This is a genomic window from Bradyrhizobium sp. 186 (genome assembly GCF_023101685.1).
Lineage (GTDB): Bacteria > Pseudomonadota > Alphaproteobacteria > Rhizobiales > Xanthobacteraceae > Bradyrhizobium.
The window spans coordinates 230686-344499 of record NZ_CP082165.1; the positions used below are offsets into that span (position 1 = coordinate 230686).

At 60.7% G+C, this 113814-nt stretch carries 108 protein-coding genes and 8 pseudogenes (2 of these 116 cut by a window edge); 51 read left to right on the top strand and 65 right to left on the bottom strand.

What is annotated here, in order from left to right; all coding sequences use genetic code 11:
• From IVB18_RS50805 to IVB18_RS50840, 8 genes are all read right to left on the bottom strand, one after another.
• A protein-coding gene (locus IVB18_RS50805) for a sugar ABC transporter ATP-binding protein (protein WP_247992008.1) crosses the window boundary here: on the bottom strand, positions 1-764 show its start. It extends 775 nt beyond the left edge of the window; 764 of the gene's 1539 nt are visible here — the first part of the coding sequence; its start codon is at positions 762-764; its stop codon lies beyond the left edge, outside the window.
• 72 nt (positions 765-836) lie between these two features.
• On the bottom strand, positions 837-1502 hold the full coding sequence (locus tag IVB18_RS50810) for a FadR/GntR family transcriptional regulator (protein WP_247992009.1): 666 nt from the start codon (positions 1500-1502) through the stop codon (positions 837-839).
• A 165-nt stretch (positions 1503-1667) separates the two neighbouring features.
• Positions 1668-2417, bottom strand: a complete 750-nt coding sequence (gene fabG, locus IVB18_RS50815) for a 3-oxoacyl-ACP reductase FabG (protein ID WP_247992010.1) — start codon at positions 2415-2417, stop codon at positions 1668-1670.
• A 17-nt stretch (positions 2418-2434) separates the two neighbouring features.
• Positions 2435-3571, bottom strand: coding sequence for an ABC transporter ATP-binding protein (locus IVB18_RS50820; protein WP_247992011.1), 1137 nt, complete (start codon positions 3569-3571; stop codon positions 2435-2437).
• Positions 3490-4512, bottom strand: coding sequence for an ABC transporter ATP-binding protein (locus IVB18_RS50825; RefSeq protein WP_247992012.1), 1023 nt, complete (start codon positions 4510-4512; stop codon positions 3490-3492). Before IVB18_RS50825 ends, IVB18_RS50820 begins: the two co-directional genes overlap by 82 nt.
• An 8-nt stretch (positions 4513-4520) precedes the next feature.
• The gene (locus IVB18_RS50830; RefSeq protein ID WP_247992013.1) at positions 4521-5534 is read right to left on the bottom strand and encodes an ABC transporter permease; all 1014 of its coding nucleotides are present in this window, start codon (positions 5532-5534) and stop codon (positions 4521-4523) included.
• Positions 5534-6475: an ABC transporter permease gene (locus IVB18_RS50835; RefSeq protein ID WP_247992014.1), complete on the bottom strand. Its 942-nt coding sequence runs from the start codon at positions 6473-6475 to the stop codon at positions 5534-5536. The genes IVB18_RS50830 and IVB18_RS50835 overlap by 1 nt, the downstream gene beginning before the upstream one ends.
• Positions 6476-6531: 56 nt before the next feature.
• Positions 6532-8112 carry an ABC transporter substrate-binding protein gene (locus tag IVB18_RS50840; protein WP_247992015.1) on the bottom strand — a complete coding sequence of 527 codons (1581 nt, stop codon included), beginning with the start codon at positions 8110-8112 and terminating at the stop codon, positions 6532-6534.
• A gap of 312 nt (positions 8113-8424) precedes the next feature.
• On the opposite strand from IVB18_RS50840, the gene IVB18_RS50845 reads away from it, so the two are divergent.
• The 5 genes from IVB18_RS50845 to IVB18_RS50865 all read left to right on the top strand — a co-directional run bounded on the left by IVB18_RS50845 (position 8425) and on the right by IVB18_RS50865 (position 12276).
• Entirely contained in the window at positions 8425-9405 is a 981-nt protein-coding gene (locus tag IVB18_RS50845) for an asparaginase (RefSeq protein WP_247992016.1), read from the top strand.
• Positions 9406-9517: 112 nt separating this feature from the next.
• Positions 9518-10423: a polysaccharide deacetylase gene (locus IVB18_RS50850; RefSeq protein ID WP_247992017.1), complete on the top strand. Its 906-nt coding sequence runs from the start codon at positions 9518-9520 to the stop codon at positions 10421-10423.
• A 50-nt stretch (positions 10424-10473) separates the two neighbouring features.
• Positions 10474-10791: a hypothetical protein gene (locus IVB18_RS50855; RefSeq protein WP_247992018.1), complete on the top strand. Its 318-nt coding sequence runs from the start codon at positions 10474-10476 to the stop codon at positions 10789-10791.
• 24 nt (positions 10792-10815) lie between these two features.
• The gene (locus tag IVB18_RS50860; RefSeq protein ID WP_247992019.1) at positions 10816-11757 is read left to right on the top strand and encodes a GTP-binding protein; all 942 of its coding nucleotides are present in this window, start codon (positions 10816-10818) and stop codon (positions 11755-11757) included.
• A gap of 45 nt (positions 11758-11802) precedes the next feature.
• The gene (locus IVB18_RS50865) at positions 11803-12276 is read left to right on the top strand and encodes a hypothetical protein (RefSeq protein ID WP_247992020.1); all 474 of its coding nucleotides are present in this window, start codon (positions 11803-11805) and stop codon (positions 12274-12276) included.
• Here the strand turns inward: IVB18_RS50865 and IVB18_RS50870 are convergent.
• Positions 12197-12532, bottom strand: a pseudogene (locus IVB18_RS50870) (gentisate 1,2-dioxygenase); the annotation flags it as partial. The gene IVB18_RS50865 and the pseudogene IVB18_RS50870 overlap by 80 nt on opposite strands.
• A 296-nt stretch (positions 12533-12828) precedes the next feature.
• Between IVB18_RS50870 and IVB18_RS50875 the strand changes: the two are divergent.
• The gene (locus IVB18_RS50875; protein WP_247992021.1) at positions 12829-13248 is read left to right on the top strand and encodes an FCD domain-containing protein; all 420 of its coding nucleotides are present in this window, start codon (positions 12829-12831) and stop codon (positions 13246-13248) included.
• Positions 13249-13430: 182 nt separating this feature from the next.
• Positions 13431-14057 (top strand): annotated as a pseudogene (locus IVB18_RS50880) (MFS transporter); the annotation flags it as partial.
• A gap of 1165 nt (positions 14058-15222) precedes the next feature.
• Here IVB18_RS50880 and IVB18_RS50885 read toward each other — a convergent pair.
• The 5 genes from IVB18_RS50885 to IVB18_RS50905 form a co-directional block, all read right to left on the bottom strand.
• Positions 15223-16509: a DUF6538 domain-containing protein gene (locus tag IVB18_RS50885; RefSeq protein ID WP_247992022.1), complete on the bottom strand. Its 1287-nt coding sequence runs from the start codon at positions 16507-16509 to the stop codon at positions 15223-15225.
• 336 nt (positions 16510-16845) lie between these two features.
• Positions 16846-17775 (bottom strand): relaxase/mobilization nuclease domain-containing protein, encoded by a 930-nt coding sequence (locus tag IVB18_RS50890; RefSeq protein WP_247992023.1) that lies wholly within the window; start codon positions 17773-17775, stop codon positions 16846-16848.
• 143 nt (positions 17776-17918) lie between these two features.
• On the bottom strand, positions 17919-18245 hold the full coding sequence (mobC, locus tag IVB18_RS50895; protein ID WP_247992024.1) for a plasmid mobilization relaxosome protein MobC: 327 nt from the start codon (positions 18243-18245) through the stop codon (positions 17919-17921).
• A 616-nt stretch (positions 18246-18861) separates the two neighbouring features.
• Positions 18862-19842, bottom strand: coding sequence for a ParB/RepB/Spo0J family partition protein (locus IVB18_RS50900; RefSeq protein ID WP_247992025.1), 981 nt, complete (start codon positions 19840-19842; stop codon positions 18862-18864).
• A complete protein-coding gene (locus tag IVB18_RS50905) occupies positions 19832-20593 on the bottom strand; it encodes a ParA family protein (protein WP_247992026.1) in 762 nt (253 codons plus the stop codon). The genes IVB18_RS50900 and IVB18_RS50905 overlap by 11 nt, the downstream gene beginning before the upstream one ends.
• A 610-nt stretch (positions 20594-21203) precedes the next feature.
• Here IVB18_RS50905 and IVB18_RS50910 point away from each other — a divergent pair.
• A complete protein-coding gene (locus IVB18_RS50910) occupies positions 21204-21464 on the top strand; it encodes a WGR domain-containing protein (protein WP_247992027.1) in 261 nt (86 codons plus the stop codon).
• A 105-nt stretch (positions 21465-21569) separates the two neighbouring features.
• Positions 21570-21841, top strand: a pseudogene (locus tag IVB18_RS50915) (HU family DNA-binding protein).
• Positions 21842-21859: 18 nt separating this feature from the next.
• Here the strand turns inward: IVB18_RS50915 and IVB18_RS50920 are convergent.
• The 7 genes from IVB18_RS50920 to IVB18_RS50950 form a co-directional block, all read right to left on the bottom strand.
• Positions 21860-22003 carry a hypothetical protein gene (locus IVB18_RS50920; RefSeq protein ID WP_247992028.1) on the bottom strand — a complete coding sequence of 48 codons (144 nt, stop codon included), beginning with the start codon at positions 22001-22003 and terminating at the stop codon, positions 21860-21862.
• Positions 22004-22066: 63 nt separating this feature from the next.
• Positions 22067-22378, bottom strand: coding sequence for a DUF736 domain-containing protein (locus IVB18_RS50925; protein ID WP_108523387.1), 312 nt, complete (start codon positions 22376-22378; stop codon positions 22067-22069).
• Positions 22379-23048: 670 nt separating this feature from the next.
• A complete protein-coding gene (locus IVB18_RS50930; RefSeq protein WP_247992029.1) occupies positions 23049-23468 on the bottom strand; it encodes a hypothetical protein in 420 nt (139 codons plus the stop codon).
• Between the two features lie 108 nt (positions 23469-23576).
• Positions 23577-24809, bottom strand: a complete 1233-nt coding sequence (gene repC / locus IVB18_RS50935; protein ID WP_247992030.1) for a plasmid replication protein RepC — start codon at positions 24807-24809, stop codon at positions 23577-23579.
• A gap of 198 nt (positions 24810-25007) precedes the next feature.
• Complete coding sequence (gene repB, locus IVB18_RS50940) at positions 25008-26027, bottom strand: plasmid partitioning protein RepB (protein WP_247992031.1); 1020 nt, start codon at positions 26025-26027, stop codon at positions 25008-25010.
• A complete protein-coding gene (repA, locus tag IVB18_RS50945; protein WP_247992032.1) occupies positions 26024-27238 on the bottom strand; it encodes a plasmid partitioning protein RepA in 1215 nt (404 codons plus the stop codon). The genes repB and repA overlap by 4 nt, the downstream gene beginning before the upstream one ends.
• 1445 nt (positions 27239-28683) lie before the next feature.
• Positions 28684-30408, bottom strand: a complete 1725-nt coding sequence (locus tag IVB18_RS50950) for an IS1634 family transposase (protein ID WP_247983724.1) — start codon at positions 30406-30408, stop codon at positions 28684-28686.
• A 496-nt stretch (positions 30409-30904) separates the two neighbouring features.
• Between IVB18_RS50950 and IVB18_RS50955 the strand changes: the two genes are divergently transcribed.
• From IVB18_RS50955 to IVB18_RS50975, 5 genes are all read left to right on the top strand, one after another.
• The gene (locus tag IVB18_RS50955; RefSeq protein ID WP_247992033.1) at positions 30905-31150 is read left to right on the top strand and encodes a type II toxin-antitoxin system VapB family antitoxin; all 246 of its coding nucleotides are present in this window, start codon (positions 30905-30907) and stop codon (positions 31148-31150) included.
• Positions 31150-31545, top strand: a complete 396-nt coding sequence (locus IVB18_RS50960) for a type II toxin-antitoxin system VapC family toxin (RefSeq protein WP_247992034.1) — start codon at positions 31150-31152, stop codon at positions 31543-31545. The genes IVB18_RS50955 and IVB18_RS50960 overlap by 1 nt, the downstream gene beginning before the upstream one ends.
• Before the next feature lie 463 nt (positions 31546-32008).
• Positions 32009-33190: an RHE_PE00001 family protein gene (locus IVB18_RS50965; protein WP_247992035.1), complete on the top strand. Its 1182-nt coding sequence runs from the start codon at positions 32009-32011 to the stop codon at positions 33188-33190.
• A 207-nt stretch (positions 33191-33397) separates the two neighbouring features.
• Positions 33398-33991 carry a DUF6088 family protein gene (locus IVB18_RS50970; protein WP_247992036.1) on the top strand — a complete coding sequence of 198 codons (594 nt, stop codon included), beginning with the start codon at positions 33398-33400 and terminating at the stop codon, positions 33989-33991.
• Entirely contained in the window at positions 33984-35039 is a 1056-nt protein-coding gene (locus tag IVB18_RS50975) for a nucleotidyl transferase AbiEii/AbiGii toxin family protein (RefSeq protein WP_247992037.1), read from the top strand. The genes IVB18_RS50970 and IVB18_RS50975 overlap by 8 nt, the downstream gene beginning before the upstream one ends.
• 135 nt (positions 35040-35174) lie before the next feature.
• Here the strand turns inward: IVB18_RS50975 and IVB18_RS50980 are convergent, their stop codons facing one another.
• From IVB18_RS50980 to IVB18_RS51040, 13 genes and pseudogenes are all read right to left on the bottom strand, one after another.
• Positions 35175-35486: a DUF736 domain-containing protein gene (locus tag IVB18_RS50980; protein ID WP_247992038.1), complete on the bottom strand. Its 312-nt coding sequence runs from the start codon at positions 35484-35486 to the stop codon at positions 35175-35177.
• A gap of 664 nt (positions 35487-36150) precedes the next feature.
• Positions 36151-37077, bottom strand: coding sequence for a zincin-like metallopeptidase domain-containing protein (locus IVB18_RS50985; protein WP_247992039.1), 927 nt, complete (start codon positions 37075-37077; stop codon positions 36151-36153).
• A 299-nt stretch (positions 37078-37376) separates the two neighbouring features.
• Positions 37377-37964 carry a hypothetical protein gene (locus IVB18_RS50990; RefSeq protein ID WP_247992040.1) on the bottom strand — a complete coding sequence of 196 codons (588 nt, stop codon included), beginning with the start codon at positions 37962-37964 and terminating at the stop codon, positions 37377-37379.
• 391 nt (positions 37965-38355) lie between these two features.
• Positions 38356-38679 carry a hypothetical protein gene (locus tag IVB18_RS50995; protein ID WP_247992041.1) on the bottom strand — a complete coding sequence of 108 codons (324 nt, stop codon included), beginning with the start codon at positions 38677-38679 and terminating at the stop codon, positions 38356-38358.
• On the bottom strand, positions 38676-38918 hold the full coding sequence (locus IVB18_RS51000) for a hypothetical protein (RefSeq protein WP_247992042.1): 243 nt from the start codon (positions 38916-38918) through the stop codon (positions 38676-38678). The genes IVB18_RS50995 and IVB18_RS51000 overlap by 4 nt, the downstream gene beginning before the upstream one ends.
• Positions 38915-39118 carry a hypothetical protein gene (locus IVB18_RS51005; protein WP_247992043.1) on the bottom strand — a complete coding sequence of 68 codons (204 nt, stop codon included), beginning with the start codon at positions 39116-39118 and terminating at the stop codon, positions 38915-38917. Before IVB18_RS51005 ends, IVB18_RS51000 begins: the two co-directional genes overlap by 4 nt.
• Before the next feature lie 3 nt (positions 39119-39121).
• On the bottom strand, positions 39122-39988 hold the full coding sequence (locus IVB18_RS51010) for a hypothetical protein (RefSeq protein WP_247992044.1): 867 nt from the start codon (positions 39986-39988) through the stop codon (positions 39122-39124).
• A complete protein-coding gene (locus IVB18_RS51015) occupies positions 39985-40467 on the bottom strand; it encodes a hypothetical protein (protein WP_247992269.1) in 483 nt (160 codons plus the stop codon). The genes IVB18_RS51010 and IVB18_RS51015 overlap by 4 nt, the downstream gene beginning before the upstream one ends.
• Positions 40441-41283: pseudogene (locus IVB18_RS51020) on the bottom strand (ParB/RepB/Spo0J family partition protein); the annotation flags it as partial. The gene IVB18_RS51015 and the pseudogene IVB18_RS51020, both read right to left, overlap by 27 nt.
• 255 nt (positions 41284-41538) lie before the next feature.
• Positions 41539-46638 carry an N-6 DNA methylase gene (locus IVB18_RS51025; protein WP_247992045.1) on the bottom strand — a complete coding sequence of 1700 codons (5100 nt, stop codon included), beginning with the start codon at positions 46636-46638 and terminating at the stop codon, positions 41539-41541.
• Positions 46639-46800: 162 nt separating this feature from the next.
• A complete protein-coding gene (locus IVB18_RS51030) occupies positions 46801-47406 on the bottom strand; it encodes a DUF1419 domain-containing protein (protein ID WP_247992046.1) in 606 nt (201 codons plus the stop codon).
• Positions 47407-47635: 229 nt separating this feature from the next.
• The gene (locus IVB18_RS51035) at positions 47636-48640 is read right to left on the bottom strand and encodes a DUF3991 and toprim domain-containing protein (protein WP_247992270.1); all 1005 of its coding nucleotides are present in this window, start codon (positions 48638-48640) and stop codon (positions 47636-47638) included.
• A 206-nt stretch (positions 48641-48846) separates the two neighbouring features.
• Positions 48847-49023, bottom strand: coding sequence for a hypothetical protein (locus IVB18_RS51040; RefSeq protein WP_247992047.1), 177 nt, complete (start codon positions 49021-49023; stop codon positions 48847-48849).
• A gap of 244 nt (positions 49024-49267) precedes the next feature.
• Between IVB18_RS51040 and IVB18_RS51045 the strand changes: the two genes are divergently transcribed.
• Positions 49268-49432 (top strand): hypothetical protein, encoded by a 165-nt coding sequence (locus IVB18_RS51045; protein WP_247992048.1) that lies wholly within the window; start codon positions 49268-49270, stop codon positions 49430-49432.
• A 330-nt stretch (positions 49433-49762) separates the two neighbouring features.
• Here IVB18_RS51045 and IVB18_RS51050 read toward each other — a convergent pair whose 3' ends face one another.
• Positions 49763-50494 carry an autoinducer binding domain-containing protein gene (locus tag IVB18_RS51050; protein ID WP_247992049.1) on the bottom strand — a complete coding sequence of 244 codons (732 nt, stop codon included), beginning with the start codon at positions 50492-50494 and terminating at the stop codon, positions 49763-49765.
• A gap of 204 nt (positions 50495-50698) precedes the next feature.
• Between IVB18_RS51050 and IVB18_RS51055 the strand changes: the two genes are divergently transcribed.
• The 14 genes from IVB18_RS51055 (at position 50699) to IVB18_RS51120 (ending at position 64094) form a co-directional block, all read left to right on the top strand.
• Positions 50699-51334 (top strand): acyl-homoserine-lactone synthase, encoded by a 636-nt coding sequence (locus IVB18_RS51055; protein ID WP_247992050.1) that lies wholly within the window; start codon positions 50699-50701, stop codon positions 51332-51334.
• A 38-nt stretch (positions 51335-51372) separates the two neighbouring features.
• Positions 51373-51942, top strand: a complete 570-nt coding sequence (locus tag IVB18_RS51060; RefSeq protein ID WP_247992051.1) for a type IV secretion protein — start codon at positions 51373-51375, stop codon at positions 51940-51942.
• A gap of 74 nt (positions 51943-52016) precedes the next feature.
• Entirely contained in the window at positions 52017-52313 is a 297-nt protein-coding gene (locus IVB18_RS51065) for a TrbC/VirB2 family protein (protein ID WP_247992052.1), read from the top strand.
• A complete protein-coding gene (locus IVB18_RS51070) occupies positions 52313-52651 on the top strand; it encodes a type IV secretion system protein VirB3 (RefSeq protein ID WP_247992053.1) in 339 nt (112 codons plus the stop codon). Before IVB18_RS51065 ends, IVB18_RS51070 begins: the two co-directional genes overlap by 1 nt.
• Entirely contained in the window at positions 52644-55010 is a 2367-nt protein-coding gene (locus tag IVB18_RS51075) for a VirB4 family type IV secretion/conjugal transfer ATPase (protein WP_247992054.1), read from the top strand. The genes IVB18_RS51070 and IVB18_RS51075 overlap by 8 nt, the downstream gene beginning before the upstream one ends.
• Positions 55007-55729 (top strand): P-type DNA transfer protein VirB5, encoded by a 723-nt coding sequence (gene virB5 / locus IVB18_RS51080; RefSeq protein WP_247992055.1) that lies wholly within the window; start codon positions 55007-55009, stop codon positions 55727-55729. Before IVB18_RS51075 ends, virB5 begins: the two co-directional genes overlap by 4 nt.
• Positions 55726-55971, top strand: coding sequence for an EexN family lipoprotein (locus IVB18_RS51085; protein WP_247992056.1), 246 nt, complete (start codon positions 55726-55728; stop codon positions 55969-55971). The genes virB5 and IVB18_RS51085 overlap by 4 nt, the downstream gene beginning before the upstream one ends.
• 11 nt (positions 55972-55982) lie before the next feature.
• Positions 55983-56969 carry a type IV secretion system protein gene (locus IVB18_RS51090; RefSeq protein ID WP_247992057.1) on the top strand — a complete coding sequence of 329 codons (987 nt, stop codon included), beginning with the start codon at positions 55983-55985 and terminating at the stop codon, positions 56967-56969.
• Between the two features lie 349 nt (positions 56970-57318).
• Positions 57319-57990 (top strand): virB8 family protein, encoded by a 672-nt coding sequence (locus IVB18_RS51095; protein WP_247992271.1) that lies wholly within the window; start codon positions 57319-57321, stop codon positions 57988-57990.
• Positions 57987-58838, top strand: coding sequence for a P-type conjugative transfer protein VirB9 (gene virB9, locus IVB18_RS51100; protein WP_247992058.1), 852 nt, complete (start codon positions 57987-57989; stop codon positions 58836-58838). The genes IVB18_RS51095 and virB9 overlap by 4 nt, the downstream gene beginning before the upstream one ends.
• A gap of 11 nt (positions 58839-58849) precedes the next feature.
• Complete coding sequence (virB10, locus tag IVB18_RS51105) at positions 58850-59995, top strand: type IV secretion system protein VirB10 (RefSeq protein ID WP_247992059.1); 1146 nt, start codon at positions 58850-58852, stop codon at positions 59993-59995.
• Positions 59992-61023, top strand: coding sequence for a P-type DNA transfer ATPase VirB11 (virB11, locus tag IVB18_RS51110; RefSeq protein WP_247992060.1), 1032 nt, complete (start codon positions 59992-59994; stop codon positions 61021-61023). The genes virB10 and virB11 overlap by 4 nt, the downstream gene beginning before the upstream one ends.
• Entirely contained in the window at positions 60989-62935 is a 1947-nt protein-coding gene (locus IVB18_RS51115) for a type IV secretory system conjugative DNA transfer family protein (protein ID WP_247992061.1), read from the top strand. The genes virB11 and IVB18_RS51115 overlap by 35 nt, the downstream gene beginning before the upstream one ends.
• Positions 62919-64094, top strand: coding sequence for an LPD7 domain-containing protein (locus tag IVB18_RS51120; protein ID WP_247992062.1), 1176 nt, complete (start codon positions 62919-62921; stop codon positions 64092-64094). The genes IVB18_RS51115 and IVB18_RS51120 overlap by 17 nt, the downstream gene beginning before the upstream one ends.
• Positions 64095-64533: 439 nt before the next feature.
• Here IVB18_RS51120 and IVB18_RS51125 read toward each other — a convergent pair.
• The 4 genes from IVB18_RS51125 to IVB18_RS51140 form a co-directional block, all read right to left on the bottom strand.
• Positions 64534-65666, bottom strand: a protein-coding gene (locus IVB18_RS51125) for an IS3 family transposase (RefSeq protein ID WP_247986008.1) whose coding sequence is annotated in 2 segments (ribosomal slippage) — positions 64534-65411 and positions 65411-65666 — 1134 coding nt in all. Because the reading frame shifts where the segments join, the coding sequence is not laid out codon by codon here.
• 214 nt (positions 65667-65880) lie between these two features.
• Positions 65881-66984, bottom strand: a complete 1104-nt coding sequence (locus IVB18_RS51130) for a tyrosine-type recombinase/integrase (RefSeq protein ID WP_247992063.1) — start codon at positions 66982-66984, stop codon at positions 65881-65883.
• A 2-nt stretch (positions 66985-66986) separates the two neighbouring features.
• Positions 66987-67235 (bottom strand): hypothetical protein, encoded by a 249-nt coding sequence (locus IVB18_RS51135; protein ID WP_247992064.1) that lies wholly within the window; start codon positions 67233-67235, stop codon positions 66987-66989.
• Between the two features lie 178 nt (positions 67236-67413).
• Positions 67414-68127 (bottom strand): hypothetical protein, encoded by a 714-nt coding sequence (locus IVB18_RS51140; RefSeq protein ID WP_247992065.1) that lies wholly within the window; start codon positions 68125-68127, stop codon positions 67414-67416.
• A gap of 159 nt (positions 68128-68286) precedes the next feature.
• Here IVB18_RS51140 and IVB18_RS51145 point away from each other — a divergent pair, with 159 nt between their 5' ends.
• Positions 68287-68466, top strand: coding sequence for a helix-turn-helix transcriptional regulator (locus IVB18_RS51145; RefSeq protein WP_346732695.1), 180 nt, complete (start codon positions 68287-68289; stop codon positions 68464-68466).
• A gap of 867 nt (positions 68467-69333) precedes the next feature.
• Here IVB18_RS51145 and IVB18_RS51150 read toward each other — a convergent pair.
• The 3 genes from IVB18_RS51150 to IVB18_RS51160 form a co-directional block, all read right to left on the bottom strand.
• On the bottom strand, positions 69334-70263 hold the full coding sequence (locus IVB18_RS51150) for a DUF4236 domain-containing protein (RefSeq protein ID WP_247992067.1): 930 nt from the start codon (positions 70261-70263) through the stop codon (positions 69334-69336).
• A gap of 609 nt (positions 70264-70872) precedes the next feature.
• A complete protein-coding gene (locus IVB18_RS51155; protein WP_247992068.1) occupies positions 70873-71247 on the bottom strand; it encodes a hypothetical protein in 375 nt (124 codons plus the stop codon).
• Positions 71248-71267: 20 nt separating this feature from the next.
• Positions 71268-71522 (bottom strand): recombinase-like helix-turn-helix domain-containing protein, encoded by a 255-nt coding sequence (locus IVB18_RS51160; protein ID WP_247992069.1) that lies wholly within the window; start codon positions 71520-71522, stop codon positions 71268-71270.
• A gap of 375 nt (positions 71523-71897) precedes the next feature.
• Between IVB18_RS51160 and IVB18_RS51165 the strand changes: the two genes are divergently transcribed.
• Complete coding sequence (locus IVB18_RS51165; protein ID WP_247992070.1) at positions 71898-72296, top strand: hypothetical protein; 399 nt, start codon at positions 71898-71900, stop codon at positions 72294-72296.
• 119 nt (positions 72297-72415) lie between these two features.
• On the opposite strand, the gene IVB18_RS51170 is transcribed toward IVB18_RS51165, so the two are convergent.
• Together IVB18_RS51170 and IVB18_RS51175 are read right to left on the bottom strand one after the other, a co-directional pair.
• Positions 72416-74038, bottom strand: coding sequence for a hypothetical protein (locus tag IVB18_RS51170; RefSeq protein WP_247992071.1), 1623 nt, complete (start codon positions 74036-74038; stop codon positions 72416-72418).
• Positions 74035-74730 carry a recombinase family protein gene (locus IVB18_RS51175; RefSeq protein WP_247992072.1) on the bottom strand — a complete coding sequence of 232 codons (696 nt, stop codon included), beginning with the start codon at positions 74728-74730 and terminating at the stop codon, positions 74035-74037. Before IVB18_RS51175 ends, IVB18_RS51170 begins: the two co-directional genes overlap by 4 nt.
• Before the next feature lie 173 nt (positions 74731-74903).
• On the opposite strand from IVB18_RS51175, the gene IVB18_RS51180 reads away from it, so the two are divergent.
• Positions 74904-75905 carry a hypothetical protein gene (locus IVB18_RS51180; RefSeq protein ID WP_247992073.1) on the top strand — a complete coding sequence of 334 codons (1002 nt, stop codon included), beginning with the start codon at positions 74904-74906 and terminating at the stop codon, positions 75903-75905.
• Between the two features lie 611 nt (positions 75906-76516).
• Here the strand turns inward: IVB18_RS51180 and IVB18_RS51185 are convergent.
• Both IVB18_RS51185 and IVB18_RS51190 read right to left on the bottom strand, forming a co-directional pair.
• The gene (locus IVB18_RS51185) at positions 76517-76888 is read right to left on the bottom strand and encodes a hypothetical protein (protein ID WP_247992074.1); all 372 of its coding nucleotides are present in this window, start codon (positions 76886-76888) and stop codon (positions 76517-76519) included.
• A gap of 79 nt (positions 76889-76967) precedes the next feature.
• Positions 76968-77501 (bottom strand): hypothetical protein, encoded by a 534-nt coding sequence (locus tag IVB18_RS51190; protein ID WP_247992075.1) that lies wholly within the window; start codon positions 77499-77501, stop codon positions 76968-76970.
• A gap of 255 nt (positions 77502-77756) precedes the next feature.
• Between IVB18_RS51190 and IVB18_RS51195 the strand changes: the two genes are divergently transcribed.
• Positions 77757-77948, top strand: coding sequence for a CsbD family protein (locus IVB18_RS51195; RefSeq protein ID WP_247992076.1), 192 nt, complete (start codon positions 77757-77759; stop codon positions 77946-77948).
• Between the two features lie 19 nt (positions 77949-77967).
• Here IVB18_RS51195 and IVB18_RS51200 read toward each other — a convergent pair whose 3' ends face one another.
• The 3 genes from IVB18_RS51200 to IVB18_RS51210 form a co-directional block, all read right to left on the bottom strand.
• Positions 77968-78444 carry a transposase domain-containing protein gene (locus IVB18_RS51200; protein WP_247992077.1) on the bottom strand — a complete coding sequence of 159 codons (477 nt, stop codon included), beginning with the start codon at positions 78442-78444 and terminating at the stop codon, positions 77968-77970.
• A gap of 20 nt (positions 78445-78464) precedes the next feature.
• The gene (locus tag IVB18_RS51205; protein WP_247992078.1) at positions 78465-78695 is read right to left on the bottom strand and encodes a hypothetical protein; all 231 of its coding nucleotides are present in this window, start codon (positions 78693-78695) and stop codon (positions 78465-78467) included.
• Positions 78696-79064: 369 nt separating this feature from the next.
• Entirely contained in the window at positions 79065-79844 is a 780-nt protein-coding gene (locus IVB18_RS51210; protein WP_247992079.1) for a Crp/Fnr family transcriptional regulator, read from the bottom strand.
• Positions 79845-81168: 1324 nt separating this feature from the next.
• On the opposite strand from IVB18_RS51210, the gene IVB18_RS51215 reads away from it, so the two are divergent.
• Positions 81169-81411, top strand: coding sequence for a hypothetical protein (locus tag IVB18_RS51215; RefSeq protein ID WP_247992080.1), 243 nt, complete (start codon positions 81169-81171; stop codon positions 81409-81411).
• A gap of 380 nt (positions 81412-81791) precedes the next feature.
• Here the strand turns inward: IVB18_RS51215 and IVB18_RS51220 are convergent, their stop codons facing one another.
• Positions 81792-82571: a sensor histidine kinase gene (locus IVB18_RS51220; RefSeq protein ID WP_247992081.1), complete on the bottom strand. Its 780-nt coding sequence runs from the start codon at positions 82569-82571 to the stop codon at positions 81792-81794.
• A 99-nt stretch (positions 82572-82670) separates the two neighbouring features.
• Positions 82671-82988 (bottom strand): response regulator, encoded by a 318-nt coding sequence (locus tag IVB18_RS51225; RefSeq protein WP_247992082.1) that lies wholly within the window; start codon positions 82986-82988, stop codon positions 82671-82673.
• A 140-nt stretch (positions 82989-83128) separates the two neighbouring features.
• Between IVB18_RS51225 and IVB18_RS51230 the strand changes: the two genes are divergently transcribed.
• Both IVB18_RS51230 and IVB18_RS51815 read left to right on the top strand, forming a co-directional pair.
• Complete coding sequence (locus IVB18_RS51230; protein WP_247992083.1) at positions 83129-83317, top strand: hypothetical protein; 189 nt, start codon at positions 83129-83131, stop codon at positions 83315-83317.
• 399 nt (positions 83318-83716) lie between these two features.
• On the top strand, positions 83717-83851 hold the full coding sequence (locus IVB18_RS51815; RefSeq protein ID WP_256477141.1) for a hypothetical protein: 135 nt from the start codon (positions 83717-83719) through the stop codon (positions 83849-83851).
• A 512-nt stretch (positions 83852-84363) separates the two neighbouring features.
• Here the strand turns inward: IVB18_RS51815 and IVB18_RS52110 are convergent.
• The 3 genes from IVB18_RS52110 to IVB18_RS51245 form a co-directional block, all read right to left on the bottom strand.
• Positions 84364-84654: a hypothetical protein gene (locus IVB18_RS52110; protein WP_346732696.1), complete on the bottom strand. Its 291-nt coding sequence runs from the start codon at positions 84652-84654 to the stop codon at positions 84364-84366.
• Between the two features lie 176 nt (positions 84655-84830).
• Complete coding sequence (locus IVB18_RS51240; protein WP_247992274.1) at positions 84831-85010, bottom strand: hypothetical protein; 180 nt, start codon at positions 85008-85010, stop codon at positions 84831-84833.
• Positions 85011-85092: 82 nt separating this feature from the next.
• Complete coding sequence (locus tag IVB18_RS51245) at positions 85093-85335, bottom strand: hypothetical protein (protein ID WP_247992084.1); 243 nt, start codon at positions 85333-85335, stop codon at positions 85093-85095.
• A 222-nt stretch (positions 85336-85557) separates the two neighbouring features.
• Here IVB18_RS51245 and IVB18_RS51250 point away from each other — a divergent pair.
• From IVB18_RS51250 to groL, 3 genes and pseudogenes are all read left to right on the top strand, one after another.
• Positions 85558-86209, top strand: a pseudogene (locus IVB18_RS51250) (transglutaminase family protein); the annotation flags it as partial.
• A 307-nt stretch (positions 86210-86516) separates the two neighbouring features.
• A complete protein-coding gene (locus IVB18_RS51255; RefSeq protein ID WP_247992085.1) occupies positions 86517-86834 on the top strand; it encodes a co-chaperone GroES in 318 nt (105 codons plus the stop codon).
• A 142-nt stretch (positions 86835-86976) separates the two neighbouring features.
• Entirely contained in the window at positions 86977-88620 is a 1644-nt protein-coding gene (groL, locus tag IVB18_RS51260; protein WP_247992086.1) for a chaperonin GroEL, read from the top strand.
• An 834-nt stretch (positions 88621-89454) separates the two neighbouring features.
• Here the strand turns inward: groL and IVB18_RS51265 are convergent.
• From IVB18_RS51265 to IVB18_RS51275, 3 genes and pseudogenes are all read right to left on the bottom strand, one after another.
• Positions 89455-89691, bottom strand: a complete 237-nt coding sequence (locus tag IVB18_RS51265; RefSeq protein WP_247992087.1) for a hypothetical protein — start codon at positions 89689-89691, stop codon at positions 89455-89457.
• Between the two features lie 446 nt (positions 89692-90137).
• Positions 90138-90356, bottom strand: a complete 219-nt coding sequence (locus tag IVB18_RS51270) for a hypothetical protein (protein WP_247992088.1) — start codon at positions 90354-90356, stop codon at positions 90138-90140.
• Between the two features lie 558 nt (positions 90357-90914).
• Positions 90915-91176: pseudogene (locus tag IVB18_RS51275) on the bottom strand (DUF2269 family protein); the annotation flags it as partial.
• Between the two features lie 1235 nt (positions 91177-92411).
• Between IVB18_RS51275 and IVB18_RS51280 the strand changes: the two are divergent.
• Positions 92412-92879 carry a hypothetical protein gene (locus tag IVB18_RS51280; protein ID WP_247992089.1) on the top strand — a complete coding sequence of 156 codons (468 nt, stop codon included), beginning with the start codon at positions 92412-92414 and terminating at the stop codon, positions 92877-92879.
• Between the two features lie 226 nt (positions 92880-93105).
• On the top strand, positions 93106-94755 hold the full coding sequence (locus tag IVB18_RS51285) for a porin (RefSeq protein WP_247992090.1): 1650 nt from the start codon (positions 93106-93108) through the stop codon (positions 94753-94755).
• An 82-nt stretch (positions 94756-94837) separates the two neighbouring features.
• Here IVB18_RS51285 and IVB18_RS51290 read toward each other — a convergent pair whose 3' ends face one another.
• On the bottom strand, positions 94838-95041 hold the full coding sequence (locus IVB18_RS51290; protein ID WP_247992091.1) for a hypothetical protein: 204 nt from the start codon (positions 95039-95041) through the stop codon (positions 94838-94840).
• An 871-nt stretch (positions 95042-95912) separates the two neighbouring features.
• On the bottom strand, positions 95913-96167 hold the full coding sequence (locus IVB18_RS51295) for a DUF3768 domain-containing protein (RefSeq protein ID WP_247992092.1): 255 nt from the start codon (positions 96165-96167) through the stop codon (positions 95913-95915).
• On the opposite strand from IVB18_RS51295, the gene IVB18_RS51300 reads away from it, so the two are divergent.
• Both IVB18_RS51300 and IVB18_RS51305 read left to right on the top strand, forming a co-directional pair.
• Complete coding sequence (locus tag IVB18_RS51300) at positions 96151-97275, top strand: hypothetical protein (RefSeq protein WP_247992093.1); 1125 nt, start codon at positions 96151-96153, stop codon at positions 97273-97275. The genes IVB18_RS51295 and IVB18_RS51300 overlap by 17 nt on opposite strands.
• Before the next feature lie 19 nt (positions 97276-97294).
• A complete protein-coding gene (locus tag IVB18_RS51305; protein WP_247992094.1) occupies positions 97295-98929 on the top strand; it encodes an AAA family ATPase in 1635 nt (544 codons plus the stop codon).
• A 490-nt stretch (positions 98930-99419) separates the two neighbouring features.
• Here the strand turns inward: IVB18_RS51305 and IVB18_RS51310 are convergent.
• The 5 genes and pseudogenes from IVB18_RS51310 to IVB18_RS51330 form a co-directional block, all read right to left on the bottom strand.
• Positions 99420-99512: pseudogene (locus IVB18_RS51310) on the bottom strand (integrase); the annotation flags it as partial.
• A gap of 28 nt (positions 99513-99540) precedes the next feature.
• Positions 99541-101598: a recombinase family protein gene (locus IVB18_RS51315; protein ID WP_247992095.1), complete on the bottom strand. Its 2058-nt coding sequence runs from the start codon at positions 101596-101598 to the stop codon at positions 99541-99543.
• Positions 101579-101761 (bottom strand): hypothetical protein, encoded by a 183-nt coding sequence (locus IVB18_RS51320; protein WP_247531465.1) that lies wholly within the window; start codon positions 101759-101761, stop codon positions 101579-101581. The genes IVB18_RS51315 and IVB18_RS51320 overlap by 20 nt, the downstream gene beginning before the upstream one ends.
• 272 nt (positions 101762-102033) lie before the next feature.
• Positions 102034-102606, bottom strand: a complete 573-nt coding sequence (locus tag IVB18_RS51325; protein WP_247992096.1) for a tyrosine-type recombinase/integrase — start codon at positions 102604-102606, stop codon at positions 102034-102036.
• A 265-nt stretch (positions 102607-102871) separates the two neighbouring features.
• A complete protein-coding gene (locus IVB18_RS51330) occupies positions 102872-103525 on the bottom strand; it encodes a TetR/AcrR family transcriptional regulator C-terminal domain-containing protein (RefSeq protein ID WP_247992097.1) in 654 nt (217 codons plus the stop codon).
• Positions 103526-103588: 63 nt separating this feature from the next.
• Between IVB18_RS51330 and IVB18_RS51335 the strand changes: the two genes are divergently transcribed.
• The 3 genes from IVB18_RS51335 (at position 103589) to IVB18_RS51345 (ending at position 106966) form a co-directional block, all read left to right on the top strand.
• Positions 103589-105070, top strand: coding sequence for an FAD-dependent oxidoreductase (locus tag IVB18_RS51335; protein ID WP_247992098.1), 1482 nt, complete (start codon positions 103589-103591; stop codon positions 105068-105070).
• A gap of 139 nt (positions 105071-105209) precedes the next feature.
• A complete protein-coding gene (locus IVB18_RS51340; protein WP_247992099.1) occupies positions 105210-106007 on the top strand; it encodes an alpha/beta hydrolase in 798 nt (265 codons plus the stop codon).
• Between the two features lie 26 nt (positions 106008-106033).
• Positions 106034-106966: an MBL fold metallo-hydrolase gene (locus IVB18_RS51345; protein ID WP_346732697.1), complete on the top strand. Its 933-nt coding sequence runs from the start codon at positions 106034-106036 to the stop codon at positions 106964-106966.
• Positions 106967-107372: 406 nt separating this feature from the next.
• Here IVB18_RS51345 and IVB18_RS51350 read toward each other — a convergent pair whose 3' ends face one another.
• Positions 107373-108119 (bottom strand): glucose 1-dehydrogenase, encoded by a 747-nt coding sequence (locus tag IVB18_RS51350; protein WP_247992100.1) that lies wholly within the window; start codon positions 108117-108119, stop codon positions 107373-107375.
• Positions 108120-108355: 236 nt separating this feature from the next.
• On the opposite strand from IVB18_RS51350, the gene IVB18_RS51355 reads away from it, so the two are divergent.
• From IVB18_RS51355 to IVB18_RS51375, 5 genes and pseudogenes are all read left to right on the top strand, one after another.
• Positions 108356-111172, top strand: coding sequence for a winged helix-turn-helix domain-containing protein (locus IVB18_RS51355; protein WP_247992101.1), 2817 nt, complete (start codon positions 108356-108358; stop codon positions 111170-111172).
• A 205-nt stretch (positions 111173-111377) separates the two neighbouring features.
• Positions 111378-112124 carry a glucose 1-dehydrogenase gene (locus IVB18_RS51360; RefSeq protein ID WP_247989667.1) on the top strand — a complete coding sequence of 249 codons (747 nt, stop codon included), beginning with the start codon at positions 111378-111380 and terminating at the stop codon, positions 112122-112124.
• Between the two features lie 70 nt (positions 112125-112194).
• On the top strand, positions 112195-112632 hold the full coding sequence (locus IVB18_RS51365; RefSeq protein ID WP_247989668.1) for a heme-binding protein: 438 nt from the start codon (positions 112195-112197) through the stop codon (positions 112630-112632).
• A gap of 37 nt (positions 112633-112669) precedes the next feature.
• Positions 112670-113506, top strand: a pseudogene (locus IVB18_RS51370) (alpha/beta hydrolase); the annotation flags it as partial.
• A 54-nt stretch (positions 113507-113560) separates the two neighbouring features.
• Positions 113561-113814 carry the 5' portion of a DUF427 domain-containing protein gene (locus IVB18_RS51375; RefSeq protein WP_247992273.1) on the top strand. The gene runs 100 nt beyond the window's last position, so the window shows 254 of its 354 coding nt (coding positions 1-254); it begins with the start codon at positions 113561-113563; the stop codon falls past the right edge of the window.

Below are 113814 nucleotides of genomic sequence, written 5' to 3' on the forward strand. Positions count from 1 at the left end.
GAGGAAAGCTGGTGTGTAGCGGTCCCGATCATAGAACGGCCGGCCATGCTACTGAAAATGGCCTCATCGCTCATTCCGGCGACTTCGCTTTCCAGTACCGTCCTGCCGTTACGCAGAATCACGCAGCGCCGGCACAGGCGGCGGATCTCATCGAGCTTGTGGCTGATGTAGAGGATCGACGTGTTCCCCTGCAGCATGCGATCGACCAGACCGAACAGCCATTCCCGGTCCGCAAGGGCAGCCGTGACTTCATCCAGCAGCAGCACGGCGGGCCGACGCCAGAGCGCGCGGACGATCTCGATCCTCTGGCGCATGCCCAGCGACAGGTTTTCGACAAGTGTCGAGGAAGAAATGTCGGTGACGTCATGCGCCTCGAGGATCTGCTGAACCTCCCGTTCGAGCTGGCGCTTCGGGACGAGACCGATGCGGTTGAGCGCAGGCCGGGGCAGGAACATATTCGCAGCGACCGAAAGCGTCGGGACGAGGCTTAGTTCCTGAAATGCAGTGGACACGCCTTTGGCCCGGGCATCGACAACGCCGCGCGGACAGAAAGGCTCCCCGGCAATGCGGATTTCGCCGGTATCCGGCGAAACGATGCCGCTCAGGATTTTGACCAGTGTCGACTTGCCCGCGCCGTTCTCGCCGAGAAGGCCGCAGACCTCGCCCGCGTGGAGTTCGAACGAAACGTCGTCCAACGCAATGGTCGCCCCATAGCGCTTGGTTACAGACTTGAAGTCAAGGACGGGTTGTCGCCTGTCGTTCATCCGTTCCCTCTCCGATCCGACTGATATCGCCCTTGTCATGCAATTCCTTTGTATAGGCGGTACAGATCGGGGCTATGGCAGTTCACTCGGCAACAAACCGGCACGGCTTCCCGCCATGCTGATGTGTTTGCGCATGTAATAGCTCGCGCCCTCCGGATCATTCATCGCAATTGCTTCGACGACACGCTCATGCTCGGTGACAGCGTTCCATAGACTGCCGGGGCGCTCGGTCGGCAGGCATTGGCTTTCGAAGAGAACGCTTGCAAAAGTCTGATGCATATCGATCAGAAGCTTGTTGCCAGAGATGCGCAGAATGATCCGGTGGAAGTCGAAATCGGCCTGGGCATAGGCCGCCAGATCGAGCGCTCGGGCCGCCTTGCGAAAAGCCTCGATGCTGTCCTTCAGCTCCTCGACTTCCTCTTTTGTGTGGTCGATGGCGGCGAGCTGCGCGGCATTGCTCTCGACGATATAGCGAAACTGGTAGACCTCGCGCAGCGAATACCGAGCCGCGAAGCGCCATGAGGGTGTTGCAAGCGTATCATCCTCCGAGCTGACGACAAAGCCGCGCCCGCTCGGTTTCGCCACGATCTGCCCGATCGTGGCGAGTATCGAAAGAGCTTCGCGTAGCGTGGCACGGCTGATATTCAGATCGCGAGCGAGATCGCGCTGCGGAGGGAGCGCCTCCCCGGGCTTGATCCGCCCGTCACGGATCATCTCCTGAAGATGAGTGACAGTCATTCGGGTCACGCCAACAGCATAGTCGCGTTTTCGCCTCGGCTCATCCTCAGCCATAAGGGCAGAGACGCCAGTCCTGTTGTCGCCGATGTCTGTTGCGGCCATACTTATTTCCTTCAATTCGCGCCGTTTCAGCTTGCCGGAGCAAATCGAAAAAGCGGCGCCCGGTCAAAGCATGACGTCGCCACCATTGGGGTTCATCGTCGCGCCGACATAGTAAGCCCCTTCCTCGGAGGCGAGGAGGACCGCGGTGGGCGCAATTTCCGTCACCTGGCCGGCGCGCCTGATCGGCAATTCGTTGAGCTTGGTCTTGCGCCACTCCTCGGGTAGTCCGCGGTAGAGCTCGGTTTCGATCGGGCCGGGGCAGATGGCATTGGCCGTCACACCATCGCGGGCGACTTCATAGGCGAGCGATTTGGTGAAGCCGATGACGCCGGCCTTGGCCGCTGCGTAATGGGCCATTTCCGGCGCGCCCTTATGCCCGAGCTGCGAGGCTATATTGATAATGCGGCCGAATTTGCGGTCGATCATCGGCTTCAGCACGGCACGGGTGCACAGAAAGACGCTGCGCAGATTAACCGCCATCATCTCGTCCCACATCGAGGTACTCATTTCGGTGACTACAGATGTCGTGTCGATGCCGGCATTGTTCACGAGAATGTCGATCTGGCCGAGCTCCTTGATCGCCGCCGCCACGGCCGCCTCTACCTGGGCTTGGTTGCTGACGTCGGCAGCAACCGCCACTGTCTTGACGCCGAACTGCTTCAGTTCGGCGGTCTTGGCTTCGGCGTTCGCGATTTTGAGGTCGAGCACGGCGACATCCGCACCCTCGCGCGCGAAGGCAGTCGCGATCGCGCCGCCAATGCCGCGTGCGCCGCCGGTAACCAGTGCTTTCTTTCCTTGAAGACGTCCTGCCATTTTTTGTTTCCTGATGTTCAACGCGTTTGGGTTTGAAGAGGGGTGGCGTGGCTGTTGCGGCTAAGAATGCGTTCCGCCTCACGCATGAAGACGTTGAAGGTGTCCGATGCCGGAACCGAGGCGGCAACGTGCTCATGGCGGAAGCAATGAACGAAGTGGCCCTCCGCCACGATCGACATCGGCGGCATTTCCATGCGGCAGCGCTCGATCACAAAGGGACAGCGGGAAGCGAGGAAGCAACCTTTCGGCAGGTTGATGGGGCTTGGAATCTCGCCCTTGAGGCTGACTGTGCTCTCGATCTTCAGATGCGGGTGCGGCAGCAGGACGGATGAAAGCAGCCCGCTGGCATAGGGATGGTGCGGTCGGTTGAAGACAGTCTCGGCCGCGCCCTGCTCGACGATCATGCCTAGATACATCACCGCCACCCGATGGCTGATGAAGCGCACGGTCGAAAGATCGTGCGAGATGAAGAGATAGGCCGTGTTGCGCTCGGCCTGGATGCGCCGCAGGAGGTCGATGATCTCGGCCCGTGCCGTCGGATCGAGCGTCGAGGTCGGTTCATCGAGCACGACCAACTCGGGCCGGGTGACCATCGCGCGTGCAATTCCCACGCGCTGCTGTTGGCCGGCGGAAATCTCGGAGGGGTAGGCATCGAGCAGATCCGGATCCAGGCGCACCAAACCGATCGCCTCCAGCGTCTTGCTTTGACGTGTGGCGCGGTCGAGCTTCATCGGCAACAAGGGCTCGCTGATCGATTGCCCGATCTTCATGCGCGGGTCGAGAGATTCCGCCGGTTCCTGAAAGACAAACTGGACCTTACCCCTGATATCACCGCGTGAGCCCCCCTGCCCCGAAATCGGCTTGCCCTTGAAGCTGATCGTGCCGGCGCTCGGTTCGAGCAAACCGATGATGCAGCGCCCGACGGTCGTCTTGCCGGAGCCGCTCTCGCCCACAAGCCCCAGTGTCTCGCCGGGTTGGATTGAAAGACTCACGTTGTTGATCGCCTGCACGACCTGTTTGGAGCCGACGATCGGAAAGCGCTTGTAGAGGTTTTCCACGGCGAGAATGGCGCTCATTCGGGGCTCACGGGAAAATGGCAACGCGCAAAATGGCCTGGCCCGATCTCCGCGAAAGGCGGGCGGCGCTGGCTGCACACCGGCTGGGCCAGGGGGCAGCGATGGGCATAGCCGCAGCCCGCTGCCTGTATTTGACGCCGGCCTGTTTGGGGAACGCTCCAGGTATCGCGCAATTTCGGGCTATGCGAAAAGGCTGCCAGCAGCGTCAACGTGTAAGGATGGGCCGGTTTGAGGAACAGGCTCTCGCGGGGCGCGAGCTCCATGATCTCGCCGGCATAGAGAACCGCGACGCGGTCGCAGAAGTGGGCGGTTATGCCGATATCACGCGTGATGAACAGCATGGAGCTGCCGTGACCGGTGGCAAGACGGTTCAGCAATGACAGGATCTGCGCCTGCACGGTGACGTCGAGGCCGCTGGTCGCGTCGTCGGAAATGATGAAGGCCGGATTGCAAATCAGCGCCATGGCGATCACCACGCGCTGCGCCATGCCGCCTGACAATTCATGTGGATAGGCGTTCATGCGCCATTCCGGATCAGGGATTTGCACATCGCGCAGGATTGTGAGGGCAAGACGTGCCGCCTCGGCCCGGCTGACGCCGAGGTGAATACGCGCCATGGCGCCGATCTGCCGGCCAATGGTCATGGTCGGATTGAGCTCGGCGCGCGGATTGGGAACCACCACGGATAGGCGGCGGCCGCGCAGTTTGCGAAATTCCAGCTCCGGCAAGGCGAGGATATCGCGGCCGTCGAAGATGACCTCGCCGGTCCTGATCCGCCCCGGCGCCGGCGGAACCCCCAGGATCGAGCGCGCGAGGGTCGTCTTGCCCGCGCCGCTTTCGCCAACGAGCCCGATGATCTCACCGCGCAGCACGGCCAGGCTCACGCCCTTGAGGACCTGCTTGGGCTCGTTCGCGCCTGAAAACTCCACGCGCAGGTCCTTGATGTCGACAAGCGGGGCCGCCGCAGTCTGTGCCCTGCTCTCAAGTCGCTGTTCGGATGTAACGGCGAGTTGCGACATCCGTGATCTCAATTGCTGATGCGCGGATCGAGGAGGACGTAAATCAGGTCGACCGCGATATAGACCATGAGGGAAAAGATGGCGGAGAACAGCACGAAACCGAGAACCGGATAGATGTCGGAGTTCAGGACGCCCTGCACCGCATATTGCCCGGCTCCGCCCCAGGAAAAGACGATCTCTACCAGCACCGCTCCCCCGATCAGATAGCCATAGAGAACGCTAATGATAGTGACAATCGAAGGCAGCGCATTTCTCAGCGCATGGCGGACGACGAGATTTTGCGGCACGCCACACAGCACCTCGTAGCGGCTGAAATCAGAATCCAGCATCTTCTCCATGGTCGCCTGCGTCATCTTCAAAATGGGTCCGGCATTGAGCAGCCCGAGCGCGAGGACCGGCAGGACGAGATGGGACAGCGCGGAGCCAAAGGCGTCGAGGTCGCCGGCCAGAAGGGCATCTATGGTGTACGCCCCGGTTATCGGCTCTGGCGGGATGACGATCATGTCGATACGCCCGAGTGGCGCCGGCGCCCAGCCGAGCAGCGTGTAAAAGACGAAGATCAGCACGAGCGCGAACCAGAAATCCGGAAGCGCACCAGCGCCGAGGCCGTAGAGATCGGCAAGGCGCGCGACCCAGCCGTTCGGCTGCTTGGCGGCAAAGACACCGAGGGTAATGCCCACCACGACCGCGAGCAGCAGCGACAGGGTCACAAGCTCGAGCGTTGCGGGGAAGCGTTGCATCAGATCCTCCAGGACCGGCCGAGTTGTCTGCCAGGAAGTGCCGAGATCGCCATGCAGGATACTTTTCACATAGATGAAGAATTGAATGTAAAGCGGCTGATCTAGTCCGAGCGATCCACGCAGGCTCGCAATGGCATCCGTCGTCGCGGTTGGTCCGAGCATCAGCACGGCCGGATCGCCGGGAATGCTCTTCACCAAAAGAAAGCTGACGAGCGCGATGCCCAGCAATTGCGGGATGACGAAGGCGAGGCGCTTGGCAAGATAACTCAGGACCCGCATCATCAAACCTGCTCCAGGGATTGATGCCTGGATGCGGCGGCAGCACGACCCGCGCGACGCTGGCGCGCATCGTTCAGCAATTGGCGGCGCTTGGCGGGATCGGCCAGGACCTCGATCGAGGCGCCAACCAGCGAAAAGCCGAAGACGGTAATGGCAAGCATGGCGCCCGGGAACATTGACGGCCACCATTGGCCGGTGACGACGTTCTGGAAGCCCATGGCAATCATGCTGCCCCATTCCGGGGTGGGCGCGCGCACGCCGGCGCCGATAAAGGACAGGGCCGCGGTCAGCAGAATTCCCCAGCCGACATTGATCGAGAGCTGCGCCAGAACCGGCGCCATCGCATTCGGGATGACATGGCGGGCGATGGTCTGGAAATCGGAAAGGCCGTTGACGGTGGACGCCTCGACATAGCGCATCGAGCGGATGCTCAGCACCTGTGAACGCATCAGACGCAGATAGATGGGTGCGTTGACGAAAGCGATGGCGAGCACGACCGTCTGGATGCTCTGCCCGAGGCTCGCCACCAAGGCGATCGCGAACACGAAGACCGGAAAGGCCTGCAGCACGTCGGCAGCGCGCATTACTGCGAACGAGACCCAAACGCGGATGCCGCGCCCGCTGCTGTAGTAGCCGACAAGCGCGCCCATGGAGCCGCCCAGAAGCGCCGAAAGCACGGTGCCGCAAATGGCGATGGTCAGATCGATGCGGGGGGCATAGATCGCCCGGCTGAAGATATCCATGCCGACATTGTCGGTCCCGAACAGATGACTGCCGCCGGGCGGCTGCAGGAAATTAGTCGAGTCAGCTTGTGTCGGCGAATAGGGCGCAATGAGCGGAGCCAAGATCGCGAGAATGACAACAATGGCGACGATCAGATATCCGACAGCGAAACGCGGTCTGATCACCGCGATGCGTGTGCACAAGCCAAGAATGGCGAGCATGGGCACCCTTTGATCAAAAGGCCCCTCCGGAGCATGCCCCGGAGAGGCGAAGGCCGTCAGCCTCGGGAGAAGTCCTGAAAGCGCAGATTGTTCGACGTGTAGTAGGTAAAGCCCTTCAGATTTGCTTTGCGAGCCAACGTATATTTGGGATAGGCAATGAATCCCCAGGGCGCATCTTCCATCAGCGTCTTCTGGACTTGCTTGTACTTCTCCAGACGGATCGCATTGTCCAACGTCGCCAGCCCTTCGGTAATGAGAGCATCGACGTCGGTACTGACATAGTTGGAATAGTTTACGTAACTTTTCGAGTTGAAATAGAGATATGTGGAATAGCCCGGATCCGGCGTCCACGGCGAATCCAGATAGAAAATCATCGGCTTGGCGCGCTTGGTGACGTTTTCGTAGAACACACCAGCGGGAAGTTTTTCGAGCGTCAGCTCGATGCCGATCTGGCGTAGCGATGTCTGGATCAGAAGTGCGATCGGCTCCTGGGTCGGATCGCCCGCATTGTAGGAAAGCGTCGTGCTGAGCCCCTTGCCGACACCGGCTTTCTCGAGCAGCGCCTTGGCCTTGGCCAGATCGTAGTTGTAGGAGAAGAAGCTCTTGTCAGCCATCGGGTAGATGTAGGGCATCGGCGCCGTCTGGAGATCGGCATACCCGTAATAGATCGTGCGAATGATCTCATCGTGCGGAATTGCCAGGTTGACGGCCCGGCGCACATCGACATTGTCGAACGGCGTGATCTTGGCGTTGAGCTCCAGCCAGATCATGTAGGACGAGTTGACCGCATCGACCGCTACGGTCTTCTGGCTCTTCAGTGCTTCCATTTCGCGCGGCTGAAGGAACTGGGCGATGTCGACCGCGCCACCCTGCAGCAGGGAGAAGCGGCTCGCCGATTGCGGCACTTCGCGCATGATGACGCGCTTCATGGCCGGCTTGGTGTCCCAATAATCGTCGCGCGCCTCGAAGACGGCCTGCTGGCCTCGCACGAGCTGGGCCAGCTTGTAGGGTCCGAAGCCCGCGCTCTCGTTCTTGAGAAAGTTGACGGCCCACGGATCGGCCGAGCCGCCGACCGCGGCACATTTCGTTGCGTCGTAGATCGGGTTGGCAAGGTTGCATTGCTGCTTCAGCAGGAGCGGGTTGGGCTTGTCGAGATTGAATGAGAGCGCATAGTCGCCCTCGACCTTGATCTGGTCGGGCGAATTCAGGCCGAGCACGGCGGTCTGGAACAGGCCCTGTCCTTTCAGGTTGAACTTGCGGTCCCACGTCCATTTCACATCCTTGGATGTGAACAGATTTCCCCAGTTCGATTTGACGCCCTCGCGCAGCTTGAAGGTAGCACGGCGACCGTCGGGCGAAACATCCCAGGCCTCGGCCAGACGGCCCTTGAGCGCCATGTTGTTGGGCTTGTCGGCATGAACCGACGTGTCCTCGCGCAACACGCCCGGCGCGTTGGGATCCTCGACCTTTTCGTAGGCAAGCATGTACTCGTAGAGAGCACCCAGCGCATCGATGGAGCCGACGCTGACGTCGAATTCGATGTCGAGCCCTTGCGGCGTGGCTGGCGCGGCGATGACCAGGGTGTCGCCGGCGCCTTGCGCAAACGCCGCGCCCGTTCCCAGGGAGGCAGGCAACATCGCGGCGCCACCGGCTGACGCCACTGTCTGGAGGAATTGTCGACGGCTTGGTCCAAGTTTCACTCGAGTAAACAGGTCAGACATTGACGATCCCCATGCACATGGCGCTGTTGTTGATCTGCTTTCCATACGGTCCGACCAAAATCGATCAATGCGATAAAACCACCATATTGGTCAGGCCGTCAATGGCAAAAAATGGGCGAGAGCCGCCTATATCTTAGGATAGCGAGGGTAAAAACAGGCTCTGGTTGATTTTTCGGTCAGACCATAATAGTCAGGAGGCGAGCGCGAGAGAGACAGAGACAAGGCCAGATGCAGAAAATTTGCCTGATCACCACCGGCGGCACGATCGCGTCTCGGCGCGATGAGAAAACGGGACACGTCGTTGCGGCCGTCAGCGGCTCGGAACTACGCGCCACGCTGCACGACCCGCTGGCCGGCATCGAACTCAAGGTTGAGGAATTCTGCAATGTCGGCAGTTTCGCCTTCGATCTGCCTCTGGCTTTCGTTCTCGCCACTCGCATCAACGAAAGGCTGAACGAGCCCGATTGCGACGGTGTCGTCGTCACCCACGGCACCGACACGATGGAGGAGAGTGCCTATATGGCCGATCTTCTCGTCCGCTCAGACAAGCCTGTGGTTTTCACCGGTGCCCAGCGCGCTGCTGATCAGCCGGATACCGACGGTCCGCGCAACATCGCCGATTCGGTGCGCCTTGCCGCCTCTCCTGCTGCACATGGGCTGGGGGCGATGATCTGTTTTGAACAGGAGTTTCACGCGGCCCGCGATGCGACGAAAACCCATACTTCCCGGGTCGACACCTTCACGTCCGGCGAGCATGGCAAGTTGGGCGAGGTCGACGCCGGACAGGTTTTCGTGCATCGCAAACCGACCTTGCGCCGCAACTATGCGCCCTCCGCAATCGATGCGAATGTCGAACTCATAAAATTGGTGATCGGCTCAACCGATGGCTATATCCGCTACGCCGCCGACAATGGCAGCAACGCGATCATCCTGGAAGGCTTCGGCATCGGCAATGCGACGCCTGCCGTCACCGAGGCCGCCGCCGAAATCATCAAGCGCGGCATTCCCATTATCATCACGTCACGTTGCCCGAAAGGACGTGTCAAGCCGGTCTACGGCAATGGCGGCGGTAAGGATTTATTCGCGGCCGGCGCGATCTTCGCCGGCGATCTTTCTGGCCCCAAGGCCCGCGTCCTGGTCTCCGTTCTTCTTGGTCAAGGCTGGGGCATCGACCGAATGAGGACGGAGATAGAGTTTCTGGGCGGTTAGGGCCATTCTCAATCCATGATTGAAACTGAAAACCTCTTGCCGCTCAGATGACAGTGCTTGAAGTCACGCTTCTAGGTTGAACCACCACGACAGCAAAAACAGGAGAGTTGGAATGGCCGAAAAGGAAATCATCTGCGCATTCGGAACGGATGTAGACTCCGTTGCGGGTTGGATCGGATCTTATGGTGGAGGTGATTCGCCGTCCGATATCCAGCGCGGCGTCTTCGCCAGCGAGGTCGGCGTTCCCCGTCTGCTCCGGCTTTTCAAGAAGTATAGTCTCAAGACGACCTTCTTCATCCCCGGCCATTCCATCGAAACCTTCCCGAACCAGTGCCGTCAAATCGTGGACGAGGGTCACGAGATTGGCGCGCATGGCTATACGCACGAGAACCCGGTGGCGATGACGCCCACCCAGGAAGAGGCCGTGCTCGTCAAATCGGTCGAGGTCATCGAAAAGCTAAGTGGCAGGCGCCCGCGCGGCTATGTGGCGCCGTGGTGGGAAATGTCGTCCTCGACCGCAGCGCTTCTGCAGAAATACGGCTTCCAATATGATCACAGCCAAGGTTATCGGGACTTCCAGCCCTTCTACGCCCGTGTCGGCGACAAGTGGACCGTGATCGATTACTCCAAGAAGGCCGAAGCGTGGATGAAACCGCTTGAGCACGGCAAGGAGATCGATCTGGTCGAGATCGGTGCCAACTGGTATGTCGACGACCTGCCGCCAATGATGTTCATCAAAAAATCGCCCAATAGCCACGGCTTCGTGAATCCGCGCGATATCGAATCCCTCTGGCGCGATCAGTTCGACTGGGTCTATCGTGAGATGGATTATGCGACGTTCTGCCTCACGATCCATCCGGACGTTAGCGGCCGCCCGCAGGTTATTCTGATGCTCGAACGCCTGATCGAATACATCAACGGGCACAAGGGCGTTCGCTGGGCGACCTTCGAGGAAATCGCCGGCGACTTCCGCAAGCGCTATCCGTTCGAAGGCAAGACGAGGCCGCCGGTTATCTGATCGGTCGATAGAACAGGGCCTTGGCAAACGGGATCTTGGGAGACGGGATCATGTGCGCAAATTGCGGTTTTCCCGCTGCACCGGGGCACTGGACAGAAGCGGGCGCGGCTACCGCGCCCGACAGGCTGCGCGCCCGGTTTCGCCGCGCACAGGTCCTGCAGACGATATTGTCCGGCTATGGGCTGACGGCTCACGATGACGGCGTAATACCTGGCATCACGGTCGCGACCAAGACCGGAAATCATGTGATGGCGGCCGATCTGGCGGAATTCTGGGCGGCGGCCGAACGCATCGGCGGCAAGGTGGTCGATCCCCTCGATCCGCGCTTCACCTGCGCCGACGCCGAGGACGAGAACAGGTCCCGATAGATGGTTGGCTCACCGGATGGGCGCATGAGGCTCACCATTCTTGGTGGGTTCCTGGGAGCCGGAAAGACCACGTGGCTTCGCCATCAGTTGCATCATGGACTGGCACAAAACGCGCTGGTGGTGGTCAATGAGGCCGCCGAGGTGCCGGTCGACAACGCGTTGCTTACCCGCTCTTCGCGCCTGATGGTGCTGGCCGGCGGCTGCGCCTGTTGCGAGGGTCGCGAGGCGTTCATATCGCTCTTGCGCGAAGTCTGTGATGCGCGCGTTTCCTCGGACGACCCTGCCAACAGGATCGATCGTATCGTGCTTGAAACAAGCGGTCTTGCCGATCCCGGCACGATTGTCGATGCCATCAAATGCGACCCGGTGCTGCTCCACCATATCGTGGTCAGCGAGATCGTGGTCTCCGTGGACGCGCTGCATGGGCTGGATCAATTGAGGCGCGAGCCGCTCGGGCGACGGCAGGTCGAGATCGCCGACAGGCTTGTCGTGACCAAGGTCGACGTCGCGAGCGAAGAGACGCTGCGGCCTTTGCTTGGCACGCTCAAGGCGCTCAATCCGGGCGCCGCCATTTCGGGTGCTGCCATGGGCAGCGGCACGAACCTTCCCGATTTCGAGCACGAGGCGGGCGCGTCCTTGCCCGACTTGTCGGGAGATGCTGCTGCTCCGATCACGGCAACCACGATCGACATCGACGAAACCATAGACTGGGCTGCCTTCAGCGTCTGGCTAAGCGCATTGCTGCATGCGCGAGGCGACGACATCATGCGCGTGAAGGGCGTCGTGCGAACCCCGGCCGGCCGACTGCTCCTCCAAAGCGTGCGCCATGTGGTGCAGTCGCCGGAAATCCTGCCCGAGAGTGGCGAGGCAATCGACGGCAAGGACAATGCCATCATCATCATCGGCAGGGGCTTCGACCCCAAGAGCCTGCTGCCATCCTTGCACTACTTCGCCGGACGATCTTAGGGGCGATGCTGTTGGTTGATGAGAGATGTTTGTAGCCTGATTTGGTTGGCGCTGATCGGATTGTTCCGATCGCAAGCGTCGCTGCAAGCAGAGATCTTGACGCTTCGTCGTCAACTCAACGTGCTGCGACGTAAATCGCCGCAGCGACTAACCTTCACCAGCATCGACCGTCTGGTATTCGCCGGGTTGTATCGGCTGGCACCTGGCGTTCTGGACGCTCTGAACATCGTGAGGCCGGAGACCGTGAGGATCCGCTGGCATCGTGCCGGCTTCACAGCGTATGGGCGCTGGAAATCAAGACCGCGCCGTGGCCGTCCAACGATGCCACTTGAAATCCGTCAGCTCATTCGCGAGATGAGTGTCGCTAACCCATTATGGGGGGCACCACGGCTTCACGGCGAGCTTCTCAAGCTCGGCATCGATGTCGGACAAACCACCGCGCGCTCTGTGTATGCCGATGCGCAGGCGCGACCTCACCCGGCAGCACAAGCTGCACACCGGCATAGAGATCGGTGGTGATCTTCGATTGGCCGCGAAGCCCGGGATTTTCAAGTACAAGAACACGACGTTCGGCTTCCTTTGCCGTAATCAAAGTCCCCGCCTCTAGCATCGCAGAGAGAATGTCGCTGAAGCGCCAGCTTGCCGGCTGGCACTGACTGCGCGGTTCCGGCGTGACGAGATCAGCAAGCGAAAGCCACAGCGGTGTCAGGTTCTGTCGGCTGATCCTGTCGTAGAAGGCCTGACGTTCCGGCGCGTCTACCGTCGACTCCGCGATGGGAACGCCTGCATGACGTCTCCTTCCATCAAATCATCCCTAACCATTCGCCGATCCAATCACGGCACTGCGGTTTCGTAGTTGAAGGCGAAGTCCGCCGGTGGCACCGGCCCCCAAACATAAAACGCGTCATCAGCGGAATTCTAGTGCGGCGCGAAGTCGTCCTGATGATCACATGCACGATTGGGATTGACTGCTCCTTCCAGCTAACCGTGATGTCGGGGGCGTCCAAGGTGAAATCAGTGCGCCCGATCCAAGTCTGAAACTCCGTCGAAGAGCTTTATGAAGCGCGCATTTTGATCGAGCTTGATGCGATCAATGTCGCCTTTGAGCGACAAGCGATTATACCAGATCTATTGGACGAGCTTTCCCGGAACCTCGACCAGCACGCTTTCCACCTCAAGCGGGATACGCTGAAGGACCTGACCACCGCGCTGAAGTTCGATCGGGAATTTCACCACCGCATCATTCTCGCCCGCGACAATGCGGTGGTCAGCGCCTGGCATGAGCGCATCTTGGCGCAGACCCATACGGCTTATGTCTATCTCGCAAGCGATACCAGCCACGTCTTCGATGAGCATCGCGACATTCTCGACGCGCTGAAAGCCGGCTCCCCTGCGCAAGCAAGGGAGGCGCTGGAACGACATCTGATCCGCAGCCGCGAAAGCTTGCTGGCAAATGTCCGGCGCGCGCAGTGGAGCGAGCCAAGGCGTTAGAAATCACCTCCGATCGTGCCCTGAATTCCGTCGAGCGGTGGCCGGGGTTCGCGATGGGTCGGGCATTCAATTCGCTCACCGGCACCGCTTCAAAGCACGCAATCAAGACTGGTTCCTCTCGCCAGGAACTGATGGCCAACCGCCAAAACACGCGGAGGCCATATAAAAAACGGGAGGATACGATGAGCACGACAGGAGCACTTGCGGTTAACACAGAAGCGGAAGGCACTGTCTACCGAAAGATCTCGTGGAGAGTCATCCCGCTGCTGATCGTCTGCTTCATTGTCGCCTACTACGATCGAGTCAATATCAGCTTCGCTAAACTTCAGATGCAACAGGAGTTGAATTTCAGCGATACGGTCTACGGACTAGGCGCCAGTCTGTTCTTTGTCGGCTACATCCTGTTCGAAGTCCCAAGTAATGTCATCTTGCACAGGATTGGGGCTCGAAAGTGGATCGCGCGGATCATGGTGTCCTGGGGCATCGCTTCTGCCCTAATGATGTTCGTCAGTTCTCCCATTCAGTTTTATATCATGCGATTTCTCGTCGGTGTGATGGAGGCCGGCTTCCTCCCCGGGGTCGTGCTCTATTTCACCTCTTGGTTTCCAGCTCAGCGACGTGCTCGTGCAAATTCGTTGTTCATGCTGGCGATTTCCTTGTCAGGGGTCACGGGTGGGCCGCTCGCGGGCTGGATAATGACCGGTTTGGCCGGCCTCGGCGGCTGGGCGGGCTGGCAGTGGCTTTTCCTGATCGAGGGAATTCCAGCGGTCATTCTCGGCTTTGTGGTGTTCGTCTATCTCGATGACAAACCCGACAGGCCCGAAAAGTCCGGCACGAAACCCTCCAACATCATTTCCTGCGGCATCTTGCTTTCCTCTCTTCGACTACGGGCGGGGCTTCGTCGGCGTCACGGCGACGACCGACGGCATCAGTGGCGTGCGGCGACGGACGGCGACCAGATCCGAGAACCGCTTCCAATCGACCGCGTCCTCGAACGACATGCGGACGTCGCCGCCGGCCGTCATGTCCGCGTACAGCCGCTCGTCGGTCTCGGGATCGACGAAGCCGGCGATCAGGTCGCAGAGTTCGACCCGCCCCCAGCGTTCGATGGGTTCGGCGAGCCATTGCTCGACGGCGCCGTCGGGATTTGGAACGACGCCGTCGTAGGGCGCGAACCGATCGCGGATCGAATTGACGAGCCGCTGGTGCCCCTCCTCCGCGCTACGCGCGAGCAGTTTGCGTGCGCTGTTCACCGGCATCGTCGCGAGGATGAAATCGGTGTTGCCGCCGCCGACCGCCGGAATGTAGAACTCCGAGAACGTCAGCCCAGCTCGAAGCCGAGCCACTTGGAAGTTTCTGCGTCGAAGCTGCGGCAGAAGCGCTCGGCGAGAGCCCTGAAGAACCGCGACGCATCGCTCGTCTCGCGCAGGATCGCGCTGAAGTCGGCGGCGTCCAGTCCGGCTTCGCCTTCCTCGCGGGCAAAGCGATCGGCGCACATCTCGCGGGAGAGCGGAAAAAGGTTGTCCCACATGGTGCCCTGGAAGCCGCCGAAGCCGGGCAGGAACGTCTCGATTCTCGAAAGCTCCGTCATGTCACGCCCTCCCGCCGGCATATCGACGCACAAAATCCTCGTCGGTCACGACGTGCCCCTTCCAGAGCTCGCAAGGATGCTGCTGCAGGACCTGCTCGAAGACCTCCATTGCCCGATCCGCGTCGACTCCGGGACTGTCCGAGCGGCGCACGACCGTGTCCGTCGCGCACTCGAAGGAGCGGCCGTCGACGGGGCGCCGCCCGATCGCGAAGTGACGGAAAGGGCCGACGTCGCTGTGGACGACGGTGGCCCTGCCCCTGTCGCCGTGCTCCAGTGCCAGGACCAGCGCGCGCGGCAGCGCGCCCCCTGCGCGACGATCTCGTCGGCGCCGTCGCCGTTCTCTATGAACATCGTGTAGGTGATTTTGGACATCGATCTTCCTTTCAGACCACGTAACGCGGCAATTTCTCGATCTCGCGGAGCGCCACGAGAGGCCAGGTCTCGCCGTAGTCGTCGGCGACTTTTCCGCCCGCGTGGCCTTGGATGATGTTGCGGACGTCTTCCGGCATCCCGACGAAGCGGGCGATGCTGGAGAAGCGGTGGCGCCAGCCGTGGTTCGGCGCCACGCCCTCGATGCCGAGCGCGCGCACCCATTCGGCGATGCGCTCCGCGACCTTCTTGTGGTGCGGATTCGAATCCTTGCCCCCACGGCTGCGGCCGGGGTCGTAGAACAGCGGCCGCTTGCCGCGCGACTTCGCGTAGTAGAGCAGCCCCTGCTCGATCAGGTGGCCGTGCAGCGGCACCTCGCGGTACGTGCGCGTCTTGTTGTTGGCGCCGCGGATGCGGATGATCCAGATGCCGTCGCGCTTGACGAAGTCGGCCGCGGTCAACGGCGTAAGCTCGTTGATGCGGGCGCCGGTGTAGGCGCCGATCCAGGGCAGCCAACGCCGCGCCGCCGCCATCTCCTCGCTGATCAGGTGCGACAACGGCCGCAGCGTCGCGGTCAGGATCGTCTTGGCTTCCTCGCCGTCGAAGCCCTTCTCGCGCTCCTTGACCTTCTTGCGCACGCGCACCCTCACCTCCTTGGCAGGATTCTCGGCGAGCAGCCCCTGATCGACGGCGAACTGGAACATGGCCTTGGTCGCGGCGAGGTAGACGTCCCGGACCGTGATGTTTTTCATGCCGCCTTCGAGCAGCGCGTCCTTCCAGGCGACGATGTCGGCGCGCGCGATCGCCGCGGCGTCGTCGTGACCGAGATGCGCGATCAGCCGGTCGACGACCGGCGACCACCGCTTGACGGTGGCCGGCGAGAGCTGGGCTTCCTTGCCGTAGGATTTGAAGAGGGCGCGCAGCGGCACCGGCGCCTTGTCGCTCGCGTCGACCGCGGCCGGACCGGCGAAGGAATGACCCGGCTTCGAAGGACAGGTCGCCGCGGGATCGGCGCGCGCCGAGACCGCGCCGGCCGGCCCCGCGTCCGATGCGGACTTGCACTGCAGGGGCGACAGAACACGGCCTTCGCCGTCGATGACCGCGGCGTCGATTCCCGACCACGCGCGCTCGATCCTCGCCAGCACCTCGAGGTGGCGGATGCGCGCGACGACGGGATCGCGCGTGCGCAGCGAAAGCTTGACCTCGCCCTTGCCGACGGCTTCCTTCAGCCGTTCAGGGACTCTTTTCCTTAACAGAAAGATACCGCTGTCCGGATGGCGTCTTAGAGATTCGAACCCCATGTGTACCGACCATGTGTACCGACGGCGGTCCGGAAAACCCTTTGAGATTCAAAAGGTCCGCTGTTTTCTAGGGTTTTTCGAGGGGTGGCGGAGAGGGAGGGATTCGCATCCCCGTTTATCGCTCGACGCTATACCTAGCATGATCTCCCGGTAAGCAGTTTCGATCCAAGCATCTCATAGTCGGACGCCACCTGTCGCCAGCGTGTCCCTGGATGACGTTCTGAACATCGACGTGAATGCTGACCTGCCGCGCGAGTGAAGAAAATCGATGCCGCTATCTCGATAGCTGCGGAAGATCCGACCTAGCTCAAAGAATGTCTTGGTCCATCCCCTTCGCTATCTGGTTCGCTCATCGTCTCGCGTGTCACCGCGCCGGTTGGCATCGACGCCCTGCTCTCCGGCGCGGCGCCGGCTACTGGCGAGTTCCGCAAGCTCGTTCATCAGTGCATGGCGGCGAGTTTCAACAGCGGGCATATCCTTGGCGAATTGCCTAATCTGACGCGCTAGCTCGTGATCTGCTGCCACTCCAGAGCGCTGTAGCTCGGCGGCATAGTCGAGATATCGCCGCCGGATCGCGTCCTGACGTGACTTAATCTGTTCGTCCCAAGGATGCTTGGCAGTCCTGCCGCCCCTCGCCTCCGAAAGCACCTCGTGACGGGCGAGCCGGTCGACATCTGGCGTGATCTTTCGCTTGCGTAAAGCGAGCACCGGCCCGCGATCTGCCTTTCGAACCCGTCCGCGGGTTCGCCGCGGCGTTGCCTCCGCCGCGATCCAGCGAAGCCGGAGTTCGCCAGCAAACCGCTCCCGCCAGGCCTGAAGATCCGCCTTGCGAGGGCTGAGTCGCTTGCCGTCATGGCCCAGCGACCGAACGGTCAAGTGCACGTGGGGATGCTTGTCGTCGAGGTGCTGGACGAAGACGTAGTCGTGATTGTAGCCGAACGTCTCGACGGCAAATGCCCGGGCCGAATCCTTGACTGCGACGGCATCGGTGCCAGCCGGCATCGACAGAATGATGTTGATCGAAAGCGATCCATCGCGGCGGCGCTTGTTGTCGAGAACAGAATCATCCTCCCATTGTTGTTGCAGATCTTTCAATCCGGAACGACCCGCCATCGTTGCGCCCTGCTCTGTTTCACCATCGAGCTCGCCATTTCGCGTGATGTATGCCAAGTGCGACTTGAGATGCGCCGCGTCCCTGGTGCGACCGGTGATCTTAACCATTACCTCTGGCGCTCGGCGTACGATGCGTTCGAGCTTTGCACGCATCGCAGGCGTAAGGCGGCCGGGAGCGGCCGGATCGGGGATATCCCACTCGGCCCGCCGTGGGCGCCGATTGGGCGTTTCCCAGACATACGAGATCGGCGGAAGTTCGGAGGCCAGGTCGGTCGGCCGCGGCGAGTGGCGCCTACTCATCGCCGCCCATCCCAATAATTCGCGTTGCCGTGCAGCGCATTGCGTAGTTGCGCAAGCTCTCTTTCAATGACCATTTTGGCCTCTTGAATTGCGGACAGATCGAGCTCAACCGCCCTGCCCTGCAACACACTGGTGTTTGCGGCACGCGCGATCTGGTTGATGTTGCCCCCGATCCGGTTGAGCTCGCGAACGATCGCGCGAAGCGCGTCGTGCTCGTCCGGGGAATGCTGCACTGGTGACCCCAATCGCGAGCGCACCAGCGCGACAATCCAGCCGGTTCGGGTCATGCCACGCTGATGTGAAACTTCCGCGATCTGCCGCATCTCGCTCTCGCGAAATCGCACCGTCACCTTCTCCGGCCGTCCGACCGGCAACGCCAAGATGCGCGGCGCTGGCGCGGCTAGGGCATCAGCAATGAGACGCCGCAGCAGCGCGGACTTGCCGCCCTGGGTAGCTGCAAGAATTGAGAACTCCGCAGCGACTTCGTCGGGGACGCGAAGCGAGATCAGAGCCATGCACTCCAATCCCAATCGCGATGTAATACATCGCTGGCGCGAAGCCTATCCTGCACTAGAAAGCGCGAATCCTTCGACCCCCTCCATGTTGGTTCAAACCAACGGGCTCGACATTCAAAGCTCGGAAGTTGCTGCAGGTGAGATCCAACCCAGCCGGCGATCGATGCGGAGAGTTCCTCTGGGAATGACGCAGCCGTCGCCCCTAATGCTGGTACTTCACGAGCCCCGCGCGTGCAGATCGGCAACATTAGTACCGAGCATGTGGACCGCGGCTTTCCAGCAGCCTCCGGCCTCTCTACGGCGCTGTGGGGGGCGCGTTCGGCCTCCGGCTGCTGCGCTAACGCGCCATCCTTCGAATGGGAAATCCGCTGCGCCGGCGCACCAACTGTAGCAGCGTTTCTGAGGAAGCTCTCTAAGACAAGCTTCATGCGAACAGGATCTCTTCAATTGTGACCGTCGATGCCGGAACCTCTTCCGCTTCTTCTGCGCCATCGATCAGCAGCACGGCATGGCGTGAGCCTTGAGACGCGAGTCGATCGACCAGAAGACAGCCACTTCGATCTTGGTGACGCACTCTGATCGTCAGTGATGGGCTCATTCGCGCGTTCCGATCGACCGAAGAGTGGGAGGACTTTTCCGCGATCGCCGTTACACGGTCTGTCTCTATGGGTCGCAATGCCGCTTGCGTTGCGACCGGGCTTCGCGGTGGTTGATCTCCAGGAGGCCCCTCGCCGTCAGCAGGGGAACCGCGGACCTCAGTGCGAATTTTGCGGGCCAGCTGACGGGCGTGTGCGTCGGTGAAGCTCTCCTGTGCTGCGCATAAGGTCTCGACGGCGTTGGGCTGCTCACGCCAAGCCTGGTAGAGTTCATACACAGCACGGATTGATGAGCCGGCAAGCTTCGATCGGAGGAACTCCGGCATACTCTGGACCGAAGCGTAGCGAGAAACCCAGTCCTTAGGCTTACCCAGCTTGCGCGAGATGTCAGCTTGGTTATCACCCCGCTCCAAGCGGTCCGCGATGAATGCCGCAATTTCGGGGGCATTGAGGTCGTCGCGCTGAATATTCTCGATCATCTGAACATAACGATCCGCAGAACCAACGGCATGAATGAAAGTCGGGATGTCGCGGAGCCCGGCGCGCTTCGCAGCACGATACCGCCTCGCACCCATGATGATCACGTACCGGCCTTCCTCGGTCGCTTGTCGCAGCACGATCGGTTGCAGCACGCCATGCTGACGGACCGATTCCGCAAGCTCCTCGAGCTTCGGTTCGTCGAAGCTGCGACGAGGCTGGTCCGGATCTTCGTCAATACGGTCGATGGCGATGCAAGTCGGTTGTCCGATTGTGGCGGCACCATCTTCCGCGACGTCGATGAGCTGCTTAAAGCTGAGATCAAGCGCCATGTGCCGTCTCGTCCATCTGCGCGACGATCTTGGCGAGAACATCGCGGATTTCTCGGCCAGCCTCCTGCGCAGAGCGGCGCTTCAGCTTCCAGACCGGCAGGCGTTCTGCGACGGCCTCAGCGTAGCCGTCCCTTGCAACGATCTGGCCCGGGAAGACATATTTGCCCGCCTCGCGCAAGAGTTGCTCAAGATGGGTCCTTTGACGGGGCGACTTCGTGTTGAAGTTCGAAGGCAGCAACCCGAGGAACCTCGTATCCTGGCGGCCATAGCGCCTCTGCACGCCGATCACGGTCTGCATCAGACCTTTGACGCCCTTGATCGAATAGTCCTCCAGATAGATAGGGGCCAGCACATGCGAGGCCGCAACCAAACAGCCGACACTGCGAAGTCCCAGTGACGGCGGCGTATCGATGACGCAGGCGTCGAACTGATCCGACGCGAAAGCGAGGTTCTCTTGCAGAGTCGTTATGGCGGTCGCGTTGCTGCGATCGAGATCAGTCAGCGAACTATCGGCCGGCGCGAGCGTTAGGCCTTCATCTTCCCGAGGTACGACGCGTATCCCCGGCTTGAACAGATCCGCGGCTAACGTTGAACCGGCGTAGTGCCTCAACGTATCCGACGCATTGCTCTGCGCATCGACGTCGATCACGAGAACGCGGAGATCCGCTTCCGCCATGAACCAAGCCAAATGCACCGCAAGCGTCGTCTTCCCGACCCCGCCCTTTTGATTGTTGATGACAATGGTCTTCATCTTAAGGTCCGAAATGGTGTAACAGCGCGGAGGTCATATTCTCGTCCGCCATGTCCTGGGGGATGTTGGTTTGAACCAACAGACGATTGCGAATCCGGTCACCGGAACGATCCCGGAATTCATCCGGCGAATCCCCTGCCAGAAGAGTCAGGTCAGTCCATAGCCCTCGAGGGGAAGAAATTCTGGGACGCGAGACTGGGATTGTGCTCGTTGCTGGGCGCTCTGCGACACGGTCGCGAGAGGATCGTCACGCGAAGGTGCGGAGACCGCTTGTGGGCTCCGGGACCGTCGCCGCGGCGGCGCGAGTAGAGCCGTGCCCGAAGGGGCGCGCGCAAGCAGGCAAGGCTGTAAGAGCCGCAGGAAGCTTTGAATTAAGAGCCGATCTCTTGCGGGCGGCTGTTGTGATCAGGACTGGCGCAATTGCAAGCTAGGCATTGCGACGCGCGCGTCCCGATGGCGAAGTCTCCATCGAGGAGAGATTCAATCCGGCAATAGGACGGGTGCGCGGCATTTCCGCCCTCAATTGACCTATCGATAAAACGAATCGATCTGCCCGGTCGATTCATAAAACTCATTGGACGCCGCTTCCCTAGGAAGCGAGAATCTGTCCGTGCCGAACCCCGAACCAGAACCGCTTCATCTGCGCCGCATCGATGCCGCCCACAATATGCGGCGGTTTTATGCGCTGTCCACGCAGCCCACCTTGTTCGGAGAAATGTCGGTGATCCGCAATTGGGGCCGGATCGGCACGAGTGGCAAGACCATGGTGCAGACCTTCGATGGTAGTGCGGAGGCGATCGAAGCATTCGTATGCCTGGAGCGTGCCAAGCGGAGGCGCGGTTACGCTGTCGCGGACGAAAAACCGTCTTAATCTGACAATTTTTCGAAGATTACGGCTCTGCCTGCGATGCCGGCTCTATCTGTTCCACGGCCTTGATGCCAGACGAGCAAAATCGAAACAAGACGGACTCGTCCCATGACAACTGCCAATGAGATCGCCGAAAAGATTGTAGCCGAGAACGACCTGACAAAGGCTCAGGCGAAAACCATCGTCGATAGCGTTTTCAAGGCGAGCGCTGATGCGGCCGTGAGCGGAGCCGAGACGAGCCTTCCCGGGTTCGGCAAGTTCAAAGTCAGACCGGCGCAACGATTACGATCGCAGCTTCCAGGAAGCTGACATTTACGCCTGCCAAAGCCATCAAGGATGGTCTCAACGGAGGAGCGGACCGTAACGACGGTGCATCGTAAGACGCAAGACGAGGGGGCTTATGCCCCCTCCTCGGCCGCGAGCGCTTCGTTGCGTTGGCAGATGAGTTCGGCCAGTTCGACTTCGAGCGCCTTGCGCTCCGCCGGCGTGAACACGCATTCGCGCAGCTCGGCGCGCAATTCTTCAATGGTGTCGACGGTCATGATCGCATCTCCGGTAGAAGGGAAGCAGGCCCCGCCTTGCGACGGAGCCCGTTGGCTGGAGCTTCAATCCCGGTTCGGCCGGGACCAGATCAGTTGGAGGCCTTCCGCGCCTTCGACCTCGATCAGAGTGGCGTAGATCGGAGCGGGGAAGCTCGGATCGTCCAGTTTGACGGAGAGGTAGTCGCGCTCGGTGTCCTTGGCGGTCTTCTGCCAGGCGGCGCCCAACTCGACGTTGCCAGAGTAGATGCGGAAGTGCGGTCCCTTGTCGGAAGGGTTGTCGACGCGGATCAGCTTGGCCTTGACGTTGAGGTTGAGCGTCTTGATCGCGCCGGAGAAGCCATTGCCCGTGGACGTGAAGGTGCCGATGGTAGCCATTGTCTCATTCCCTTGGTTTTCTCGGGCCGCGCCTATCGCGACCTCGATGGCGGTCGTGAGACCGGAGGCGATCGACCTGCACCCAAAGGGCCGAAATGAAATGGAGGGCGGCCGGCAGCGACTTTCTTGGACCGCGAGGAATGGTGCGGAGCGCCAGGGGAAGAAAGTCGAGAACGGACGTTGCAGGGACAAGATCGAGAGCCCGCGAAGCGGGATCGGCCTTCGGTCAGACCAGCCTTTATCGAGGACGCTGATGGGTGCGCCCGTCGCGAAAACACATGGAATGAAGACAGGCGGCCCTAATCCGCTCGGCCATTCGGATCTCAGGCAACGGTCGTGGCAGCAAAATGCGGCTCACTTCAAGTAGGCGCACCTAGACGGTGCGATCATCACCTGCAATGGAGGTCGTTGCCGTCAGCAATCTCGGCGCACCTGTCGAAGTCGCCATCGCAATCGATAACGAGGCATGCACGACGTAACCGCCGTGTGGATGCAATCTCGCCCGCCGCGTCCACGCGACCACCCTGCGCGGCGCCAAGAGATCCTAGCGTCGGCGCACATGCTGGCCGCCGACTCGGTCGCCAGAGCATGGATAACCATGGTGATGATGCGGAGCTCGCGTTAGTACAGGCTCACCCTGCAGCATGAACCGCACTGGCGCACGCGCGCGTCATCGCCTACGCCGCGCGATCTCGTCAGCGACCAAGCCCTCCGCCCGCACCAGCCGCTCATGCAGGGTCTCGAACATATCGAGGATGTCATCATTGGGTTCATTCTTGCCCTGCTCGATCGCTTCGGCGACGAGTTCATCGAGGGGCATCTCCTTCAATTGGCCTTTCTCCAGAAGCTCTTCAAAAAGACTATCGCTGCTCGGCTGCGGTTGGATACGACCGTCGGAGTTGCACCAGACGGTGAATGTCTGTTGTTCCAGAACGGCGTGCTCGACCATCTCCGCATCCAACGGAATCAGCGTCCCCCAGGCCTCGCCCGCCTCGTCCGCGAACCCCGCCACGTACATCCGCTGCTCCGCGGCGCCTTCATCACGAGGCTGGAAAAACGGCGTGAGGATGATTGGAGCGTGGTTTGCCATGACGATCTCTCCGAACGGCTTTGCGTCGACACAGCGCAGAAGCCGGGTCAGTGCGGGTATTTGCGATCACACGAAAAAGGCAAGGTCTGGGAACGGCGCCTCATCGCCTCACGCCCGCTGCTTATCTCGCCGGCGAGAATTGATCTGCGCCATCAGGATCGGGCCAAGCGAAAATTCGCCGACCTCGGCTTTTCGCGTCAAACCGCGCAGATAACCGCCGGCGGAATTGATCGCCGTCCCGCGCTGCAGGATACACGCGACGACGATGGCTGCGGGCACCTCGCCCATAACCTTTTGCGCCTCCTCCCAGGCGCTCGGGCTGATCCCCAGCATCGATCGCACAACGGCCGCTGTGGCCAGGAAATCGCGCCAGTTCGAAATCCCACCCTTCGCATAATCGACGATGTCCGGGCAGGCACTCAGGACCATTCCTAACGGATACGACCCCTCCCCGACTCGCGGGGGTTGAGGTTTGGGCTCAGCTCCCGCCGCCCTGCCTTCTCGAAAGACAGGTTCAAGATCAATAGGGGCGTCTGGTTTTGAATTCTGTATGTGGCGCTCAGAATGGGACTCATTGGCGCTCGGATTCTTGGATTTGATGTGTTCTTCCAGAAGATTGAGCACGTCGTCGGCGAGCTGAGACAACTCGTCGGCGATCGGCTCGAGCTCCTGGCGCGTAGCCGTGCGCGGAATCTGATCGACGATCGCGCGGAAGGCAGCGTGCACGACCTGCCAATCGGCAGGCCCCTGCCCTCCCCTTCGCGTCGGGACGGCTTCCTCGATGCCAGTTGCAATCATCTTCGCGATGTCGCGCCGGCACAGCGTGATGCGCTCTCGTACGAGCCTGAGTGCGCGGGCCTCGGCTTCGATATCGGCCGCCAGGCTCTCGAACTCCTCCGAGCGCACGACGAGCGGCGACAGATCGAAGCCGAAGGCGAACTCGATTTCGCCCGCATTGTCCTTCCGCGCATAGCGCTTGCCATTCGGACTGTCGCGCCGAACGATCAGGCCCGCGTCGACCAGCACAGCAAGGTGACGACGAAGCGTCGATGCCGGCATGCCGTGCGCCCGCCGGGTGAGTTGATGGTTTGACGGAAAAACAATCAGATCATCCTCCCCGGTGAGCGCGGTTTCGGGATGGAAGGTCAGCAGCGCGTTTAGTACCGAGAGCGAGCGCTCCGACACGCCAAGGCGCGGCCGTGCCGTGCAGATGGCGTGGAAGATCTTCCACTTGTGCACGATCTTTTCGGGAGGACGTTCGGTTGCGACCATCTGGCTTGCCACATGGGCAAGCGTCAGCGATCGCCGCCCAAAGGGCGTCGTTGGAGAGTGTGACTGCATGTCTTTGCCTCAGCTGGGCAAAGAAAACCTGCTCGCCGAAACGGCGATTAAAATCGCGTAGAAACTCTTGACTGCGATTCGCGAAAGTGATTCTCTGTCAGTCGCCAAACTTGAAGAGAGGGCTTCCGGAACTCCGTTTCGGGGGCCTTTTTTCTTTTCCCTCGTCTGCTCCTTGTTCGTGTTTACGGGACGAGGCGATTAGGCCTCGGTAGTTTCCTGACCGCCGCTCGTCTTGGAAAAGGCGTCGAACAGGGTCGGGAGTTGGTCGACAAGAAATGCCGCGAATGCGGCCGGAATATTCTTGGCGACGGTGAGCTTCAGTTCGCGCTCGGCGTGACGGACGTGCGCAATCTCCTCACCGGATGCAGACAAAACTGGCTTCTCTTCTGTCGGCTTTGATGTCCCCGCGGGGGATGGACGGCTCGCGGCCGAAAATGCTGCGAGAAATCGAGCGTCGGTTTCCCGCTCTGCAAATTTCGGTTCAACGATCGCCGCTCTCACACGTTTGAGCGCTGCGGCATCCTTGATTAGTTCAGCGAACGACTGCCAGCGGCCGCGGCCAACTTTCGGAGCCTTCCCGATGGCTTGGATAACGTCGGTTGGAACCGATCGAGCGACGGCAAGAAGCTTCGAGGCCTCCGCTCTATCGATCGACAACGCATCTTGCACGACTGACCGGCTATGCCCGGCATCTTCGATATGCATCGCAAAGGTAGCGCGCTCAATGAAACTCAAATCTTCGCGTGGTGCGTTCTCGAGTCCTTGAGCCACGACAAGGGCTTCATCTGACAGTGATCGCAGGATTGCCTTGACGGGAATGCCCAATTCGCGCGTGGCGCGAACGCGGCGATGTCCATAGGCGCTCTGGTAGCGCCCTTTTGCTTCGGGATGCTCCCGAACGAGAATGGGCACCTCTTGGCCACGTTGTGCGATTGAGTGTTTAAGTGCCTCGAACGAGCTATCATCATTGTCACGAAACCGGTCGGACAGGGGTGACGGATCAATAAGCGAAGGGTCGATTTCAAGGATCACAGCGCCAGACGCAATTCTTTCGCGAAGCTCCTCGTTCTCTTTCTCGACTTCGGAAAAAGAATCCTTCAACGAGCGGACCGAGCCCGACGAGACCCGCGGCAAGGCGCCGGGCACGTTGTCAGCTGACAACGCGCTAGATTGCGGGGCCGTGAAAAGGCTCTTGATGGTGTCAGTACGTTTGCTCATCGACCCCACACCTTCTTGAGAAGTTGCGCAACTTCGGCATTGACCGCGTCGACTGATTCAAGTGCCCGGTCGTAGGCGCCTCGCCCCACTGTGCCGCGCTCCAGCTCATAAAGTGACTGCTTGGTGAGACCGGCATTGGCGATTGCAGTCGATTTCCAAACGGTGGCTTGGAGCACATCCGATCCAAAGAGGTTACGAAGGAGGGCAACGATTTGAGCTTCGGGCACGTCGTTGGGATCGTGACGCGTGATGACATACCGGATGAAATCGTGATCCAGTCGGCCGCCAGCTTCCTCGATGACGGACATGAGATCCGACGTCATGAGGAGAAATTGGCTCATCGATGCGACATCGACCATCTGCGGATGGATGGTCACGAGCATCGCGGTGGCCGCGTTTAGCGCGCCCATGGTCAAGTAACCAAGTTGGGGTGGGCAGTCGATAACAACGACGTCGTAGTCGTCGGCAACCTGGTCGATGGCGCTGGCGACGCGGCGAAAGAACAGGTCGTGTCCGCGTTCACGCCGCTCGATCATTGCGCGAGGCGTATGGTGCTCGAACTCCATAAGCTCGAGATTGCCTGGAACGAGACCTATCCCGTCAAAGTAGGTCTTCCGGACAATCTCGCGCATTGGCCGGCGGTGCTCGTCATATCGGATGGCACCGTAGAGGGTTTCATTCGCCCCAATATCAAACTCGGGTTGGTACCCGAACATCGCGGAAAGCGAGGCTTGCGGATCGAGGTCAATCGCAAGGACCCGAAAGCCGGCAAGGGCGAGATATTGTGAAAGATATAATGCCGTCGTCGTCTTGGCGGAGCCGCCCTTGAAGTTTGCGACGGTGATAATTTGGAGCTTGTCGCCCGGCTGGCGGCGCGGGAGAAATTCCAACGCTTCTCGAGGGCGCGCGCTGGCTAGGTACCCGCGCAACTCATGAATCTGGGCCAGAGTGTAAGATCGACGCCCCCCAGGGCCAGTCGCTGGGTTCGGTCCAAGGCCGTCGAGAGAGAGCTGTCGTAGATACCCGTCGGACACGCGTGCAATTCGCGCAACCTCCCCTGAGGTGAACGAGCGAAGAGACTTACTGGCTGAAGGCGGGAAAAGCGTTGTAGCTAGCGAGCGAAGCTGGCCGGAAAGGATGCCGGCGTGCCGGGTGATCCGGGCAGACGCAGTCTCGCTCATGGTAAGTGAATCTTCCGCTAAGCTCGGCATTTGCTTTCTCAAGACGGTTTCTGCGCGTCAGACGCCTGATCTCCGTCTTGAGAGATGGCCACGATTCTATGATTTGAGCAAGAATTAAAGGGTTAACGAGTTGTTAACGCTTAATGGCGCGCTGACGACAAGCAACGGCATTTTTCGGTGCATCGTGTGGCTGTTGTCAGCTGACAACAAAGCCTCCAGCGACCGGGCGGAACTCTACTATAGCATGAGTCGGCGAACCCCACGCCTCCCACCGCTGCACCGAAGGTGCTGCCATTGTGCATCGTCTCGATCAAGGAGACGCCCGCGCGCAGCTCCGCAAAGTGCTCCGATTCCCCCCGCCTCTACTCTTGCCAGCGGGCCGCCGCGCGACGATACGATACCTCCGAAGTCCGCTACAGCCGTTCGCCCAACGGCGCGGCCAGCGGTCCGATGAGAAGTACCCCTGCCCGCCTCGTCCGCGGACACAGGCGTTTCAGCGCCCAGGTGGGACGCGCGAAGAGCCGGCAACGTCGGCCCACTCGCCCGGGCCGTCACGGAGTGAATCGAGCGATGCCGCGCCCCTTCGCTGTACTGCCGCCCGGGGCAAACGCGGGCCGACAGTCCGGATCTGCTGGAGATGTTCGTCCCGAACGGGGTGGCTAGCAGATATCCGCGGTGTCCGTTCTTGGTACTAAAATACCGTTATCGCACCAAGGCCTTCCAAAGCTACGACGCCGACCAAACGCCTCTTGCGACGGGACTTTCCGCAACGCCGCGTTCCCCAGTGTGCCGCCCATCGGTTTATCTGGGTGCCGTCCTGTTCGTGACCGCGCCCGGATAGGCGACCTACAGTCGGTTCGCCACGTCGGCCCGGTACGCCGCGCCGAGGACTGACCTCGCCAGCCGGCCCACTTTTGATGGCCGCGAATCTTGGCGCCTGACTTTTCGGACGGCAGGCCTGAGATGCGCTTGGTTCGGCGCGAACGCACGCAGGGGAGGCGGGGCATCGCTTGCGTTGGGGATGGATGACCCGGTCGGAGGGTAGACTGACCTGGCGGTGAACTGTCCTAATCCAGTTTAACAGGACGCTCCGATACGCCCGGCGTCGGATGCCAGTCGCTCCTTTCGCTAGCTAGCAGCAAAGCCACCGAACCCGCCCTCCGGCTGATAGGACATCCGCCGAGATCGAGCTGCGAGCCACTCCGACAAAGCCAATCGGACGGACGGAGACCCGACTGGGCTCGGCGTCAGATACGAGAACCCGCAGAAGCGGTTGTTGTCAGCTGACAACAGGGGGCTTTGCCAAGGATGGATGTTGTCAGCTGACAACATCTGGCCCGTTGTCCCTAGCTCCAATTCGCAGGAACGCCCTCAAGCCAAACCACAACCTCTAAGCCGAACTTCCCCTTGAGTAGCGACGTAAGCATTTGAGCTGGCGTGTAATTCCAGCGGGCGTGACGGCGCGTCTGCCTACATTATGGGGCGATAGGAATGCCGAGCCGATTGAAGACGTCTTGTTGTAGTGGGGTTGGACTTGTGAGCATAGCGGCCGGGGCGTCCTGACCGATGCGAACGATGTTGCGTGTGAGCGTGGCGAGATCCTGCAACAGCGTTCGAAAGCTGTGCACGGGCCGGCCATCGTGGGTGTGCTTGCGATTAGCCTTGGTTCTGGCCGCGGCCGAGACTCTGGCCTTGGCGACGGGCGAGACGCGCGCGGCGTCGGCGGCCTCGCGGTCGTGATCGTCGAACAGGATCGGGGCCAGCGCGCGGCGCATGTGCCAGACGATGTAATAAGCGAGCATGCAGAGGAAGACGTGGGCGCGCACGCGGCCAGCGAGGCGATGGTGGATCGGGCGCACCTCCAGTTCGACGGTCTTGATGGTGCGGAAGGCGCGTTCGACCTGGGCCAGGCTCTTGTAGGCACGCACCGTGGCGGCGGTGTCGAGGTTCTCGGCCGGCACGTTGGTCCGTAGCACATAGAAGCCGTCGAGCGACGCTTCGTTGGCGATGGCATCCTCGATCCGACTGAAGTCGAACGAAGTGTCGGTGATGGCGAGGTGGAAGTGCTTGGCCATCTTACGCTTGCCCAGCACGGCGCCGACCTTCAGACCGATCTCATCCTCGCCGCGCAAGGGGTTGCGCTGACGCTGCACGGCGGCCTTGACGCGGGCGAGATCCTTCTCGGTCGCCGCCAGCAACTCGCCGCGCTTGCGCCGACGCTCGTCGGCCAGATCCGGGTTGCGGCACACGATCAGGCGCTCGCCGGGGAAGTCGGGGGACGTGATCTCGGCCATATCGCGATCGTCGAACAGCGACAATTGCAGCGGGCCGCCGTCCTCGGCGAGCTTGCGGATCGCCGGCGCCCGCAGAGCGGTGATCCAATCGAGCCCGGCCGGCATCAGATCGGCTTCGATACGGGCGCTGGTGATCATGCCGCGATCGCCGACCAGTACCACACGCGACAGCTTGAAGCGGGCCTTCAGTTTGTCGACTTGCGCGGCCAGCGTGCTCGGGTCGGCGGTGTTACCTTCGAACACCTCCACCGCCACCGGGCAGCCGTCGGCGGCGCACAGCAAGCCGAACACGATCTGCAGCTTGTCGGAACGACCGTCGCGGCTGTAACCATGCCGCGCCAATTCGCAATGTCGCCCCTCCAGATAGCTGGAGGTGAGATCGTAGAGCACCAGCGAGCCGTCATGCAGATGGCGCTTGGCGAGCGTCGCCTCGATCCCCGGTTGGGCCGTGCCGAGCAGGTCGAGCGCTTCGTAAAGCTCGTCCTCGTCGACGGCGCTGAGATCGAGCAGTTCGCCCAGCGAATGCGCCGCCGTCGCCTCGCTGAGCTGGCGCGCCGTGGCCAGCTTGGCGGCCGGTTCGATCACCCGTGCCACGATCAAGGCCAAAGCCAGCCTGGCCAACCGTCTGGGCTTGTCCGGGACAAGGCGATGCAGTCCGAGCTGGCGCGCCATGCCGAGCACCGCGGCCACGTGGCCGTGCGGCAGCGAGCGCTCGATCCGCAGTTGCTCGGCCGGCGAGACCAGCTCCTCGCCTTTCAGGACGCGGCGCAGCGCATCGATCTTCTCATCCGGCCAATGCGACAGGTTGGCCAGCGTGCGCGACTTGATCTTGTCGCCCTCGCGATAGCTCTCGCGCAACAGGATCGCGGGCGGTGAGTTGCGGTTGGGAATGCGGGCGACGAACATGCCGGAATCGAATCACGGAAACCTGCCATTCGCAAGCCAAAAATCATCATTTACATGCCTACAAAATCAGCCCGATCCAAACTTCTCAAATCCTCTCAACGCTCTAACAAAAATCCCGAGGGGAAGTTCGGTCTAAGGCATCAGGAGGCCTCGTCGATCCGCGCCCCGCTCAATTCACACCTAGGAAGAAAGTGGGTAGGTTCTGGGTCAAATTCGACCAGAGATGCTGACCCATTTTCATTCAGTCGGGTCGGCGCCTCGACGCCGGTCCCAACTCGCAAGAAAGCTAGGCACCGGCCATAGACTGTCTAAGGCCATGCAGCGCAGGCTCGCGGGAAACACCACAGAGAAGGGGTGGCATTCATAGAATACTAATCTAAAAATTAGGCCTCCGACGAGTTTTGCGCCGGTCAAATTTGGGGAGAATACCCGGCCTTCACGCGGTGTATCCGGATTGCTATATAAGGATACACGATACGCGCTAGAGGAGCGCCGGATGGCCTTCCATATCAAGAATCCGGAGACCGATGCACTGGCCCGCAGGGTCGCGGCACTGAAGAAAATCGGACTGACCGAGGCCGTGCATACGGCGCTCGCCCATGAACTCGAGCGCGAGCAGGGCAAGCCGTCCTTGGTCGACCTGGGCGTCCAGTTTTGTCGCGATTTGAGGGCAAAGGGCAATCCGCAGAGCGGCAAGCCTTCCGACAAAGCGTTTCGCGACAGCCTGTACGAGGACGATTGATGTTCATCGACGCCTCAGCGCTCACCGCGATGCTGACCGACGAAGACGAGGCGCGGGAGTTGCTGGCGCGCGTGCAGCAGACCACAACCCGGCTGACCTCGCCGCTGGCCGTATGGGAGGCGGCGATTGCCGTCGCCCGCGTACTCGATCTTCCGATCGCCAAGGCCGCCGAAGCGGTCGAGAGCTACCTTGCGCTGATGGAAATCAAAATGGTGAACGTGGCGCCTGAAACAGCCCGCATCGCCCTCGACGCCTTCGACCGCTATGGCAAGGGACGACATCCGGCGCGGCTCAATTTCGGAGACAGTTTCGCCTATGCCTGCGCCCGCCATCTTGGTGAACCGTTGATGTTTAAGGGTGCCGATTTTCCGCAGACCGACATCGAGGCGGCCTGACAAGTTTACGATCGGAGCGAGGCAGGCGTGGCAGAGAGGTCCTAGACGACGAGTCAAAACCAACCAATGCGCCGGCGGTCGCGCGTGACGGCACCGAACCAGCCGAGGAAGCCAGCCAAATGCCTGTGATCACAGAGCCGTTCGAACCGTCGATCTGACCGACGACGAGGACCCGCCGCGATCAAAACTAGCAAGATGGTGCTTGGCTCCACGCACTTCGCTGCGAGGTTGACGACATCTGAGAGCGATCGCGTGGTCGGCAGCGGCCGAAGGCGTCCGGAAGAGGGGAGGGAGCTGACAAGAAGTGCGTCCTCTCGATGATCTGCGGCCTGGCGGCGGTGATTTATCTGGCTCCAGGCCGTCAGAACCGCTGATTCACGGGCACCGACACCATCGATAAGGGGTGGTTATCGATAGTGAGAGGTGGCCTGGAACAGGCCTCGCTATGACGGAAGCCAAAGCCGTGTTAGCTTCTGTTTCGCTGCCTCCTGTTAAGGTTATCAAGACCTTGCCGCCCAGCTACAAAATCCCGGACCCGCTGCCCTGGGCCCAGCTCACCGGCCCGCTCGCGGCCGCCGAGGATGCGCTCGCCCGCCTCGACGAGCGGCTGGCCAAAAGCCCAATCCGCGACGGCGCGATCAGCCGGACGCACTTCGCCGACGCTTGCGCCAGTCTGTGGCTCGACGGCGAACTTGTCCACCTCGACGACCTCGTCCTCCACGACGCCGGCATGGACGTCCGCGTCCCCACCCACGAGCTGACCCGGGCTCATGCCGTGCTACGCATCCGGCGCCGTATCGCCGAGGCGAAGCCCGATTGGGCGCTGTCAGTTGCCGGGCTCGCTGGCCTCCGCGGCCGGAGCGAGCGAGAGGAGGGGACGGGCAACCGGAAGGTTGTCGAGCGAAGTCTTGGGGTCGACGAGGACGCGGAGCGGGATGAGGTGGGTTTCGAAGGGCCGCTTGGCGCCATCAACGCCGATCCCCATCTGGCCGCCGCCTTCGCCGCGGTCGACGCCGCGAACGCCAGGGCAGAGCGCAGGCTCGCCGACGAGGCTCGGTCGCGGCCGGAGCGGGATTCCCTCGTCTACGATCCCGACTGGGACGAGGACGGCCGCCTCGGCGACTGGCGCGCCGTCGTCGACGAGACCCGCACGCTGCCGCCGACCCTGGCGGCCGCGATCGCCGCGGATGCCTGGGACGCGATCGAACCGCTCGAGCACACGCCTTGGCTCGGCCGCCTGCTGGTAGCTGCCGTATTGCGCGACCGCGGCAAGACACGCTGGCATCTGCCGTGCCTGCATGCCGGGCTGAAAAGCATCTCGCGTGAGCGCCGGCGGCCGCGCGACGCCGCAGCGCGGCTCGCCGTGCAGCTCGAGGCGATGACGGCCGCGGCCGAGGCCGGCCGCAAGGACCACGACCGCTGGCTGATGACCAGAAACCTGCTCGCCCGCAAGCTCGCCGGCCGTCGCGCCACTTCAAAACTGCCAGCGCTCCTCGACTACGTGCTGACCCGGCCGATCGTCTCGGCCGGCATGATCGCGGCGGAGCTCGGGATCACACCCCGTGCCGCCCAAAACCTCGTCGCCGAGCTCGGCCTGCGCGAGGCGACCGGGCGGGGACGCTATCGGGCGTGGGGCGTCTTGTAGAGCGCGCGGAAGTCAGTGCCTCGCCGGAAGGCAGGGCAGGGCCGTACTGGATCAACTAGGGAAGCCTTGCGCACGGCCCTTCGTTAGGACGCAGGCAGACCGGCGAGCCGTGGGCCGCGACAAATGATGATTTTGAGACCCTTGAATGTCAGAAAAATATGTATTATTTTCTGACGTATGAAAGCGCCCTCAGTTCCGGACCGGATATTGAAGCGCGCCCGCGCCGGCGGGCGCGGTAGCGTCTTCACGCCGGCCGACTTTCTGGACATTGGGGGCCGCGCGGCGGTGGATCAGGCACTCTCTCGACTGGCTAAGGGCGGCAGACTGCGCCGCCTGGCGCGCGGCCTCTACGATTTCCCGAAGGTGCATCCGAAGCTTGGCCCGCTCTCGCCTGGCCCCGATGATGTCGCGCAGGCGCTTGCCCGGGAGACGGGCTCGCGGGTTCAGATCTCCGGCGCGCGCGCGGCCAACGTCCTCGGCTTGTCCATGCAGGTCCCGGCCAAAAGCACTTATTTGACCGATGGCCCGCCCCGCCGTGTCGTGCTCGGCAAGCGAACCATCGATCTGCGGCACGCTTCGCCCAAGCACTTGATCGCCCCCGGCAGCCCGGCTGGCATCGTCGTTCAAGCTCTGCGCCATCTGGGGCCGATCCGGGCAACCGACGTCGTTCAGGTCGCGATCCGTCAGTTGTCGGCGCGCGACAAGAAGATGCTCGCCGCGAGCGCTGTCCAGGCTCCTGCATGGATGCGGCCAACGCTCGTCTCCATTGCCAACACCATGTCGAGTGCGCGCGATGGATAGAGTCGCTCTCCTCGATGCCTCCGATCGCGCGGCGCTCTTCGGCGAAACCGGAGCGGCACGTGGCGTCGCCAATACCGTCATCGAGAAAGACTTCTGGGTCTGCTGGACCCTGAAGCGCCTTTTCGAGGTGCCGAACAAAGACGCGCCCACTCTGATCTTCAAGGGTGGGACGTCCTTGTCAAAGGCGTTCGGCGCGATCCGCCGTTTCTCCGAGGACATTGACCTGTCATTCGATCGCGCCGATCTCGGTTACACCGGAAATCGCGATCCCGAACAGGAAGGGATCAGCAGGAAGCAGGCCGGCAAGCTCATCGAAGATCTCGTCGCTGACGTTGCGAAGCACATTGCCGAGAAGCTGCTGCCCGCCCTTCGTGCGGCGATCGCCAAACATCTCGGTGAGCCGACAGCGGGCGAATGGTCGCTGCAGATCGACGCGAGCGATCCGCAGACCGTGAACTTCCATTATCCAACCGCGCTGAGCAAGGAGGCGTATGAAGGCATGGCCTACATCACTCCGCGGGTGAAGCTGGAGTTTGGCGCACGCGGCGATCCCTGGCCAACAGAAGACAAGACCATCCGGCCCTATGCGGCGGACGACTTTCCAGGGTTCTTCGAGGAGCCGGATTGTACCGTGACTGTGCTCTCGGCGCGGCGCACGTTCTGGGAAAAAGCCACGGCGCTGCACGCCGAGGCGCACCGTCCGAAGGACTCGCCAACGCCGCAATATTTCTCGCGGCACTACTACGACATCGCGATGCTGCTCGACACCGAGGATGGAAAGGCCGCGGCTTCCGACTTCGAGCTGCTCGGGCAGGTCGCGAAGCACAAGGCGATCTTTTTTCGCTCAGCTTGGGCCAGCTACGACACAGCACGGCCAGGGAAGTTGCAGCTGATGCCGCCGAAGGCGCGCCAGAACGACCTGCGCGCCGACTATCGCGACATGGCGCCGATGATGTTCGACGACAAGCCGCTGGACTTTGACGAAATCCTCGCGCGCATCCAGAAGCTGCAAGACACGATAAACGGGTCGACTTCAGCTTCCCAATAGCCTGCCACGCCCATAGCGGGTGGAGCGCCACGCCGCAGGATTTAAGGCGCCGCACATGGTCAGGAGCTCGTCGTTCGGGTACGGATCTTCACGCGAAGACGGCCCCGCCTTTCGGCGGGGCCGCTGCGTCGGCCGTCAATCCCGGCTGGGGCGGGACCAGATGAGCTGGAGACCTTCCTGGCCTTCCACCTCGATCAGGGTGGCGTAGATCGGAGCCGGGAAGCTCGGGTCGTCCAGCTTGACTGAGAGGTAATCGCGCTCAGTGTCCCTGGCGGTCTTCTGCCAAGCCGCTCCCAGCTCGACATTACCGGCGAAGATGCGGAAGTGCGGTCCCTTGTCGGAGGGGTTCTCGACCCGGACCAGCTTGGCTTTGGCATTGAGGGCGAGAGTGCGAACCGTGCCGGTGAAGCCGTTGCCGGTTGAGGTGAAGATGCCGATGGTCGCCATTGTCGTGTCCTTTTTCAGTTTCCCGGGCCGCGCCCATCGCGGCCTCGATGGCTGGCGACAGACCGGAGGCGGTCGACCCGCACCCCGAAGGGGCCGGCACGAAGTAAAGGGCAGCCAGGGCACGACTTTCTTGTCTTGCGCGAGGAATGGACGCGCAGCGGCCCAGGGGAAGAAAGTCGCAACCGGCTGTTGCGGGGGTAAGAGCGAGGCGGCGCTTAAGCGACGACGCCCTTCGGTCAGACATGCCAATCGAGGACGACGTGGGTGGTGCCAGAAGAAACGGCCGAGGAACACGAACTGCGATCATCGAAACCTTGACGGGGAAAGAACCCGATCACTATCACCTTACACCTGACAATTCCTCACGCTTGCTGGTCGAAGCCCGAATCCTGAAGTAAGCACGCTGCTCAGCCGTCAAGAGTCACGCGGCCCGCAAAGTGAACCCGCAGGCCGCGAATGAGATTTGCTCGGCAAAGCCGACGCCCCGTGCAAAGCCAGAACGTTGCCCGCCCTCGAAGGAAGCCAAGCAAGATTCCCGTCAGGTCCCGCAGCACGAGGAATAAAGGGTCAGCTATAGCGGCCAAGTAAGGGGCTGCGGTCTCTGCGCTGATCGCCGGATAAGTAAGGGCCGGGAATCGCCGGCGCCAATCACGGTGTGCGCTCATCATGCTGCCTCCTCGACACCTGCGGCTTTCTGCTGCAGGTCGTGCAGATAGGCGACGGCGCGTTGCGCATGCGCGGCAGCCGAGAAGATAAAGCGCTTCTCATTAGACAAGACCTCCAACCACGACTTGACATAGCTTGCATGATCCGGACGGGGTTCAAGTTCGGGAACGATCCCGAGATCCGCGCAGAGGAAGCAGCTGCCTAGTTCGGCAATGAGCTCTTCGCGCGCGCGTTCGCTGCGATCCTTGCCGTAACGGCTGAGATCGCGATTGACGCGGTGAGCGGGAGCGGTCCAATGCACGGTCTCATGGGCTCTGACGGCAACATAGGAGGCCGTGTCGCGAAAACATTCGATCGGCGGCATCTGAATATGATCGGACGAGGGCGCGTAAAACGCCATCGGGCCGCCGTGCCGAACAATCGCGCCGGTGTTGGCAAAGAAAGCGTCGGCGTGCGCGTTGCGCTCGATCGTTGATGCGACGACGGGCGGCCGACCATAATAATGCGCGGGCAAGCTATCGATTTGATCGACGCAAAAGACGGTATAGGCTTTGAGGAAGGGGATATCCCGTTCGACTTCGTCGCCGTGAGCGTCGGTCTCCATCTTGGTGAAGCGGCTCGCATACACCACAGCGCTGCCGGTCTCGCCCTTACGGACATGCGCGCCGAGTTCGCTGGCCTGCTTGAACGTCATCCAGATCGGAGAGCGGAAGCCGCGCGCAACGGCTTCTGACCAAAGCAGCACGACGTTGATACCCGTATAGGGCTGGCCGTTGTGTCGCAGCGGCCGCGTGATGCGGTCCGCTATATTCGCGGCGGTCCAGGGTTGAACCCAGGGGCGCACGCCGCGTTCGAGCTCGGCGATGATGCGGTCCGTGATCCGGGCGTACAGGTCGCCTCGCGACTTTTCTCCGTTCCTGCTCATTATAATAACCTCCGTTCGGGAGGCCGCGCCCATCGCGGCCCCTCACGGGGTCCGCCACCGCCGGCCTCGAAGTCCGCGCACCCGAAGGGCCGAAGCAGCGCGAAGGACGGCGAAACCGTTGCGCGGACATCGGGTCCGGCGCAGGACCACGGACGGGGAGGGGCCGACGATGGCGAGCAACACGAACGGCGGTCCCCTCTGTTGCCAGCAGCGACACTAAAGAGGGCCGGTCTCGTGGACCGGCCCCGTTAGGTGGCTTCAGTGGGAAGAGGCGCGGGGCCGAGGCCCCGCGCCGACGGTCAGTCGAACGCCGACATCTGCGTCTTGGCCGCTTTCCGGCCGACGGTGTCGGTCGTGTTGTCGACGGGACGCTCGAAAGGCTTCCAGGTCTCGCCGACGACCTGTTCGTAGGCGGCGACGGCGCCTTCGGCGGCCATGCGAAGCGCGTGAGCCTGCGCGCCCATGTCGGCGGCGAATTCACGCTTGCGCTGTGCCTGGCTATCGAAGCCGACCGGACCGTCGAGGTCCTCATCGCGGCTGTCGTTGGCGAGCTTGGCGGTCGCATCTCGCGCTTCGGTGACTGCCCGGGTGTAGAACTGGCCGGCGCCGTGGGCCGACGCGACATAAGCACCGACGATCCGTTGCAGGTGGATCTGCATGGCGCGTTCGCTCAGGCCATCCTTGAGTGCGTCGGCGGTCTCGATGACGAGCCGCTCGTGCAAGTCGCGGATGCCGTCGCTGTCGAGGACCGCAAGGCCGAAGCTCTCGGAAATGCGCAGTGTCTGTGCGGCGTCGGGGCAGACGAGGCGGACCATTTCGAGCGTCGTGCCGCGGCGGAGCGGGATGACACGGGCGGAGGAGCGGGGGGAGCGGACGGTCTTGGTCATGATGAGATCCTTTCTCGGTTTCGCCTTGGGAAGCGACGGGCCCTTTGCCGTCGCTCCCTCGGGTGCGGTCGACCAGAACCGGCTTCAGCGGGTCGCTTCAGGGGGCGGTGGCTGCCAAGGCGAGCATGGGTGGGTTGTGGACGAGCGGGCCCTTAGGCCTGCGAAGAACGCGGCCCCCCAACGCGAGACGGCGGCCGCCGATCGCTTCGCGACTTGCCCTTGAAGCGGACCGCGGCCGGTTCAGACCGCAGCACAAACCGAGGGAGCGACGGCCTAGGGTCAGCGTGGGGCCGAAACCGTGAAAGGTCGGGCCAAACCCGCTGAACTCCCCGCCTCAACATGAAGTGTTCGCACGCGCCGCTTGCGCCCGAATTGGTGGGTCCTTCCTCACTCACCGCAACGCGTCGGAAGCGCGCTGGCGCGCCCGAAACTCGGCGATCGCCGTCTCCTGCCGATCGAGCTTGCGCGTGAGAGCGTCGATCTCGCCGCGACGAGCCAAGGCGAGCTCCGCGACATGCTGCCGAAACAGACGCTCGTCCGCGTTCGTCCAGCTCGACGCGCTCCGGCCGTGCTGCCGGCGTTTCGCCCGATCGGTGGTCGTCAGCCGTTCGGCACGTGACGCGATCTGGCGCTCGATGACGCCGAGACGACGCTGCGTCTCGGCTTGCGTGGCTTCCATGCGCGCGAGGAGGTGTCGGTCTTGAGGCTCGATCATCGCTCCGTCCCCACGGACCATAGGGGAAAGGCGGATTCGACGGGCGTGTATTCGTCCGCAAGGGAGACCGCGGCGATGGATGAGGCGACGTCGTCGCCGGCGCCCGCAAGCGCCGAATCGATGCCGGCGTGCTTGCGCATGCCTGGCGTGGGGATGCCGTCGAGTGCGTAGGCGATGGCGCTCTCGGGATGATGGTACGCGTGCACGAGGAGATTGACGGCCACATGGTAAACCTTCATGGCTGGATCTCCTTTCTGTCGACATCAGCCGGGTAGGGATTCGGCGCGTGGATGGATACGCGCACGGCGCGCCTCCAAGCGTCGGTGCCGGTGAAATGCCGTCGGAGCCGCGGATGCCGGACGACGAGCACCGGCGTTTCGCCGTCCTCGGCAGTGGCCGTGTGCCAGCCGAAGGCTTTGGCAATGAGGCGCCAGGGCATGGGTCACCTCCAGCCGACGAAGTCGGAGGGGCCGCCGTAGACCCGGTGGCGGGTCTCATCGATCACGAAGCCGAAGCGGCCCACCTGATATTCGTCGGAAGGGACGAGGAAGCGACGCTCCTCAGTCCCCGGCCCGCGCTTGCCGCCCGGCGTGGCGACAGTTTCGACGAAGCCGGGCGCGTGCTTCGAGGTGATAGCCGACACGACGATCCAGTCCCGCGCGTGCGCCTGCTCGAAGGCGCGGCGGTCCTTTTCGTAGGACTCGCCCGACTTGAGGATCGCGCCGAATATCGTTTCCCAGGCGTCCGGCCAACTGTCCTTGATCGTTCTCTCGGCGCAACGACGTTCGAACGCCGTGAAGAGATGCGGGAAGGTGATCGCCACGATCGCCCATTCGGCATCTTCCTCGTACCAGCCGCCCTTCGAGCGCAGCAGGGGGTGGACTTTGCGGTTTTGCTCGGCCGAGAGCTTGAAACCGCCGTGCCCAGCCGCAGAATGCGCCGTAACGCCTTCAGCGTAGACGGTCGCGCCCTGCGAGGTGCCCCAAGGCGTGTGGTCGCGCGAATGGACTTCGACGCGACCGAGCATCTTGCGCTCGCGTTGATGCTCGGCGTTTTCGAGCACGGCGTTGCGAAACGCCGTCTCGTCGGCGAGCTCGCCGGAATGTCCGTAGAAATCGCCGCGCGTCCACTCGCCCATCGGGCGGGAGATGCGCCAGCCCGTGACGAGATAATGCCGCCCGTCGCGGGCCGGCGCCATCGCAAAGGCCGTCTCGCCGACAATTGCGACGAGAAGGCCGTCAGCGCTTCGGCCAAAAGAGATGCCCGGGGTTTCAAGGGCTTCGTCGGAAGCAGGAGATGACGCGTTCATGCCGCGGTCCTCCCCTCGATGATGTCGGGGCCTGCGTCGTCGGCCGTCACTTCTTCCAGCACGGCGTGCGGATAGCCGTGGCGCGTCAGCCACTCCTTCGCGTCGGCCTCATTCGTGGCGAGATGGACGAGTTCGGCGTCGTCGCCGGAGCGGTCGAGCACGCGGACCGAGCCGATGGCCGGACGTTCGACGACGGTGAAGTGGAGCTTCGACTCGAGCGAAAACGTCCGGTGGACGCGGATCGCGATGACGCCGCCGACGCCATAGTCGACCTCGTGCAGGGTGAAACAGGCCGACAGCGAGATATTGCCGACGCCTCGTCCGCCCTGCTTTCGGATCAGGCGGCCCCTGCTGTTGCTGGACTGCCAGGCGGCGAGTTTCTTCCTGAATCGCGCCGGCGGCTGCGGCGTTCCGTCGGACCAGGCGACGATCGAGCCGATGGGTGCGTCGTCGAAGACCCGCTCCGCCTTCGGGGGCAGCTTGACCTCACCATAGTTGGTGGCCTCCGCGATGAGGCCCTTCTTCGGCAAGTTGTTCGCCATCCACTCCTGCTGGGCTCCGAGGAAGGCCTCGACGTCCGTGGTATAGCGGCTGTCCTCGTCAGCCGGAGCAAACAGGTCCTCGACCCAGTGGATTCCGTAAGCCTGCGCAAGGTCTTCGCCGAAGCTCGCGTGGCGCGCGTGCATGCGGGTCTTCTGCAACGCTTGTGCGACACTCCACCAAGAGACCTGCGGATCGGCCTTCGACGGCCTGTGCTTCTTCCAGACTTCCTTCTGCTCGTCGAGCGAGGCTGCGGCGATGGTGCGGAGCTGCTGCTCGTTCGGCATGTCGCCCTTGGCCATGTGGTCGAGCATGGCGGGGAGCACGTTCGCCAGCAGGCGCAGCTTCCTGATCTGACGCACCGGCAGCGCGAGCGCGACGCCGATCGCCTCCTCGGTCCAGCCGAGCGCGACCAGGCGCTCGATCGCACGCCACTGGTCGACCGGGTTTAGCGCCTCCCGGGCGATGTTCTCGACAATCGAGCGCATGGCGCCGTTGTCGTTCGCCGCCTCGTCGACGAGCACGTCGATCTCCTCGAGGCCGGCGGCGATCGCCTGCTTCACGCGGCGGTGGCCGGCATTGATGACGTAGCCGTTGCCGCCGCCTGTCTCAGGCGTGATGACTGGCGGCTGGACGATGCCGACGGCCTTGATCGTGGCCAGCAGCAGGGCATCGGCCTGCGGCGTCGACTTCGTCTGGCGCATGCGGTCGGGGTTCTCCTTCAGCGCGCGCGGATCGACCTTGATGAGTTGCATGGGAAGGCTCCTTTTTGGGATTGCGGACCGGCGCCGCCGGCCCTTGCTCGTCTTCTTCCCGAAGACACCCCTGGGCCCCGCGGAGCGGGCGGGCCGGTGCAACTGCGGCCGAGCATCCCTGGCCGGCAGGCCCAGCGGGGCAAAGCCCTGCGCAGGACGACGGGCTGGGATTGCGCAGGCGGCGGTTGAGCGCCAGCGTCGGCGGCCCGCCCGATCTGCGAGCGGGCCTTCTCCCTTCACCTCTCCTCCATTTTCTCATGCGGCCGCGGCCAGCTCGCCGGCGCTTTCGCTGTCCTCCGCCAGGGCCTTCTCCACCTCGGCAAGCTGCCGGCGCTTTTCAGCAAGCTCGGTGGCAAAGGCGAAGTCCCCGCCATCGCGGGACTCGTAAGACGCAAGCCGTCGGCGGGCGTCGGCGAGGCGCTGGCGATAGCGCTCCCGTTCGCCCTCGAACTCGGCCAGCGCGTGCTCGATACGGGCGATCGCGCCGATCGGCGTGACCGTCACCGGCAACTCGATCTCGTATTCGGCGCCGGTCCGCAGCAGCATCGTGGTGTAGCGATAGCCGTCCCGGCCGGCTCGCTCGCCGCTGAACTTGATGTCGAAACCACCGATCGAGGCAATGACGGTCTCGCCCTCGTGCTGAAGCTGCACCAGCGTCAGGGTCTCCTTCATCAGAGCGCGGCCGGCGAGCTTGCGCTCGACGTGAGGATCTCCCGTCACCGCCATGGTGAAGGCGTCACCGGCGGTCGGGATACGACGCTCGATGTCCCGGCCGATCTCGCCGACGCGACGGATGGAGAGCTCGATGTCGCGTTCGGCGTCGCGCATCTGCCGCCGCACCGCGTGCTGATCGTCGATGTGCGCAGCCCGCAGCCGCTCGAGCCGCGCGATGTCGGCTTCGAGGCCCGCTTTCTGCATCAAGCGCGGGTCACCCGACGCGATGGCTTTTGCCATGGCGAACTGGTTGGCCTGGCTCTCTCCCATGTCCTCGAGCCGGCGGATCGAGGTGTCGCCGGAAAGCGCGGCTGCGATGAAGCGGGCCTTGCGCTCGTTGTTCTGCCACATCTGCGCATCGAGGCTGCCTTCGGTCGCATAGGCGAAGATGTCTATCTCGTCGTGCTGATTGCCCTGCCGCACGATCCGGCCCTCCCGCTGCTCGATCTGCGACGGAAGCCAGGGTACGTCGAGGTGGTGCAATGCCTTCAGGCGAAGCTGCGCGTTGACGCCGGTGCCCATCGTATCAGAGGAGCCGATCAGGAAGCGGACCTTGCCGGCGCGCACGCCACCGAACAGGCGCTGCTTCGCCTCCGACTTCTTGTAGTCCTGCATGAAGGCGATCTCGCCGGGTGGCACGCCGAGACGGACCAGCTCGTCGCGGATCCAGCGGTAGGCGGAGAAGCCGCGGCTCTTCTCGACGCTGATGGTGCCGAGATCGGAGAAGATCATCTGCGCGGCGCCAGGCAACTCGAAGGGTTTACCATCCGTGCGCGTGTAGCTGCTCTCGGCCGTCTCATTCCAGATGCGGAAAGCGTTGCCGACAAGCAGGTTCAGCTTGTTGTCAGCCTCGTTGTCGCTATCCGGATCAACCAGACGCAGGTCGATTGCAGCGTGGCGGCCGTCGGTGATGACTGACAGCAGGATGTCGTCGCCAGGCTCCGGTACGCGGTCGCGCTCCTCGATCGCCTTGATGCGCTCGCCGAGCAGGCTCTGGTAGCGCTTGAACGCCGGCGACGGCTTTGCGGTGAGGATCTGCCGTTTGCCGGTCGAGACCGCCGGCACCTTCACGTATTGACGCAGATCCTCCGGCATCACCACGTCCGCGAAGGAGCGGAACATGGCGATGAGCTCCGGCACGTTGACGAAGGTGGCGAAGCGCGTCACAGGCTTGTATTTGCCAGAGGGCTGCAGCTCAAGTTCGGTCGTGACATCGCCGAATGTACTCGCCCAGGCGTCGAACTCGTGCAGCCCGCGCTCAAGGAGCGCCGCGTAGCCGAGATAGCGCTGCACCGAGAACATCTCGCCGAGCGTGTTGGTGATCGGCGTGCCGGAGGCGAGCACCAGCGCGCGGCCCGGGTTCTTCGTCTCGATGAAGCGCGACTTGACGTAGAGGTCCCAGGCGCGCTGGGAACCGTTCGGGTCGACGCCCTTCAAGGTCGACATGTTGGTCGCGAAGGAGAGTTTCCTGAACTCCTGCGCCTCATCGACGATGATCTGGTCGACGCCGATCTCGGAGATCGTCAACAGATCGTCCTTGCGCGTCGCGAGCGATTCCAGCCGCTCCTTCAGGCCTTCCTTCAATCGCTCGAGGCGCTTGCGCGAGACCCGGTCATCGCTCTGGACCTTGGTCAGCAGGGTCTCGTAGAGCTCCAGCTCGTCCTGGATCATCTGCTGCTCGAAGGCAGAGGGCACAGCGATGAAGCGGAACGCGCTGTGCGTGATGATGATCGCGTCCCAGGTCGCGGTCGCAGCGCGCGAGAGGAAGCGGTGCCGCTTGGCTAAAGTGAAGTTGGTCTCGTCGGCTACGAGGATGCGGGCGTTCGGGTAGAGCGCGAGAAACTCGCGTGCGGCCTGCGCCAGGCAGTGGCCGGGCACGACCAGCATCGCCTTGGCGATCAGGCCAAGCCGCCGCTGCTCCATGACGGCGGCGGCCATCGTCATGGTCTTGCCGGCGCCCACCGCGTGCGCCAGGTAGGTCGAGCCGGCCGAGACGATTCGCCAAATGCCGCGCTTCTGGTGCCCATAAAGAACGAAAGCGCCAGAGGCGCCCGGAAGCTTCAGGTGCGAGCCGTCGAAAGCTCTCGGCGCAATGTTGTTGAAGTGGTCGTTGTAGACGCGCGCAAGGCGGTCGGTGCGGTCGGGATCGGACCAGATCCAGTGCTGGAAGGCGTCCTTGATCTTTTGCAGCTTGGTCTTGGCGGCTTCGGTGTCGACGATATTGAGGACGCGGCGCTCGCTGTCGCCATCCTTGACCGTGTCGAAGATCTGCGGGACGCGGCTGTTTAGCGCGTCGGCGAGAAGCTCGCCGGCGTGCCGGCGGTCGGTGCCCCACTCCGACGTGCCGGCCGCCATCCAGCCGAGCTGACGTGCCTCGACGGTCCACGATGCGAGCTCCGGCATGTGGTGGATCCTGATCTCGGCGTCCATGGTTTCCTTCACGAAGGCGACGACGTCGGCGGCCGGAATCCACGGCGCGCCCAGACGCGCGGTGATGTCGGAGGGCTTGAGGTCTGCGGGCTGCACGCCTTGCAACGCCGTGACGTTGCGCTCGTAGGAGGGGTCGAGCGCGGCCGCCGCGGCAGCAGCCTTCAGCTTCTCCCGCACGTGTCCCGACAGGTAGGAGTCCGCCGTCTGCCACGAGCCGTCCGCGGGGTCGCGGAAGACGGCGCTGCCGAGTTCGCCGACGACGTCGTCGCGGTCCCGGTGCAGCAGCTCGGCGATGTGGTCGATGTCGACGCGGCCGCGCTCGTTGAGGACGACGGCGAGCGCGTCGGCCGCGCTGGTGATTTCCGGGGTCGCCGGCGGCGCGATCACCCGCTCGGTGAAAATCGGCCCGGGCTTCGCGGTGTTGGTCTCGAGGTCATAGTCCTCGATCGAGGCGACCAGCCAGCAGTCGGGGTCGTCGAGGAAGGACTGGATATTCGGCCGGCGGTGCGTCTCGCGCACCTCGCCGCTCTCCTCGTCCTCGGCGGTCGAGACCGTCGCGAAGTTGATCGGGCCGAAGTCTCGAACGAAGTTCGACCAGGCGATGCGCAGCCTGACCTGGGCGTCCTTCCACGGCCGGTCGAGCTCCTGCGCCTTCAACACCTCGCGCACGGCGTCGCGGACCGGGATCAGCTTCCGGATGATGCGCACGTGCTTTTCCGGGATGCCGTCGGCGCTGCGGCCCTTGCGCGCTTTCACCGCGACGGGCTCGCCGTCAACGACCTGCATCAAGCCGTGGGCCTTGTCGAAGAAGTAGCTGCCCTCGCGCACATGGCGATCGACAGGCCAATCGACGTCAGATGGATCGCCGGCTTCTTCCAGGTCGGGATCGATTACCTCGGGCTCGCCGTCGTAGACGGCTTTCGGAAGGAGGCCGATCGCGGCTTTGAGCCTCGCTTCGAGATCCTCGTCTTCGCGCAACAGGCAGGTGTAGGCCTCGCCGAAGGGACCGGACGCGAGCGCGTGCCCGCCGAGCACGAAATCCGGGCGCTGTGCGAACCATCGGTTCACGCAGATCGCGCTCTCGTTTTCCGCCGCCGGCCGAACCTCGTCGAGGTCGAGCCACGACAGGTCGCCTTCCGCGTCACCGACCTTGCGCTTGCGGAAGAACAGGATGTCGACGACGACGTCGGTGCCGGCGCTGGCGCGGAAGCTGCCCTCGGGCAGGCGAATGGCCGCGATCAGGTCGGCCGACTTCGCGATGTGCTCACGCGCCCGGGCGTCCGCCTTGTCCATCGTGCCGGAGCTCGTGACGAAGGCGGCGAGGGCGCCGGGCTTCAGGAGGTCGATCGCCCTGGCGATGAAATAGTCGTGCAGCCGCAGGCCCATCGACCTGTACGCGCGATCCGAGCGCACGGTCCGGTCCGAGAACGGCGGATTGCCGACGACGAGGTCAAAGCTGGCCGGCAGCTCGGTGCGTGCGAAATCGCCTGTGACGATCCGCGCCCGCGGCTGCAGCAGCCGGGCGATGCGTGCGGTGACGGGGTCGAGCTCGACGCCCGTGACGTGGGAGGTCTCGCGTAGTTCCTCCGGCATCAGCGCCGGAAACAGCCCGGTGCCGATGCCGGGCTCGAGCACGCGGCCGCCGCGCCAGCCGAGGCGCTGCAGGCCTGACCAGATCGCGCGGACAATGAACTCGGGCGTGAAGTGGGCGTACTGGGTGCACCGCGCAAGCGAGGCGTAGCCGGCGTCGTCGATCGCGTCCTCGAGGTCGGCGCCGATCTCCTCCCAGCCCTGCGCGAACTCGGATTCGCCCGGCCGGCGGAAGACGCCATTGGCGAGCTCGGAGGCGCCGAAGCCCGTGAAGCGTATCAACTGCCGCTGCTCGTCCGGCGAGGCGGGCCGCTGCTCCGCCTCGATCTGCGCAGCGAGCCGAATGGCCGCGACGCTGTCGCGGGCGCGCTGCTTCCAGCCCTTTGCCAGGCTGCGGTCGCCGGCGAGGTAGAAGTTGTCGCCGCGCGTGCGAGTCTGCGGTGCGCAAGGCCGCACGGGGGCGAGCGCCGGCCCGGCGGGCGGCGGGGCCGACGGCGGTGGGTCGCCGTCGTCGTCGTCGCCGTCCAAGTGGGCGGCGAAGGCGGTGACGCCGAGACCGAGGCCCGACGAAAGGGCTGTGTTGCCGAAGAGGTCGATCGTGAAAGGGTCGTCCTGCGCCATTGGAGATGTCCTTCTGCTGGGCGCGCGCGACCGCGCCGCGGCTGCGGCGGACGGCACGGTCTTGCGGGATTGACGGGACACCCGGCGCAAGGCCGGGTGCCGAATTGCGAAGCCCGGCGCATGGCCGGGCTGTTCGCAGGTCGAGGAGGGCGGGCGGCCCAGCTAGGCCGCGACCGCCTCCGGCAGGTGGCGGAGCTGCACCGGCAGCTTCGCTGCGATCTCGGCTTCGGTGAGGTCGTCCAGCAGCTTCAGCGCGGTACCATGCCGGCCGGCGTAGACGAGCATGGTACGGCGGCCGCGCACGGCGGCGGGCCAGCGCTCGCCGGCATAGCCGCGGTAGTCGTCGTGCGTGCTCGACCAGATGTGATCGAGCCGCTCTTCGCGCGTCATCGCGCGGACAGGACGAGACTCGCGCGCGATGATCGCGGCCTTCATCCGCTCCGGCGACGCTCTGTCGGACAGGTCGCAGTAGCCGTGGAACCAGCGCATCTGCCCGTCAATCGACAGTGACAGGAAAACGCTAGTCACGCTTGCCGACACGAATTCACGCATTGCGAACATGTCGGCGCGCATCCACAGTGGCGGCAGGATCTCGAGCATGTGGTTGTGGTCGCGCTCGGCGAGCTCGAACCATTCGCCAGCGAAGAGGTGGGCGGCGTCGCCTTCGGCTATCGCCGGATCGCCGCGATGGCGGTTGAACATGCGGTACATCTCGGGGCGCGTCGCGACGCCTTCGAAGACTTTACGGATGGTGGGTGAGGTGTGCATCGGCGGCTCCTGTTGGCCTGGCCGGACCGAAGCGCGAGCGATCCGCCTGATCTCTTCGTCACTTCAGTCCTTCATCACACCTCCTCGCCGGCCGCATCGAAGGTCCGGCGGGTCAAGGGCCGCGGAACGCGGGCGAAGCTTCACCCTTGACGCGCTGGCCGGGCATGCGGCAGCGGTTTACCCTCTTCCTATTTTCTCCCTCTTTATTCGGACTTCCCCGTCGCATCGCTCAGGTGCGAGCCCCGCCATCGCGATCATGCGGGAGCCTTGATGCCGCAGCCACCCGGGAGGTCCGCGCATCGGGCGGGCCTCCGCCGTCGACTTGCTCAGCTGTTCTCCGGCTCTTCGCCGGCCCCGTCAGATCCTCATTCCAGTCGCCCGCGCACGGTCGCGAGCGCGCAAACTGCGCGCTCGCTTCCGCGGCGATGGCACGAACGCGATCCGCGTAGACGTCACCCTGTCGATTGTTGTCGGTTGCTGCCACAAGCCGGGCGTTGGTGCGCCTGGCCAAGCTACGGATGGCTTCATCAGTCGCCGGCGACCAGCCGCCTCCGGTGCTGACATAAAGGGTATCGGAGCGGTGGATCTCGATCGCGGCGAGGCTCATGGCATCGATGGCCGCCTCAGTGATGCAAATCCGCTCGGACCTGGCCGGTCCGAAGCGAAATAGCTCCTTGGCGCCGTCACTGGCGAAGCCGCGCCATGCCGGCCCACGCTCCTCCCAGCCCGTGAGCGCTCCAGCAGAATCGCTATGTGCCGCCCACATACTGCCCTTTGGCCCCTCACGCAAACGATCGCAGGCGGCCGCCTGCTTCACGATGTCGGTCGGCAGTCCGCGTTCATCGGTGAGATAGCGCCAGGCTCGCGAGCCCGGGCGCGGCTTGACACGATGTCTCCACCGCTCAGCAATAGACCCAAGCGCCTTCGGCCTTGTCGGACGCTGCCACGCCGGTGTGCTGGGGACGAAGCCAACCGTATCCGCAACACGGTCGCATGCGTCAGAGAAACCGACAGATCCAAGATGCTCGGCGAGCGAAAATACGTCCCCTTTCGCTGGCGACAAGGGATCGAACCAGCCGCGGCCTTCGTGGATGACGATGATGATATTGCTGTCACGGCGATACTTGATCGCGCGTCGGGTGCTTTGCTTGACGTCGACCTTCCAGCCGTCTTTCTCCAGCAGGGCCGCGCAGCCAACCTTCTGGCGCAGCTCTTCGATCTCTCTTTTGTCCATTTGTCTGCACCGGACTCGCGCAGGCGACGTCCGGCCCCCTTCTTTTGTTTGTCTCACTTGTTCCTCGCCTTGCGGAACGTCCCCGACCGGCCGCGAAGCCTGCCGAATGCAAGGGCGCGCTGACCAACCGTCAGTCGCCGCATCGTTGTGCGCGGCGAAGCCTCCCTTGCATCCGGCATGGCGCCAGCGGCAGCCGGTCACCCGGCTCAATGAGCCGGGCTCCAGGGGTCGTACTCATGAACGATGGCGTCTTGATCGCCGTCGTACTCGCTGGAGAGCATCACGCCGAATTCGTTATCAGCCTGGAAAAGAATGACCGGCACCATGAGTGTGCGAGCCAGATCGAAGGCATGGCTCTGAGCGAGTGTGAGATTGTGCGACATCGAAGGCTCCCGTCTTGCGGCGGGGACCATCCCCGCTCGACAGGCGCCGACGTGTTCGGGGGCGGCTGCGGTCACCTCGAGAGGCGAAGCCGAAGAGGTCGCACGCTTGCGTAGCGAACCCCTTGCGGGTTGATCGTGGAAGGCCGCACCAGAACCAAGGAAAGCCTATTCGAGAGCGGGGTTGGTCCTTCACCGGAAGCATGGTGTGTCAAGTGCACATCTTCCGTCTACGCGGAGCTCTGCCTTGATCGACATCGAGAGCAACGTCGTCCTGAACTTCGGCATCATCGAAAGCTGTTTGCCGACCACGCGGCGGCCGCGTCGCGAAAGCGTCGTTTCCATTCGACGTACTCAAGGCAATCGGCATGGCGCGCACTTAGGGATTAGCGCCCGATCCGAGCAGGCGTGAAGCTGCTTCCGATAGATCAGCAGGTGCGGTTGTTCAGGGATTCGGGCCGTTTGCGTCAGGGATGGCAGCCCGCAAGGGGGAAGACCCGCTTGCGGGGCTTCAGCGCAGCCAACAGCCCGAGCCCGTAGGGCGACGCCCAATTTCCTGCTGGAAGATTCGGCGAAGACATGGCTCTACGATCAACTGCGAGCAACGACCCGCTTTAGCTGCAGACCGCAAATGATGTGCGCCGAGCTCACTTTATGAGGCCGCTGCACCTTTTTGGCACGCTCACTCTGGTTAACCGCCAATCTTGAGCCATGCTGCCGATCCAGACGGCTGTTCTATGCATTACGGGAGCAATCCCTGCCGAAACGCGAGGGCCACAGCGTGGGGAAGGGTCAGTGCAGCAAGATTTCGTCTGGCGTTGTCCAGATGAAACTTCACACCTCGCTGCGAAACCCCGAGAAGCTCCGCAATATCTTGCATCGTCTTGCCGTCAGAGATCCAGGCGAGACACTGCCGTTCGCGCTGAGTCAGCGGGCTCCCTTGTTGACCGTCCGGGGGCGTGCGCCCGATCCTAGCGGCGCTCACATGGGCATGGAAATTGAGGCCCACCGTTACTAACATGTCTTGTGAGGTCTCGATGAAACGATCGAATCCAAGGCTGCGGTCGTCCACCGCGAGCGTAAAGGCCGCAAACTGGTTTTGGCTTGCGGGAATGCGAACGGTCAGGCCGGTCCTGATCTTGAAGCTGAGCGCGTCGTCAAACAGACGGCGTTCTTTCGCCGACTTTGCGCTTCGCGCCTCACGTCCATCCCACAGGAACATCCGGCTTGTATTTCGCGGTTCCTGAAGAACGGGATCGATGTTGTCGTATCCCTCGCGAAAATAGTGGCTGGTCCAACTCTTCGGATAGGATGAGATCAGTTTGGGGCCATTCGCGCGGTGGCCAAAATAGGCGAACCAGCGAAAGCCCAATGCATGCGCGGTTCGTTCGGCGACGCGTCGAAAATCATCTTCCGTGTGGGCAGAGTGAAGACAATCAACAAACTCATCGCACGCCCTTTTGACATTTTTCATCGCACCCCTTTAGAACTATTCTGGTTCCCAAAAGCGACAGCCGTGCAACGTTCGCGCGCTGCGTGTGGGGCGTGTATTGCGACGTTGCGGCAGCTTTGCGGCAAGAACGATTCCAAAACGCCCTGTCAGAACTGACAGCGCAACGCCGTGACCGCGCCTGCTCTCTTGATCTCGAAGCTGTGATTCGTAAGCCGGAGGTTAAGAATGAAGGTCATTGTGCGCCCGCGTGCGGCGCTCCTGCGCGATTTTGAACTGGCGATGGGAATGCATCGTCTGCGAGGGCGCGTGTTCAAGGAGCGGCTCGACTGGGACGTCTCTGTCGCGAACGGATTGGAAATAGATCAATACGACTCCTTACAGCCGACCTATCTCTTGGCACTCGAGCAGAGCGACGTTATTGGTTGTGTTCGTCTGCTGCCGACCACTGGGCGCAACATGTTGGCGGATACGTTCCCGGTGTTGCTGGATGGCCACGCGGCGCCCAGAGCAGCCAGGATCTGGGAGAGCTCGCGCTTTTGCGTTGATACCAAAACCGTCGCGGTGACGGCTGAGAACGGCTTGCGGGAAGCGACGTTCCTGCTCTTTGCGGCAATGATTGAATGGGGCCAGCAGTGCGACCTGCAGGCGATTGCGACCGTCACTGATCTGCGCATGGAGCGCATCCTGCGCCGGGCCGGATGGCACCTCGATCGCCTCGGCACACCTCGTCAGATCGGGGCAACCAAAGCCGTGGCTGGATTGTTGCCGATCACCAATGACGCTCTCGGCGCAATCCGAGCGACCGGCAAGATTTCGGGGCGTGCAATTGACGCGCCGTCAAGCCTTCCGCTCGCGGCATAGCGTCCGCGTCTTCAACTCCCGAAACAAAGTCATCAATAATGGATCCTGCTGCATTCTCGGCTCTGGTCGAACAGTGCGCGCCGACGCCGAACCTCGTGCGGCCGCTGGCCGCGATTGTGCGGCAAGCGAGCTCGTTCGAGCCGCTGCTGATCACAATTCAGGGGCGGAAACCGATTCCGATTCAAGCAAATGACCGTGACGAAGCGATCCAGCTCACGACGGAGGCCATCGCCACCGGCCAGCCGGTCCGTACCGGTCTCGCTCAACTTAATGCCGAGGAAACCAAGCAGGCCGGGTTGACGGCTACCACGACCTTCGACGCCTGCAAGCACATTGCGGGCCTTGGCAGGTTATTTGAAGTGCGACTTCAGGCCGCCAACATGAGTAGCTCAGACAGCGACCAGGCAATTGCCAGCGTTGTCGCGAGCTTCGCGGCCAAAGCTCCCGGCAGACCGCCCGAAGCCCGTATGCGGCCGACAGCCTCTTCCGGTGTCGACACTTCCAACGGCGACACACCGCCAATCAACACTCCATCCGTCAGGGAGCGTCCGAATTGGGATGTCTATCGTTCCGGCCTTGGCACGTCAGCCTTCGTCTATGAACGATGAGGACCTCTCTTTTCGTCTCAACTCAACACCGCGGTCCGGGCTGGTCCGGCTGCACTGCCAATCGGAGCCGTGTCATGACTTCGCCTCTTAAGCACTCCGCTGCACTCGTGTGCATGGGGGCCGTTCTCAGCATTGCCTTGGTCGAGCCTGCGCTCGCGCAGACCGCGAACATCGAGGGCGTGCTGCAAAATATCGTCAACATGTTGACTGGAAACGTGGCGCGCCTGCTGGCCACGCTGGCGGTCATCATCGTCGGCATCGCCTGGATGTTCGGCTATCTCGATCTGCGCAAGGCCGCCTATGTTGTGCTCGGTGTCGCCATCACGTTCGGCGCCTCCGAGGTGGTCTCGACCTTGACTGGAGGTCGTTGATGATCGAGGCCGCGCGTCTCACAGAGGACACCTTATTCCTCGCCTGCACACGGCCGGCCATGATTGCCGGCGTCACCATGGAAGCCATGGCGCTCAACGTGATGTTTTCCTGCATCCTGTTCCTGGTGGCCGGGAGCATCATCTACGGCCTGGTCGCGATTCCGATCCATGGTCTTTGCCGAATCATCTGCCGGCACGATCCCAACATGTTCCGGATACTGCTCGCCTGGATCGAAACCCGCGGACGCACGCGCAACGCGTCATTCTGGGGCGGATCGTCCTGCACACCGCTCAAGCTCGTTCGGCGATATCGAACACGAGACCTTCGTTATGCGTGACGCAGCGCTTAAAACCCGAGAGATCGGGCCCGATGTCTACCTGCCGTTCGGCCGGCATGTCACCGATACGGTGATTAGTCTTACGACACGGGCCCTGCTCACGGTGATCCGTCTCGACGGCACCTCATTCGAGACCGCCGAGACGGCGGATCTGAACGACCTTCACGCCAAGCTGAACCTCACCCTGCGCAATGTTGCGGATCCGCGGCTGGCGCTCTGGACCCATCTGGTTCGGCGCCGGACGTCAGACTATCCGGACGGTTCGTTCCGATCCACATTTGCAGCCGCGCTCGACGCCCAATATCGCGACCGACTTCGCAAGACAGCGCTGTTTCGTAATGATCTCTATCTGACGCTGGTTTGGCATCCCGGTCGCGCCCCCGCCGACGCTGCGGCCGCGTTCTTCAAACGACTCGGCTGGAGCGCGGCGCGCTCCCTCGAGGTCGACAGCGATGCCTTGAAGCGGCTCAACGATGCCAGGCGCGATATGGTCGCAGCATTGGAGCGTTACGGCGCACACGCCCTCGGATTGGTCGAGCGCAACGGCATCACCTTCTCAGAACCGATGGAGTTGCTCCATACCGTCGCGTCCGGCGAGCGGATGCCCATGCCATTGCCTCAAGGCCCGATCGGTCCCGCGCTCTATTCAAACCGTGTCATCTTCGGGCGTGAAGCGATCGAACTCCGAGGCGCGGGCGGATCGCGCTTCGCGGGTATGTTCGGACTCAAGGAATATCCGGCGTCCACCAGGCCTGGCCTGTTGAACGCGCTGCTTTCCGCGCCTTTCGAGATTATCCTCACGCAATCCTTCGCGTTTTTGTCGAAAGCCGACGCCAAGACGGTCCTGACGCGTAAGCAGAACCAACTGGTTTCGGCTCAGGATCCGGCGGCCTCGCAGATCGACGAACTCGCTGACGCGCTCGACGATCTCGAATCCAACAGGTTCGCGCTTGGAGACCATCATCTCTCGCTGCTGATCTACGCCGAGACGCCTTCGCAGCTACAGGATCATATGAGCGTGGCGCGGCGCGTTCTGGCCGATGCGGGCGCCGTGGTGGCGCGCGAAGATCTCGGCCTTGAAGCTGCCTATTGGGCCCAGCTTCCCGGGCTGTTCAAATATCGGGCACGAACTGGGGCGATCAGCTCACGCAATTTCGCGGCATTCTCCCCTTTCCACACCTATCCTACCGGGAGGCCTGCCGGCAACCATTGGGGACCGGCGATTGCGATGCTCAAGACCGCATCCGGTTCGCCGTTTTACTTCTCGTTCCATCACAGTGACCTCGGCAATACCTTCATCTGTGGACCCTCGGGGTCCGGCAAGACCGTCGTGCAGAACTTCCTGCTGTCGCAGGCCGAGCGGCTCGGCGCCACTTACGTCTTCTTCGACAAGGACCGTGGCGCCGAGATTTTCGTTCGTGCCGCCGGGGGCACCTATCTAACCCTCCACAACGGCGTTGGGACTGGCTGCGCGCCGCTCAAGGCGCTGGAGCTGAATCCGGGCAATCTTTCTTTCCTGGGTGAACTCGTCCGAAAGCTTGTCACGCCAGAAAACCGCCCGCTGACCGTGACCGAGGAAGAGCGGATCGATTCCGGATTGCGAGCGCTTGGTCACCTGCGGCAGGCGGAGCGCTCGTTCGGGGCGCTGCGGGCTTTTCTGGGCCAGCAGGATCGCGAAGGGATCGGTGCACGTTTGGAGCGATGGTGCCGGGGCGCTCCTTTCGGCTGGGTGCTGGATGGCGAGCAGGATGCCATCGGGTTGGAGGCCCGGTTCATTGGCTTCGACATGACCGATCTGCTGGATCATCCGGCCGTTCGCACGCCGCTGATGATGTATCTGTTCCACCGCGTAGAGCGCCTGATCGACGGCCGACGCCTGATCATCGACATCGATGAGTTCTGGAAGGCGCTCGGAGACGAGGCATTTCGTGATCTCGCCAACAACAAGCTGAAAACCATCCGCAAACAGAACGGTGTCATGGTGTTCGGCACGCAGTCGCCTCGGGACGCGCTGGCCTCCCCGATCGCACATACCATTGTCGAGCAATGCCCGACCCAGATTTTTCTGCCGAACGCGCGAGGAACGCGCCCGGACTATGTTGACGGCTTCCATCTGACCGACACTGAATTCCGCCTGATCAAGGAGGAGCTCGCGCCCGAAAGCCGGCGATTCCTCGTCAAGCAAGGCCACAACTCGGTGGTGGCGGAGCTTGACCTCGGCGGCTTCGACGATGCGCTCGCCGTCTTGTCGGGACGGACGGAAACGGTCGAACTGCTCGACCGCATTCGGGCAGAGGTCGGCGACGATCCGGCCCGATGGCTGCCGGTATTTCACGCGGAACGGAGGACAATCCGATGACGGTTCAACGTATCCCGACGATTCTCACGTCCGTCTCAGTCCTGATCCTCCTGATGGCATCGTCTGCGGAAGCGGAGATTGTGTTCGATCCCAGCGTCTATGCGCGCCAATTCGAGCAACTGACGGAGCTGAAGAAGCAGGTCGATACCCTGACGTCCCAGCTCAGGGTGGCGCAGGATCAATTGAACCAGGCCAAGCAGCTCTATGACAGTTTCAACAAGCGGACCAACGCCAACGACATCGGCGCGCTCCTAAACACGCCGCAGTTCCGGAAAGTCTTGCCCCAACAATTCTCTGACATCGAACGTCTCGTTGCGGGGCAGGGCGGCGGCAACTTCGCCGATGCGATGAACCATTATCTTTCGCAGAACCGCGCGTATGCCGGCAACAGCGGCAATTCGTATTACCAGAGCGAGCTCGACCGGATCGCGCGGCAGACCGGCGCCAAGCACTCCATGGGCCAGGCGGTCTACGACACGGCCTCGCAGCGTATCGATGCACTCGAGGAATTGAGAATGCGCATCAGCTCGGCGACCGACGCCAAGGAGACTCTCGATCTTTCGGCGCGGCTGCAAGCCGAACAGGCGCTGCTGCAGAACGATGTGCTCCGGATGCAGGGGCTGGCGATGATCCAGCAGGCCCGAATGGACATGGACGGACAACGAGAGCGCGAGAAGCGGCACCAATTGGTCGACGAAATGAAGGCGGCGCTGCAATGACAATGAAGGCATCTATTCTGGCGATCGCTGTTGCGGCTGCTCTTACCGGTTGCAACGATACCGACAGCGGTCAGCAGAGGAAGACCGTCAGCTGGTTCTTTAATCATCGGGACGAGCTTCAGGCAACGCTCAAGGCGTGCCGCGATAACCCAGGCGAACGCGGGAACACGACCGACTGCATCAACGCCAACGAAGCCCGCAAGAAGATCACCGTCCAAGAGATGAAAGACGCTCTGAAGTAAGGATCGCCGCGATGGCCATAAACGTCTTTGACAGCTTCCTGAAGGCGTTCGAGCAGCCGATCACGACATTCGTGTCGACCTCGGCATCAAATCTTGCCTCCTACATTGATGGTCCGCTCCGCACGGCCGTGATGCTCTATGTCATCCTCTACGGCTTTGCCGTGATGCGGGGCGCAATTTCCGAACCTATTATGGAGTTTGCCTGGCGGGCGATGCGGATCGTGGTCGTGGTTATGCTCGCGACCAATTCAAGCGCGTTCCAGCAATACGTCACGGGCCTGTTCTTTGATTCCTTGCCGAGGGAGATCGGCAATGCGTTAGCGGGCTCGGGATTGAACACGAATTCAGGAGCTCCTTTCGATCAGCTTCTGTCCAAGGGAATCGACGTCGCCAATAAGATCTACGATCAAGCGGGAATAACCGACGTGGCTCCGGCACTGATTGCCGCCATTCTCCTGATCTTTGTGGCGGTCGGCTCCTTCTTGCAGTTTGCCATCCTGCTCTATGCCAAGGTTGGTCTTGGCGTCGTGATCGCGCTTGGGCCGCTCTTCATTGCACTTGGATTATTTGAGGCCACGCGGCCCTTTACGGAAGCTTGGCTTCGGCAGGTCGCGAATTTCGTGATCCTGCTGGTGCTGGTGGTGGCACTGGTCGGGCTGATGTTGACGACCGTTAGCGGCTTCATCGACAGGTTCGCGGCAAACGCCGGCACGGCCGGCGAGATGGTGGTGGCCGCGGTCGCCATCAGCGCGGTGCTCGGTCTGTCCGGATACATCGCGCTTCAACTGCCGATCATCGCAGGCGGTCTCGCCGGGGGTGGCGCTTCGCTCGCAAGCCGGCTGGTCACGAGCCCAATGATTGCCAACGCGACGGCCGCAGCCGGCGGCGCTTATGCCGGAGCCCGCTGGTCAGCCAGCCGCGGTCTCGCCGCCATAAGAGCCAGCCGCCAGGGCGGCAGCATGCGACGCACCCGATCGGCGGGGACCACAGCGGCGTAGGCAATCATCGATGGCAACAGGCGACAGACAAACAGGGGCATCAGAACGATGTGGCGTCGACTATTCATCATCTGCGTGATCGCATGGCAGCTTGGCGGCTGCGCGATCTGGTCAAAGGGGCCGCCGTCATGTGATGGCCTGGCTCGCCGACCGCTCAATCGCTCGCTATGGGATTGGGAAACCGGCACGCCACTGGCAGCACCGGAGGCGCCTATACCGCCGTCCGCGCCAGCACCGGTCATCCGCAAAGGCGAGACCAGCCCGGCAGCGCCCTCCAGGCAACTCGCTGCATCTGGCCACCAGGCCGACATTGCAGCCTCTTACCGCGCTTGCGGCAAGGAGGCGTGAGATGGTCGGACATGATGACCTGAAAACCTACTTCGACAATGCGCGTCGATGGGAGCAGGATCTGCTGCTATCGGCCCATCGCTCGCGAAGAACGGCATGGGTGATTGCCGCGGTTGCTTGCGTATTGGCGGTTGCCTCACTCAGTGCGGTCGCAGCGCTTGCGCCGCTGAAGACGGTCGAGCCGTTCGTTATCCGGGTCGATAACGCGACCGGGATTGTGGATACCGTCTCCGCCCTCACTTCGACGCCGGCGCGGTATGATGAAGCCGTCACCAAATATTTTCTCGGACGCTACGTTCGCGCGCGTGAAGGTTACAGCTATCCGGAGGCCGAAACCAACTTCCGCACCATTTCCTTGCTTTCGGGGCAGGGTGAACAAGCCCGGTTCGCGGCCTGGTATCGCGGCTCCAATCCCGAAAGCCCGCAAGTCGTTCAAGGCCGCTTCGGGGTCGCGACGGTTCGGATCAAGGCGATCTCGCTCCTGGCCGACAATGTCGCGTCCGTGCGTTTCATGAAAGAGAGCCGCAAGGGCGAGGAAACCCGCATTACTCATTGGGTCTCGACCCTGACGTTTTCCTATGCCAACGCGCCAATGTCCTCTGCCGACCGTCTCATCAATCCGCTCGGCTTCCTGGTTTCGGAATACCGCGCCGATCCGGAGGTCGTGCCATGAGACGTTTGGTCCTCTTGATGACCTTCGCCCTGGGATTCGCGGGGCCGGTTCTGGCGTTGCAACAGCCCTCACCGGGTCAACATGATGCCCGTGTGCGAACCGTGACCTACAATCCGGCCAACGTCGTCCGGGTCAACGGCGTGATTCGGGCATCGACCCAGATTCTGTTCGCCGATGATGAAGAGGTCGCGCATGTCGCGATCGGCGACGCGATTGCATGGGAGGTCGCACCGGCAGGCTCGATTCTGTTCCTCAAGCCGCGGGAAAAACATCCACCAACCAACCTGCAGGTCGTCACCACCCGCCCTGACGGGCGCAAGCGATCGTATCAGTTCGAGTTGTCGATCGCCGAGACGACGCTGGCGGACAGCTACTTCGTCGTCCGCTTCGCCTATCCCGGCGACGAGATCGAGCGCCGGCGCGCTGAGGCGGCGGCCCGCGGCGCCGAGCGGGAAGGCGCGCTGATCGAGCAGACCTTCGATCTGCATCATGCCTATGGCGCGCGCAACTGGCGCTTTTCAGCGCAGGGCTCAGTCGACCTCGAACCGGAAGCCGTTTTCGACGACGGCAAGGAGACCACGTTCCGCTTCGCGGGCAACCGTGAAATCCCCGCGATCTACCTGATCAACTCCGACGGCACGGAAAGCCTGGTGCCCAAGGATGTCCGCGGCGAGCTCGTGGTCGTTCATGCCACAGCCCGCGAGTTTCGGCTGCGCAAAGGCGACAACGTGCTCTGCATCTTCAACGAAGCGTTCGACGCTGTGGGGATCAACCCGGGCACCAATACCACAAGCCCGTCGATCGAGCGGCGAGCGAAGAAATCGCCACCAACCCCAAGGCCACGATAGGCGAGCGCGACATGACCGAACATCACGATGAGACGATCGCCGGCGACCGTGGCATTACGCCCGTGGGAGGAGGGGACAATGGTCGAGCGGCAATGCTCAAACGCGGCTTCGGCGCGCTGGCGCTCACCGCATTTGCCGCTCTGATCATTTGGGGCACCTGGAAAAGCGATAAGCCGGTCGGCGATTCCGCCCGCAAGCTGGTGATCCGCCAGGCGGCGGCGTTCGAGCCCATCCCGGAGCTACCTCCCGCACCGATCACCACGGCCTCGATTGGAGCCGCGCCGGTTGCAGCCACGCCAGCAGCTTCCGCGCCCGCTTCCGACCAGCTTCTGGAAAGTGCCCGGCGCGCACCAGTGCTGGCCTATAACCGGCAGATCTCTGCGGGGCGCACGGCCCACGACAGCGTGACCGGAAGTGTCGTTACCGATCCCTATGGGTTCGGGCGGGGCGAGCCACGCAACGACCTCGCCGACAAGCTGAGACCAACGCCGATCGAGGGCGTGCGCGCGGCGCGACTTCCTAACCGCAATCTGCTGGTCACCCAGGGCACCTCGATCCCGTGCGTGCTGGAGACGGCGATGTCCTCGGACGTGGCGGGTTTCGTCTCCTGCGTCGTGGTGCGCGACGTGATGTCGGACTCCGGCAACGTGGTGCTGATGGAAAAGGGCACGCAGGTGGTCGGTGAATATCGCGGCAATGTGCGACGGGGTTCAAAACGGCTATTCGTGCTGTGGACGCGCGCCAAGACGCCAACCGGCGTCATTGCGGCATTGGCTTCGCCAGCCACCGACGCGCTGGGCCGCGCCGGCTTCGACGGCGACATTGACACCCATTTCTTTGAACGGTTCGGTTCGGCGCTGCTGCTGTCGATTGTCAATGACGCCTCGTCAATTGGACGTCAGCAGCTGCAGGATAGTTCCATCCAGATCAACAACACCACAGGCGCCACCAACACCGCCGCCGGTATCGCTGTTGAGCAGTCGATCAACATTCCGCCGACGCTGAACAAGAATCAGGGCGAGCTCGTCAATATCTTTGTCGCCCGCGACGTCGATTTCTCCTCGGTCTATCAACTCCGGCGGACCGAGACCCGCACGCAGATTTTGGACCGCACCATCCCCGGGGGCATCGCGGCCCCGGCCGTGGTGACAAAGTGAGCGCCACACACTCCATCGAGCGCGATGGCAGCCGGCTCGTGCTGGCGCGCTATCTGGAGCCGTTTGCTCCACTTCTGGCAGACAACTCCCTGACCGAAATCGTCGTCAACCGCCCCGGCGAGCTTTTCGTGGAAGGTCCCGGCGGCTGGACCCGACACGAAGCGCCAACTCTGACACACGCCTATCTTTCAAATCTCGCCACCGCGGCCGCCGGTCACACCCGCCAGGACATCGGTCCGGAGCATCCAGTGGTGTCGACCACCCTGATCGGCGAGGAGCGCTGCCAGATCGTCGTCCCGCCGGCTGTGCCCCCTGGCACAGTCAGCCTCACGATTCGCAAGCCGTCGGCTCTGACGATGACGCTGGATGCCTTTGAGCGGACAAAACTGTTCGATGAGGTCCGCGTCACCAATGACGATCTCACGGCCGACGAGAAGCGGCTTCTGGCTCTGAAAGAAGCCGGCGCCTGGCGTGACTTCCTCCAGCTTGCCGTCTCGAGTCGCCGCAACGTCATCATTTCCGGAGCGACCGGTTCCGGCAAGACCACCTTGTCCAAAGCGCTGATCGCGGCGATTCCAGCACAAGAGCGGCTCATCACCATTGAGGACACCGCCGAGCTTGTCATCCCTCATCAGAATTGCGTGCGGCTGCTCTATGCCAAAGACGGGCAGGGCGTCGCCAAAATTGGACCGCGCGAACTTCTCGAGTCCTGCCTGCGGATGCGGCCGGATCGTATCTTGCTGCAGGAGCTGCGCGACGGGACGGCGTTCTTCTATCTGAGAAATGTGAACTCCGGCCATCCGGGATCGATCACAACTGTTCATGCCGACAGCGCCCGGCTCGCCTTCGAGCAACTGACGCTGTTGGTCAAGGAAAGCGCGGAAGGGCGCGACCTCCATCGCGACGACATCCGCTCGCTGCTGCTGCTTCTCGTCGACGTCGTCATCCAGATGCAGAAGCGGGACGGCCGCTACCGCATTTCGGAGATATATTATGACCCCGTTCGCAAACGCGACCAAATCAGTTAGAGCGGCGCAGGGCTTCGCGGTCGCGCTCGCGGCTTCCGCGCTCTTCCTGCTGGTCGCCTCAAACGTACTGCTGCTGGGGCTCAGGCTTCACGATGGCGGCCTGCACTGGTCGGAGATCGCCACGGGCTGGCCCCGTTACGGCGCCGATCCACGTTTCGACCGCTGGCTGACCCTGTCGACGCTCGCCGGCCTGGTTGTGGTCTTTGGCTTGGTCGGTGCTATCTTCCGACACCGTCCTCTCCCGCTTCACGGCAGCGCTCGTTTCGCGTCCGAGCGCGAAATCAAGGCCGCTGGCCTGCGATCCAAGGAAGGCGTGCTACTCGGCCGCAAGGACGGCGCACTGCTCTGCTTCGGCGGGTCGGAACACGTCCTGGTCTACGCTCCGACCAGAGCCGGGAAGGGCGTCGGCTATGTCATTCCAAACCTATTGAATTGGCCAGATTCGGTGGTCGTTCTCGATGTAAAGAAGGAAAACTGGGATCGGTCTGCAGGATTTCGGGCAGCCCACGGGCAGGAGGTCTATTTGTTCGATCCGCTCGAGGAGAACGGTCGCACCGCGCGCTATAATCCGCTTGGTTATGTTCGAAGCGATCCTGCGGATCTCTATGACGATCTGCAGCGCATCGCGGTGATGCTGTTTCCGGCCGAAAGCCGCGGCGATCCGTTCTGGTTCGAGGCTGCCCGCTCGGCCTTTGTGGCGATCGGCGGCTATGTCGCGGAAACACCTGGATTGCCGTTGACGATCGGGGAGATTCTGCACCAGCTGTCCGAGGCCCCCGACCTCAAGGCGCATTTTGAGAAGATCATCGCCGTTCGCAAGTCCGGCCCTTCGCCACTGTCACGACATTGCATCACGGCATTGAACGACTTCCTCGCGGCTTCCGAAAACACCATGAACTCGGTGCGAAAGACCGTCACGGCAAGGCTCGGCCTCTGGCTCAACCCTCGCATCGATGCCGCCACGTCTGCCAACGATTTCGATTTGCGGCAGTTGCGGCAACGGTCGATGTCGATCTATCTCGGCGTCACGCCTGACAATCTCGACCGCATGGCGCCGCTTCTCAATCTGTTCTTTCAGCAGGTGGTCGATCTCAATACCCGCGAATTGCCGGAGCAGAGCCCCAAACTCAATCGCAAGGTGCTGCTATTGCTCGATGAATTTCCGGCGCTAGGCAATGTCAATGTGCTGGCAAAATCGGTCGCCTTCATCGCCGGATACGGTATCCGTCTGCTCACCGTGGTGCAGAGCCCGGCGCAGCTGCGCGCCATCTACGGGATCGACGCGGCCCGCAACTTCATGACCAACCACGCCGTCGAGGTCGTGTTTGCCCCGAAGGAGCAGGACGTGGCCAATGAGCTCTCGGAGCGTATCGGCTACGATACAGTGAAAGCGCGCAGCCGCAGCGGACCGAAAGGGATGGCGATGCGCGCGACCAGCGAGACGATCTCCGAACATCGTCGCGCCCTGATGCTACCTCAAGAGCTGAAGCTTCTTCCAAAGTCAAAGGCATTTATCCTGGGTACCGGAATTCCGCCTATTATCGCTGATAAGATCGTATACTACGAAGACAAGGCTTTCCTGCAGCGCCTGCTGCCGGCGCCGGCCCCGGAGATGCCTAGGGGCCGCTCGACCGCGCTGCTTGACGCCGAAATCAAGGAGCTTCGTTCCGAGGTCGCTGAACTCCGCGCGGTATTTTGCACGCGGCCGATGACCGACGAGGAGGTGGCCGACCCCTCCACAATTCCTGCAAACGCCAGTTTTGATTTCGGGGATGTGGACATCGACCTTGAAGGGCTGTCCGAGGATGAGATGAAAGCCTGGACCCTGGATTACATCGACGCCCAGGCCATCTTGCCGGCGCGACGGCCAAGGCGGAAGCAGAACGGACAACAGCATGAACGACACGCGTGACGGCAGCGAGGACTTCAGCCTCAAACGCGGGGAACGCCGAGCACGCGATCCCAGCACGGACAAACCGGGACAAGATTCTGCAGCGAGGTCAGCTCCGATTGACAATTTGCTGTCCGCTACGGTCGATGACAAGGCGCTGCCCGATCGCATCCGCCGCAAATATTACGTGGTGGCCAACGAGACCGGAAAACACGGACCCGACGGAGAGGCCCACCTCTACGCCGATGAGCGCGGCGAATACCTCGCCTTCAAGATGACCGGAGATCGTCTGATCACGCGCTTGGCCGCCGCCGAGGTGATCCGCGACATGGTGAGCGTTGCGCAACATCGGCAATGGGAATCGATCCAGGTCCGCGGCTCGGTGGAATTTCGGCGCGAGGCTTGGCGAGAGGCCGGTGCCCGCGGTATCGAAGTTCAGGGCTATCAGCCGACTGAACTCGATCGGCAGGCACTCTCCGATCGGCAGGACGTCTGGAACCGAGCACAGACTCGCACACACGAGGTGAAGGTTCGTCCGGCTTCCGATAGGGACGTGCTGGCGGAACGACCTGACTACGACAAAGGCGTCGCAGGCCACTTGGTTGACGTCGGCAGGGCACCCTATCGCAATCAAAAAGGTGCCGAGCCGTCCACCTATGTGGCAATCGAACTTGATAACGGCCGCCGGCATCAAGTGTGGGGCGTCGGTCTCGAAAAGGCGACTGCCAACAGCAACGCGAAGCCGGGTGATCGCATTCTCGTGCGCAGAGATGGCGTCGAACAGGTCACAAAAGAAATAAAGGTGATTGATGCCGTGAACGGCCAAACCCGCACCGAACGCCGACAGGTGCCGCGTAATCGTTGGCGAGTGACGGCCGAGAAGTTTCGCACGGCCGATCGTCAGACCGCGGCGCGTGATGTCGATCTGGTCGCAGCGCAGTCGCAGATGGTGAACATCGAGAGGGTGCTAGAACGAGCGTTTCCGAACGACGAGCGCGCACGCCATAGTATCACCGAAGCGGCGAGGGAGCACATTGCCCGACACCTTGAAAAAGGGCGTTCGTTTGCGCGGGCCACAGTCGTAGAGCCCGTTCGAGATCGTCAACAATCAGAAGGAGATAAGGAGCTCCGTCTAGCCCAAAGCGGCGAACGTGTGAGAATGCAAGAGCGTGAGCGCTGAACGCGCGGGGTCACACAATCAACCCGTCGGCGCCGTCAGACTTGAGCTTTGTTGGCAACTCCGCCGTGGGGCGACGGCCCTCTCGGCGGATCGCCCAGAGCACGGGAATCATAATCCTGGGGTCGGGGGTTCGAGTCCCTCCCCCGCTACCAGAAAGTGCTTCCGGATCAATCAGATAATGATATCGGTAGGCGAGGGTGGCAGCGGGCGGGCGATGCCGTAGCAAATCGGTAGCGATCCCTGGTCCTCACGTCTGGTAATCTAATCCTTGAGGCGCCTCGTGGCCTGAATCCTTCGATAAGCAATTTGGTCAGCCGAGGCACGGCCACGCTTTCTGGCAAAAGCTTGGAGCCACAACTAATCCTTGATTGGAAAGATAGAGCTGGCCCCGGTTGTCTGAACAGAATCTCCGCGTCGATAGGTGGAGCTTCTGCCGGGGTTAGGCCGCCGCGCGGAGCGGAGGAAGATCGAAGTAGGCTTGATCCGGGGTGCGGTCGTCAAGGCTCGAATGTGGTCGTTGTCCGTTGTAAAAGTCGAGATACCGGCCAATCGAATGTCGCGCCTCACTGACGGTTTCGTAGGCTCGCAGATAGACCTCCTCGTATTTGACGCTTTTCCACAGTCTCTCAACGAACACGTTGTCGCGCCAGGCTCCTTTGCCATCCATGCTGATGGCGATGCCGTTGTCGGCGAGAACGCCGGTGAAGGCCGCACCAGTGAACTGCGAGCCTTGGTCGGTGTTGAAGATGTCCGGCCTGCCGTGACGCGCGAGAGCATCCTCCAGCGTCTCGACGCAGAAGGCCGCCTCCATCGTGATCGACAGCCGCCACGACAGGACACGACGTGTCGCCCAGTCCAGCACCACGGTGAGATAGACGAAGCCCTGCGCCATTGGAATGTAGGTGATGTCCATCGCCCAGACCTGGTTCGGCCGCGTGATCTCGATGCCGCGCAGCAGATACGGATAGATCTTGTGGCCGGGTTCGGGCTTCGTGGTGCGCGGACGGCGATAGAGCGCTTCTATCCCCATCCGCCGCATGAGCGTCTTCACATGCCGGCGGCCGATCTTGCACCCTTGCAAAGCCAACAGGCCTCGCAACATACGCGAACCGGCGAAGGGATACTCCAGGTGCAGCCGATCGAGCTGCCGCATGATCTCGAGGTCGGCAGAAGAAACCGGCCGCGGCAGATAGTAGACGCTGCCGCGGCTGACCTTCAAAATCTCTGCTTGCTTGGTGATCGACAGATCGTGCTTACGGTCGATCATCGCTTTGCGCTCAGCAATCCCGCCTTGGTGAGCGCGCCTTCTAAAAAATCGTTCTCCAGCGTCAGCTCCCCGATCTTGGCGTGCAGCGACTTCACGTCGATCGCAGGCGCGGACGGCGCCGTGTTCCCCGATCCGAAAACTCCGGAAGCACCGCCCTCCAACTGGGCCTTCCAGGCCGTAATCTGATTGGGGTGGACATCAAAGTGTTCGGCCAGTTGGGCTATCGTCCGGTCGCCCTTGACGGCGGCAAGCGCCACCTTCGCCTTGAAAGCCGGTGTGTGGTTCCGGCGCGGTCGTTTGCTCATGGTCTCTCCTGCTCGCGGCGATTATCGCCGTTGTCAGGCAGAAATTCCACTTATCGACCTGTTCAAATTTGCGGAGCCGGCTCTGATTGGCTCTCGGAGCTCGCGGCAACGCCAATATCGAAACTCACGGTTCCCACTTAGCCCTCTCAAGGCTGAAACAGGGGTTCGATTCCCCTAGGGAGCGCCAGCTTGCCTTTCATTGCTTTGTTTTCCTTTAAGTTTTAGTGATTTTCCCCAAACCCTCAGATGCGGTTTGGGGAGTTTTGTTCGCTTTGTGATCTCGCTCCGCCTTATGCTTGTCCAGCTTAACAATTGCGCGTCGGCCACCTCGACGGCGATCGGCCTCGCGGGTGTAGCGTTCAGCTTCGGCAAGTGTGGTGTGGCCGAGCGCGGCCATGATCTCGTGCGCCGTGCATTCTGCGTCAGCCATCAGGCGCCCCAGAGTCTTGCGCAATCCATGCGGCCGGCAGGTTAGGTCGGTAATTTCGGCGGCTGTGATTGAGTCGCGCATCCAGCCGCTGAAGCCATCCACGGTGAATGGCTTCCCGTAGGCCGTGGTTAGGATGCAGACATGACAGCGGGGAAGGGCGGCCAATGCCCTGCGGAGCGAGTCCGCCAAAGTGACGACAACGGGCACGCCGGTCTTCTTGCGCGTATATTCGAAAGCCTCATCATCAGTTTGCGTCCAAGTGGTGAGATGCACATCAACACGCGCGGTGCCGACATTCAGCATCAACTCGTAGGCAGCGCGCTGCTTGGTGCCAATCGGCCAGCGCTTCTCGAAGGCGGCCATCTCCGAGTCCTTCCACGCACGGATTTCCTTGGTCTTGCCGCGCTTGATGTCGTCCGAGGGGTCGCTCGTTAGCCACGGTGGCTTAAGCCCCATGGCGTGCCTGATCAGGATGCGGAGTTTCTTAAGCGTGTCGATGCGTGCACCAGGCTTGCCGGCGAGGGGACCGAGGATTTTCTCCTCAACGCGCTCCTTTGTCAGACCAGCGACAGCGCGGTGGCCGTGGTCGCGGCGAACCTGCTCGAGCCGGCTCCGGTAGCCCACCTTGCTGCCTTGGCTGAGCATCCGAAAATTATCGCTCTGGTAATAAGACGCGATCAATGCACCGATGGAGCGCGGCGTGTCCTTTGTCGGCCCCGGCTTTGCGTCTGCACCGCCGACCATCGCAAGAGCATAAGCCTTTTTAAATTCTGCGGATGTCGGGTCGCTGGGCAGTTTGATACGCGGGCCTTTGCCGATGCGATAGTAGAAATAGACGTGCCCCTTTACGACGTTGCATTCTACATTCGGTGGCAGCTTGCGACGCATAGCTATTCATTCCACCCAAAGTCGGAGTTGTCGGCGCTCTCTCCTTCTTTCGGGAGGTTGTCGATAGCGAGGTCCAACTCCCGAACATCCCAAGCCTTGCGGTGGGCCGTCAACAGACGCGGCATCGGCATTCGGCCCTCGCTGATGAGCTTGTCGAAAATGGTGGGAGAAAGACTGACGTAAGCGGCGGCGGCTTCGCGGCCGATAAGTCTCGGCGGTAGCTGAGAAGGTAGGGCCGTCTGTCTGGCCATAGACGAATTCTCTCGAATAGCCGCGTTTGCGACACCGAAGCTTTACGATTGCTTTCGAGAGAACTTGCCGCCGCGTTTGTCCGGCAATTTGGCAATAAACAAGAATACCGAAATCTGCGAATGCTTGCAAGATGGACTCCGCGTGGGCTCGCACCAACATCGCTGCAACCAACTCCCTTTACCGTGGATGACAAGACTCAGCTGATTGCAACCAATGCCGTGGTTTTCCGTCGCTACAGATCTCCACATTGGACGCTGCCGTGCCGGAGCTAGCCAAACGGGCTCTGGCTTCTCTGACATCTTGTATCCCGACCATTGCTCGGCTTGCGAACTTGGCTCCGCCGTGCTCCAGCACCTTTCGATACTCCGCATCTGCCAAAACGATGCAGCCCGCACGAAGCGCACCATCAGCGAATGTCAACCGAGCCGCGACTTGGCCTTCCATAAATTGCGCAAAGAAGCGGTTATAATCATTTGCGTAACGAACATCGTCATTCAATGAAGAGATGATTACCTCATTGTAAGGGAAGTTGTCGGCCAATCGCCGAGTACTGTCGGCGGCTTCAATATTCGCCGAAGCCAGCTTGGTCATTAGTCCATTTAACTGAACCAGTTGAGCCGACCATTGGTTGATGTCTTTGGTGGAGCAGCCGGTCGCGGATAGGTGACCAGCAAACAAGCTCGCATCGGACGTGAGTTTTCGGAGCGCTTCTGTTCGACTATTTATCTCTTTCTCACGGCTAATCTGAGCGGGGCCGCGCAACTTGATCCAGTTCTGTTTTTCCTGCGGTGTAAAATAGTTCTGTGCTTGCAAGTTGCGTGTGTCTGCGAAAGCCGAACCAATCGCAAGTAGGACCAATATCGACGAGTGATGGAAAAATCTGGCGCTCAAACAAGCCTCCAAAAGGCACCTTGCTGCGGATTGAAAATTAGTCCGCAGTAGTTATCGATTGTATCTTAAAAGCGGTGGCCTTAAAAGCGGTTACCCGCAGGTTGTGTCCTTGTGAAAAGGACGCACAAAGGGCCGCTGAGGGACGTTCTGGCGAAGAATATGCGCCGGCTGCGGGCTGCGCGTGGGCTAAGCCAAGACGAACTAGCTTACGAAAGCGGGGTCAATCGAACCTACCTCAGTTCGGTCGAGCGATCCGAGAGAAACGTGTCGATCGATAATATTGGCCGCATCGCAAAGGGGCTTGGCGTGGAGCCATGGAAGCTTCTGAAGGACAGTTAGCCGCTGTGCACGTGCCTGCACGCAGATATGGGTTTCCGACCCTCCAAAACGGTGCGCTTAGTGCATCTCTAAATGGTCGTGCAATTTACCATTTGAAATTGGACTTAAGCCTATGGTGCGCAAGACATATCGGGTTGGTCTTACATGCGCTTAAGTAGGGAGTAATTGGAGTGAGGCATCTCATACCGAGTTGGAGAGTTATGGGACCGCCCTGTAGGCCGATGTAATACACGGCTGAACTGCGGCCCTGTGTTATGGAGTCTTACAGGGACATTCGAAAAATTTTTCCCGGAGATTTTTGGATCATTACAGATACTAGACACCTAGCCGCGGTTATCGGTTTTCGACAAAGGGTGGGGGATCGGGGGATCTGACTAGCAGGAGGGTGCTGATGGTCGATTTATTTCATCTATGAAAATTGGACGCATGATCGGGCTCGCATTCACAAGGGCCAATGCGGATACTGCAATGATGGTGGTGGGACGCAGGCCGGATCGTCGCCCCGCAACGGCAAATGGCATGGTCCAAGCTAAGGCGCGCGGACACAAAGGCGTATCCGAGCTGCGGCCCTGCGATGAGGAGAGGCAGCTAGCCAATCGAGCCTCGCAGCGTTTGCGCCAGTTACTTGAAGGCGTTCAACCGAACTGGAGCCTGTGCGTTGCGCCTGTCAGCCGGGCACGGAAGGTACAGACCGTTGCAACTACGGACGGTCGTGCGCGGTGTTGAGGGTACAAGGGCGGGAGCGTCGATAATGATCAGTGAAGCACTGGCTGAACGGTACGTATGTGGTTCGACCACGTGCCCGCCGCGACGGAACTGGTGCTTAAAGCCGCAATAGGCCGCTTTGGTTTTGGTCGATCTTTAGAACTAGCTCTGATCGGTTGGGAAATAGTCCTCAGGACGATCCTGGATTTTGTTAAACTCTTCTTCCAATGCGTCCAGTTGCGCTGGAGTGTGGAAGCGAACCTTCAGATCAAATTCGTGTGAGCCTCGTCTGAGGGCGTTGGTATTTGTGGTCCACTGAAAACTCAGATCGTCTAAAAGACGGATGACACTGGTTACCATGCCCACGGGGGCCGCTTTTAACTTCTCGAACCTAGCGGGCACCTCGGTCGCGCTGAGCTCGATCTCGAACTGCAAAAAGGCCCAACTGTGTGCAAATAGAGAATTGACCGCGTCTAATAAGGCTACAGCGTCGCCCGGAACGCCAGGCTCTCCAAGAGCCTCGCCGAGCTTCTTGTTTACAATCAGACTAATCCCCGTGACTGCGTCGACCAGTTCGTTACCCCTATCTGAAATCAACTTCATCAGTTGAATACCGTCAATTTCTCGCTTCGGCGCAGCTCGAACCAAATCGTCGAAATGTTCATACCGATCTCTAAACAAAGAGAGCTTTGACCTCAGTAGTTCGTCGCCGAGTGCGTATTCCCAGATTTCGTCGTCATGCTTGAGTGCAAGCGACCGAGCCAGCACGGTTTCTCCCGCGTACACCTCGGCGACATCCACCGTCGGCTCGTTGCGTCCCTTGGAGATCGTTTGAGGGAAAGGTGACGAGTTTGAGAGTGGCGGCGTAGGCTCATCGAGAGTGTGTTTCACTGTCGAAAGCGGCGAACGAGATTTTCGCGACGAAGTCCACGAAAGCCCCGTCCCAGGAATTCCGACAGTCGCTTTTGCCCCTGTTCTTCCAAGATTGACGGTGGCACCGTTTCCACCAAGCGAGACGCTGACGCCGCTTTTAGACAAGTTCAAACGAACGCCTGCGAAAAGCTTAAAGCTGCGACGAAATCGAAAACCCATGCTTGGCCACCATAGTCAAAAGATAACCGCACCAAACGCGCTATCAGCTCTCAGTTTCACATGGCGGTTGGTCTTCTAGTCTACCAAGCACCCTCCGAACCTGCGCTGCCGACCAAAGGCCGCCGCGAGCGGTGGCAGTCTGCCGGGTATTTTGACCCGTGGCAATTGAGCCGAACGATGTGCTTCCTTCGTCCTGCAAGCTTCGGATGGTTGGCACGAGATCGAGTGCCCGCTGGTTAGCCTTGGCCGTCCTAGCGGCGCGCGCTTTTCCTAGGTCGGTGCAGGTGCCTGCACGCCAGCAGAGGGTTTTCTGAGGATACGACACGGGCAAATACGCCTGACTAGTTCCACACCCGCAACCGTTTGATGATCGGCCTGCGTGGTCTCTCAGAAGCATCCATCATGTCGCCATGGTCTTCAAAGCGTCGGATGATGAAATTGTGGAATGCTCCGGCTATCTTCGGGACGCCCGTAATCGATCCAGAGGTGCGGAAGGCAGGAAACTGATCGCCGGGCGTTTAAGTATGGGGGCTGTTCGAGGGATATCCCTCACCTTGAACGCGGCCACAGGTCCTTCTCATTTCTGATGCGAAGCTTGTTGTTTTTATCCTATGTCCCGTACAGTCTACGGCCATCCGGTTTGGTGATCGCAACTATACGATGTCCATCCTTGTCGCGAGCGCTCGTCAGTGTTTCCAGATCGCCGTTCGGCAGATCACTGCATTGATTGGGGAAGCCGCGCTCAATGCAATTAACCCGGAGGTGTTCGCGTGTCTTCGCATCGAGCTTGACCGTCACTTTCGGCGGTGTCTTGTGCTGTTCGCACTCCGCGACGTAGATATCGGCGTCGGACTTGGCGTCCTCTAAATTCTGTTCGTTTCGCCGTTGCGCGATACTTTCGCAGAATTCCATGTCACCTATGGGCTTGCTGACTGAGGCAACGCCGCCGCTTGCGGTGTAGAAGACCAGAAATATTTTCAACATGGTCGGCACTCCATATCGGGTTATCGATCCTGCAAACTATTGCGCGTATTCGTACCCGTGATCCGGTTAAGGACGGACCTGACTTGTGCGGCCGACCACTCGCCACCCCGAGCGGCTGTGATGCCTTTGGTATTGAGGCCAGCAGCTAGGCTCCGCAATGAATGTACCCCTTCTTGCCGAAGCTGAGTGATGATTGGTGCAAGGTCGGTTGCTCTGCTGCGAGCTTTGGCGGTGCGTACGGCTCGCTTTGGCCAGATCGGTGCAGGTACCTGCACGGCAGATATCGGTTTGTCTGCTCTCCAAACTGTAAGGTGTTACATAGTTTCAAGAGTGCCGCGATTTGGGCTTTTGAAATGTAGTCAAGCCTCTGAGCGTATTATCTTATCGGGCTCGTCTTACATGAGATGTTGGGCCGCGATTGTTACTTTTGGGTCTTATACGCGCGGAGGTGACTGTAGGACGGTGTCATACACGGCTGAACTGCTGAACTGCTGAACTGCTGAAATGCTCAACTGCTGAACTGCGGTTTGTGTTACGTTGTCTTACAGGGTCATTCGAAAATTTTTTCGGGAAGTTTTTATACAGCTACAAACACGCTTCAATCTGTTGGGGGCTATCGGTTTCGGACTAAGGGTGGGGGAGGTGCGCTCGTGCAAGATCGCGATTACTATCTTTCTTTGCGACGGAAGTACGAGCCTGCGAAACCCAAGCTGGTGACAGTGGCGGAGGCACCGCCGGCGTCAGGAGGTGCAAAATCACTGTTCAAGGGTGATACGCATCCTGATTTTGTGATTTTCGTTTGGTTCATCGATGCGACGGCCCCGGACCTATGTCGAATATTCGTGGTGCCGGCTCAGACGGTTTCAAACGATGTCTTGAAGGCACATCGTCATTGGCACAGCCGACCCACTCGCGAAGGTCAACAACCAAAGGGAGCCGATCGACCAGTCATAAGCTGGAAGGGCCGCGATATGGAAAGAAGCATATCGAATAACTTTTCTGAGAAATGGAAGAAATACGAGGATGCTTGGAAGCTGCTGGACGGCTAGCCTAAAGGTACCGCTCTAAACCTGCGGATGCGCAGGTCTGCGTGATGATAATGCGGGTACTGCAACGATGGTCGCGGGACCACAAGCCGGATCGTCGCCGCGCGCGGCGTCGATAAAAGTCACTTCTGTCTGCAGAAATTCTTGACGATATAGTCTTCTGAAATAGGTTCATCCCACCCGCAGACTTTTTCGCAGTAGGCATCAAGCTTCCCAATTGGGAAGTTTGGATTGCGAACGGCTAGTGCGTCTAAGAACTGCTTATCACCACTAGTTCTCGGGCCGGGACATTTGGACCTCTCTAACTTACCTTCACTGCATGAGTTTATATAGCTCTTAGCAAAACGGCATTCAGAGATCTCCAGCCGGCAAACGCGTTTGTAAAAGGTGACGCGATCTACTGGTGTTCCGGTCGAACAGGCTTCCGAACATTGTTGATTGAGACGGCTGTACGAGATCCCAGCGTACTTGTCCTCCATCTCCGTGACAAAAAAGTGTTGCGAATTGCTGCTTGCAACGGCGCAGCTATGTCTGCGAGAGCAGCTGTCCAATGCAGAATAGAGACGATCACAGTCTTCGCCCGGGAGCGCTTCGAGTGGATCGAGCTTGCTTTTTCGGATCGAAAACGCGCCATTTCTGAACCGTGCCGAAACGCGCTGCTGCTTCTGACGATAAACAAAGTCTGCTTGATTTGAGTGTGGGTCGAGCTTCTCGACGCGGATATTGCAGTCAATGCACTGGTCAGCAAGTGACTTGATCGTGCCCCGCCTCCCATCTTCTACAATGAGCTTCCAGTCCCAAAACCGTATCCCGTTTCCGTCCGCCGGCAATGAAACCACGACAAGATCGTAATCGCTGGTTTTAACGTGATGTTCAAAAGCGAGGTACCCGTTCTCGTTACAGAATAGCTCAGCGTTGTTTCTATACAGGCAGGTTGAAAAATGGCCCGCTGGGTTTCTCAAGATCGAATAGACCTCCTTTCTGAATGTAAAAGTATCGGGTTTGGAAGGTAGATACTCTTCCACGGCATGATCGGAGCAATTCCTCATCAGGGCGGCATCCCAGACGGCTTGCTGCGTCCGGTGAACGACATCCGAAAGTTGTTTGGAATGTCGTTCAAGCTCCTCGATGTTGAGGGCCCACGTAACCAGATCGTCATCCGCTATGGGATCGCTAGGCTGGATTTGATCGCCGCGCGAAACGATTTCTAATCTCGCTAGCTCAAGCTCATCGGCCAGCGCGTCTGCCCTGACGAAATTTCGTTGGAACTGCTTGAAAGTTTCGGAGTGGCATCCGGGCTTCTCAATTTCGCTAACAACGGCCGAACCACTGTCGGTCAATCGTTCGAGCAGCGAAGGAATGCGGTTTGCTAAATCGTTCAAAGCCTCCGTGGATTTTAAAGCGAAATCGTGTGCCTCACTTGATAGTATTCTGGCAGGCACAGCGCAGCAGTTTTGAAGTGCCCTCCGACGCCTCTCACCGTTAATTTCCTCGACCGCCGCGTCGTATTGTTCTTTGGTGATTGTTCCCGCCCCTAAGGCTTTGGAGAGCACCTCGAACCTGCCCTGTTCTAGCTTTGCCCATCGTTTGGCAGATTCTTCGCGTTGTGCAGGAGTAGCCATTTGTGCCGTTACGATGGGGAATTCGTAATGATCCCTGTTCGGCGGTTCTTCCGCAGATTTCGCATACTGCGGGTTTGAAAACACCAGCAATATAGTCGCTATTGAAAGCAGACGGAACGTCAAGCTGAGGCTTCGCATGTTGTTTGGTCCTGTAATCTATTAAGTATCCTTCGAACCTGTGCTGCCGTCCAAAAGCCCCCGCGAGCCGCAGCAATCTGGCGCGCATTTAGACCGGTCGCAATCGAGCAAAGCGACGTGCTTCCCGCCGCCTGCAAGCTCCGGATCGTTGTTGCAAGATCGAGTGCCCGCTGGTTGGCCTTGGCCGTTCTCGCAGCGCGGGCTTTCTCAAGATCGGTGCAGGTGCCTGCACGGCCCCGAGCACCGCCGAGGATAGTCCCGCGAGCCTTGGCGGCGGCCAGCGCGACCCTTGTCCGCTCGGAAATCATATGGGCCTCATGCTCCGCGACTGCCGCGAGTATATGAATTGTGAGCCTATTCGCCGACGGGAAATCGCAGGCTTGGAATTCCACTCCGGCGTCCATGAGGGCCGATACGAAGGCTACGTTCCGGGCGAGCCGGTCAAGCTTGGCAATAAGGAGTACGGCCCTATGCAGGCGGCAGGCTGAAAGGGCTTCCGCAAGCATTGGCCGGTCTGTACGTCTTCCCGTTTCTATCTCGGTATATTCGGTGATCAATTGTCCGGCGCCGCGTAGACGATCATTTATGGTCTTTCGCTGGGCCTCTAGGCCCAAGCCCGACCGGCCCTGACGTTGGGTGCTAACTCGATAATACGCGATGTACCGGCCCTGCTGCATTGCGGTTGCCCCGTAACATTGTATGCGAGGTTGGTTCGATAGAATGTAACAGGCCACCAATGAGGTTCGCCTGCAAATCTATTTTTACAAGGTTGGTGGACTGGTCGGACCGGTCGGGCCTATCGGGCGGAGATCGTTCACCTACAATGAACCGGAGAATGGGAGAGCTTCAGATGGGCAACGTGAACGTGGCGGTAAACGTCACATCGCAATTTTCTTTGGACCGTTTCCAAATCACGTCCGGCCTTGCGGGTGCAAAGCACGAGTTCATTTTCGATGAACGTCCAATAACACTATCGCTACCACCTGCTGAATTGGAGGGACGAGGCATTGACGTTCCAATAATGTGCGTCAAGTGGCAGTCGGAGGGAATGGTTCCTCTGGAGTATAGGGTGAGCGTCGTCGATCTCGCTATAGAGCTTGCAGAGCCGGTCGACATCCCTGAAGAGTTGCTCGGTTTGCCCCCCAGTCAACGCAATTTGCTGGACAAAGATAAGATCGGGAAACTCGACACCCTAACACAAGAGGCCGGCGATACCCTCAAGCGCGCCTTTGAACACTGGTTACGGGTACTTCGGTGGAAATCGCGGACCGGAAGCATCGGAGAACCGCAGATAAAATACGCCGGGCCTGATGGAGGAGGATCATTTCTCACAGAGAGGGCAACCCAGAAACGGTTGTGGCGTCCACCGCACCGGATTAGGGCGACGTTGGAGAAGGCAGTGACTTCAATGGAGTGGGATGCTGTCCAGGTCGCACTGAGCAGTAACAAGCAGCCTCCAGTTTGGATTGATTTCCTTTTTGAAGCGAGAATGCGAATGAATAATGAAGATCGCGTGGGAGGAGTACTTACCCTGGCGATTGCATTCGAGGTCAGTTTGCGGAAAATATTTTCGGCGGAATTGGAAAAACTCAACGCCGACCCCGCTGTGTTGGCAGTCCTCGACGTCGCAAACTTGCGTGCTTTGCTAACTTGGCTGAAGAAAACAAGAGCTTGGAACGGAGATTGGGAGGATGCGACCGAATTCAGCACGTTACATAAGCTCATGGACTACCGAGATGGAGTGATGCATATGGCCAAAGTTGAGAGGCTCAACGATGCTGAGTTGCGTTCAATGTACGCGGCAGTTGAGAAGTTCGCCTATTTTACGTCGCGCGTTTTGGGGTTGGATTGAGCCCGACGCGCGCGCGGAATTCCGCGTCCGGGCGCATGTTCCTATAGATGCCGGCAGGCGGCTACATATGATATATAGCTGATAATTATCGTCGTGATTGGACTGTTGTCCCCCGAAGGGGGACGATAGTCGAGGCGCGACGATAATTCTTGCGCATCGAGCGCGGAAGCGAAAATAGAAAAGCAAATCGCTATGCCTGCGGTGTTGCCATTGCGGCTATGGCGGTCGGCTCGCGACGCGAGGATAGTAGCCCCAGCCCCGGTAGCTGGTTCGATGTTTCGGGCAAGACGTGAATTGAAGTTCGGCATGATATTTGAGCTTTGAAGTTTTGGTCCGCGATTTCGTTATTTCGGCCGCGACCGCCGAAATTTTGGATAACATTCCGCGCAGACGCCAGCACGATCCGGCAAATACGGACGGTAAAAAAATGCCAAATCGGGGCGTTCACCTCATTGGGCACGATTTTGACTTAGCGGATTGGGCCGAAGTCTTGAAGCCGTCATTCGACCCACGGGTGATGCGGAGCGACGATGCGTTTGTGCTCCGATGGACCGGCTTTGAACGGACATGCCGTCAACTTCCGTAAAGACCGCGGACTCCCCTCTTCGTGCTTATTCGCTTGCTCCTTTTTTGAAGTAATAACGGTTCGGATGCTCATGGCCTGCATACTGCGTCCTATCTGTGTACCAGTTGTCGGAGTGAACCTTGAAGGCGTGCATCGCCATCAGTCCCATCGCTTTTGCAGCAAGTGCTTCATCGAGTGCCTTCTTCCACAGTATTTCCCACGGCAGGTCTTCCCAGTCAGCCTTCGCCTCGAAGCCGGGGACCGTCACCTTGCTATGGGTGCTGATCATCCGTTGGGTGATGCCGTCGATCACGTCGTTGAACTGAACAGGGGTGAGCCACTTCTTGGTGATCAAATCCCACATGTCTGGAAACGATTGCTTGGTAATTGGTCGGCTGGTCATCGCGTCGAATAACATGTTGGTGCTCCTTTCTGGGCAATCTTTTCGGTCGCGTGAAGCGAAGGCCGGTTGAACCGTCGGCTCGAGGGTTAGTTTTTCAACGCGGCCAGACTGCCAAATGTGGGAATTGTTGCTCTATCTCTTCGAATGTAATTTGAGCTTTGAAGTGCGCCAGATGAGGCTCGTATTCCTTTCGCTTTTGTGCACTGAAGAAAATGCCGGTGGAAGCCATATGATGAGGTAGAACTTTCGCGGGCGGCTTTCTGGCCCAGCATTGTGCGCGAAGCGGATAACCTCGCGACTGAATGCCGTCGGACTTAAATTTATCTTGCGGCTGTTTGACCTCGAAATGCAAAGCGAAGCGGAGGCTCGATTTGTTTTCAAAGATTGTGAATAGGTCGGTTTCTTTTCCGCTGCAGCCGTCGCATCTGCATTTCTCGGTGAAGTGAAACCTCCACCATTCGGCGGTCAAGTTAGCCCTATGTGCGCTGATTTCCCGATTGAGAATGCGAGCCTCCGCGAATTCTGCGAATTCGGACTTTGATAATACCCAGCGCCGGAAGCTTGGGTCGTCGATCATCGCGCGCGCGATGGGTGAGGCGTAGAGATATTCGATGGACCCATACTTCATATGTACCCTCCTATCGTGCACCCCTACGATCCGGATGATCATGGGATAGGGAAGTTTCCTAATCCTAGCGGCGCACTTTAATCTTTGACAGGCAAATCGGTGCAGGTGCCTGCACGGAGAACGCTTGCTGGAGTTGGAGTATTACCGTGTAGTGCGGCAGGGTCTTAGTGCGCGCGCGCGGAATTCCGCGCGCGCATAGCTACGCGCGCACGTGCGTGCTTATAGATGCCCGTAGCTACATCTAAGGAGTGAGTTATGGATCGCGAGCATGTCAAGGGAGTCGCCGAAAAGACGAAGGGCTCCATCAAGGAAGGCGCCGGGAAGGTGACCGATGACAAGAAGATGCAGGCCGAAGGCAAGGCCGATAAGGCCAAAGGTGCTGCCCATAGCGCAGTAGGCGATGTGAAAGACGCTGCACGTGATGCGGCTGACGCGCTGAAAAAATAAATACTCAACGATCGCACTTCTACGCCGCCGCTTTCAGGCGGCTTTTCTTTGGCCATATGCAACGGCGCAGCGGCGCCTTCACTGTAAGCGTCGTTCTGGCTTTGAGGGATTGCTCGCGATAGGCCCAGGAAAGAAGTTGGTCGAAGTTGCGGCTCGGATGACCGTTGACAATCCAGCTCAGGAGGTTGGTAAGGCAGGCGAGCGGGTCGAGATCAGTAAGCTTGGTGTCCGTGGAGGCGACCGCGCAGTGTTCGGCACTACGGTCGGGCCCAGCGGCTTGGCTCAACTCGGTCCACTGACGGAGCTGTGCGACGGCCGCCAAATCAGCCTGGAAATCCTGGCTCAATTCTCGCTGAGCAGGCCGCGCCGCGAGCCGCTCGTATTCGCTCGCCAGTTTCAGCGTCGCGTCCTTTGCTTTGGGATCATCCAGCTTCGACGCCAATAAAGACAGAGGTCGAGAAGTTCCTAACCACTGTACGCGCAGCTTGAGGTGCATCCATGACAAGCATCTCAATATCAGCGGGTCACGCTGGAGTGGTCGCAGCGACAATCCGTGATGGGGCGTCCGAGCCGGCGGCTGCCAAGATCATCCCGCTGCCATTCAGTCGAGAGCGATACCTGATTGTCCAGACCAGAACGGACTGCGAATTGCTGCGACGGAACGTCAATGTCGTTGTCGAAAGCCTCATTGCTCTTAACTGCCTGCTCGAAAATATCGATGACAGGTCGATGCGCGAGGGATTTCAATCTCGGGTCGCGCGGCTGAACGAGATGCTCTTGCTTCGGCTTTGAGCAGTTATCCGCCGCGGATCGCCTGCTGCAGGAGATGCTTCCCTATACCTGAGGCAGGGCGGATTGCGCTGCACAGTGTCCAGGTTGCGATGTCCTGCAGGGATTTCTGTTCTCAAAGCCTCTCTCAGCCGACACTTTTGAAAGGTATCTGCGCTCAACTGTTTTCGGTGTCACAAAACTGAACGCTCGACTCGCCGACGGGTCGGCGAGGCATTCGGCTTATGCGCCCCACGACCACCATCCATGTACACGGCATCGGCGAAGCAGAAGAATCGATCCGTACCTCTGATGTTGGGCTCCGCGCTGCGGTCGCGCGGCACGGGCTCACATAGTATCGCCCGATTCACCGCTAGCCGGGCGTTCGTGATCCGATAAGACCAGAGTGCCTGATGGCGCGGTAACTGTCGAAAAGATCTTGTCGAGTTTAAGTCGTATCGCACCGTGGCATTCGCACGCCGCCGCTGCGAGCCGAAACTGGTCGACCTCGATGTGGCCTCGCCGATCAGATCGAATCGCTCCGGACGCACGCAGATTGCGCATTAGGAGCGTCACCGTTGTTCGTCGCACGCCGAGTATCTCCGACAGCGTTTCCTGAGTCAGCGGCAGGTTATCGGTGCCGATACGGTCGCGAAAATTTAGCAGCCAGCGTGCCATCCGAGCCTGCACCGGGTGCAGTGCGTTGCAGGCTCCGCCGAGCTGAAGCTGCACCAGCATCGCCCTGATGTGGCTCTGGACCGCGCGCCGGATTGCGGGACTCCGGCTAAAGGCGGCGTGAAAGCGCGAGACGGGAATCCGCGAGGCGGTGCCTGCCGCGCGAACGATGGCCGTGATGGCGGAGGGTGACGAGCCCAGCACGGAAAGTGTGCCTAGAGCGCCCTCGCATCCGACTACAGCACTAGCAACGGTCTGCCCATCCGCCATGTCGATCATGAGAGAGATGACGCCGCTATGAGGGAAGAGGACATGCTCGACCTGGTCCCCCACTCGCGACAGCAGCGCATCCTGATCGAGTGCGACCCTCTCCAGATCCGGTGCGAGCAGAGCGAAATCCCCTGACGGCAGTGCTGCCAAAAGGCGGTTGCCGATCCCGCCAGCACGCGTCACTGCAGATGCCCCTTACGACGCTCAAGTCCGGCTTGTGTTCGTATAACGTGCTTCAACGGCCTGCACACGGCTTCGTTCTCAACAACCAAACTCCTTCTGTCAGTAAGCGCCAGTCGACTGTCTGCTCACCGCGTCCTTAGCTTAGATGCAAGTGCACTGGACAAGACAATTGCGAAATGCGCATGGGTGACATCGTATGGGCAGCTGCTTGAATCCGCCCGGCAAACTTCGAACTTTCGTGGCGCAAACTAGCGCGCGTCCCCGCAATGTCTTCGCTTGTGAGCGATGATGTGGCCTCGAACGAAAATAAAACGAAAGTTCTTGCGACAGGAATGAAGGGTGGTTCCGAAGTGCCCGTGTTTGGACTCACGGGAATTGCCCGGTATCTTTGGCGAGCTTCCGGGCAGGGCCGGCCCTCGCGATCTCCAGACCGCTCATTGCCTAGTGGTCGACTTGCGAGTGCCACGTGGCGACGTCGGCTTGCGTCCCGGTCCATGCCTGGGCAGTTTGAAGTCAGTATGGACTATGTAGCCGACACGAGCTGTCGGTCTACTCGTCGTGCAAAAGCGGCCAACTTGCGTTTTCGCTAAGCCTGACTCTCATCCTATCTGGCAATTTCTCACGCCTGGAACGCGTTCTGCAAAGGCTTAAGGTTGCGCCAATGCTTACTATCAACATCAACTGGGAGTACTTTCTCGCGGCCCTAGGGACGCTGATCGTGCTGGCGTACTACGCGAACGGACGATTCACGAAGCTGGAGACAAATGTTGAATGGCTCAAGAAGGCATTTGAGGCGCTCACGCAGAGCGGCCAGGCTGCGCGTAAACGAAAACCTCGCAATTCCTCCGTAAACCGATCGAAAGCTCGTCCACGCTCTCGTTCAGTGCACTCGGGAGACCACCCACAAAGTATTTCAGTGGTTAGTTAGCCGCAACACTGAGGCTCCGGCCGAGCAGATCGAGTTATCGGAAGCTTTTGCGACCATCACCTTCGCTCGCACGCAGGTTCGCATATGCGTGACGGCACCTGAGCGGCCAGGTGCGGGCGCATGGGTATGGATTTCTAACTCCGAACATACAGAGCTCAGCAATAAAAAAGGCTCGGCAGCGATGCCGGGCCTTTCTGTATTGGCTATACGTAAATCTCGACGACGATAGCCGCGTGGAGGTGTGAGCTCTCAGGGGGCAAGCGGAGACTCGAGCGAAGCGGACTTTCGGGAGGATGTGACAATCCGGACTGGATCGTCAAGAAATATGCGGTTTCTGCGCTGATGCAGGCAATGTTCTGACTCGGAGTCGCTTGGCGCGTGCACAAAGGACAACCCATGGCCCGCGAAACAAGCTACTTCGTTCAGGCATTCAATGCCGGCCGGGGAGGAAGCCTCAACGCCGATGCTCCGATCGCCTGCAAGACGGAAACGGGCGCCCTCCGCACGGCCGAGAGGCTGGCTTTGAGCAAATTGAGCGTCATTGCCTTCTCATCCACCGGCGACCCTGAAATGGGTGACTATGACGACGTGCCGACCGTTATTTTCCGGAAGGGCGAGCTGCCATCGGCCTTCGGCTGAGGTTGATTGCTGGTGGCCATCCTGGCTTGAGGCACAGCTACCGATGGCCATGGCTGCTCAAGAATCCGGAATTAGGACGCTCCAGAACGCACAACGCCGCCAGGCCGAATAATGTCTGGCAGCGTTGTTTCAGATCCGGACATTGCAATCCCCCGGTAGCTATCTGTCTGCACACACCGTGCCGAGGTTCACGTTCGCGCCCATTGCGTTCGAATAGAAGCTGGAACCAATGTCACGCGCCTAACTTGGTAAAAGGTGACCCGATGCCGTCCCCCCAGGCATCGGATGAATGACGGCCCCGGCTCTTCCCCCGTGCTGGGACCGTTTTTGGTCCTGACCAGCAATATCCCTTGGCTCCGTCAATCGATCTGAATGCGGACTTACGCCGCCGGCGAGGTCAGGGAAGCGATCGGAACGTCGAATGCGTACACGAAGCCGGTCGGCTCATAGGTTAACCGCACGTCGCCCTTGAGCTGCTTGCCAAGGGTTTCGATCAGTCGTGTCCCGAAGCTGCGCTTTTCGGGAGGGTGGACAAGGGGACCGTTCTTCTCGGCCCATGTAAGGTGCAAGCGCTCGGTCTGTGGGTCCAGCGCCCAGCTGATGTCAACGCGCCCCTCCGGGTCCGACAGGGCGCCAAACTTCGTGGTGTTCGTGCAAAGCTCGTTAAGCGTCATCGCGACGGCGATGACGGCACCCGACGTCATTCGGATATTTGGTCCCGAAATCGAGAATTTGGGCACATCCGGATTGTCGAAGGCTTCGGTGGCGCCGCGGACGACGGTGCCAAGGTCCGCGCTGGTCCATCTTGCCTGCAGAAGGAGATCGTGCGCCCGTCCGAGCGCCAGCAGCCGGCCCTCAATGGCGCGCTGCGCGTGCTCAGTGCCCGGTAAGTTGCGCAGGCTCTGTGAGACAATAGCCCCGACGGTCGCGAGCGTATTCTTGATACGATGGTGCAGCTCTTCAAGGATCAGCTGTTGCAGCTTGTCGGACGCCTCGCGCTCCCTGGCCTTGATGCCGGCCTTGGTGAGCAGCCTGCGGCTATTGATCTCGGCCTGCGCGAGGAGAAGCCGCAGGCTGACATTCTCTGCCGCCAGAAAGTCCTGGTGTGGTACTGCGCCGCTCCCGGAGCGCTGGTCTGTACGGCAATCGTCTTCGGGCATCCTCAATTGTATCACGACCAGCTGGTTGCCGCACTGATCTTCGGCAGGCCCGGACGCAATCAGGCGATTTGGCGGCGTTCGACGTGAAAACTGCCGGCGTCAGGTGTGGCCGATCATGCTGTGCATCTCGGCTATCATTTGTCCGGCCTCAAGTGGCTTGGCGAAAAATCTGCTGCAGGCGGGAAGATCGGTGCGTGGTGGGTTCAATTGCCCCGAGACCACGATGATTTTGATCGACGGCCAACGCTTATGCACGGTCTGCGCAAGTCCTAGGCCATCCATGCTGCCGGGCATCTGGATGTCGGTGCACATCAGCGCGATGTCGGACCTGGATTCCAGGATTGCTATGGCTTCGTCGGCACCGACGGCTTCAACCGGCGTGTAGCCGGCATCTTCCACCATGTCGACCGCGCGCATGCGGAGCATCATCTCGTTCTCGACGATGAGAACGACGGCTGGAACGCATGAAAGATCGAGCACCATCGGATGGACGTCCACGGGAACGGGTATCGCGTGGGGGTAAGCGGTCGATCTGGGACAAGCATCTCAGCGCCCATATGATCCACGTCAACGCGCTCTTTTTCCGACTGCCCAAGCCAGCCATGATGCGTGAACGGTGGATCGGGAAGGAAGTAGCGCTGAACGGCCGTCATTGGGACGGCACGCCGCTCTTTCCGAAGAAATGCTCGTGCATTTCAGCGGCATTTCGCAGGATGATTGCCTTGTTCATCGCCTCCGTGCGCTGATTTCCCGACGGCATCACGCGACCCGGGCGGTCACCGCTCTGGCGTGCAGCTCCTTAGCCAACGATGGCCGGGTTCGTTCGGAGGGCGTACGAGCTGTTTGCCTGAGCCGATTGTGCCGGTCCGCCGAGGTGGACTACCATTGAATGAGCATTGCGGCGGCGATCAGCAGCACAAAAAAGATCGGTAGCAATACCGGCGGTACGAACCGCTCGCGAACACTGAATTTGTAGACATTGGACATAGCGGCCGCCTTTTGGTCGCGGCGGGAGCGCAATGCTCTCAGTCACCGATGACAGCCGGGGGAGTTTGGGTCATCATGGACGGCCATGTAGATGCGATTCGAGGGTTGGCTATTGTGGACTCCATTACCGCGTCATCATAAACTTAGGGAGAATCGACATGGCCAAAGGCGAGCAAAGGGGCAATCGCGAAGTCAAGAAGCCCAAGAAAGATAAGATCAAGACAATTGCCGCGGCTCCAAGCCAAAAGACGGCTGCATGGCAGCCAACAATCGGCTCAGGGAAGAAGAAATAGCAATGTATCGTCGCCAGCCACTCGACCCGTGCGACTACCGAGGCCGTACCAAACGAGCGCCCGCGTGGACTGCTCAATGTGCTTTTCGTGGTTGCTCTGACGCTCCGGCGAAATCTCTGCTGGCGTCGTATCAACCGAGGCGGGCTACCACTGAATGGTCACTGCGCCAGCAACGACCAGCCCCAATAAAATTGGCAACAATTTAGGAGGGACGGGCCATTGATGCAGATTGAATTTTGAGAATCGGGCATGTGGCCGCCTGTTGTTGAGGCGGGTCTGCCTCCGGTATTTCAAAAATCGGCTTGGAGTTGCGGCGAGCAGGCAGCCGTTGCTGTTTTCGCCGTCGCATTCATCTACTGATTCAACATCCGCGACATATTCCCTTCAGGCGCGCGGTAACCTTGTCATTTTCGGCTTTCAACGACTCCACGGGATCGACAAACGTTGATCCGGCCGTATCTTGTGTTGCCGTGGATTGTCGCTTGTTCCCCTGAACCGGAGAAGCCTCTCGGTCAAAGCAAGCCAAGCGTTCCTTGTCCGAGCCGATCGAGCGACACATCTTGGTAGCCGCAAAAGCCGGTGTGGTAGCCAGAACGCTCAGGCCGACCAACAATATCGATGTGATTATCGATGTGATTCTCATATTTCCCTCTGTTGCTTCCGCACATTGCTGCGCAGAATGATACCGGCAGGTTTTCCCTCAAACTCGCAGGCGAAGATTTTCCGCGACGCGCATTCTTCGATCTGATTACGCGACCGCAGGAATTGCTGTTCGCGCTGAGCTGGCGCTGTCCGCGAGACATGTTCGTCTCGTCCATCGCTGAGGCGCTGACGGCTCACGGCATCTCCTTGGCGCCGTCCATCATCGAAAACAGCACCACACTACGATTGAACTCATACCCCGAACTTACCGCGCGCGAGGGTCATTTGATCTGCCTTGCGAGGATTTTGAGAGGCAATAGCGCGCGCTCCACGATTGTCATCTCTTCTTGACCGGCGGTGGACTGATCTCGGCGATCCTGCGCAGGCAGTCGGCTTCGGAATCGTGCGGGCCCGACACGAAGGTTCCGCTGACCTTGGTGGAATACCAACCGGAAGCCACACCGACGCGAAGCGACTCTTCAGTCTTAATGTGACGGGGCGAGAGAGTTTGCATCATCAGGTACTTCCGGTTGGTCGTTCGATTGCATCGAGCGCGCGGGATGAATCTTCAGTCGTGTGAGCCGGAACGTTCGTCTCGTTCAGCTCTCGCCGGCGAGCCTAGTTGGATCCGGCAGTATCGCCGTCACGAGGTCGCGGTCATGCGTATCGGTCGACGTGAGGTCGGCGGTATACAGATTCAAGACGTGACGCGCCTTGGCGTCGGGCCAGGAGGCGGCCGGCCGCAAGAAGCTGCATCTCGACAGCGGCTTGGCGGTCCCGCAGCAATTTTGCATTGCCTCGACATCGGCGGCCACGCGGCGGATATCGGTCGTCTTTCGCACCGTCAAGCCACGATGACTATCGAGATCGATCGGGACTTTTCCCGCCGCGAGCGCGTGGTCATATCGATCGACCAGCGCCTCTACGCACGAGGAGAGTCACATTTTGAGCCATGTCAGACCGTGCGCGCTATGGCAGCAAATAGCTATCGGTTTCTCGCGGAATGCGCGCTTTTGTCCGACTAAGGCAGCTGTTGGCTGTGTTTGGCGGCTGCGTAGCCATCTATCGTTGCGCCGGCCGGTCCGATGCGTCTGGCCGCCGATGGCGTGGTGCGCGACAGCGGCCAGCCTGACCCGGTGTTTGCTTCCGCCTGCCAGTACACGATCGAAGACTTGCCCGCTGATAACGCTGGTCTACCTGCTCGGCAGCCGCTATTGCGAGACCGACCGGCTTTCAGAAACGGCGCGGAAGCTGTTCCGGGCGACGCCGCCGGCTGGACGCGGGTCCAAGCCATCTGCGAATTCGTCCATTTTCACATCGCTTTCGGCTACGAGCACGCCCGCGCCACCATGACGGCTTGGGAGGTCTTCAACGAAGGCAAGGGCGTGCCGCGACTATGCGCACCTCGCCATCACGTTCTGCCGCTGCATGACCATTCCGGCGCGTTACTGCACCGGGTACCTCAGCGACATCGGCACACCGCAGCCCTGGCGGCCGGCGATTTCGCCGGCTGGTTCGAGGCTTATATCGGCGGCCGCGGGCATACATTCGATCCGCGCAACAAACGTTCCGAGGATTGGCCGCGTCCTGATCGCGCAGGGGCGCGATGCCTCCGATGTTCCGATCATCCACGTTCGAACCAAACACACCGGGGTATGGACCGACGAGGTCCCGGTGATCGAAGCGAAAAGCGGGCTGACGAAAGCGTGTCGGTGATGATTGCTTTAGTGTCCTATTGATGACAGACAATCTCCCCGATACCTCCAGCCCAATTAAATCACTTGCATGACTCTCAATTCGCCAAAAAAAGTTCAATGGCGCATAGCAATCAACCCGCTAGCTTGCTTACTTCGCCTGCGGGCAATCGCCCCAGGGCTTCCTCCTCAAGAACCCCAAGTTGAAATCTAACATCCTGGGCCGAAGCCCTTGCGCCTCCGTGTCGCAGGCTTATGTGAAGAGCGGTTAGCACTCGCCCAATGTGACTGCCAATCCAGAAATAATCACAAAAGCCGAGGAGGAACGCATGAAATTCCGTCCGCTTCACGACCGCGTCGTGGTCAAGCGCATCGACGCAGAAGAGAAGACCGCTGGCGGCATCATCATTCCCGACACCGTCAAGGAAAAGCCCTCGCAGGGCGAAATCGTCGCTGTCGGCCCCGGTGGCCGCGACGAAGCCGGCAAGCTGATCCCGATCGACCTGAAGATCGGCGACCGCGTGCTGTTCGGCAAGTGGTCCGGCACCGAGGTCAAGATCGACAATGAAGATCTGCTGATCATGAAGGAAAGCGACATCATGGGCGTTCTCACGGATCTGCCCGCCGCCAAGAAGAAGGCCGCGTAAGCGCCAGCCAGTTTTCCTTATCCTGGGGATTCGGCGCCGCCGGGTTCTCGAGGATAAGGCCCCGCAATTCGAATCTCATCCCTCAAGAGCCCGCTTATTCATGCGGCCGTTGGGGTGTGACTAGTTGAAAACGGAGATCATCATGTCAGCCAAAGAAGTCAAATTCGGCGTCGACGCCCGCGATCGCATGTTACGCGGTGTCGACATTCTCCACAACGCGGTGAAGGTCACGCTCGGCCCGAAGGGCCGCAATGTCGTGCTCGACAAGTCATTCGGCGCTCCCCGCATCACCAAGGACGGTGTCACCGTCGCCAAGGAGATCGAACTCGACGACAAGTTCGAGAACATGGGCGCCCAGATGGTGCGCGAAGTCGCCTCCAAGGCGGCCGATGCGGCCGGCGACGGCACCACCACCGCGACCGTGCTGGCCGCGGCGATCGTCCGTGAAGGCGCCAAGTCGGTTGCCGCCGGCATGAACCCGATGGATCTGAAGCGCGGTATCGACCTGGCAGTGGCCGCCGTGGTTGCCGACCTCGTGAAAAACTCCAAGAAGGTCACCTCGAACGAGGAGATCGCCCAGGTCGGCACCATCTCCGCGAATGGCGATGCCGAAATCGGCAAGTTCATCGCCGACGCCATGAAGAAGGTCGGCAACGAAGGCGTCATCACGGCTGAGGAAGCCAAGTCGCTCGAGACTGAACTCGAAGTCGTCGAGGGCATGCAGTTCGACCGCGGCTACATCTCGCCCTACTTCGTCACCAATGCCGACAAGATGCGCGTTGAAATGGAGGATGCCTACGTTCTGATCAACGAGAAGAAGCTATCTCAATTGAATGAATTGCTTCCCTTGTTGGAAGCCGTGGTGCAGAGCGGCAAGCCGCTTGTGATTATCGCCGAAGACGTCGAAGGCGAGGCCCTAGCCACGCTTGTGGTGAACCGCCTGCGCGGCGGTCTGAAGGTCGCGGCCGTCAAGGCGCCGGGTTTCGGCGATCGCCGCAAGGCCATGCTGCAGGACATCGCGGTGCTGACCGGCGGTCAGGCGATCTCGGAAGATCTCGGCATCAAGCTCGAGAACGTCACGCTTAACATGCTCGGTCGTGCCAAGAAGGTGATGATCGACAAGGAAAACACCACGATCGTCAGCGGTGCCGGCAAGAAGGCCGACATCGAGGCGCGCGTATCGCAGATCAAGGCGCAGATTGAGGAGACCACTTCGGACTACGACCGTGAGAAGCTCCAGGAGCGTCTCGCCAAGCTCGCAGGGGGCGTCGCGGTGATCCGCGTCGGCGGCGCGACCGAGGTCGAAGTGAAGGAGCGCAAGGACCGCGTGGATGACGCGATGCATGCGACCCGCGCGGCAGTCGAGGAAGGCATCGTGCCAGGCGGCGGCGTCGCGCTGCTGCGTGCCGCCGAGCACCTCAAGGGTCTGCGCACCAAGAACGACGACCAGAAGACTGGCGTCGAGATCGTGCGCAAGGCATTGTCCTACCCGGCCCGCCAGATCGCGATCAACGCGGGCGAGGATGGCTCGGTCATCGTCGGCAAGATCCTGGAAAAGGACCAGTACTCCTATGGTTTTGACTCGCAGACCGGCGAGTACGGCAACCTGATCTCGAAGGGCATCATCGATCCGACCAAGGTGGTTCGCGTGGCGATCCAGAATGCGGCCTCGGTCGCGGCGCTGCTGATCACCACCGAAGCCATGGTGGCCGAAGTGCCAAAGAAGAACGCCGGTGCCGGCGGTATGCCGCCGGGTGGCGGCGGCATGGGCGGTATGGATTTCTAAGTCCAACCGTTCAGCGCTCAAAAGAAAAAGAAAGGTCCGGCAGTGATGTCGGGCCATTCTGTCTCGACGACGATAGCCGCATTGAGGTGACCGCTTAGGGGCACGCGGACATTTGGACTACGCCGATTCTCAGGAATAGCGTGACAATCCGGACTGGACCATCAAGAAATGCGCGGCGAGGGATCCCGGCGAGCGAACTGCTACCCCTGGCGATGTGATAGTCGGGCTCGCTAACTCAACAAGCTACGGACCTTCATGGCGGCGTCATAGATCTCGATCTGAAGCATCGGATAAGCCGACTTCAGCTTTCGACATGATGCTTCGGCGGCTCAACAGTCTCAAACTCCGACTTGAAATGGCCATCGACGATCGTCGCGAACCCATCGGTAGGAGGCCGATCGGCTCGTACCGCTTTCTTCGGCTCTGGTTCGTCAATTGAGAGAACGGGTGCTTTCATCATTATTCCTTTTCCGGTCGCCGCCGTTAGTCGCGCTCAAGGCTGGTCGGCAGCTGCCGTGAATGTTGCTTCACTTTTAAAGAGCGTGACGTAGAGACCGCTTAGAGGCGCAGCTCAAGTTGCTCCTCTCGCAGCAACTCACGGATTATCCGATGAGCCATCGCCCTTTGTGAATATCGAATTTCACCAAGCCTTCGTCTCTCATTTTCAATAGAAGAGATTGGCAGACTTCCTCATTCACGACATTGGCACGTTTCATGACCTCGTACACTTTGAGCGGCTTCTCGCGGAGCGCGCTTAGGATATTCTCTCGATCATTCAGCATGGCTACTTCCTACAAGCAAAGAAATGCAAATGTTTACTCTTGAATGAGCCGTTTAGATCATCACGAGTTTGATCTTGCCACCTTCAAAGCTTCCCGCCGCCAGAGCGTCGCGAGCCATCTTTTCGATGGTCGGCCAATTTGTGAGAAGGTACTTCTGCGCCTGAATTTTCGTTGGGAAATTGGTTTGCAGAATGCAGTCTTGCCGTGCGTTCCCATTCGCAATCTGAAAAGATGCCGTTTGAGGCCCCTCGTTGATCTCTTGTTCGGTTGCCTTGGGAAACTTTCGCATGGACTGTTCCTTTATGAACTTTGACGCTGTCGCGAATGAAATCGGTCCCATCTCGGCTAAAATTGACCGGCGGATAGGTGGAGTGGCCCGGCAGATTTAATCGATGTAGGCTACCTCAGCCGCGTTCTTTTTGGCCTTCGGCGCAGGCTTCGCCCCGTGGTGCGCACTGGGTTTCGTGTTCCGGACCGCCTCGGTCAGCATCTGGCGTAGCTCAACCTTCGTCTTCGGTGGTTGTCGCGTGATAGACGCTTGCCAGTGGGCCATGCACACTATGTGGTGATGCTCAAGGGGAATTAAACCCCGCTGATGGGCGGAAAATCGCGGACGACAGCCATTTGAGAGGGGGCATTTGCGAGCATAGAGGATGTATCTATTCGTCTTGGATGCCGTTTTCATGCAATGAGGGGCTTAGAAATAATAATAGCAATTCGCCAGATTGGTGCGAATCAGCTGACGGCGTGGCTAGTGCCAGCCGGGCCATCATCCCTCAGCGCTGCACGGTATAAATTCAAGAAGTTGCGTGCCCGAAACGCCGCTTCGTCGGGGTCTAAACTGATGCTGTAAATCTGTTCAAATAGCTGTGCAAATTCACGCACCGCTTGCTCCGGGAGCCCGTAGAGCGGCGCAATGGGCGAGGCGACTTCGCATGCGTGTTTCTTCCTCATCCTGATATCATGTGCTTTTGTGCAGTCACGATGCTAGGCGCGGAAAATGCTAAACCTGCGCAATCTTCCGTCCACCTGTTGCGGAGCCCACATAGCTCTGCGAGCGCCTTAGCTCACGAAGTCGGAAGCCGATGTTGTCTTCTCTCATTAAGTTACGTGCTAGCTACTCGAAGGCCGTCCGCGGCAGCTTGCGCGATAGCAGGGCAGTGTCCTGCCCCTTGGCCCTATGTGTTCGCTGGGTCGCCATGAATATGATTTGCTGGGATGGCCCATCTTCCTCGAGTTCTGCGCTGCAGGGGCACCTAGAGTATCGTGTCAAAGAGATTGACGACAAGGGAGAGTTGCTCGGCAACTATCAAGGTCGGCGTGACGAACAAGGCATTGGAAATGATTGCTTAGGCGCTGACAATTCAGGCTGACGCTCCGCCCGCATGTGGGCCACGCCACGTTGTAACTTGTGCGAAATGTGTCGACCAAGCTGGCCCGGGCTATGGCGCACCCGCAACCAGTTTTTACGCTCGCCTAGTCGCTCGTTCGCCTGCCTCGAATATCTCCCCGTCAAATTCGGGAGCATTCAAAGTCCTGTTTCACTATTCGGAATCCACAGCTACCAGATCGATAGGCGGAAATCATCAGCCAGAAAATGCCCATGATTGCTCCGACGGCGGGAAAGCCAAAGGCAAACCTTATCCAGAACAGCGTGATATCGCGCTGGAAGCTGCTTCCCTCCGGCTGCTGCCGCGGCGGCAAGGTCGCGCATCTTCATCTGGATCCAGACCACCGGAAGCCAAAAGGCCCCTGTCACGAGGTACAGGGCAAGGCGCTCCGTAGTTCCCGTGCAAATCGCCGCAGCAACAGCCCGGATACCAGTTTGTCAGCCAAATGCAGCAACCGCGTGGAGCCCACTACGGCTTCTTCCAAGATCCGCCTCTTTGATTGAGCGGCATGCCGAGGTCGCCAACCTTTTGGGAAAGTCTGCTCTGGGGTTGCGGCTGCCGGAGGCTGGCCCGGCGTCGATCTGCTCTGTGGTTGACGATCCTGGAGCGACGACCGTCTAAGGTTCCCTCAAAACAAACCGGGCCGGTCGCGCTCCGCCGTCGCTCCCGTGCGACGCCCAGCGCCCAACTCTGGCATCCGTTCGATCATGGCGCGCTCGGCATGGACGACCTTGGAATCCCTTCGACAGCTTTCTTCAGTTCGGCTTCCCGCTCGCGGCTCAGACGGCGCAGCGCGGGAAACGTTCCAGACATTTCGTCGCACCAGCTGGAGCGCATCGCCTTCGATCAGGACCGTATGACGCGCACGCCTTTGCGCGCCGCCGGAACATGCCCTCATCTGCGGACGTTGTTCTCTCGGACAAGTGATCCGTTATTTGAGAGCCAACAGTGACATCAATTTTAGTCAGGCGGGACCAGTTCAATGTCACTCCGCAAGGCGTGATCCATAAGCCTACTGGCGCGTCCTTAACACCCGGTCTTGGCGATAGCAGATCTGGAACAATTCGCCTCGGTCAGCTGGGAAATGTGCTTCCAACTGGCGACGTGTATGACACAGAAGAAGTGAAGAGAATTATGAGAGAGCTCTGGGCCGATTATGTCGCCGCAGGTGGGACCGCAAAATCGTCCTAGGGTTTTGACTGACCCGCGGTATCGGGCACTCGGGCGCGAGGATGATTTCAGAGCGCGAAGTCGAACTGAAGAAGCTGGTCGAAGGGGCTGGATAGGTTCCGACGGCGAGCGCGGGATCACCGAACAGATGCCGCACGTGGTAGCCGGGCGTCGGAGCGCGTGATCCGTGGTTACGCCACATAGCTTAACCAAGGAGCCCGACCATCTCATGTTTCAACTGAAGGAAAACAACCGTGTTTGGGCCGCCCAAGGACGGCGATACGCGTGACGCGCACCGTACTTTGGGTTCTCGATCGCCTGTGATGGACTTGCGTCCTCCGTCGAGTGTCGAAATGTTGGCAAGCAGGCAGAAATGGATTGCGGATCATTGTACAACTGCCTGCCCCGCGCGATTGTCCGCACAGGTGCAACAAGATCGGCTCCATTCTTGAAGCAGCACGGCACGAGAACCTGTGGAAGCTGCACGGCCTGCTGCGATGGCTGGCTGCAGATCGAGGTGCGCGGCCACAAGGTGGGCAAGGGCCAGCCGTGTCCGTTCAGCGTCGCGCAGCACTGCACGATTTATCTGGAGCGACCGCAACACCCCTGCCGGGAATTCGTCTGCGGTTGGCTTGTAACTTCGAGCCCGTTGCCGGACTGGATGCGGCCCGACAGGTCCGACATGATCATGCTGGCCGCCAATTTCTTCTGGCGCGGGCTGCCGGTGGACGTCGTGGTGCCGGCCGGCGCGCGCCCGAAGCAGAAGGCTCTGGACTGGTTGACGAAGTTCTCTGCCGAGAAGAAGCGGCTGCTGCTCTACCAAATCGGTGATGACTGGTTCGCGTTCGGGCCGCCGGACTTCCAGGCCGACATCTCCGATCGGCTCGCGCGAGGCGAAAAGCCCTGGGGCGACTGACCGTGTTGCAGGGATGGCGCGCGACGAGAAGCTGAGCGCACCGCAATGCGACGTAGCGTCGCGTTTTTCAATTCGTCCGACAGTGTTGCGCAAAAGACGCATGCGGTGAGCAAATCGCAGTTGGACCGGCCCATCCGCGTTGTATTTGGCATCTGGTATACAATAATTTCCCCTTCTATTCCCGGGCCCGCCAGATGGGTCCCGCGGCACATAAAGGGGAAACCAGATGAGGAAGGCCTTCCTGCTCGGAACGGGCTTTGCTGCCCTATGCGCGACATCTTTCAACCACCAGCTGCACGCCGCGTCTCTTGACGAGGTCGTTGCGCGCCTCGATGCGCTCGAGCGCAGCAATGCCAAGCTTGCGAAGGAGAATGCCCAGCTCCGCGAACGCGTCAATCACGTTGGCGAGCCCAAGGCGGCAGCCGCGGCAGCGCCGTCAGCGTCGCCGAAAGGCAATCCGGTGCAGCATGCGGCAGTCGCTCCGTCACCCACGCCGACGGCTGCGCCGGAGCACACAGTGGTCAGCGTCGGTGGTGCGCCGCTCTACAGCAAGGCGCCAGGAGGCAACGCGTTCATCGATAACACGACGGTGACCCTCTATGGCCACGTCGATCTCTCCGGCGACGTCTTCAACCCGGGCGTCTACGACCAGGGTACCAAGTTCGGCGTCTCTAGCAATCTCACCTATTTCGGCGTCCGCGCGCGTCACAATCTCGATCCCTATGGCTACCCTGGATGGGCGGCGATCGCACAATTCGAGTCGCTCGTGGAAGTCGCGGCCGTTCCGACCGAACGCGCGGCGTTCGGCACGCGAGACAGCTTCATCGGCATGGAAAGCCCTTGGGGCACGATCAAGGCCGGCAAGGCCGATACACCGTACAAGAAGGCGACGGCGAAATACGATCCGTTCTCCGCAACGCTCGGCGACTACAATTCCATCATGGGTAATACCGGCGGCGACCTGCGCGCCGAGTTCGATTGGCGGGCGGCACATGCTATCTGGTACGAATCACCGGTCTGGTACGGCTTCCAGGCCGCCGTCATGGTGTCGCCCGGACAGAACACGGCAAAGGACAACAGCGACTACGCCCTTGGCGATTTCAACTGCCCCGCCACGTCGGCGCGCGGCAGCGGCTCCGGCTTCCCGCTGACCTCCGCGCCGGAAGGCTGCACCGACGGCTCCTACGGTAATCTCTACAGCGCATCGTTGACCTACAATCAGGGCCCATTCACCGCTGTGGCCGCCTACGAGTTGCATGAAGGCACCAACCGCACCGGCGACGAGGCGGTTACGCCTCTGAGCAATGGTGGCGTCCTGATCGTGCCGCCGGGCTCGGTCGGCATCGCCAATGAATGGGCCGCGAAAGTCGGTGCCGGCTATAAGCTCAATGATATGATCGGGACCTTGCAGCTTTACGGCATCTACGAGGTGATGCGCCGGGAGCATACGGTCGCAGACTTCAACGAGCGTTCGCGCGATGGCTACTTTCTGAGCGCGAGTCAAACGGTCGACAAATGGGACATCAGCGCGTCATGGGCCCACGCCAATGCGTCGCCGGGCTCGCCGGGCACGGGCGTCCTTAACGCCTATCCCACCGCCGGGGTACCGGTATCGGCTCCAGCAGGTGCGACCGACTTCGCGCTGAACTCAGTAGACTCCAGCGCCGATCAATATGCGCTGGGCGTGAAGTACCACTTCAGCCCATTCGTGAGCTGGTACATGGTCGGTAGCTATCTCCGCAACGGCCCGGGCGCGCATTACTGCCTTGGCGCCAGCGGTCACGGCTACGCCGTCTGCGGCCGCGACGCCAACAACAACGTGGTTTCCGGCAACAAGGCCGAAGCGGTCACGACCGGCATGACATTCGACTTCTGAAGTCGAGGCTAGAGCTCTCGCAAAGAGGAGCTGTTGCAGCTCCTCTTTGCGACCGAGAGAAACATTACGAGGCAGAGCGGCGTCAAGGAATGCCGCTCTGCGGTGATACGATTCGCTGCCAGGTCTTGACGAACTGCTCGCGTGTGCGCGCATCGAGATAGGTCAATGACGGGAGCCCGAGCGTCGGAAAATTGAGCACGCCGGGTTTTTCCGCGAGATACCGTGCTTTCATCTGCTCGCGGTCGGCACCGAGCCCAGCAATCGAAAGACCGAATGCATCGGACACGACAGCCTGGCCCGCTTCGGAGAGTGCATATTCGACGAATGTCCGGGCCAGTGCCGCATGTTGTGCCTTGCGGGGAAGGCCAACACGGTGTCATTGGGAAGGACTGCTAATCTAGCCTGGAGCTGCCAAGACGTCCGGATTGACGCGCGTAGGCGCGGCGGGTTCGACGCTCCGAAGCCTGCTAGACCGGACCCGCGTCAGACACAATGGAATGGCTTCTAGCCCTATATCTTCAGTGACATGCGATTTCGTGGTTCTATTCTTTCAGATAGAGCTGATCGCGCAAAATACGTCCGAAGAGGCGGCCGCGTGGTCTCAAGCCACGCGGTAGGGCGCCGTCTTGCAGGGCTCCCCGGTGCACAAGGATGACGGCCGCAAAGAAAAACCCTCGCATTGAAGCGAGGGTGGTGGACAAAAGGCATGTCCAAGGAAATCCGCGCTGGTTGGGCTCTACGGCATCACGCCGCAAGTCGGGCCTACCAACAGTCCCCGCAACGGGCGACCAGCCCGCTAGATGCTTCTTCCGTTGCGTCATGATGGGAGGCGGATAAGGTCAGTGTCTCGCGTTGTACCGCGGCACCCCTCTTTTGGTTGACTTCCCAAGAAAGAGCCCCGCCACCGGCGGGGCTGCAAAGAACAACGAGCTAGTCATCTGTGATACGGAGGGGCGGCTCCTTACGAGGTGCGTAGAGCCGGGCACAAATCTCGGAGCAACACAACATGTCTTGCCTTGAGATCCACGCCACTGCCTTGCCGCTTCGTTCGTCAAATCCGCCGTTACAGAAAGGACAAGACCACGTGGGATAGCACATGCCGTTATGCGTATCCCATAGGGGGCCGTCGGGATCGAAGGTGACCCTCTTGAACAGCATCAGTACTCCCCCGCAAGCATGAGCGTTAGCACACGCGTTGTCTTTTCGGGATCTGCCGGGTCGTCGGAACCGAATTCGCACCGCTTGTCGTAGTAGTCGATCTTCCAAAAGAACTTGCGGCCGATCAGATCGAAGCTTCCGAAATCGTGCTCGTCATGCGGGTCGTTCTCTGGAGAGAATTCCGAGAAGTTCGCCACGTGAAGAAGCGCACTGGCCTTCACACAGTCCGGTAGTTCGTTGACGCCTGATGTCATCCCCTATTCCGGCGGCTTCGCATTGCGATCCCGTAGCCTGCTCGAGTTGATGGCATATGACGAGGCCGATCTGACGAGCAAGCTAGAGCAGTATCATAAGCGGCGTCCGGATCGGATTTTCGATCCGAAGAACAACCGCCGGATACTCGCAAAGCCGCTCCCGACGGTGGACAGCAACGGCCACCTTTCGCCGCTGACGAACGGTCAGGAGGCCGACCTCCTCGCGCCGTTCGCGCCAGCAGCGGCGGTCAAGGCCGACGGTTCTCAGATGCCACCGCGAGCTCACGGCATCGGCGTCGTCTTCGGTACGGCATGGGCGGGCGTTCGGTTCGTCGAGGCGGCTCTGATGGATGCCGAGCGGACGAAAGACGGATTGGTCGAGGTCGAGCCGCGGACCTACGAGGGGAAGAAGGATCTCTTCGACGACGCGAAACGGCCATCGCGGTCGGGACGCCCCCGCGTGCTCGTGGTGTCGTCGAGGACGCCATGGCGGCCCGACTGGATTCTCGAAGCCGAGCGGCTCGGTCGCGTGCGGAAGGGCGAGGTGAGGATCGTCTTCGTCGGCGATCCGCTTCACGCTTCCGCCTGGTCGGAGGATACGGCCGTGCTGAAGCGCATCAGGCCTCAGGTCAAGTTGGTCCGGCTGCGACCAGTGACACGGTCGTATCTCGGATCTCGCCTGGAATCGCTGCAGCTTTCAGCGGATTTGATGGATCGCATCATCGAGGCCACCGGCGGGTGGTCGGAAACTGTCGGGCCGCTTTTGGCTCGGATAACCGAACGGCCGAGTCAGGCGTCCGCCTTGATCGATGCCGACCGGCAAGCGTTGCTGGCGGCGCCTAGCCCGTACGAGCGACTGGGTATCCAGCCCGAACTTGTCGCCTTCTTCCGTGAACTCGCCCAGTACGCGCATGGCTCGGTCATCACGTATCGGGATTTCCAGCATCTCTGCACGACGGACGGCAGGAAGATCGTCCCGAGCGTCCTGGCGGTCTACAGCGACGTCTTGGGGATCATCTCGTTCTCGCCGGATCAATCGGGTAATCGAAGCCTGCACAAGGTCGACCTCAACCCGCTGGTCCTCGCCGCACTGCTGAAGCCGGAGTGAGGTAGTGGAACGCGAAGATTTGTGGTGGTCGCAGGCCGGGCCGTCGAGTGTTCTCGGCAAGATCGCGCTCGCGGTCTCCCGAAAAGACAGGGTCGTCTGCATTTCGACGCCGTTTCCCAGGATTTCCGGATTGACGGCAGCGGTCGAGTGTAGGCTCCGGAGCGAACTCTCGCTTGACAGCGTGCCGATCGATCTGACGGCCGAGGATCAATCTCAACCGATCGCACACCTGCTAGCCGGTTTCCTCGACGTCTCGGCGGTCGAGATCGGTACTGTGGCCGACTTCGCCGTCCATCCGCGGCTCGTCGACAGGGTGCTGATCGTCGACGGTCTTGACCGCACCCAACTGCGTCGCTGGAGCCTGTTTCTGCGTCAGCTCATGGCCGAACCCGCGGAGGAAACCGTGGTCGGACCGGTCGTGATCGTCCTGTTGCCGACGGAGCTCAACAGGGACGACCGGTCGGCGCTATGCGGCCCCGCAAACCTGATCTCGACCCTGGGCATCTGCGATCGGTACGACAGTGCGAGCTACGCTGCTGCGATCGGCGCCCGCCCCGCGCAGGGCCTGACCTCGCGCGTCGGGCATGCGGCGGCGATCGAGGTCGCAGCCTGGTCGCGCGAGATGCTCGAGGAAATGGTGAAATGGGACGCGGCGGATCAGATCTCGCCGTTTCCGCTGCTCGAACGCATCGCGGCAAAGAATAGTTATCCGTTCCCTTGTTGGGAAAACGGTCTGGTTGACTATTGGGACGACGAGCCGGCTGCGCACGCGGCGGCGGCCCTGCAACATGGATATGTAGATCACATTCGGCGACGCGTCTGGAGCGCTCAGGCGAGCATTCTGCTGCCGTTCACTCAGCGGATCCTGAGGTCCCTTATCTCGAGGTACCAGCACGTACTTGCCAGGAAGATCTCTCCCGCAAAACCCTACACCAGGAAGATCCACGATCACGTAAAGACCATCGAAGATTTCTGGAAACTAGAGTTCTACGACTTGAAGGAGTTCACGAAGGACCTGCTCAGTCCCAACGAAGCCAGTCTGCTAAGCCAGGCGGGTTGGATACGCAACAAGGTCGCCCACTTCGACTTGCTCGATCCGGAGGTCGTCTCACGCTTCTCCGACTTCTATGAGGCGACGATCGGCGACGTTGACTTCGACATCCCGGGCTGGAACTGGCCGCGCTGCGGACAGAGCATGACGCTCACGGTCGGTCCTTCCGGAGCCGGGAAGTCCACCTGGTCGGCTGCGCAGGGGATCGAAGTGATCTCTTCAGACGAAATTAGAAAGGAACGGAGTCCGGGCGGTGAAGTGCGGGGCGCACAGTCCGAGATATTCCACAAAGTTCGGATGCGCAGCGCGAAGGCCCTCAGCAACGGTCGATCCATCATCGTCGATGCGATGCATATCGAACCGGATGATCGACTTCGCCAGTTGGCGATAGCTCCGGCTGACGTTCCGAAGAAGTACGCACTCATCGACCGGCCCCTCGCGGACAAGCAGCGGGACGGCGGTTGGAGAGGAGAGAAAGGTCTCGTCGACAAGTATCACCGCCTGTTCGTCGACCACGCGGGCGCTGCGCTGGCGGGGGACGGAAGAGGCGACGTCGAGGTCATCGACCTCCGGGTGCAACACAGCGAAGGAAGCACCGGTTAGCTGCAGGTGTCAGGCGAAGGCAAGCAATGGCTACGACGAACGTGTTAGATGAAAAGACCCCCTCGGTTTTCTGGCGGTCAAAAATCGGCGAAAAAATCGAGGCGAAATTCGTCAGTCGTGTCAGTGGGATATGAGATCGAGTCGTTTTCAGAACGAAATCGAGTCGTTCTTAAAGCGGAAATCGAGTCGTTTTCAAAGTGTCCGCATAGCCTAACAAGTTCACTTTCGCTCCATCGTTCATGCCCGCAACCAGACCGTTGTGAACGGATGACTCTAACGATCGGACTAAGAGTAAAAACACTCGTCAGATCACCTGCGGGTTACGTGGGCTGAAAAGGAAGTTACACGACCGGAGCCAGTTGGCTGACTGATAAGCTTTGGTCGCAAATGGAGTCAGTTGGCAACTGATAAGGTAATACATCAAAGCTTATCAGTCGCAGAAGACCGCTGTTGACGTGAAAGCACCCGGCACCGGGTCGATGGTCGACTATTACAGATCGATCTGCTCGGCTATGGTCAGGGCGTCATCGACCTCAATTCCGAGATAGCGGACCGTACTTTCTAACTTTGTATGGCCGAGTAGTCACGATTCATAATGCACCTCGGCTAACTCATTGAAAGTCAAAGACCTGCTGCGTGGCATTTTGTGTTAGCGGAGGCTTCCGACGCTTTCCCTTGGCGAAACCTGCCAAGTCCTCGGCCCTGATCACCCAAGGCGCGCCCACGCAAGCTTGTCGGCCTTTGATGTCGCCGCGGCGGAGCATACGCAACGCCGTCATGTTGCAGACGCCGATGAGTTTTGCTGCCGTTTCGAGCGTAATCTCGCCGCGCTCCGCCCACTCCCCGTCGCGGAAGACGGCGATGTCGTGGTGATTGCGGAAGCCGCGGGCGCGCTCTTGCGTCCAGGTATTGCCGTGCCCGGTCTCCACGCGAGTGCGATTGAGCAGGCGCGCGATCTGCCGATCGGGCATCAGCCGCGCCAGCTCACGCACGAGTGCGATCGTGTCGTCGGGGATACGTGGATTGTGCCGGCCGGCCGCATTCAGTCGCTGTTTGACTTGCAGTTGGGTATGATCGCCGCCTTGCCAGTGCAGGACCGCATGGATGATTGCGCCGTCCCTGCGCACGACGATCTCCGTGAGTGCCGCGCGAAGGATACGCTTGCGCGTTGCGGCGGTTGCAGCGGGATGCAACCAGGCGCGCTCCAGATCAGCACCGAGCGCCACCAATTGCTGGCGCTCCGGCTCACCGAACGGCGGCGGACGGCGCGCAATCAGGGCGGCGATCTCTCCTTCAAGCTTTGCGACAGCCTGCAATGCCTCGTTCCAGCGGCGCTCCAGCTCGCCGGCGACCAGCCGGTTTGCCGGGTCGACGGCGTCGTACTGTCGGCGCGCGTGCGCGGCTTCGTAGCGCGCCTGCTGCAGCGACAGCTCCAGCTGGCGCTCGGCCGCGGTCGTCGTGCTCGATTGCGCCTTGATCGCTTTGAGTGCTGCCTCGGCGCCGAGCGGCTTCAGCACGCGCAGGACCTCGTTACTGATCGCTGCGTCGATGCTCAAGCCGCTGATCGAAATGCAGCGCGCGGCACCGTGGTTCGTACGCGCACCGTAGCAATTGTAGCGGCCGATCTTGCCGCTGTAGTGCACATGGAGCTTGCGGCCGCAGTGGCCGCATCGCAGCAGTCCGGGCAGCAGCAACTCGCCTTTACGAGCTGCTCCGCGAGCGAGTGCGCTGCTCATGCCGGTCGCATTGTTGGCGATCACCTCGAGGTTGTGCTCGAACTCGTCCCAGGTGATGTAGGCCGCGTGGTGATCCTTGATCAAGACATCCCATTCCGCCATGGGCTTTTGCACACCACGCCGGACATGCTTGCGTCCACCTTTGACACTCACACGGCTCGTCGTGCGCCCGAACGCGTAGGCACCTGCATAGATCGGATTGGTCAGGATGTTGTGCACGATGTTGTAGGCCGGCAGTCGCCACACGACGCCGTGCGCCTCTCCTTGGCGCGACTTGACCGGCAGCTCGATGCCCTCCTCTCTCAGCCAGATGTGCACCTGTCTAGCACTTTGCAGCTCGGCGAACTTGGTGAAGACCAGCTGCAGGGCGTCCTGCACGCGTTTGTCCGGATTCTTCTCTATGCGATCGCGACCGATCTTCACATAGCCGGCGGCGACACCGAGGACCAGCGCGCCGCGGCGCGCCTTCTGCTTCAGCGCTTCCTGCGAGCGGTGGCGGAACATCGAGAGTTCAAGCTCGCTCATCGTGCCCTTCATGCCAAGCAGCAGCCGATCGTTGGGATGGCGAGGATCGTAGATTCCGTCCTCGTCGACGATGAGCGTGCCGACCAATCCACAGAACTCGATCAGCGTATGCCAGTCGCGGCCATTACGGGCAAGACGCGACGCCTCGATCGCGAGCACAGCGCCGACACGGCCGTCGCAGATCGTTGCAAGCAGCCGCTCGAAGCCGGGACGCGCGATGCCGCCGCCGGACCGGCCGAGGTCGTCGTCGATGACTTCGACGTTGCTCCAGCCAAGCTGCTTGGCGCGATCGACGAGGCCGTATTGGCGCCGTCGGCTCTCATGATTATGCGCGAGCTGGTCTGCTGTCGATTGCCGGATGTAGACGCAGGCGTTGCGGGCGAGATGCTCAGTCGTGATTTTGGTCATCGCCGCTCCCCCCGCTTGCCGCCTTTGCCAGCGCCGCCGCGATCTCGCGCAGCAGCACCTCGATGACCATCGCGAGCTCGCTCTTTTGAGCTGCACGCAGTTCGACGCACGGTCGCTCGGCCTCGAACAGGCTTGGCTGGAAATTCTCGGATCGCTGCGTCATTCTCTAGTCGCTCCGTTTTTGATTCGGACGCCAGAAAGCCTAGAAGCGCATCGACCTCGTTGCGTAGGGAGCGAAGAACATTCAGGGGAAAATGCGGCTCAACGCTGATCTCGAATCGGGACGCAGCCTCGTCAGTCATCCACGCCGGAAGGCAGGCAAAGGTGCCGTCAAGTTGGTGAACAACGAGAAACGCGGCGCCACCTCGCTCAAGCCGCCGCCTAACACCTACCGTCTCCCCGAAGCGAGGATGAAATCGGTAAGTGATGCGTGCTTCAGCCTGTTGTTCGCGGGCAGTATGTCGCCCTTCCGAGGAGTAGTTGCACAGCACGCAGGTTTCCGGTCTTGCGATAGATCTGGGCCGCCTTTGTACGGCGCATTGAGTGCGTACCGTAAGCGGCAGCATCTAAGCCGATGCTCCTAACCCACTGATGCACCAGCCGCGAATATCGACGCGTCGATATATGAGGGCTGGCATGAAGTCGACTTGGGAATAGATATCGGGAGCCACTCGCCCGTAATGTTGGCAGCCAGGCCTCAATTGAAACTCTCGTCTGGTCTGTGATCTCAAATTGGACTGGTCGACCTGTCTTCTTTTGTGTGATCGTTGCCCGATGGCGCACGTTGTTTCCCGAACAAACGTCGTCGAGGCGCACCTTGACCAGATCACAGGCGCGAAGTTTGCTGTCGATTGCCAGATTGAAGATTGCAAGGTCGCGCTTGGATAGCGCGATTTCTAGCCGAACTCGAATCGACCAGACATGCTTCGGTTCGAGAGGCGTTTTCTGACCGACGAGCAATCCCTTGTTCCAAGGTTGATGATTTGGGCTAACGCGTCCAATAGGCATGGGGGATCCTCCACCATCCCGCCCACCGCGTCGCTCTGTTGCGAGCGTTTCATCTTATGCCGAGCGACCGTTTTTGCGCATCCAGGAAGGCGCGACAGGCCGCTTCTGGCGCAAAGCGGCCGTCTGCGGGATCGGCGCTTTCGCTAGGCTGCGGCACAAACCCAACCGCGATAGCCGCACGGTGCACCGTCGTCATTCAGGTGCAAGAAGGCGCCCGGCTAAAATGGGGTGCACAGCTATGGCCAGTCGGTCCGCGAGAACGGAATTACGATCGGGTATCGATCCGAGCCTTTAGCCCGCTGATCAGCAGATCGAGTCCTGCTTCGAAGCGATCGTCAAGATCGTTGTCGAACATACGGTGCAAAGCCGCGTGGATGCTTGGGTACTTCATTGCCGCAAGGTTCGCGAACTCCGCTTGCCGGTTCGCGAGATCGAGCGGGCCGCCTGTTCGCGGATCCAGTCCCTGTTCCTCCATTGTGAAACCCAGCACGTAATAGACGAGACTGAAGGCTGCGTCGGATGAAAGCTTTGGCGAAGCGCCAGCTTCCTGCATTAGCGCCATCATGGCTTCGACGATTCGAAGCACGTTGTCGGTAGGAACATACGTGCCGGCGAAGACACGAGCACCGTCCCGGTGGGCGAGAAAAGCCCTCCGGATGGCACGGAAAACCGCCTTCAGCCGCACATCCCAGGTCTTCCCCTTGAGATTCCGCGGCAGCGACACGGCGCCAAAAATGGCATCCGCCATGCCGTCCAGCAACGCCTGCTTGTTGGGAAAATGCCAATACAGCGAAGGCGCCTGAATCTTCAAGGCCGTGGCGAGCCGCCGCATCGTGAGGCCCTCCAGCCCAACCTCATCAAGCAAGGTCAGCGCCGCCCGTACGATCACCTCTTGTTGAATGCCCACACCGGCTGCCACCGCTTGATCTCCCTAACATCGTTAGATTATATCTAACATCGTAAGATATGTGGTGAGATGATCATGAGCAATGAATTTGACGTCGTCGTCATTGGCGGCGGACCGGTGGGACTGTGGCTTGCGTGTGAGCTGGCGCTGGCAAAAGTGAAAGTCCTCGTGCTGGAACGGCGCACCGAACGCGTCACCCAATCCCGCGCATTGACGCTCCACGGTCGAACCCTGGAGGTGTTCGCCCTGCGTGGGATCGCGGAACGCTTCCTCTCACAAGGTCGTCCGATCCCCGGGTTCTTCTACGGAGGGCTGGATACGCTGCTTGACTTCTCGACATTGGACTCGCGCTTTCCTTTCACGCTGTTCCTGCCACAGGCGACGACCGAAAGGCTCATCGAGGAGCGTGCACTGGAATTGGGCGTGAACATCAGGCGTGGCCACCTTGTGGAAGAGGTTGAGCAGAATGCCGACAGCGTCATCATACGGGGCCGGAACGGCGAGGCGCCATTCGGTTTTGCTGCCCGCTACGCCATAGGGGCCGATGGCGCTCGCAGTATCGTAAGGCAGGCCTTAGCCATCGATTTTGTCGGTCATCCGGCACGGCATACAATGACATTGGCAGACGTTGCGCTTGATGCGCCACCAGAGAAACCGGTCCTCACCCTGGTCAACGAAGCTGGTGGTTTGGTTCTCGCGCCACGTGGCGATGGTGTTCATCACCGAATTGGCGTCATTGATGCATCGACACCCTATATTGCACCCTCCGAGCCGGTATCGCTCGCCGAGGTCGCGGCTTGCGCGGCCCGCATTTTCGGCAGGGATCTCCGGCCGCGCGATCCTGTTTGGATATCGCGCTTCACAGATGAATCGCGCCTCGCCGAGTGCTATCGGAAAGGGCGGATTTTCCTGGCTGGCGATGCCGCTCACATTAACCCGCCGATGGGCGGTCAGGGCATGAACGTCGGCATCCAGGACGCCATGAATCTCGGCTGGAAACTGGCGAGTGTTATACACGGTACCGCGTCTGACGAGATACTCGATAGCTATCAGTCGGAACGGAGACCGATCGGCGAGGCGCTCCAGGATGACACGCTTGCGCAATTCGCGCTGTTCTCCGCTTTTGATCCTCCGGCACTGGCTCTGCGGCGCATGCTCAGCGGCTTTCTTCGCGTGCCGGAGGTCAACCGCCAGCTCTCGGACCAGCTCTCCGGGTTTGGTGTCGCCTACCCAGAACCGCTGTTTCAGGCGGAGCACAATTGGGAACATCGGAAAGGTGTGAGCGGACATCGTCTTTCCGACGGGGATCTTATGTTGAGGGACGGCTCGCGCACGACCCTCTACCGCTATCTCCAGGAAGGCCGCTGGGTCCTGTTGCAAGTCGCTGCGGAGAGCGACGCAACGCCGGTCAGGGACGCAATCAACATCGTCAGCCTGGCACCCGGCGCCAACGACGGCCTGCTCGGCAAATTCGCTTCAATGCTTGTCCGTCCGGACGGCTACGTCGCCCACGTGCGCGCCGTAGACGACGCAGACAGCATGGAGTTCGCCGCCTGATTGCCCGCGCGGCCCGTGTTCAGGATCACGACGGTTACACCTCTGCCCGAGCGTCCTCACGACCCCTTGACTTGCCATCAAGCACGAGACGCATCAATTAGATGACGATTATCATTCGAACAATGGAAAGGATGAATTTGTGGCAACTACAAGCGTGGTAAACGTCGATGATGCGCGTGTCGCATATCGATTGCACGGGCGCGGTCCTGCTGTCGTGCTCGTAAACGGCACGGCCGCGCTGGATGCGCATTGGGGCCCGGTGATCGGAGAGCTCAGTAAAAACCGAACCGTGATCAGTTTGGACTACTCGGGCTCGGGAGACACGACGGATGACGGCAGCGCACTTAGCCTGCAGAAACTGGCCCGCCAAGTAAGGGAAGTGGTCCGCGCAGCCGGTGTGGACCGGTTCGACCTGGTCGGCCATTCCCTCGGAGCAGCGATTGCAATCCAGCTTGCAGCCAGTTCCGCAGATCTGGTCCGATCCCTCATTGTGGTCGCCGGATTTTCGCGGGGCGCAGAGCCGCGGCTCAAGCTTCAATTCGAGCTCTGGCTCGATCTGCTCCGAACCAACCGTGACGCATTTCTCAGGATGCTTCTGCTCTCCGGACTCACGCCGGCGTTTGTCTCAAGCGTGGGCGCTTCAACGATCGAAGACATGATCAAGGGGTACATGCCTCTTGCCAATTGGGAGGGGATTACACGTCAGGTCGAACTGGATCTGGCTGTCGATGTAAGCGAACAAGCCAGAAGCGTTACAAGCCCCACGCTTGTAATCAACTGTGCTCACGATCAGATCGTCACGCAGACACCCGAGTTGGCCGCGCGCATTCCCGGCGCGATGGGCCGACAGATTAGTGCCGGGCACCTGGCCTACTTCGAGGGAGCCGATGAATTTCTCTCCTTGGCTACCGAGTTTCTGCGCCGTCACGACGCGTGAAGGCGGCCAAATGATACGAGGTTAGTATGAACCGTCGCGATATGATGAAGCTGGCTTCCCTGGTCATGCTTCCGATGATGCCGGGAGCAGCGATGGCAAGTTCGGATAGCAAGGCACCTCCATTGAGGTACAAGGTATTCACTGTCACTCGTCCGGGCCTGAACCGCGATGTGCCGCCCGGCAAGGAGCCCCTTATGTGGGTGGCCAATTCGGCGACGCTGATCTACGGAGAGCAAGACGCGGTACTCGTCGATACCTTCCTTACGGTAGAGCAGTGCAACGGTTTGGCAGACGTCATCGTTGCGAGCGGAAAGACGCTGAAGGCAATTTACGTCACGCATGCGCATGGGGATCACTTTTTTGGGATAAAGGTGCTGCAGGATCGATTCCCAGACCTGAAAGCACTGGCGACACCCGATGTCGTGGCAAAAATGAAGCTTCAGATTACGCCGGAAAAATTGAACAGCCGATGGCGCAAGCTGTTCCCAAATCAAATTCCAGATCTCATTTCCATTGCGGATCCGCTGGAAGGCAATGAGATTGATTTGGAAGGAAGCAAATTAGTCATTGTACGAGTCGGGCATACCGACACTGATGATACGACGTGTCTTCACGTTCCATCGATCGGATTGGTCGTCGCCGGCGATGCCGTCTATAACGGCATTCATCCATTTCTCAACGAGTCGAATCGGCAAACTAGGCTGGAATGGATTGCCGCGCTTGACAAGATCGACGCGCTGAATCCGTCAGCGGTTGTTGCGGGACATAAGGTTCCCGGCAACGATGACAGTCCGAAAAATGTGGAAGAAACGCGCCAGTACATGCGCGACTTCATTCGGTTGAATGACGCGACAACAACCGCCCGCGAGTTCTATGACCGGATGCTGGAGCTTTACCCTGATCGCGCCAATCCCGGCTCGCTTTGGAGTTCTGCCGCGGCTGCCAAGGCTGAGACATAACGCTGCACGCGGGGAAAGGGGCGGGTTGTCGGCCCTAGCTTTGCGGTCGGCTGACCTTTGCCGCCTTTGGCTTCAAAGGCGGACGACTTCTTGTGGCGCAAAGCAGACGTTCACCGAAAAGCTGACGTCCGAAAAACGCCAACAAGAGATATTGCTCGGTTGCCGAGAGGACGCGCTCCCCGCAAACGGCGCGCCTGGGAGCCAACTCACATGCGCTGATTGGAGAGCACAAGGTTTACGCCAGCGTCGCTGAATCGCTCGACGAGAAAGTCGAGAAACGCACGCACCTTGGGCATGCGATGCCGACCTTGCGGGCTTCAAGTTCCTCATCCGCTGAAGGTGCGCTCAATACTGTTTACGAGATAGAGGGCGCGTTGGAAAATGATGGCCTTGTGATCCGTGGGCTTCACGAAGCTGTTTTGCCGCCGTTGACGCCTAGTATCTGGCCCGTGACGAACGAAGCATCGTCGGACGCGAGGTAGACGATGGCCCGGGCAATCTCCTCGGGCTTGCCTGCGCGCTTGAGTGGCACGCCCGCAATCAAGCCAGCTTTTCTGTCGGCGCCGCCGGTGAACCGGTTCAGCATCTCAGTTTCGACTGGACCCGGCGCGACCGCGTTGACGCGGACACCGAACTCTGCCCCTTCGACGGCCGCAGCTTTCGTCAATCCTTCGACCGCGTGCTTGCTGGCAGTATACATGGAAGCGCCCGGCGCGCCTCTCTGGCCCATGGTTGATGACAGATTGATGATGCTGCCGCTGCCTTGGGGCTGCATCACGCGCAATTCGTGCTTCATGCTCAGAAGCGTCCCCAGCACGTTGGTATCGAACGTGGCGGCGTAGCTTTCTTCGGATTGCTCCGTCACCGGACCTGGCTTGCCTTCAGTGCCGGCGTTGTTGACGGCGACGTCGAGGCGACCAAATCGTGCGACCGTTTGATCGATCAGATTGCGCACTTCGTCGTCGTGGCGCACGTCGACACGGACGAATTCAGCCTCCGCACCCAAATTGCGCAATTCAGTAGCCAGGGCCTGGCCCGCTTCGTGGCGCCGGCCGGAGACAACCATGCGGGCGCCTTCGCGCGCAAAGGCCAGGGCGGTCGCACGGCCGATGCCCGTCAGGGCGCCGGTGATCAGCACAACAGGGGCGCTCATGTACATCGCTCCATAGCTATAGATCGCGGATAATATTGCGCTCCACACCTCGCCGGATCGAGTAAAGCGATGTGAAGCGTTGTTGCGCCGGTGGCCCTTCAGACCCTGGAACCGGTGGCTTTCCGAGGGCTCACCTACCGAACACGGCTTGCCGTCAGGGCTCGGTTAGACAGCGACCGGGGGCCGAGGTAGCCTAGATCCAGGATCCCGACGTAAATCGGTGTAAAGGGACCAGAATGGGCGATCCAGCGGACGCCAGCACTCAGGTCCTCGCTTTCGGGCCGTTCCGGCTCCTTCCGGCGCAGCGCATGCTGCTGGAGGGCGATGCACCCGTTCGGCTCGGCAGTCGGGCACTCGACATTCTGATCGCTCTGGTCGAACGCCCCGGCGAGGTCGTCAGCAAGGAGGAACTCGTCACCCGGGCTTGGCCGAACACTTTCGTCGAGGAGACAAATCTCCGGGTGCATATCGGCGCGCTTCGGAAGGTGCTGGGACACGGCCTGTCCGTCGGCGGGTATGTCGCGAATGTTCCTGGTCGAGGCTACAGCTTCGTCGCGCCGGTTACGCGTGAGGGCCCCCCTGCAGCCCACGGCCCGGCACGGGAGCGGCTTTACAATCTGCCGCCTACGCTGACCCGGATGATCGGCCGCGCCCAGGTGGTCAGTGAGCTGGCGGACCACATCCCGCGCGAGCGCTTTCTGACCCTCGTCGGCCCTGGCGGCATCGGTAAGACCACAGTTGCGCTGGAGTTGGCGCAAAAATTAGACGAGTCCTACAAGGATCGTGCCCATTTCGTCGATCTGGCCTCGCTCGCAAATCCTCAACTGGTCCCCACCGCAGTTGCCTCGACATTCGAATTCCACACCCTCTCCCAAGATCCGCTTGCTGAGCTGGTTGTCTTGCTTCAGGATAAGCAGGCTCTGCTCGTGCTCGACAACTGCGAGCATTTGATTGAGGCCGTCGCAGTCCTGACGGAAAGAATCTTCGCGGAGGCACCTGGCGTCCATATTCTTGCGACCAGCCGCGAGCCCGTGCGCGCTACAGGAGAGTGGGTGCACCGCCTTTCATCTTTGGAGATTCCTCCGGTGTCGCCGCACTCCGCCGCGGAGGCGCTCTCCTTCTCCGCCATCCAGCTCTTTACTCAGCGCGCTATGGCGAGCCTGGAATCGTTCACGCTGACCGATGCGAATGCGCCGATCGTGGCCGACATCTGTCGTCGGGTCGATGGCATTCCGCTGGCCATCGAGCTCGCCGCGGGTCGGGTTGACTCCTTCGGCATTCAGGAACTGGCTGATCGGCTCGGTGATCAGCTATCTGTCTTGACCAAGGGCCGCCGTGCGGCATTGCTGCGTCACCAGACTATGCGCGCGACATTGGACTGGAGCTATCAGTTTCTGCCGCCGGCCGAACAGGTGCTGCTCTGTCGGTTGGCAATCTTTCGGGGAACTTTTACGCTCACCTCGGCCACCGCGGTTGCCACCTGTGAGAAGCTCCGTGCGCCGGATGTGTTCGACCCCATTGCCAATCTGGTTGCCAAGTCGCTGATCACGGCCGATGTCAGCGGAGAGATAGTTCACTATCGCTTGCTCGACAGCACCCGCGCCTACGCGACCGAGAAGCTCGAGCAGAGCGGCGAATACGCAGCGATGTCCAGGCGGCGCGCGGTGCATTGTTGCGCGGTTCTCGACAATGCGGAACGTGATTGGGAGAGACAATCAAAAACTGAATGGCTCAGGAACTATGCCAGGTGGATCGATGATGTACGTGCCGCACTGGACTGGGCCTTCTCGTCTGCCGGCGATGCGTCTTTAGGAATTGCCCTGACCGCCGCTTCAACACCTGTCTGGTTCGCGCTGTCGTTCGTTAGAGAGTACCGGGAGCGTGCGCAGCGGGCGCTGGAAGCTATCCCCACTGCCTCGATTGCGAAGCCAGAACTGGAGATGAAGATCAACGTTGCCCTTGGGGCGGCGATCTTCAATACTCAGGGCATCGTTCCGGAGATAGCCACGGCCTATGCGAGGGCACTCGAAATCGCCGAGCACCTCGGCGCGTCAACGTACGCGCTGCGCGCACTGTGGGGACTCGCGAGAGAACGCTATGTCCAAGGCGACTATCGTGCGGCCCTCAGCTTCTGTGAGAGGTTCGGCCAGGTGGCTAAGACATCGGGCGACCAAGCGGCCGATCTCGTACATGATCGAATGATGGCGCTCGCGCTCCATCTCGTGGGCAGACAGGCGGAGGCGCGTCTGTATGCCGACCGCACGCTCAACCATCCGGCCGCGGTAATCCGAACGGCACACAAGAGCTTCCACGAATATGACAACCGGGTGGCGGCACGCTCCCATCTCGCGCGCATACTTTGGGTCCAGGGCTTCCCGGATCAGGCGGCTGCGATAGCCCAAGAGGGTGTCGCATACGGCCTCTCGCTCGAATACCCGCCGCCGCTTTGCTACGTGCTGGCATATGCGGCCTGTCCGATCGCATTCTGGAATGGCGATATGGCGATGGCGACAAGTAATGTGCAGCTGTTACTCAAGCAGTCGGCGAATCTTTCCTTCGGCTATTGGCAGTCCTGGAGATATTGCTACGAACAGGTGGCGGCTCTCGGGGACGACGATGGTACGTTCGAATTCAAGCAGCGCCTGGATTCTCTGCGCGCATCCGCAATCGGCCCAATTTATTCAGATTTGCTCAGCACGTTGCGCGAGGAACTGACTGGACCGGAAACAATCGCCCGCGCCGAGGCAGGTGAAGCGGGCTGGTGCGCTGCAGAGATCCTGCGCGCCAAGGGGATGCAAATTCTGAAAGATGGCGGCCCGAACGCCGCCGAAGCAGCGGAGGTCCCGCTGCTGCGATCGCTCGACATCGCGCGGCAGCAGGGGGCCCATTCCTGGGAACTGCGTACTGCCACGAGTCTCGCGCGATTGTGGAGAGAGAGACGCCGCATTGCGCAGGCGCGTGATCTGTTGGCGCCCGTGTACGGTCGCTTCAGCGAAGGGTTCGCGACCGCGGATTTGAGGACGGCGAAAAGCGTCATCGACGAGCTCGCATGACACTGCCGTTTGGCAGCCGAGCGGCTGAGCTGCTTCTCGCTGCAAATTAACACCGCTTTTACAACTCTTCACTCGCGTCCGGCCCGATAAGCCCGCAGGCTCAAGGCGCCCGTAACTCATGCTGGCGGAAGGCTCTGAACTACCGCCGCGTCCGGCCGGCAACGCCGCCGGTTTCCGGCGGCCCAAGACAAGAAAGGATTCTAATATGAGCAATCAAGTTGTCTTGATCACGGGTGGACTTACCGGCATCGGTCGCGCCGCCGCCGTCGCCTTCGCCAAGAAGGGCGCGAAGGTGGTCGTTGCCGGCCGGCGTGATGAGGCCGGCCAGGCGCTCGTTAAGGAGCTGCGCTCGTTCGGTTCCGAGGCCGAGTTCATCAACGCCGACGTCCGCAAGGAGGATAACGTCCGCGCGATGGTCGACAAGACCGTCGCACGGTTTGGCCGTCTCGATGTCGCGGTGAACAATGCCGCCACCGAAGGCCAGGTCGGTCCGATCACGGACCAGACCGCGGAAAGCTTTGCCGCGACGTTCGAGACCAACGTTCTCGGCGTGGTCCTGAGCATGAAGCACGAAGTGCGCGCCATGCAGGCCCAGGCGAGCGGCAGCATCATCAACATCTCCTCGACCTATGGGCACAGGGGCGCGGCCTATGCCTCGATGTATGTCGGCGCCAAGCACGCCGTCGAAGGCATCACCAAGTCGGTGGCGCTCGAAATCGCCAAGTCGGGAATTCGCGTCAACGCTGTCGGGCCAGGCCCCACGGACACCGGCATGCTGACCCGCTTCACCGGCACGGCAGAGAACAAGGCGGCCCTGGCGACACAGGTTCCGTTCGCTCGGCTCGGCCTCTCGGAGGAGGTCGCCGATGGCATCGTGTTCCTCGGCTCGGACGAAGCCAGGTTCATCACGGGTCACGTCCTCAACGTCGACGGCGGTCACACCGCCAACTGATTCTGTCCGGGCGCAACTATTACGACCCACACCCGATCAACGCGCAATACTTATCAAGTGGAGGAGTCCAATGGCTAACGTGGTGAAGAAAAACAGCATTTCTTCTGAACTAGCACAGAAAATGGTGGATCAAGCGGTGGCGAAAGCGAGGAAAATTGGCGTTGCCGAGAACGTGGCGATTCTCGATGACGGTGGCAATCTCAAAGCCTTCAGCCGGATGGATGGGGCCCCGATCCTTTCCATCGAGATTGCGCAGAACAAGGCGTACACAGCTCTGTTCGGCGTCTCCACACAGGACTTTTTCAACTTTATCCAGGACGACCCGTCGCTTTTGGCCGGCATCCCCACGCTTGCGCGTGTGGCGGCCTACGGTGGAGGGTTTCCCATCAAGGTGGACGGCGAAATTGTCGGGGCGATCGGGGTCAGCGGGGCACCCACAGTGCAGAACGACGTCGATTGCGCGAGAGCAGCCCTGGCGCTCGTACCCGACGCGGTGCCGGCTGAGTAAAGAGGGCGCGACCATGATGACTCATAGCCGTCCGGAAATGATTCATAGCCACCAGACCGCGCCGACGCTGTTCGTCGAGGCCAACGGCATCCGCTTCGCCTGTCGTCGCTTCGGAAAATCGGGCGGCGTGCCGCTCGTTTTCAACCAGCACTTCACCGGGACGATCGACCATTGGGATCCGGCGGTGACCGATGGCCTCGCGGCGACGCGGGAGGTGATCCTGTTCAACAACGCAGGCATTTCCAATTCGAGCGGGGAGGTGCCGGGATCGGTCGAAGAAATGGCGGTCAACGCGGCGGCGTTCATCAGGGCGCTTGGCCTTGCCAAGGTCGACGTCCTCGGCTTTTCGCTTGGCGGCCTGGTCGCGCAGGCGCTGACGCTCGCCGACCCTGGTCTGGTCCGCCGCCTGGTCTTGGTGGGGACGGGGCCGCGGGGCGGCGAGGGCATGGCGACCCTGACGCCTGAGGCTCAGGCCGTGTTCGGCGCGACATATGCACACCCTGACGATGTGTGGCTTGGCGTTTTCTTCACACCGACCGAGAAGAGCCAAGCTGCGGGCCGGGCATTTCTAAAGAGGTTTCGCCAGCGCCAGGAGGGTCGCGACCCGGAGGTGAGCGAGAAGGTCGCGCCTGCGCAGATCGGGGCGATCAGCAAGTGGGGTGCTCCGCGCGCGGGCGCGTTTGACTATCTCCGAGAGATTACCCACCCCACGCTGGTGATCAACGGAAGCAATGACGTGATCATCTATACCGTGAATTCGTTCATTCTTCAGCAAAATCTACCCAACGCGCAGCTCATCCTCTATCCCGATTCCAATCACGGGTCGCAGTACCAATATCCCGCATTGTTCGTCGCCGACGTGACGCGGTTTTTGGACGCCGAGGTCCCGTTTCCAACTCAGAAGGATCCAGTCATGGCTGACAAGCCGATGAAGATTCCGGGGCCCGACCATCCCATTACGATCGATGCGAACCCGTCTCGCGTCGTGGTCACAGTCGGCGGAAAGGTGATCGCCGACACAAGCGATGCGTTGACGCTTCGCGAGGCCTCCTATCCTGCCGTTCAGTATATCGCGCGTCGGGATGTCGATATGGCCGCGCTCACGCGCAGCGAACACACCACGTATTGCCCCTACAAGGGCGACGCTTCGTATTACAGCATTCCCGCTGGCGGTGATCGTTC

Excerpts from the sequence above, each read along its gene's own strand:
- IVB18_RS50810 (WP_247992009.1), bottom strand. The coding sequence starts at position 1,502 with ATGACTGTCACTCATCTTCAGGAGATGATCCGTGACGGGCGGATCAAG.
- fabG (WP_247992010.1), bottom strand. The coding sequence starts at position 2,417 with ATGGCAGGACGTCTTCAAGGAAAGAAAGCACTGGTTACCGGCGGCGCA.
- IVB18_RS50825 (WP_247992012.1), bottom strand. The coding sequence starts at position 4,512 with ATGTCGCAACTCGCCGTTACATCCGAACAGCGACTTGAGAGCAGGGCA.
- IVB18_RS50830 (WP_247992013.1), bottom strand. The coding sequence starts at position 5,534 with ATGATGCGGGTCCTGAGTTATCTTGCCAAGCGCCTCGCCTTCGTCATC.
- IVB18_RS50835 (WP_247992014.1), bottom strand. The coding sequence starts at position 6,475 with ATGCTCGCCATTCTTGGCTTGTGCACACGCATCGCGGTGATCAGACCG.
- IVB18_RS50840 (WP_247992015.1), bottom strand. The coding sequence starts at position 8,112 with ATGTTGCCTGCCTCCCTGGGAACGGGCGCGGCGTTTGCGCAAGGCGCC.
- IVB18_RS50845 (WP_247992016.1), top strand. The coding sequence starts at position 8,425 with ATGCAGAAAATTTGCCTGATCACCACCGGCGGCACGATCGCGTCTCGG.
- IVB18_RS50850 (WP_247992017.1), top strand. The coding sequence starts at position 9,518 with ATGGCCGAAAAGGAAATCATCTGCGCATTCGGAACGGATGTAGACTCC.
- IVB18_RS50855 (WP_247992018.1), top strand. The coding sequence starts at position 10,474 with ATGTGCGCAAATTGCGGTTTTCCCGCTGCACCGGGGCACTGGACAGAA.
- IVB18_RS50860 (WP_247992019.1), top strand. The coding sequence starts at position 10,816 with ATGAGGCTCACCATTCTTGGTGGGTTCCTGGGAGCCGGAAAGACCACG.
- IVB18_RS50885 (WP_247992022.1), bottom strand. The coding sequence starts at position 16,509 with ATGGGGTTCGAATCTCTAAGACGCCATCCGGACAGCGGTATCTTTCTG.
- IVB18_RS50890 (WP_247992023.1), bottom strand. The coding sequence starts at position 17,775 with ATGCGTGCAAAGCTCGAACGCATCGTACGCCGAGCGCCAGAGGTAATG.
- mobC (WP_247992024.1), bottom strand. The coding sequence starts at position 18,245 with ATGCGGCAGATCGCGGAAGTTTCACATCAGCGTGGCATGACCCGAACC.
- IVB18_RS50900 (WP_247992025.1), bottom strand. The coding sequence starts at position 19,842 with ATGGCGCTTGATCTCAGCTTTAAGCAGCTCATCGACGTCGCGGAAGAT.
- IVB18_RS50905 (WP_247992026.1), bottom strand. The coding sequence starts at position 20,593 with ATGAAGACCATTGTCATCAACAATCAAAAGGGCGGGGTCGGGAAGACG.
- IVB18_RS50920 (WP_247992028.1), bottom strand. The coding sequence starts at position 22,003 with ATGACCGTCGACACCATTGAAGAATTGCGCGCCGAGCTGCGCGAATGC.
- IVB18_RS50925 (WP_108523387.1), bottom strand. The coding sequence starts at position 22,378 with ATGGCTACCATCGGCACCTTCACGTCCACGGGCAATGGCTTCTCCGGC.
- IVB18_RS50930 (WP_247992029.1), bottom strand. The coding sequence starts at position 23,468 with ATGGCAAACCACGCTCCAATCATCCTCACGCCGTTTTTCCAGCCTCGT.
- repC (WP_247992030.1), bottom strand. The coding sequence starts at position 24,809 with ATGCAGTCACACTCTCCAACGACGCCCTTTGGGCGGCGATCGCTGACG.
- repB (WP_247992031.1), bottom strand. The coding sequence starts at position 26,027 with ATGAGCAAACGTACTGACACCATCAAGAGCCTTTTCACGGCCCCGCAA.
- repA (WP_247992032.1), bottom strand. The coding sequence starts at position 27,238 with ATGCCGAGCTTAGCGGAAGATTCACTTACCATGAGCGAGACTGCGTCT.
- IVB18_RS50950 (WP_247983724.1), bottom strand. The coding sequence starts at position 30,408 with ATGTTCGTCGCCCGCATTCCCAACCGCAACTCACCGCCCGCGATCCTG.
- IVB18_RS50955 (WP_247992033.1), top strand. The coding sequence starts at position 30,905 with ATGGCCTTCCATATCAAGAATCCGGAGACCGATGCACTGGCCCGCAGG.
- IVB18_RS50960 (WP_247992034.1), top strand. The coding sequence starts at position 31,150 with ATGTTCATCGACGCCTCAGCGCTCACCGCGATGCTGACCGACGAAGAC.
- IVB18_RS50975 (WP_247992037.1), top strand. The coding sequence starts at position 33,984 with ATGGATAGAGTCGCTCTCCTCGATGCCTCCGATCGCGCGGCGCTCTTC.
- IVB18_RS50980 (WP_247992038.1), bottom strand. The coding sequence starts at position 35,486 with ATGGCGACCATCGGCATCTTCACCTCAACCGGCAACGGCTTCACCGGC.
- IVB18_RS50985 (WP_247992039.1), bottom strand. The coding sequence starts at position 37,077 with ATGAGCAGGAACGGAGAAAAGTCGCGAGGCGACCTGTACGCCCGGATC.
- IVB18_RS50990 (WP_247992040.1), bottom strand. The coding sequence starts at position 37,964 with ATGACCAAGACCGTCCGCTCCCCCCGCTCCTCCGCCCGTGTCATCCCG.
- IVB18_RS50995 (WP_247992041.1), bottom strand. The coding sequence starts at position 38,679 with ATGATCGAGCCTCAAGACCGACACCTCCTCGCGCGCATGGAAGCCACG.
- IVB18_RS51000 (WP_247992042.1), bottom strand. The coding sequence starts at position 38,918 with ATGAAGGTTTACCATGTGGCCGTCAATCTCCTCGTGCACGCGTACCAT.
- IVB18_RS51005 (WP_247992043.1), bottom strand. The coding sequence starts at position 39,118 with ATGCCCTGGCGCCTCATTGCCAAAGCCTTCGGCTGGCACACGGCCACT.
- IVB18_RS51010 (WP_247992044.1), bottom strand. The coding sequence starts at position 39,988 with ATGAACGCGTCATCTCCTGCTTCCGACGAAGCCCTTGAAACCCCGGGC.
- IVB18_RS51025 (WP_247992045.1), bottom strand. The coding sequence starts at position 46,638 with ATGGCGCAGGACGACCCTTTCACGATCGACCTCTTCGGCAACACAGCC.
- IVB18_RS51030 (WP_247992046.1), bottom strand. The coding sequence starts at position 47,406 with ATGCACACCTCACCCACCATCCGTAAAGTCTTCGAAGGCGTCGCGACG.
- IVB18_RS51035 (WP_247992270.1), bottom strand. The coding sequence starts at position 48,640 with ATGGACAAAAGAGAGATCGAAGAGCTGCGCCAGAAGGTTGGCTGCGCG.
- IVB18_RS51040 (WP_247992047.1), bottom strand. The coding sequence starts at position 49,023 with ATGTCGCACAATCTCACACTCGCTCAGAGCCATGCCTTCGATCTGGCT.
- IVB18_RS51050 (WP_247992049.1), bottom strand. The coding sequence starts at position 50,494 with ATGAAAAATGTCAAAAGGGCGTGCGATGAGTTTGTTGATTGTCTTCAC.
- IVB18_RS51055 (WP_247992050.1), top strand. The coding sequence starts at position 50,699 with ATGAAGGTCATTGTGCGCCCGCGTGCGGCGCTCCTGCGCGATTTTGAA.
- IVB18_RS51060 (WP_247992051.1), top strand. The coding sequence starts at position 51,373 with ATGGATCCTGCTGCATTCTCGGCTCTGGTCGAACAGTGCGCGCCGACG.
- IVB18_RS51065 (WP_247992052.1), top strand. The coding sequence starts at position 52,017 with ATGACTTCGCCTCTTAAGCACTCCGCTGCACTCGTGTGCATGGGGGCC.
- IVB18_RS51070 (WP_247992053.1), top strand. The coding sequence starts at position 52,313 with ATGATCGAGGCCGCGCGTCTCACAGAGGACACCTTATTCCTCGCCTGC.
- IVB18_RS51075 (WP_247992054.1), top strand. The coding sequence starts at position 52,644 with ATGCGTGACGCAGCGCTTAAAACCCGAGAGATCGGGCCCGATGTCTAC.
- virB5 (WP_247992055.1), top strand. The coding sequence starts at position 55,007 with ATGACGGTTCAACGTATCCCGACGATTCTCACGTCCGTCTCAGTCCTG.
- IVB18_RS51085 (WP_247992056.1), top strand. The coding sequence starts at position 55,726 with ATGACAATGAAGGCATCTATTCTGGCGATCGCTGTTGCGGCTGCTCTT.
- IVB18_RS51090 (WP_247992057.1), top strand. The coding sequence starts at position 55,983 with ATGGCCATAAACGTCTTTGACAGCTTCCTGAAGGCGTTCGAGCAGCCG.
- IVB18_RS51095 (WP_247992271.1), top strand. The coding sequence starts at position 57,319 with ATGGTCGGACATGATGACCTGAAAACCTACTTCGACAATGCGCGTCGA.
- virB9 (WP_247992058.1), top strand. The coding sequence starts at position 57,987 with ATGAGACGTTTGGTCCTCTTGATGACCTTCGCCCTGGGATTCGCGGGG.
- virB10 (WP_247992059.1), top strand. The coding sequence starts at position 58,850 with ATGACCGAACATCACGATGAGACGATCGCCGGCGACCGTGGCATTACG.
- IVB18_RS51115 (WP_247992061.1), top strand. The coding sequence starts at position 60,989 with ATGACCCCGTTCGCAAACGCGACCAAATCAGTTAGAGCGGCGCAGGGC.
- IVB18_RS51120 (WP_247992062.1), top strand. The coding sequence starts at position 62,919 with ATGAACGACACGCGTGACGGCAGCGAGGACTTCAGCCTCAAACGCGGG.
- IVB18_RS51130 (WP_247992063.1), bottom strand. The coding sequence starts at position 66,984 with ATGCGTCGCAAGCTGCCACCGAATGTAGAATGCAACGTCGTAAAGGGG.
- IVB18_RS51135 (WP_247992064.1), bottom strand. The coding sequence starts at position 67,235 with ATGGCCAGACAGACGGCCCTACCTTCTCAGCTACCGCCGAGACTTATC.
- IVB18_RS51145 (WP_346732695.1), top strand. The coding sequence starts at position 68,287 with ATGCGCCGGCTGCGGGCTGCGCGTGGGCTAAGCCAAGACGAACTAGCT.
- IVB18_RS51150 (WP_247992067.1), bottom strand. The coding sequence starts at position 70,263 with ATGGGTTTTCGATTTCGTCGCAGCTTTAAGCTTTTCGCAGGCGTTCGT.
- IVB18_RS51155 (WP_247992068.1), bottom strand. The coding sequence starts at position 71,247 with ATGTTGAAAATATTTCTGGTCTTCTACACCGCAAGCGGCGGCGTTGCC.
- IVB18_RS51175 (WP_247992072.1), bottom strand. The coding sequence starts at position 74,730 with ATGCAGCAGGGCCGGTACATCGCGTATTATCGAGTTAGCACCCAACGT.
- IVB18_RS51180 (WP_247992073.1), top strand. The coding sequence starts at position 74,904 with ATGGGCAACGTGAACGTGGCGGTAAACGTCACATCGCAATTTTCTTTG.
- IVB18_RS51185 (WP_247992074.1), bottom strand. The coding sequence starts at position 76,888 with ATGTTATTCGACGCGATGACCAGCCGACCAATTACCAAGCAATCGTTT.
- IVB18_RS51190 (WP_247992075.1), bottom strand. The coding sequence starts at position 77,501 with ATGAAGTATGGGTCCATCGAATATCTCTACGCCTCACCCATCGCGCGC.
- IVB18_RS51195 (WP_247992076.1), top strand. The coding sequence starts at position 77,757 with ATGGATCGCGAGCATGTCAAGGGAGTCGCCGAAAAGACGAAGGGCTCC.
- IVB18_RS51200 (WP_247992077.1), bottom strand. The coding sequence starts at position 78,444 with ATGCACCTCAAGCTGCGCGTACAGTGGTTAGGAACTTCTCGACCTCTG.
- IVB18_RS51215 (WP_247992080.1), top strand. The coding sequence starts at position 81,169 with ATGGCCCGCGAAACAAGCTACTTCGTTCAGGCATTCAATGCCGGCCGG.
- IVB18_RS51220 (WP_247992081.1), bottom strand. The coding sequence starts at position 82,571 with ATGCCCGAAGACGATTGCCGTACAGACCAGCGCTCCGGGAGCGGCGCA.
- IVB18_RS51225 (WP_247992082.1), bottom strand. The coding sequence starts at position 82,988 with ATGCGCGCGGTCGACATGGTGGAAGATGCCGGCTACACGCCGGTTGAA.
- IVB18_RS51230 (WP_247992083.1), top strand. The coding sequence starts at position 83,129 with ATGATCCACGTCAACGCGCTCTTTTTCCGACTGCCCAAGCCAGCCATG.
- IVB18_RS51815 (WP_256477141.1), top strand. The coding sequence starts at position 83,717 with ATGGCCAAAGGCGAGCAAAGGGGCAATCGCGAAGTCAAGAAGCCCAAG.
- IVB18_RS52110 (WP_346732696.1), bottom strand. The coding sequence starts at position 84,654 with ATGTCTCGCGGACAGCGCCAGCTCAGCGCGAACAGCAATTCCTGCGGT.
- IVB18_RS51240 (WP_247992274.1), bottom strand. The coding sequence starts at position 85,010 with ATGATGCAAACTCTCTCGCCCCGTCACATTAAGACTGAAGAGTCGCTT.
- IVB18_RS51255 (WP_247992085.1), top strand. The coding sequence starts at position 86,517 with ATGAAATTCCGTCCGCTTCACGACCGCGTCGTGGTCAAGCGCATCGAC.
- groL (WP_247992086.1), top strand. The coding sequence starts at position 86,977 with ATGTCAGCCAAAGAAGTCAAATTCGGCGTCGACGCCCGCGATCGCATG.
- IVB18_RS51265 (WP_247992087.1), bottom strand. The coding sequence starts at position 89,691 with ATGCGAAAGTTTCCCAAGGCAACCGAACAAGAGATCAACGAGGGGCCT.
- IVB18_RS51270 (WP_247992088.1), bottom strand. The coding sequence starts at position 90,356 with ATGAGGAAGAAACACGCATGCGAAGTCGCCTCGCCCATTGCGCCGCTC.
- IVB18_RS51285 (WP_247992090.1), top strand. The coding sequence starts at position 93,106 with ATGAGGAAGGCCTTCCTGCTCGGAACGGGCTTTGCTGCCCTATGCGCG.
- IVB18_RS51295 (WP_247992092.1), bottom strand. The coding sequence starts at position 96,167 with ATGACATCAGGCGTCAACGAACTACCGGACTGTGTGAAGGCCAGTGCG.
- IVB18_RS51315 (WP_247992095.1), bottom strand. The coding sequence starts at position 101,598 with ATGACCAAAATCACGACTGAGCATCTCGCCCGCAACGCCTGCGTCTAC.
- IVB18_RS51320 (WP_247531465.1), bottom strand. The coding sequence starts at position 101,761 with ATGACGCAGCGATCCGAGAATTTCCAGCCAAGCCTGTTCGAGGCCGAG.
- IVB18_RS51325 (WP_247992096.1), bottom strand. The coding sequence starts at position 102,606 with ATGCCTATTGGACGCGTTAGCCCAAATCATCAACCTTGGAACAAGGGA.
- IVB18_RS51335 (WP_247992098.1), top strand. The coding sequence starts at position 103,589 with ATGAGCAATGAATTTGACGTCGTCGTCATTGGCGGCGGACCGGTGGGA.
- IVB18_RS51345 (WP_346732697.1), top strand. The coding sequence starts at position 106,034 with ATGAACCGTCGCGATATGATGAAGCTGGCTTCCCTGGTCATGCTTCCG.
- IVB18_RS51350 (WP_247992100.1), bottom strand. The coding sequence starts at position 108,119 with ATGAGCGCCCCTGTTGTGCTGATCACCGGCGCCCTGACGGGCATCGGC.
- IVB18_RS51355 (WP_247992101.1), top strand. The coding sequence starts at position 108,356 with ATGGGCGATCCAGCGGACGCCAGCACTCAGGTCCTCGCTTTCGGGCCG.
- IVB18_RS51360 (WP_247989667.1), top strand. The coding sequence starts at position 111,378 with ATGAGCAATCAAGTTGTCTTGATCACGGGTGGACTTACCGGCATCGGT.
- IVB18_RS51365 (WP_247989668.1), top strand. The coding sequence starts at position 112,195 with ATGGCTAACGTGGTGAAGAAAAACAGCATTTCTTCTGAACTAGCACAG.